The sequence below is a fragment of the Ramlibacter sp. genome (genome assembly GCF_035554825.1).
Classification (GTDB): Bacteria; Pseudomonadota; Gammaproteobacteria; order Burkholderiales; family Burkholderiaceae_C; genus Ramlibacter.
Map to the genome: position 1 here is coordinate 1 of NZ_DATMHS010000134.1, position 109,047 is coordinate 109,047.

At 69.1% G+C, this 109,047-nt stretch carries 116 protein-coding genes, 2 pseudogenes and 1 riboswitch (1 of these 119 only partly in view); of the genes and pseudogenes, 73 read left to right on the forward strand and 45 right to left on the reverse strand.

What is annotated here, in order from left to right:
* Window positions 1–373 (forward strand): annotated as a pseudogene (locus VNT59_RS16405) (hypothetical protein); the annotation flags it as partial.
* Between the two features lie 49 nt (window positions 374–422).
* Here VNT59_RS16405 and VNT59_RS16410 read toward each other — a convergent pair.
* Together VNT59_RS16410 and VNT59_RS16415 are read right to left on the reverse strand one after the other, a co-directional pair.
* A complete protein-coding gene (locus VNT59_RS16410; RefSeq protein ID WP_325500030.1) occupies window positions 423–986 on the reverse strand; it encodes a GNAT family N-acetyltransferase in 564 nt (187 codons plus the stop codon).
* Window positions 987–1,076: 90 nt separating this feature from the next.
* Complete coding sequence (locus VNT59_RS16415; RefSeq protein ID WP_325500032.1) at window positions 1,077–2,162, reverse strand: lipase family protein; 1,086 nt, start codon at window positions 2,160–2,162, stop codon at window positions 1,077–1,079.
* Window positions 2,163–2,462: 300 nt separating this feature from the next.
* On the opposite strand from VNT59_RS16415, the gene VNT59_RS16420 reads away from it, so the two are divergent.
* The 4 genes from VNT59_RS16420 (at window position 2,463) to VNT59_RS16435 (ending at window position 5,437) form a co-directional block, all read left to right on the forward strand.
* Entirely contained in the window at window positions 2,463–3,521 is a 1,059-nt protein-coding gene (locus VNT59_RS16420) for a hypothetical protein (protein ID WP_325500034.1), read from the forward strand.
* Complete coding sequence (locus VNT59_RS16425) at window positions 3,518–4,075, forward strand: GNAT family N-acetyltransferase (protein WP_325500036.1); 558 nt, start codon at window positions 3,518–3,520, stop codon at window positions 4,073–4,075. Before VNT59_RS16420 ends, VNT59_RS16425 begins: the two co-directional genes overlap by 4 nt.
* A 159-nt stretch (window positions 4,076–4,234) precedes the next feature.
* On the forward strand, window positions 4,235–4,711 hold the full coding sequence (locus VNT59_RS16430) for a VOC family protein (RefSeq protein WP_325500038.1): 477 nt from the start codon (window positions 4,235–4,237) through the stop codon (window positions 4,709–4,711).
* Between the two features lie 114 nt (window positions 4,712–4,825).
* Window positions 4,826–5,437 (forward strand): class I SAM-dependent methyltransferase, encoded by a 612-nt coding sequence (locus tag VNT59_RS16435; protein ID WP_325500040.1) that lies wholly within the window; start codon window positions 4,826–4,828, stop codon window positions 5,435–5,437.
* 43 nt (window positions 5,438–5,480) lie between these two features.
* On the opposite strand, the gene VNT59_RS16440 is transcribed toward VNT59_RS16435, so the two are convergent.
* Window positions 5,481–5,834 (reverse strand): hypothetical protein, encoded by a 354-nt coding sequence (locus VNT59_RS16440; RefSeq protein ID WP_325500042.1) that lies wholly within the window; start codon window positions 5,832–5,834, stop codon window positions 5,481–5,483.
* A gap of 190 nt (window positions 5,835–6,024) precedes the next feature.
* Between VNT59_RS16440 and VNT59_RS16445 the strand changes: the two genes are divergently transcribed.
* A complete protein-coding gene (locus VNT59_RS16445) occupies window positions 6,025–6,597 on the forward strand; it encodes a hypothetical protein (RefSeq protein ID WP_325500043.1) in 573 nt (190 codons plus the stop codon).
* 15 nt (window positions 6,598–6,612) lie between these two features.
* Here the strand turns inward: VNT59_RS16445 and VNT59_RS16450 are convergent, their stop codons facing one another.
* The 4 genes from VNT59_RS16450 to VNT59_RS16465 form a co-directional block, all read right to left on the reverse strand.
* The gene (locus VNT59_RS16450) at window positions 6,613–6,993 is read right to left on the reverse strand and encodes a MarR family transcriptional regulator (RefSeq protein ID WP_325500045.1); all 381 of its coding nucleotides are present in this window, start codon (window positions 6,991–6,993) and stop codon (window positions 6,613–6,615) included.
* Window positions 6,990–7,349, reverse strand: a complete 360-nt coding sequence (locus tag VNT59_RS16455; RefSeq protein ID WP_325500047.1) for a GIY-YIG nuclease family protein — start codon at window positions 7,347–7,349, stop codon at window positions 6,990–6,992. The genes VNT59_RS16450 and VNT59_RS16455 overlap by 4 nt, the downstream gene beginning before the upstream one ends.
* Complete coding sequence (locus VNT59_RS16460) at window positions 7,346–7,936, reverse strand: DUF2239 family protein (protein ID WP_325500049.1); 591 nt, start codon at window positions 7,934–7,936, stop codon at window positions 7,346–7,348. The genes VNT59_RS16455 and VNT59_RS16460 overlap by 4 nt, the downstream gene beginning before the upstream one ends.
* 116 nt (window positions 7,937–8,052) lie before the next feature.
* Window positions 8,053–8,946 (reverse strand): LysR family transcriptional regulator, encoded by an 894-nt coding sequence (locus VNT59_RS16465; protein ID WP_325500051.1) that lies wholly within the window; start codon window positions 8,944–8,946, stop codon window positions 8,053–8,055.
* A 112-nt stretch (window positions 8,947–9,058) separates the two neighbouring features.
* Here VNT59_RS16465 and VNT59_RS16470 point away from each other — a divergent pair, with 112 nt between their 5' ends.
* The 8 genes from VNT59_RS16470 to VNT59_RS16505 all read left to right on the forward strand — a co-directional run bounded on the left by VNT59_RS16470 (window position 9,059) and on the right by VNT59_RS16505 (window position 16,199).
* Entirely contained in the window at window positions 9,059–10,072 is a 1,014-nt protein-coding gene (locus VNT59_RS16470) for a tripartite tricarboxylate transporter substrate binding protein (RefSeq protein WP_325500053.1), read from the forward strand.
* A gap of 2 nt (window positions 10,073–10,074) precedes the next feature.
* Entirely contained in the window at window positions 10,075–11,121 is a 1,047-nt protein-coding gene (locus VNT59_RS16475; protein ID WP_325500055.1) for an Ldh family oxidoreductase, read from the forward strand.
* Window positions 11,122–11,125: 4 nt separating this feature from the next.
* The gene (locus VNT59_RS16480; RefSeq protein ID WP_325500057.1) at window positions 11,126–11,863 is read left to right on the forward strand and encodes an ABC transporter substrate-binding protein; all 738 of its coding nucleotides are present in this window, start codon (window positions 11,126–11,128) and stop codon (window positions 11,861–11,863) included.
* 10 nt (window positions 11,864–11,873) lie between these two features.
* Window positions 11,874–12,839 carry a tripartite tricarboxylate transporter substrate binding protein gene (locus VNT59_RS16485; RefSeq protein WP_325500059.1) on the forward strand — a complete coding sequence of 322 codons (966 nt, stop codon included), beginning with the start codon at window positions 11,874–11,876 and terminating at the stop codon, window positions 12,837–12,839.
* Window positions 12,839–13,900 carry an Ldh family oxidoreductase gene (locus tag VNT59_RS16490; protein WP_325500060.1) on the forward strand — a complete coding sequence of 354 codons (1,062 nt, stop codon included), beginning with the start codon at window positions 12,839–12,841 and terminating at the stop codon, window positions 13,898–13,900. The genes VNT59_RS16485 and VNT59_RS16490 overlap by 1 nt, the downstream gene beginning before the upstream one ends.
* Window positions 13,901–13,909: 9 nt before the next feature.
* Window positions 13,910–15,070 carry a 2-methylaconitate cis-trans isomerase PrpF gene (gene prpF, locus VNT59_RS16495; RefSeq protein WP_325500063.1) on the forward strand — a complete coding sequence of 387 codons (1,161 nt, stop codon included), beginning with the start codon at window positions 13,910–13,912 and terminating at the stop codon, window positions 15,068–15,070.
* A gap of 146 nt (window positions 15,071–15,216) precedes the next feature.
* Window positions 15,217–15,873 carry an AzlC family ABC transporter permease gene (locus VNT59_RS16500; protein WP_325500065.1) on the forward strand — a complete coding sequence of 219 codons (657 nt, stop codon included), beginning with the start codon at window positions 15,217–15,219 and terminating at the stop codon, window positions 15,871–15,873.
* Window positions 15,870–16,199 carry an AzlD domain-containing protein gene (locus tag VNT59_RS16505; RefSeq protein WP_325500067.1) on the forward strand — a complete coding sequence of 110 codons (330 nt, stop codon included), beginning with the start codon at window positions 15,870–15,872 and terminating at the stop codon, window positions 16,197–16,199. Before VNT59_RS16500 ends, VNT59_RS16505 begins: the two co-directional genes overlap by 4 nt.
* 33 nt (window positions 16,200–16,232) lie before the next feature.
* Here the strand turns inward: VNT59_RS16505 and VNT59_RS16510 are convergent, their stop codons facing one another.
* A complete protein-coding gene (locus tag VNT59_RS16510) occupies window positions 16,233–17,690 on the reverse strand; it encodes an FG-GAP repeat domain-containing protein (protein ID WP_325500069.1) in 1,458 nt (485 codons plus the stop codon).
* A gap of 323 nt (window positions 17,691–18,013) precedes the next feature.
* Here VNT59_RS16510 and VNT59_RS16515 point away from each other — a divergent pair, with 323 nt between their 5' ends.
* Together VNT59_RS16515 and VNT59_RS16520 are read left to right on the forward strand one after the other, a co-directional pair.
* Window positions 18,014–18,442: a YciI family protein gene (locus VNT59_RS16515; RefSeq protein ID WP_325500071.1), complete on the forward strand. Its 429-nt coding sequence runs from the start codon at window positions 18,014–18,016 to the stop codon at window positions 18,440–18,442.
* Between the two features lie 249 nt (window positions 18,443–18,691).
* On the forward strand, window positions 18,692–19,651 hold the full coding sequence (locus VNT59_RS16520) for a class I SAM-dependent methyltransferase (protein WP_325500073.1): 960 nt from the start codon (window positions 18,692–18,694) through the stop codon (window positions 19,649–19,651).
* A 62-nt stretch (window positions 19,652–19,713) separates the two neighbouring features.
* Here the strand turns inward: VNT59_RS16520 and VNT59_RS16525 are convergent, their stop codons facing one another.
* The 3 genes from VNT59_RS16525 to VNT59_RS16535 form a co-directional block, all read right to left on the reverse strand.
* Window positions 19,714–20,979: a hypothetical protein gene (locus tag VNT59_RS16525; protein ID WP_325500075.1), complete on the reverse strand. Its 1,266-nt coding sequence runs from the start codon at window positions 20,977–20,979 to the stop codon at window positions 19,714–19,716.
* Between the two features lie 219 nt (window positions 20,980–21,198).
* On the reverse strand, window positions 21,199–21,429 hold the full coding sequence (locus VNT59_RS16530) for a hypothetical protein (RefSeq protein ID WP_325500077.1): 231 nt from the start codon (window positions 21,427–21,429) through the stop codon (window positions 21,199–21,201).
* Window positions 21,430–21,597: 168 nt separating this feature from the next.
* Window positions 21,598–22,785 carry a hypothetical protein gene (locus VNT59_RS16535; RefSeq protein ID WP_325500078.1) on the reverse strand — a complete coding sequence of 396 codons (1,188 nt, stop codon included), beginning with the start codon at window positions 22,783–22,785 and terminating at the stop codon, window positions 21,598–21,600.
* 594 nt (window positions 22,786–23,379) lie between these two features.
* On the opposite strand from VNT59_RS16535, the gene VNT59_RS21905 reads away from it, so the two are divergent.
* The 15 genes from VNT59_RS21905 (at window position 23,380) to VNT59_RS16600 (ending at window position 35,109) form a co-directional block, all read left to right on the forward strand.
* Window positions 23,380–23,679: an energy transducer TonB gene (locus VNT59_RS21905; protein ID WP_414708407.1), complete on the forward strand. Its 300-nt coding sequence runs from the start codon at window positions 23,380–23,382 to the stop codon at window positions 23,677–23,679.
* 144 nt (window positions 23,680–23,823) lie between these two features.
* On the forward strand, window positions 23,824–24,288 hold the full coding sequence (locus VNT59_RS16540) for a hypothetical protein (RefSeq protein ID WP_325500080.1): 465 nt from the start codon (window positions 23,824–23,826) through the stop codon (window positions 24,286–24,288).
* A gap of 111 nt (window positions 24,289–24,399) precedes the next feature.
* Window positions 24,400–24,909 carry a GNAT family N-acetyltransferase gene (locus VNT59_RS16545; RefSeq protein ID WP_325500082.1) on the forward strand — a complete coding sequence of 170 codons (510 nt, stop codon included), beginning with the start codon at window positions 24,400–24,402 and terminating at the stop codon, window positions 24,907–24,909.
* Between the two features lie 121 nt (window positions 24,910–25,030).
* A complete protein-coding gene (locus VNT59_RS16550) occupies window positions 25,031–25,693 on the forward strand; it encodes a hypothetical protein (RefSeq protein ID WP_325500084.1) in 663 nt (220 codons plus the stop codon).
* 94 nt (window positions 25,694–25,787) lie between these two features.
* Complete coding sequence (locus tag VNT59_RS16555; protein WP_325500086.1) at window positions 25,788–26,159, forward strand: 4-fold beta flower protein; 372 nt, start codon at window positions 25,788–25,790, stop codon at window positions 26,157–26,159.
* Window positions 26,160–26,253: 94 nt separating this feature from the next.
* Window positions 26,254–26,754, forward strand: coding sequence for a GNAT family N-acetyltransferase (locus tag VNT59_RS16560; RefSeq protein ID WP_325500088.1), 501 nt, complete (start codon window positions 26,254–26,256; stop codon window positions 26,752–26,754).
* An 87-nt stretch (window positions 26,755–26,841) separates the two neighbouring features.
* A complete protein-coding gene (locus VNT59_RS16565) occupies window positions 26,842–27,174 on the forward strand; it encodes a hypothetical protein (RefSeq protein WP_325500090.1) in 333 nt (110 codons plus the stop codon).
* Between the two features lie 169 nt (window positions 27,175–27,343).
* A complete protein-coding gene (locus tag VNT59_RS16570; protein WP_325500092.1) occupies window positions 27,344–27,670 on the forward strand; it encodes a hypothetical protein in 327 nt (108 codons plus the stop codon).
* An 83-nt stretch (window positions 27,671–27,753) separates the two neighbouring features.
* On the forward strand, window positions 27,754–28,458 hold the full coding sequence (locus VNT59_RS16575; RefSeq protein ID WP_325500094.1) for an HAD family phosphatase: 705 nt from the start codon (window positions 27,754–27,756) through the stop codon (window positions 28,456–28,458).
* Window positions 28,459–28,613: 155 nt separating this feature from the next.
* Window positions 28,614–29,039, forward strand: a complete 426-nt coding sequence (locus VNT59_RS16580) for a phosphate-starvation-inducible PsiE family protein (protein ID WP_325500096.1) — start codon at window positions 28,614–28,616, stop codon at window positions 29,037–29,039.
* A 991-nt stretch (window positions 29,040–30,030) separates the two neighbouring features.
* Window positions 30,031–30,618: a histidine phosphatase family protein gene (locus tag VNT59_RS16585; protein WP_325500098.1), complete on the forward strand. Its 588-nt coding sequence runs from the start codon at window positions 30,031–30,033 to the stop codon at window positions 30,616–30,618.
* A gap of 90 nt (window positions 30,619–30,708) precedes the next feature.
* Window positions 30,709–31,209, forward strand: a complete 501-nt coding sequence (locus tag VNT59_RS16590) for a hypothetical protein (RefSeq protein ID WP_325500100.1) — start codon at window positions 30,709–30,711, stop codon at window positions 31,207–31,209.
* A gap of 1,085 nt (window positions 31,210–32,294) precedes the next feature.
* Window positions 32,295–32,873 carry a hypothetical protein gene (locus VNT59_RS16595; protein WP_325500102.1) on the forward strand — a complete coding sequence of 193 codons (579 nt, stop codon included), beginning with the start codon at window positions 32,295–32,297 and terminating at the stop codon, window positions 32,871–32,873.
* Between the two features lie 177 nt (window positions 32,874–33,050).
* Window positions 33,051–33,383 (forward strand): DUF1992 domain-containing protein, encoded by a 333-nt coding sequence (locus VNT59_RS21910; RefSeq protein WP_414708405.1) that lies wholly within the window; start codon window positions 33,051–33,053, stop codon window positions 33,381–33,383.
* A 466-nt stretch (window positions 33,384–33,849) separates the two neighbouring features.
* Complete coding sequence (locus VNT59_RS16600; RefSeq protein WP_325500104.1) at window positions 33,850–35,109, forward strand: nitronate monooxygenase; 1,260 nt, start codon at window positions 33,850–33,852, stop codon at window positions 35,107–35,109.
* Between the two features lie 82 nt (window positions 35,110–35,191).
* Here the strand turns inward: VNT59_RS16600 and VNT59_RS16605 are convergent, their stop codons facing one another.
* Together VNT59_RS16605 and VNT59_RS16610 are read right to left on the reverse strand one after the other, a co-directional pair.
* Window positions 35,192–35,686: an AAA family ATPase gene (locus VNT59_RS16605; RefSeq protein WP_325500106.1), complete on the reverse strand. Its 495-nt coding sequence runs from the start codon at window positions 35,684–35,686 to the stop codon at window positions 35,192–35,194.
* Window positions 35,687–35,795: 109 nt separating this feature from the next.
* Window positions 35,796–37,247, reverse strand: coding sequence for an RNB domain-containing ribonuclease (locus VNT59_RS16610; protein ID WP_325500108.1), 1,452 nt, complete (start codon window positions 37,245–37,247; stop codon window positions 35,796–35,798).
* 137 nt (window positions 37,248–37,384) lie between these two features.
* Here VNT59_RS16610 and VNT59_RS16615 point away from each other — a divergent pair, with 137 nt between their 5' ends.
* On the forward strand, window positions 37,385–37,690 hold the full coding sequence (locus tag VNT59_RS16615) for a SemiSWEET family transporter (protein WP_325500110.1): 306 nt from the start codon (window positions 37,385–37,387) through the stop codon (window positions 37,688–37,690).
* Between the two features lie 109 nt (window positions 37,691–37,799).
* Here VNT59_RS16615 and VNT59_RS16620 read toward each other — a convergent pair whose 3' ends face one another.
* The 3 genes from VNT59_RS16620 to VNT59_RS16630 all read right to left on the reverse strand — a co-directional run bounded on the left by VNT59_RS16620 (window position 37,800) and on the right by VNT59_RS16630 (window position 40,056).
* Complete coding sequence (locus tag VNT59_RS16620; protein WP_325500112.1) at window positions 37,800–38,939, reverse strand: glutathione-independent formaldehyde dehydrogenase; 1,140 nt, start codon at window positions 38,937–38,939, stop codon at window positions 37,800–37,802.
* Window positions 38,936–39,466 carry a hemerythrin domain-containing protein gene (locus VNT59_RS16625; RefSeq protein ID WP_325500114.1) on the reverse strand — a complete coding sequence of 177 codons (531 nt, stop codon included), beginning with the start codon at window positions 39,464–39,466 and terminating at the stop codon, window positions 38,936–38,938. The genes VNT59_RS16620 and VNT59_RS16625 overlap by 4 nt, the downstream gene beginning before the upstream one ends.
* A gap of 209 nt (window positions 39,467–39,675) precedes the next feature.
* Complete coding sequence (locus VNT59_RS16630) at window positions 39,676–40,056, reverse strand: nuclear transport factor 2 family protein (RefSeq protein ID WP_325500116.1); 381 nt, start codon at window positions 40,054–40,056, stop codon at window positions 39,676–39,678.
* A 177-nt stretch (window positions 40,057–40,233) separates the two neighbouring features.
* Window positions 40,234–40,337, forward strand: a riboswitch (TPP riboswitch).
* Window positions 40,338–40,405: 68 nt separating this feature from the next.
* On the opposite strand from VNT59_RS16630, the gene VNT59_RS16635 reads away from it, so the two are divergent.
* Together VNT59_RS16635 and VNT59_RS16640 are read left to right on the forward strand one after the other, a co-directional pair.
* The gene (locus VNT59_RS16635) at window positions 40,406–41,737 is read left to right on the forward strand and encodes a purine-cytosine permease family protein (RefSeq protein ID WP_325500118.1); all 1,332 of its coding nucleotides are present in this window, start codon (window positions 40,406–40,408) and stop codon (window positions 41,735–41,737) included.
* A gap of 69 nt (window positions 41,738–41,806) precedes the next feature.
* Window positions 41,807–42,415, forward strand: coding sequence for a hypothetical protein (locus tag VNT59_RS16640; protein WP_325500120.1), 609 nt, complete (start codon window positions 41,807–41,809; stop codon window positions 42,413–42,415).
* Between the two features lie 130 nt (window positions 42,416–42,545).
* On the opposite strand, the gene VNT59_RS16645 is transcribed toward VNT59_RS16640, so the two are convergent.
* The gene (locus VNT59_RS16645; RefSeq protein ID WP_325500122.1) at window positions 42,546–42,923 is read right to left on the reverse strand and encodes a hypothetical protein; all 378 of its coding nucleotides are present in this window, start codon (window positions 42,921–42,923) and stop codon (window positions 42,546–42,548) included.
* 154 nt (window positions 42,924–43,077) lie between these two features.
* Here VNT59_RS16645 and VNT59_RS16650 point away from each other — a divergent pair, with 154 nt between their 5' ends.
* The 4 genes from VNT59_RS16650 to VNT59_RS16665 are packed head-to-tail and all read left to right on the forward strand — an operon-like array spanning window position 43,078 to window position 44,978.
* A complete protein-coding gene (locus tag VNT59_RS16650) occupies window positions 43,078–43,371 on the forward strand; it encodes a YciI family protein (RefSeq protein WP_325500124.1) in 294 nt (97 codons plus the stop codon).
* 59 nt (window positions 43,372–43,430) lie between these two features.
* Complete coding sequence (locus VNT59_RS16655; RefSeq protein WP_325500126.1) at window positions 43,431–43,862, forward strand: GNAT family N-acetyltransferase; 432 nt, start codon at window positions 43,431–43,433, stop codon at window positions 43,860–43,862.
* Between the two features lie 50 nt (window positions 43,863–43,912).
* Entirely contained in the window at window positions 43,913–44,548 is a 636-nt protein-coding gene (locus VNT59_RS16660) for a histidine phosphatase family protein (RefSeq protein WP_325500128.1), read from the forward strand.
* Window positions 44,541–44,978, forward strand: coding sequence for a hypothetical protein (locus tag VNT59_RS16665; RefSeq protein ID WP_325500130.1), 438 nt, complete (start codon window positions 44,541–44,543; stop codon window positions 44,976–44,978). Before VNT59_RS16660 ends, VNT59_RS16665 begins: the two co-directional genes overlap by 8 nt.
* 101 nt (window positions 44,979–45,079) lie before the next feature.
* Here the strand turns inward: VNT59_RS16665 and VNT59_RS16670 are convergent, their stop codons facing one another.
* Window positions 45,080–45,730 carry a trimeric intracellular cation channel family protein gene (locus tag VNT59_RS16670; protein ID WP_325500132.1) on the reverse strand — a complete coding sequence of 217 codons (651 nt, stop codon included), beginning with the start codon at window positions 45,728–45,730 and terminating at the stop codon, window positions 45,080–45,082.
* A gap of 121 nt (window positions 45,731–45,851) precedes the next feature.
* Window positions 45,852–46,229, reverse strand: a complete 378-nt coding sequence (locus VNT59_RS16675) for a cupin domain-containing protein (protein ID WP_325500134.1) — start codon at window positions 46,227–46,229, stop codon at window positions 45,852–45,854.
* Between the two features lie 283 nt (window positions 46,230–46,512).
* On the opposite strand from VNT59_RS16675, the gene VNT59_RS16680 reads away from it, so the two are divergent.
* Window positions 46,513–47,541 (forward strand): sulfate ABC transporter substrate-binding protein, encoded by a 1,029-nt coding sequence (locus VNT59_RS16680; RefSeq protein WP_325500136.1) that lies wholly within the window; start codon window positions 46,513–46,515, stop codon window positions 47,539–47,541.
* Window positions 47,542–47,672: 131 nt separating this feature from the next.
* Here the strand turns inward: VNT59_RS16680 and VNT59_RS16685 are convergent, their stop codons facing one another.
* The 10 genes from VNT59_RS16685 to VNT59_RS16730 form a co-directional block, all read right to left on the reverse strand.
* Window positions 47,673–48,491, reverse strand: a complete 819-nt coding sequence (locus VNT59_RS16685) for an HNH endonuclease (protein WP_325500137.1) — start codon at window positions 48,489–48,491, stop codon at window positions 47,673–47,675.
* A 99-nt stretch (window positions 48,492–48,590) separates the two neighbouring features.
* Window positions 48,591–50,276, reverse strand: a complete 1,686-nt coding sequence (gene glgP / locus VNT59_RS16690) for an alpha-glucan family phosphorylase (protein WP_325500139.1) — start codon at window positions 50,274–50,276, stop codon at window positions 48,591–48,593.
* Between the two features lie 106 nt (window positions 50,277–50,382).
* Window positions 50,383–50,577 carry a DUF3330 domain-containing protein gene (locus VNT59_RS16695; protein ID WP_325500141.1) on the reverse strand — a complete coding sequence of 65 codons (195 nt, stop codon included), beginning with the start codon at window positions 50,575–50,577 and terminating at the stop codon, window positions 50,383–50,385.
* Between the two features lie 145 nt (window positions 50,578–50,722).
* Window positions 50,723–50,962, reverse strand: coding sequence for an acyl carrier protein (locus VNT59_RS16700; protein WP_325500143.1), 240 nt, complete (start codon window positions 50,960–50,962; stop codon window positions 50,723–50,725).
* Entirely contained in the window at window positions 50,959–52,077 is a 1,119-nt protein-coding gene (locus tag VNT59_RS16705) for a dihydrolipoamide acetyltransferase family protein (RefSeq protein ID WP_325500145.1), read from the reverse strand. Before VNT59_RS16705 ends, VNT59_RS16700 begins: the two co-directional genes overlap by 4 nt.
* Window positions 52,078–52,083: 6 nt before the next feature.
* The gene (locus tag VNT59_RS16710; RefSeq protein ID WP_325500147.1) at window positions 52,084–53,076 is read right to left on the reverse strand and encodes a pyruvate dehydrogenase complex E1 component subunit beta; all 993 of its coding nucleotides are present in this window, start codon (window positions 53,074–53,076) and stop codon (window positions 52,084–52,086) included.
* Window positions 53,073–54,083, reverse strand: a complete 1,011-nt coding sequence (pdhA, locus tag VNT59_RS16715) for a pyruvate dehydrogenase (acetyl-transferring) E1 component subunit alpha (protein WP_325500149.1) — start codon at window positions 54,081–54,083, stop codon at window positions 53,073–53,075. The genes VNT59_RS16710 and pdhA overlap by 4 nt, the downstream gene beginning before the upstream one ends.
* A gap of 7 nt (window positions 54,084–54,090) precedes the next feature.
* Window positions 54,091–55,866 (reverse strand): acetate--CoA ligase, encoded by a 1,776-nt coding sequence (acsA, locus tag VNT59_RS16720; protein WP_325500151.1) that lies wholly within the window; start codon window positions 55,864–55,866, stop codon window positions 54,091–54,093.
* A gap of 23 nt (window positions 55,867–55,889) precedes the next feature.
* Complete coding sequence (locus tag VNT59_RS16725; RefSeq protein ID WP_325500153.1) at window positions 55,890–56,339, reverse strand: universal stress protein; 450 nt, start codon at window positions 56,337–56,339, stop codon at window positions 55,890–55,892.
* Window positions 56,340–56,501: 162 nt separating this feature from the next.
* Window positions 56,502–57,323, reverse strand: coding sequence for a DsbA family protein (locus tag VNT59_RS16730; RefSeq protein ID WP_325500312.1), 822 nt, complete (start codon window positions 57,321–57,323; stop codon window positions 56,502–56,504).
* 172 nt (window positions 57,324–57,495) lie between these two features.
* Between VNT59_RS16730 and VNT59_RS16735 the strand changes: the two genes are divergently transcribed.
* From VNT59_RS16735 to VNT59_RS16770, 8 genes are all read left to right on the forward strand, one after another.
* Window positions 57,496–57,855 (forward strand): hypothetical protein, encoded by a 360-nt coding sequence (locus VNT59_RS16735; RefSeq protein ID WP_325500155.1) that lies wholly within the window; start codon window positions 57,496–57,498, stop codon window positions 57,853–57,855.
* 82 nt (window positions 57,856–57,937) lie between these two features.
* Window positions 57,938–58,291: a copper-binding protein gene (locus tag VNT59_RS16740; protein WP_325500157.1), complete on the forward strand. Its 354-nt coding sequence runs from the start codon at window positions 57,938–57,940 to the stop codon at window positions 58,289–58,291.
* 67 nt (window positions 58,292–58,358) lie between these two features.
* A complete protein-coding gene (locus VNT59_RS16745; protein WP_325500159.1) occupies window positions 58,359–59,039 on the forward strand; it encodes a heavy metal response regulator transcription factor in 681 nt (226 codons plus the stop codon).
* A complete protein-coding gene (locus VNT59_RS16750; protein WP_325500160.1) occupies window positions 59,036–60,496 on the forward strand; it encodes a heavy metal sensor histidine kinase in 1,461 nt (486 codons plus the stop codon). The genes VNT59_RS16745 and VNT59_RS16750 overlap by 4 nt, the downstream gene beginning before the upstream one ends.
* 10 nt (window positions 60,497–60,506) lie before the next feature.
* Window positions 60,507–60,839: a hypothetical protein gene (locus VNT59_RS16755; protein ID WP_325500162.1), complete on the forward strand. Its 333-nt coding sequence runs from the start codon at window positions 60,507–60,509 to the stop codon at window positions 60,837–60,839.
* 120 nt (window positions 60,840–60,959) lie between these two features.
* Window positions 60,960–61,208: a DUF2933 domain-containing protein gene (locus VNT59_RS16760; RefSeq protein ID WP_325500164.1), complete on the forward strand. Its 249-nt coding sequence runs from the start codon at window positions 60,960–60,962 to the stop codon at window positions 61,206–61,208.
* Complete coding sequence (locus VNT59_RS16765) at window positions 61,205–61,867, forward strand: isoprenylcysteine carboxylmethyltransferase family protein (protein WP_325500166.1); 663 nt, start codon at window positions 61,205–61,207, stop codon at window positions 61,865–61,867. Before VNT59_RS16760 ends, VNT59_RS16765 begins: the two co-directional genes overlap by 4 nt.
* 89 nt (window positions 61,868–61,956) lie before the next feature.
* Window positions 61,957–64,065 carry a copper-transporting P-type ATPase gene (locus VNT59_RS16770; RefSeq protein WP_414708408.1) on the forward strand — a complete coding sequence of 703 codons (2,109 nt, stop codon included), beginning with the start codon at window positions 61,957–61,959 and terminating at the stop codon, window positions 64,063–64,065.
* A 67-nt stretch (window positions 64,066–64,132) separates the two neighbouring features.
* Here VNT59_RS16770 and VNT59_RS16775 read toward each other — a convergent pair whose 3' ends face one another.
* From VNT59_RS16775 to VNT59_RS16800, 6 genes are all read right to left on the reverse strand, one after another.
* A complete protein-coding gene (locus tag VNT59_RS16775; protein WP_325500170.1) occupies window positions 64,133–64,468 on the reverse strand; it encodes a copper-binding protein in 336 nt (111 codons plus the stop codon).
* A 35-nt stretch (window positions 64,469–64,503) separates the two neighbouring features.
* Entirely contained in the window at window positions 64,504–65,025 is a 522-nt protein-coding gene (locus tag VNT59_RS16780; protein ID WP_325500313.1) for a cupredoxin family protein, read from the reverse strand.
* A gap of 19 nt (window positions 65,026–65,044) precedes the next feature.
* Window positions 65,045–66,454 carry a copper oxidase gene (locus VNT59_RS16785; RefSeq protein WP_325500172.1) on the reverse strand — a complete coding sequence of 470 codons (1,410 nt, stop codon included), beginning with the start codon at window positions 66,452–66,454 and terminating at the stop codon, window positions 65,045–65,047.
* A gap of 27 nt (window positions 66,455–66,481) precedes the next feature.
* Entirely contained in the window at window positions 66,482–67,897 is a 1,416-nt protein-coding gene (locus tag VNT59_RS16790; RefSeq protein WP_325500174.1) for a TolC family protein, read from the reverse strand.
* Window positions 67,894–68,187, reverse strand: coding sequence for a hypothetical protein (locus VNT59_RS16795; protein ID WP_325500176.1), 294 nt, complete (start codon window positions 68,185–68,187; stop codon window positions 67,894–67,896). Before VNT59_RS16795 ends, VNT59_RS16790 begins: the two co-directional genes overlap by 4 nt.
* Window positions 68,188–68,326: 139 nt before the next feature.
* Window positions 68,327–68,665 (reverse strand): hypothetical protein, encoded by a 339-nt coding sequence (locus VNT59_RS16800; RefSeq protein WP_325500178.1) that lies wholly within the window; start codon window positions 68,663–68,665, stop codon window positions 68,327–68,329.
* A gap of 156 nt (window positions 68,666–68,821) precedes the next feature.
* On the opposite strand from VNT59_RS16800, the pseudogene VNT59_RS16805 reads away from it, so the two are divergent.
* Window positions 68,822–68,992 (forward strand): annotated as a pseudogene (locus VNT59_RS16805) (DUF1801 domain-containing protein); the annotation flags it as partial.
* A gap of 42 nt (window positions 68,993–69,034) precedes the next feature.
* Here the strand turns inward: VNT59_RS16805 and selD are convergent.
* Together selD and senB are read right to left on the reverse strand one after the other, a co-directional pair.
* On the reverse strand, window positions 69,035–70,105 hold the full coding sequence (gene selD / locus VNT59_RS16810) for a selenide, water dikinase SelD (protein ID WP_325500180.1): 1,071 nt from the start codon (window positions 70,103–70,105) through the stop codon (window positions 69,035–69,037).
* On the reverse strand, window positions 70,102–71,091 hold the full coding sequence (gene senB / locus VNT59_RS16815; RefSeq protein ID WP_325500181.1) for a selenoneine biosynthesis selenosugar synthase SenB: 990 nt from the start codon (window positions 71,089–71,091) through the stop codon (window positions 70,102–70,104). The genes selD and senB overlap by 4 nt, the downstream gene beginning before the upstream one ends.
* On the opposite strand from senB, the gene senA reads away from it, so the two are divergent.
* The 7 genes from senA (at window position 71,079) to VNT59_RS16850 (ending at window position 79,025) form a co-directional block, all read left to right on the forward strand.
* Window positions 71,079–72,329 (forward strand): selenoneine synthase SenA, encoded by a 1,251-nt coding sequence (gene senA / locus VNT59_RS16820; protein ID WP_325500183.1) that lies wholly within the window; start codon window positions 71,079–71,081, stop codon window positions 72,327–72,329. The two genes, senB and senA, sit on opposite strands and share 13 nt — an antisense overlap.
* A gap of 30 nt (window positions 72,330–72,359) precedes the next feature.
* On the forward strand, window positions 72,360–73,217 hold the full coding sequence (locus tag VNT59_RS16825) for a putative selenate ABC transporter substrate-binding protein (RefSeq protein WP_325500185.1): 858 nt from the start codon (window positions 72,360–72,362) through the stop codon (window positions 73,215–73,217).
* Window positions 73,218–73,242: 25 nt separating this feature from the next.
* On the forward strand, window positions 73,243–74,067 hold the full coding sequence (locus VNT59_RS16830; RefSeq protein WP_325500187.1) for a phosphonate ABC transporter ATP-binding protein: 825 nt from the start codon (window positions 73,243–73,245) through the stop codon (window positions 74,065–74,067).
* 70 nt (window positions 74,068–74,137) lie between these two features.
* A complete protein-coding gene (locus VNT59_RS16835) occupies window positions 74,138–74,974 on the forward strand; it encodes an ABC transporter permease (protein ID WP_325500190.1) in 837 nt (278 codons plus the stop codon).
* Between the two features lie 5 nt (window positions 74,975–74,979).
* Window positions 74,980–75,816, forward strand: a complete 837-nt coding sequence (phnE, locus tag VNT59_RS16840; RefSeq protein WP_325500192.1) for a phosphonate ABC transporter, permease protein PhnE — start codon at window positions 74,980–74,982, stop codon at window positions 75,814–75,816.
* 71 nt (window positions 75,817–75,887) lie between these two features.
* Complete coding sequence (locus VNT59_RS16845; protein ID WP_325500194.1) at window positions 75,888–76,964, forward strand: flavodoxin family protein; 1,077 nt, start codon at window positions 75,888–75,890, stop codon at window positions 76,962–76,964.
* 495 nt (window positions 76,965–77,459) lie between these two features.
* Window positions 77,460–79,025: a hybrid sensor histidine kinase/response regulator gene (locus VNT59_RS16850; protein WP_325500197.1), complete on the forward strand. Its 1,566-nt coding sequence runs from the start codon at window positions 77,460–77,462 to the stop codon at window positions 79,023–79,025.
* A gap of 52 nt (window positions 79,026–79,077) precedes the next feature.
* Here the strand turns inward: VNT59_RS16850 and VNT59_RS16855 are convergent, their stop codons facing one another.
* The gene (locus VNT59_RS16855; protein WP_325500199.1) at window positions 79,078–80,055 is read right to left on the reverse strand and encodes a LysR family transcriptional regulator; all 978 of its coding nucleotides are present in this window, start codon (window positions 80,053–80,055) and stop codon (window positions 79,078–79,080) included.
* A 95-nt stretch (window positions 80,056–80,150) separates the two neighbouring features.
* On the opposite strand from VNT59_RS16855, the gene VNT59_RS16860 reads away from it, so the two are divergent.
* From VNT59_RS16860 to VNT59_RS16890, 7 genes are read left to right on the forward strand one after another with little or no spacing between them, the layout of a single operon-like run.
* Entirely contained in the window at window positions 80,151–81,620 is a 1,470-nt protein-coding gene (locus tag VNT59_RS16860) for an aldehyde dehydrogenase (RefSeq protein WP_325500201.1), read from the forward strand.
* Window positions 81,621–81,622: 2 nt separating this feature from the next.
* Window positions 81,623–82,651, forward strand: coding sequence for an NAD-dependent epimerase/dehydratase family protein (locus VNT59_RS16865; protein WP_325500203.1), 1,029 nt, complete (start codon window positions 81,623–81,625; stop codon window positions 82,649–82,651).
* A 25-nt stretch (window positions 82,652–82,676) separates the two neighbouring features.
* Window positions 82,677–83,636 (forward strand): tripartite tricarboxylate transporter substrate binding protein, encoded by a 960-nt coding sequence (locus VNT59_RS16870; protein WP_325500205.1) that lies wholly within the window; start codon window positions 82,677–82,679, stop codon window positions 83,634–83,636.
* Window positions 83,637–83,682: 46 nt separating this feature from the next.
* Window positions 83,683–84,651 carry a tripartite tricarboxylate transporter substrate binding protein gene (locus VNT59_RS16875; protein WP_325500207.1) on the forward strand — a complete coding sequence of 323 codons (969 nt, stop codon included), beginning with the start codon at window positions 83,683–83,685 and terminating at the stop codon, window positions 84,649–84,651.
* Window positions 84,652–84,667: 16 nt separating this feature from the next.
* Entirely contained in the window at window positions 84,668–85,354 is a 687-nt protein-coding gene (locus tag VNT59_RS16880; RefSeq protein ID WP_325500209.1) for an RraA family protein, read from the forward strand.
* Window positions 85,347–86,300 (forward strand): 2-hydroxyacid dehydrogenase, encoded by a 954-nt coding sequence (locus VNT59_RS16885; protein ID WP_325500211.1) that lies wholly within the window; start codon window positions 85,347–85,349, stop codon window positions 86,298–86,300. The genes VNT59_RS16880 and VNT59_RS16885 overlap by 8 nt, the downstream gene beginning before the upstream one ends.
* A gap of 1 nt (window position 86,301) precedes the next feature.
* Entirely contained in the window at window positions 86,302–87,711 is a 1,410-nt protein-coding gene (locus tag VNT59_RS16890) for an FAD-binding oxidoreductase (protein ID WP_325500213.1), read from the forward strand.
* A 45-nt stretch (window positions 87,712–87,756) separates the two neighbouring features.
* Here VNT59_RS16890 and VNT59_RS16895 read toward each other — a convergent pair whose 3' ends face one another.
* From VNT59_RS16895 to VNT59_RS16910, 4 genes are all read right to left on the reverse strand, one after another.
* The gene (locus VNT59_RS16895; RefSeq protein ID WP_325500215.1) at window positions 87,757–88,884 is read right to left on the reverse strand and encodes a c-type cytochrome; all 1,128 of its coding nucleotides are present in this window, start codon (window positions 88,882–88,884) and stop codon (window positions 87,757–87,759) included.
* On the reverse strand, window positions 88,881–89,600 hold the full coding sequence (locus tag VNT59_RS16900; RefSeq protein ID WP_414708406.1) for a c-type cytochrome: 720 nt from the start codon (window positions 89,598–89,600) through the stop codon (window positions 88,881–88,883). The genes VNT59_RS16895 and VNT59_RS16900 overlap by 4 nt, the downstream gene beginning before the upstream one ends.
* A 257-nt stretch (window positions 89,601–89,857) precedes the next feature.
* The gene (locus VNT59_RS16905) at window positions 89,858–91,213 is read right to left on the reverse strand and encodes an ATP-binding protein (protein ID WP_325500217.1); all 1,356 of its coding nucleotides are present in this window, start codon (window positions 91,211–91,213) and stop codon (window positions 89,858–89,860) included.
* Window positions 91,210–91,872, reverse strand: a complete 663-nt coding sequence (locus VNT59_RS16910) for a response regulator transcription factor (protein WP_325500219.1) — start codon at window positions 91,870–91,872, stop codon at window positions 91,210–91,212. The genes VNT59_RS16905 and VNT59_RS16910 overlap by 4 nt, the downstream gene beginning before the upstream one ends.
* A gap of 111 nt (window positions 91,873–91,983) precedes the next feature.
* Between VNT59_RS16910 and dsbD the strand changes: the two genes are divergently transcribed.
* The 10 genes from dsbD (at window position 91,984) to VNT59_RS16960 (ending at window position 103,352) form a co-directional block, all read left to right on the forward strand.
* Window positions 91,984–93,810 (forward strand): protein-disulfide reductase DsbD, encoded by a 1,827-nt coding sequence (dsbD, locus tag VNT59_RS16915; RefSeq protein WP_325500221.1) that lies wholly within the window; start codon window positions 91,984–91,986, stop codon window positions 93,808–93,810.
* On the forward strand, window positions 93,807–94,631 hold the full coding sequence (locus tag VNT59_RS16920; RefSeq protein ID WP_325500223.1) for a TlpA disulfide reductase family protein: 825 nt from the start codon (window positions 93,807–93,809) through the stop codon (window positions 94,629–94,631). The genes dsbD and VNT59_RS16920 overlap by 4 nt, the downstream gene beginning before the upstream one ends.
* Window positions 94,631–95,476 carry a thiol:disulfide interchange protein DsbG gene (gene dsbG, locus VNT59_RS16925; protein WP_325500225.1) on the forward strand — a complete coding sequence of 282 codons (846 nt, stop codon included), beginning with the start codon at window positions 94,631–94,633 and terminating at the stop codon, window positions 95,474–95,476. Before VNT59_RS16920 ends, dsbG begins: the two co-directional genes overlap by 1 nt.
* Before the next feature lie 20 nt (window positions 95,477–95,496).
* Entirely contained in the window at window positions 95,497–96,864 is a 1,368-nt protein-coding gene (locus VNT59_RS16930) for a dihydrolipoyl dehydrogenase (protein ID WP_325500227.1), read from the forward strand.
* Between the two features lie 21 nt (window positions 96,865–96,885).
* Complete coding sequence (locus VNT59_RS16935) at window positions 96,886–97,200, forward strand: hypothetical protein (protein WP_325500229.1); 315 nt, start codon at window positions 96,886–96,888, stop codon at window positions 97,198–97,200.
* Window positions 97,201–97,509: 309 nt separating this feature from the next.
* On the forward strand, window positions 97,510–97,965 hold the full coding sequence (locus VNT59_RS16940) for an OsmC family protein (RefSeq protein WP_325500231.1): 456 nt from the start codon (window positions 97,510–97,512) through the stop codon (window positions 97,963–97,965).
* A gap of 62 nt (window positions 97,966–98,027) precedes the next feature.
* The gene (locus VNT59_RS16945; RefSeq protein ID WP_325500233.1) at window positions 98,028–98,615 is read left to right on the forward strand and encodes a nitroreductase; all 588 of its coding nucleotides are present in this window, start codon (window positions 98,028–98,030) and stop codon (window positions 98,613–98,615) included.
* 59 nt (window positions 98,616–98,674) lie between these two features.
* Window positions 98,675–100,762 (forward strand): c-type cytochrome, encoded by a 2,088-nt coding sequence (locus VNT59_RS16950; RefSeq protein ID WP_325500235.1) that lies wholly within the window; start codon window positions 98,675–98,677, stop codon window positions 100,760–100,762.
* Between the two features lie 51 nt (window positions 100,763–100,813).
* Window positions 100,814–102,718: a sensor histidine kinase gene (locus VNT59_RS16955; RefSeq protein ID WP_325500237.1), complete on the forward strand. Its 1,905-nt coding sequence runs from the start codon at window positions 100,814–100,816 to the stop codon at window positions 102,716–102,718.
* Complete coding sequence (locus VNT59_RS16960; RefSeq protein ID WP_325500239.1) at window positions 102,702–103,352, forward strand: response regulator transcription factor; 651 nt, start codon at window positions 102,702–102,704, stop codon at window positions 103,350–103,352. Before VNT59_RS16955 ends, VNT59_RS16960 begins: the two co-directional genes overlap by 17 nt.
* On the opposite strand, the gene VNT59_RS16965 is transcribed toward VNT59_RS16960, so the two are convergent.
* The 3 genes from VNT59_RS16965 to dsrO are packed head-to-tail and all read right to left on the reverse strand — an operon-like array spanning window position 103,339 to window position 108,253.
* On the reverse strand, window positions 103,339–106,425 hold the full coding sequence (locus VNT59_RS16965; protein WP_325500241.1) for a molybdopterin dinucleotide binding domain-containing protein: 3,087 nt from the start codon (window positions 106,423–106,425) through the stop codon (window positions 103,339–103,341). The two genes, VNT59_RS16960 and VNT59_RS16965, sit on opposite strands and share 14 nt — an antisense overlap.
* A complete protein-coding gene (nrfD, locus tag VNT59_RS16970) occupies window positions 106,422–107,513 on the reverse strand; it encodes an NrfD/PsrC family molybdoenzyme membrane anchor subunit (RefSeq protein WP_325500243.1) in 1,092 nt (363 codons plus the stop codon). The genes VNT59_RS16965 and nrfD overlap by 4 nt, the downstream gene beginning before the upstream one ends.
* 2 nt (window positions 107,514–107,515) lie before the next feature.
* Complete coding sequence (gene dsrO, locus VNT59_RS16975; protein WP_325500245.1) at window positions 107,516–108,253, reverse strand: sulfate reduction electron transfer complex DsrMKJOP subunit DsrO; 738 nt, start codon at window positions 108,251–108,253, stop codon at window positions 107,516–107,518.
* Window positions 108,254–108,494: 241 nt separating this feature from the next.
* On the opposite strand from dsrO, the gene VNT59_RS16980 reads away from it, so the two are divergent.
* Window positions 108,495–109,047 carry the beginning of a putative Na+/H+ antiporter gene (locus tag VNT59_RS16980; RefSeq protein ID WP_325500247.1) on the forward strand. 716 nt of this gene lie beyond the right edge of the window, so 553 of the gene's 1,269 nt are visible here — the first part of the coding sequence; it begins with the start codon at window positions 108,495–108,497; the stop codon falls past the right edge of the window.

A 109,047-nucleotide genomic window follows, 5' to 3' on the forward strand; every position in this document is an offset into this window, starting at 1 on the left:
GCGGGTGACCGACATCATGGGCGAGATCGCCGCGGCCAGCCAGGAGCAGACGCGCGGGATCGAGCAGGTGAACCAGGCCATCACCCAGATGGACCAGGTGACGCAGCAAAACGCCGCGCTGGTGGAAGAAGCTTCGGCCGCGGCGCAGTCGATGCGCGAGCAGGCCGGCGAACTGGTGCAGGCGGTGAGCCTGTTCAAGCTGGGCGGGCAGGCGCTCGCCGCGCGGCCGGCCCCGCAGCTGCCCGCGAGCCGGGGCCACGGCGCCGGCGCGAAGCCGACGGCCGGGGCCAGGGCGCAGCCGGCGCCGGCACCGCGGCCGGCGCCGCAGCTGGCCATGGCGGGCGAGACCTCGGGCGACTGGAGCGAGTTCTAGGCAACCCGCGCGGGCCGCACAACTTCGCGTCGTGCGCGCGCGAGCTTGCTCAGGGCCGGGCCGGCCCCGGCCCGAAGCTCCGGACCACGCCCTCGAGGGTGCCCAGGCGGGCCCGGAACACCGCATCGCGGCGCGGCTCGAGCTGCTTGCACATCTTCAGCAGCAGGCCCATCTCGGCCGAGAACTCCGTGCCGACGATCGTGTAGCCGGCCTTGAGCTTGGCAATGAGCACCGCGCTGTTGCCGGCACGGTGCTGCGACTCGACCCGCAGGCAGCCCAGCGCCCGCGCCTCGTCCTCGATCGCGGCCACCAGGCGCGTGTAGACGCCGCGCCGGCGGCGCTGCGGCTGCACGCCCGAATTGCCGACATGCAGGACGCCGCCGGGCAGCAGCCACGCGTGGCTCCAGCCGACCAGCAGCTCGCCCTCGAACGCGCCGACCCGCACCTGGTGCAGGCCGGCCCTGGCCGGCGCGGCAGCAGTCGCGCCGCCGAACCAGCGCTCGGCAACGGCCCGGCGATCAGGATCGTGCAGGATCGCGTCGACCAGCTCGGTGAACGCCGGCTCCTCGAACCGGTCGACGCTGCGGATCGTGATCTCTTGCGGTGTGCTCATGCGGCGCGAGCATAGCGCGCCGGTGCGCCGCCGCGGGCCACTGCGCGCCGATCCGGCGGCGGCGGCAGCAGCAGCGGCGGCGCCGGCCGGCTACCGCGCGGCCCCCTGGGCTTGATCGGCGCTCGCTGCCGGCCCGGTGGCGCTGATGCTCGGCTGCACGATGCCGTGCGGCGCGCGCTGGCGCCCGGCCAGGTACAGGCCGCAGGCGAGGCTGCGCATCGAATGATTCCGGATGATGTTCAGCTTCGGGTCGAAGTTGTAGCGAAACTCCCAGATGGCGGGATGCTCCGGGCTGGTCGTCAGGCGGCTCGTGAAGAGCCGGATGTAGGCGAGCACCTCCCCGTGCTCGTAGATGCGCTTGATCACCAGGCCGTGGGCGTTGTGCGAGCGCGGCGGGTCCGGTGCGGTCGACCATCCGGTCACGGGCGAGGGATCGAAAGCGTAGACCTCCGAAACATGCGGGCCCTTGCCGGTGGCCGGCTCCTGGTGGAAGGTGTACGCGAACTGCTGGGCCAGACCGCCACCCAGCGAGTGCCCCGTCGTGACGATGCGGATCGGTTCGCCGCCCGGGTGGCGCAGCGTCTCGTCCTGCGGGCTCATGGCGTAGCGCCCCGGCTGGCCCCGCAGCCGCTCGAAGAACTCGCGCGCGACCCGGCGCGCCGTCAACGTGTATTGGTCCTCGAAGTGGGGCAGGAAACGCAGCAGCCAGTGAAAGTTCGACTTCCAGTCCTGCTTTTCCTTGAAGTTGGTCCCTTCGAACACCACCGCGATCTCGCGCGGCGCGGTCTCGCGTTCGACCACCAGCAGGTAGAGCCCCCGCTCGCGCATGGCCTGCTCGAGCTGCGGGCTGGGGAAATCGTCCCATTGGCGCCAGGCGGGCGGCACCGGCGGGCGCTCGACCGGGCCGCAGCTCGCGGGCAGCTTCTCCTCGGTCGGCGTCAGCGTCCGGTCGGCATCCTCGGCGGCTCGCAAGCGGGCCTTTTCGTAGGCGAAGTCCGCGAGCGCGGCGTATTGCCACTGCGCGCTGGCATGCACATCGGCCTCGACCGGATCGTCGAAGACGCCGGCGCGCGGATTGCGCACCAGCACTTCATGCCGGTCCTGCGAAAAATGCGTGCATCCTGCGGCCGCTCCAGCGATGGCCACCACCAGCGCGAGGCGTTCCAGTGCGAGCATGCGAGTCTCCGTCCGTTGGTTTTTTGCGGCTTTATAGCTCAGCCGTTGGGACAGCACAAGCGCCGCCCGGCGCCAGCCGCGAGCCTCGCGCGCCGCGTGATCGGGCGCCTCGGATGGTGTCGGCTGTCGGCTGTCGGCCGAAGCTGCGCGGGCGACCGATCGGGAGGAGGGCGAGCTACAGTCCGGGACGGCGGGGTACCTCCAGGACTCCTGCGCTGGGTCATGGACGGGAGCCGACCCGCAGGAGATGCTGAAGCCGCGTGCGCCAGGGCGGTGGCGCCGCTGACACAGGAGCAAGCGATGGACGATGGTGTGTCGCGATCGGGATGGGCGGTGACCGTCCTGCTGCTGGCCGTGGCGCTGGCGTCGGCCTGCGGCGGGGGCGGTGAGCCGGCGTCGGCGCGCCCGGCGCGGCTGGAGGCCGCCGCTCCCGCCTCGCCGCTGGACGTGGACATGCTCCTGGACTGGGCCGAGGCGACCTACCCCGCGCTGTTTCCGCGGTCGGAAACCGGCTTCACCAGGGCCTCGCCCGGCTACGACTACTTCTACCGCGAATACGCTCCGACCGGCAATGCCCTCGCGGTGGCGCGCCAGAACGTGTACGTGCAGGGGCCGGCCGCCGGCAACACCCTGCGCCAGGTCGGCACGATCGCGGACTACGAGTGCGATGCCTTGCCCGAGGCGTGCTGGCCAGGCGCGACCATCGAGATCGCCCGGCGCCTGGACGGTTCCTGGGCATCCTCGGGAATGGCGCTGCCCAGCCGCGCCTACGTGATCCGCAATGCCCAGGACTGGACCGCGCTGTGGCAGCAATTGAATGGACCGACCTCGGCGCCGCCGGCCGTGGACTTCAGCGCCGAAGTGGTCGTGGGCGGCACCAACGGCTGGGGCGGCAGCTGCGGCGGCTTCGGCGCGCTGCGGGTGCTGCGCCAGGGCGGCGACCTGCGGCTGCTCTGGGGCAAATCCTGGAACCCGCCGATGATCGCGTGCACGGCGATCGTGGTGCCGCAGGTGGCGTTCGTCGCCGTCGCTCAGCCGGTCGACTCCGTGCAGTTCGTCCAGGTCAATGGCTGCTGGCGACCGCTGCCGGTCGCCGGCGCGGTGGACCCGCAACTGCTGCCGGACGCACCGGCCTACGTGATGGGCTACCAGCCGGGCGTGGAGGGGGTGGCCGAGACGGGGCGCTTGCAGGCCAGGTACGGGTTCGCCGCAACGGCCGTGAGCGCGACCGGGTTCGCGGCTGACCTGCCTGCCCCGGTGCTGGCGCAGCTGCGCTGCGAGCGCAGCCTGCGGTTCATCACGCACAACCGGCACCAGGCCGGATCGGCGCGCACCCGGTCCGGCGGCGGCACCGCATGACGGCCCCGGTGCAACCCTCGCTCACGACGGCGCGCCTGGTGCTCCGGCCGTTCGTGCGCGAAGACGCGCGCGAGGTCCAACGGCTGGCGGGCGACAGCCGCATTGCCGAAAGCACGCTCGTGCCGCACCCGTACCCCGATGGGCTCGCCGAGTCGTGGATCGACGGCCACGGACCCTCTTATCGGGCCGGCCGGGAAGTGGTGTATGCCGTGACGCAGCGCGAAGGCGGGCGGCTGGTCGGGGCCGTGAGCCTGTTGAGCGTGTCCGAAACCCACGCTCGCGCAGAGGTCGGCTTCTGGATCGGAACGGCCTACTGGGGCCGTGGCTATTGCACCGAGGCGGTTCGCGCGCTCATGGACTTCGCCGCCGCCTCACTCGGCATCACGAGGTTCGTGGGCCGTTGCGTCGCGTCGAACCTGGCGTCGGCCGCGGTGATGGCCAAGGCCGGGATGAGCCCTGAAGGTCGACTGCCGAAACACGAGTTCAGAGGGGGCCGGTATGTGGATCAACTCCTGTTCGGCTGTCTCTTGCCGGGCCGGGGCACTGAGCCTTGACCGACCCTGCCCGGCCCCACGATCGCTCGGAAGCGGTCGCTCGCGATCCGTGGCAGACTGCTTCGCAGCGCCGCCAGCCTGGACCACCGCCTGCCGGAGCGGGCCGGCGTTCAGCGCGCGATGGCGCGGACCTGATCACGCATTGGAGGTACGGAAGCGATGCACAAGAACACGATCTGTCTGTGGTACGACGGCACCGCGTTGGACGCCGCGCAGTTCTACGCCGCGACGTTTCCGGACAGCGCCGTGGGCGCCATCTACCGCGCGCCGGCCGACTATCCCGCCGGCAAGCAAGGCGATGTCCTGACGGTCGAGTTCACCGTCATCGGCATCCCTTGCCTCGGCCTGAACGGCGGCCCCGAATTCAGGCCCAGCGAGGCCTTCTCGTTCCAGGTCGCGACCGACGACCAGGCCGAAACGGATCGCCTGTGGAATGCCATTGTCGGCAACGGCGGCCAGGAAAGCGCATGCGGCTGGTGCAAGGACAGGTGGGGCCTGTCCTGGCAGATCACGCCGCGGGCCCTGACCCAGGCCATCGCCGATCCCGATCGCGCGGCGGCCAAGCGGGCCTTCGAGGCGATGATGCGGATGGGCAAGATCGACATCGCCGCCATCGAAGCGGCACGGCGGGGGTGAGGGACGTCGTCCTGGCCGGCGCCAGCGCCGGCTGAGGGCACCGTTGCAGCCTCGCAGCAAAGGTGCTTTGCGCTCACGCAAATTGCCTGCCCGCGTGACGGCTACAGTAGCCGGATGCAGCCGAGTGGAAGCGTCCGGTTCTTCGACGACCAGTTCCAGCGGCAGCTGCGCGAACAAGACCTGCATCTCAACCCCTTCGAGCAGCTGGCCTTGCCGTACCTGCGCGACAGCGTGCTCGACTACGGTTGTGGACTGGGCAATCTGGCGGTCGCCGCCGCGCGCCGTGGCTGCAGCGTGCACGCCCTCGACGCGAGCCCGACGGCCATCGGGCACCTGCGCGGCGTCGCCCGGGCCGATGGGCTGGCGATCCGCGCCGAGCAGGCAGACCTGCGGACCCACGCCATCGGGGAAGAGTACGACGCCGTCGTCTGCATCGGACTGCTGATGTTCTTCGAGTGCGCGCTCGCGCACGCGCAGCTGCAGAGCCTGATGGCCCACGTGCGGCCCTCGGGCATCGCCGTTGTCAACGTGCTGGTCGAGGGCACGACCTACCTCGGGATGTTCGATCCGCAGGGTTACTGCCTCTTCGGGCGGGATGAACTCAAGGCCGTCTTTGCCGGGTGGGAACTGCTGCACTTCGAGCAGCAGGACTTCCCGGCGCCCAACGGAGCCGTCAAGTGCTTCGCCACCGTCGTCGCCCGCAAGCCCGGCAGTTCAGCGGGGTGATCGGGGCGCTGCGCGAACGGTTCGCTGCCGCGGCGCCGCTGTGTCAGGCGCGCGGGATCTCCTCCAGCCACATCTTCATGCGCTCGCCGACCAGCGGACCGGTGGCGCCGTGGCCGACGACGACGTCCTCCAGGTTGATGATGGCCTTGGTCTGCTGGCGAGCCCACTGGTCGCTGCTGGTCATCGCATTCAGCTTGTCCGGTTCGCCGCGAATGATGAAGAACCCGTTCAAGCCGCTTCCACGCGGCTCGAGGAACACGGCCTCGAACGATTCGACGGTGCCGGCGCGCTGCTGCACCGTGAGGAACTCGACGAAGGTCTGGAACAGCTGGCCGCTGGTGGCTTCGCGGCCCGGGATCGGTCGATTCCATCCGAACAGGATGCAGTTGCTGCGCATACGTTTCTCCTTGAGTCATCCGCGGAGCGCGGAAATGGTGGAGTCGGCATGCTGCCAAGCGGCGGGCGCCCCCGCCATCGATCATTCGGGTGATCGACGCTGCCGCGTCTTTCTGCCAAGAAATGGCGATTGAAAGCGCACCTTTTCGCGCGCTCCGGGGGCCATTTCGACCTTCAACGTGGAGGCTGCCATGAACGCATCGTCTGAAATTTCGGTGAAGTCGATCATCGGCGTGTTGGTCCGCCGCTGGTCTTCTCTCCGCACGGTCGGCATCGCACCGATCGTGCTTGCGTTCGGCCTCGCGCCGGCGATCGGGCATGGAAGCACGATCCCCCCGCCGGTGATCGCCATCACGACGTTCGACGCCGCGATGGCGCCACTCGTTGCAGCGCCGGTCTTCTCCTGGAAGACGACGATCGGCCGGCCGCTGCAGGTCGTCGCCACCGTCTCTCGCAGCGACCTGTCGCCAATCGATGTGTATCTCGGCGTGTTGCTGCCCGGCGGAAGCGTCGTCTCGTGGATCCCCGGGCCCGCGAATGCGCCGGTGTTGGTGGGAGGCTGGTCCCCGGCTGGGCGGGGCATCACCGCCGCGACGCTCTCCGGCGCATCGCTGCTGGGGAGTGATCCGCAGCACCTCTTCACCTGGGGCCATCCGCCCGGACTCCATTCCGTCTTCGTGGTGCTGGTGCGTTCCGGAGCGAACCCCACTGATCCGGCGCAGTGGTTTGGGGCAAGCATGTCGCCCCTCGTCATCTCCAACTGAGGGCCCAGGCGCAGCTCAGGGCAGTTGCCGCTGCGCCTTGAGGTTCGCGAGCTGGCCGCAGACGGCCGCGGCGGTCTCGCGCGCTTCCCGAACCGACCTGCGGCCGGCGGCGGTGAGCGCCACCACACGCCGGGCCGCATCGTCGGTCCGGCGCGAGAGCAGCCCGAGTTTCTCCAGCGGCCGCACGCGCATCAGCAAGTGCGAGCGGAGCACCCCCAGCCGCGCGGCCAGGGCCGCCTCCGCCATCGCGCCGGCCGCCTCGTCCAGCGACTGAAGCAGCACGAAGTCGGCCCAGGACAGGCCGTGGTGCGTGCCCAGCTCGTCATCGAGCCGGAACGAGGCCGCCGCGCGCGCATGTTCACGCTCCAGGCAGGCAGCAAGGGCGGCCTGGCTCATCGCACACCGCCGTCGGCCAGCTCCTCGCGGTACAACTGCTCCAGCACCCGCAGTTCCTCCGCGTAATCGAAGGCGGGGTCGCTGCGTTGCTGCACGAGCTCCAGCACCTCGAACGAGAAGCGCGCGGGGTCGTGCCGCCACGCGGCCTGCAGCTCCTTGTCCGGGTGCGTGCCCAGGCGCAGCTCGAACTGGATGCGCGTCAGGCGCGCGTGGACATCACGGCTGGAACCCACGCGAACAAGCCCGGCGGCGCGCTCGCGGACGGCGTAGACCCCCATTGGCGGGAAGGCATCGCGCGCCTGGCGCGCGCGCCTGCGCCGCTGCGCGCTGTCCGGCTGGTGGCTGGCTGCGTTCATTCCGGACTCCTGATGGTGGCTTCATGGCCGGGATCCGCGAGCCGAAGCAGGTACTCGCGGATGTCGGCCGGCCAGCGCTCGGTGTGCCGGCGAAACGCGTCGAGGTCGGCCGCGAACAGGGCGCGCGCCGCCTCCTCGAAACCGGCCCGGTCGCCGGCCATCGCGACCATGACCTTGTAGCTGCGCTCCTGGGCGCGCCGCATGCGGTCTCGCGCCGACCCCGTCCGTCGCGCTTCCTGCACCAGCCTGCGCAGCACGACCGAGGCCCCGCCCGGTTGCGACCCGAGCCATTCCCACTGCTCGGGAAGCAGCGTGACCTCGCGCGCCACGACGCCAAGGCGCGGGCGGCCGCGGCCGCGCGGAGGCGCCGACCGGCTCTCCGGCGCGGGCCGGTACCTCGCGCGCACCTGCTCCTCGCCGCCGCGCAGATCGAGCTCCGCGGGGCTGCCCGTCAGGTCACTGAAGACAAGCAGGGGGCCGGAGCCATCGCCCGCCCGCGCGGCGGCCGCGGCGACATCCTCCAGCGCCCCCGAGGCAAGACGGCGCTGCCCTGCGAAGGCGGTGTAGCTGTGGTCGGTGGATTCCATGCCATGAATATTACCCGGGTCAAAATCAGTCGTCAATATGACCCGGGTAAAAAACGGGGCGGACTTGCCATGTCCGCTGCCGCCGCGAGCTCGCGGCGGCGGAACGGCGGGCGCCGTCACCCGTTCGCTCGCGCCCTCAGCGCCAGCAGGATCTGCCGGAACACGTCGGGCGCGGCGCGCAACGGGCGTCCACGGCGCCGGATGATCCCGATGGTGCGGCTCACGGTCGGCCCCTCCAGCGGGACGCTCACGAGGCGCGCGCGCGGCGGCATCGCCAGCCGCGGCACGACGCCGACGCCCAGCCCTGCCTCGACCAGGCTCACCAGGGCGGGCACGTGGCGGACCTCGCAGAACCACTCCGGCTTGTGCTCGACGTGCGCGAGTGCCTGGTCGAGCAGGAAGCGGTTGCCGCTGCCGAGCGCGAGCGAGACGTAGTCGTGGTGCGCGAGCTCGGCCCAGGTGATCCTGCGCCGCCTGGCGAGCGCGTGGTCCAGCGGACAGGCCAGCACGAACGGGTCGTCCAGGAGCGGCTCGAACTCGATGTCGGGTTCCTGGGTCCCGATGTAGGTGAGCCCGAGGTCCGCCTCGCTGTTGGCGACCGCGAGCAGGATGTCGGCCGACGATTCGTCGATCAGGCGCACGCGGATGCGCGGATGCAGCCGGTGGAATTCGCGGATCACGGACGGCAGGAAGTAGCCGACCGCCGACGGCACGCAGGCGACCGTCACTTCGCCGGAGATGCGTTCGGCGAAGTCGCTGATCCCCAGCAACGCGTTCTCCAGCTCGTGCATCACGGCCCGCGCCTTGTGCACGAAGGTGCGGCCGATCGTGGTCAGTTCCACGCGGCGCGTGGTGCGCACGAACAGGTCCACGCCGAGCGCTTCCTCCAGCTTGTCGACCCGGCGCGACACCGCCGATTGGGAAAGGTGCAGGCTCTCGGCCGCGGCGCGGAAGGAACCGAGGTCCGCGACGGCGAGGAAGCCGCGCAGATCGGCGAGGTCGAAATTCATGTGTGGCGCGCAAGGATCGTTCGGATCTTTGCACTTTACCGGCGAATGCCCCGCTGCCAAGATCGGCGCTTCGCCCTGCAGCCGGCGATGCAGAACAAAGGCAACGCAGACCATGCCCCGCAGCACTCCTTCCCCGATTTCCCTTCCCCGCCGCCGCGCCCTGCGCGCGCTGCTCGGCGCCGCTGGCGCGGCCGGCCTGGTCGCCGGCGCGCAGGCGCAGCCCGCGCCCTGGCAGCCCGAGCGGCCCATCCGGCTGGTCGTGCCCTACGGTCCCGGCGGCAGTTCGGACGTGATCGCGCGCCTGCTGGCCGGCGAGATGGCGAAGACGCTGGGCCAGTCGGTGATCGTCGACAACAAGGGCGGCGCCTCCGGCACCATCGCGATGCAGGAAGCCGCCCGCGCCGCGCCGGACGGGTACACCATCGTGCTCGGCCACGTGGGCACGCTGGCCGTCAACCCGGCGATGCTGGACAAGCTGCCGTACGCCGACAAGGATTTCGAGCCGATCGGCCTGCTGGCCAAGGTGCCGATGGTGTTCGCCACCGGTGCGAAGGTGCCGGCGAAGAGCTTCGCCGAATTCCTCGCGCTGGCCAAGGCGCAGCCGGGCAAGCTGTCCTACGGTTCGGCCGGCAACGGCAGCGCCGGCCACCTCGCCTTCGAGATGCTCAAGGTGGCGACCGGCATCGACGTCGTCCACGTGCCGTACAAGGGGACCGGCGCGCAGCTCAATGACCTGCTGGCCGGCACCATCGACGCGGCCTCGGCCGGGCCGCCCGGCTTCATGCAGCACGTCAAGACCGGCCGCATCCGGATCATCGCGAGCGGCTCGGCGCAGCGGCTGGCCGCGCTGCCCGAGGTGCCGACCGTCGCGGAGCAGGGCTACCCCGGGTTCGACAGCTCGCAGTGGTTCGGCCTGCTCGCGCCGGCGAAAACCCCGCCGGCGGTGATCGCGCGCCTCCACGACGCCGCCGAGAAGGCGCTGCAGGTGCCTTCGGTGCAGGAGCGGCTGAAAGCCGACGCCAGCGTCGCGGCGCCGCTGAACGGCGCGCAGTTCGCGGCCTTCATCAAGGCCGAACGCGAGCGCTGGGGCGATGTCGTGCGCAAGGCCAAGCTGAAGGTGGACTGACCATGAACGCCAGACTCGACACCGTGCCGCCGATGTCCGAAGCCGACCTGCTGGCGCTCGGCGCCCGCGCCTTCCAGGGGCTCGGACTGCGCGCCGGCGACGCCCGACAGGTGGCGCGCATCCTCATGCTGGCCGACCTCTTCGGCCTCGCCACCCATGGCCTGAGCCGCATCGAATCCTACGGCGAGCGGCTGACGGTCGGCGGCATCGCCGCCAGGCCGGACATCACGGTCGAGAAGGTCGCGCCGGCGCTGGTGAAGGTCGACGGCGCCAACGGCGTCGGCCCGCTGGTGGGCATGCATGCGCTGCAAGCCGCGATGGAGGCGGCGCGCCAGTGCGGCATCGGCCTCGCGCTGGCGCGCGGCAGCAACCACTTCGGCCCGATCTCGCCGTATTCGCTGATCGCGGCCGAGGAGGGCTTCGCCAGCATCATCGGCAGCAACGCCACCACCACCATCGCGCCGTGGGGCGGCAGCGACGCGCGGCTGGGCAACAGCCCGATCGGCTTCGGCGTGCCGCATCCGGGCGGCGATCCGTTCCTGCTGGACATGGCGATGAGCGTGGTCGCCCGCGCCAAGATCCGCAACGCCTTCAAGCGCGGCGAGTCGATCCCGGACACCTGGGCCACCGACCGCGCCGGCCGGCCCACGACCGACGCGGGAGCCGCGCTCGACGGCTTCTTGCTGCCGATCGGCGGCCACAAGGGCTACGGGCTGGCGCTGATGGTGGACCTGTTCGCGGGCCTGCTGTCCGACGCCGCCTACCTGACGCACGTGAAGTCATGGTCCGACGCGCCCGAGCAGCCGCAGAACCTGGGCCACTTCTTCATCCTGATCGACACCCGCCGCCTCGGCTCGAGCGACTGGCTGGAGGCGCGCATGCGCGACTTCGCGGCGATCCTGCACGACAGCCCGGCCGCCGATGCGGCGCGGCCGGTGATCGTGCCCGGCGAGATCGAACTGGCCAAAATGCGCCGCCAGCGCAGCGAGGGGATCACGCTGGATGCCACCACCTACCGCCTGCTGCAGCAATACGCTGGGCGCGCCTGAAGCCATGCAACCCACCGACGCCATCCGCGCCGCGTTCACGCCGACGGGCGTGCTGCGCGCCGCCATCAACCTCGGCAACCCGATCCTGGCGGGGCGCGATGCCGCCGGCGCGCCGGCCGGCGTCTCGGTCGATCTGGCCGGCGAACTCGCGGCGCGGCTCGGCGCCCGGCTGGAACTGGTCGTCTTCGACGCGGCCGGCCAGTCCGTCGCGGCGGTCACGCAGGAGCAGGCCGACGTCGGCTTCTTCGCGATCGATCCGCTGCGCGGCGCCGGCCTGGCCTTCACCCGCCCCTACATCCTGATCGAAGGCGCCTACCTCGTGCGCGAGGCCTCGCCGGTGTGGGACAACGCGCAGGTCGATGCCGCGGGCACGACGGTGATGGTCGGCAAGGGCAGCGCCTACGACCTGTACCTCACGCGCGAGCTCAAGCGCGCCACCATCGTGCGCGCCGCCACCTCGCCCACCGTGGTCGCCGAGTTCGTGGCGCAGGGCGCGGACGTCGCCGCCGGCGTGCGCCAGCAGCTCGAAGCCGACGCGGCCCGCCATCCCGGCCTGCGCCTGCTGCCCGGCCGCTTCATGGTGATCGAGCAGGCGATGGGCACGCCGCGCGGCCGCAGCCCCGACGCCACGGCGTTCCTGGCGAGCTTCGTCGAGGACATGAAGCGAAGCGGTTTCGTCGCGGAGGCGATGAAGCGGCATCGCATCGAGGGCGCGCTGGTCGCGCCCGTGGCACCGGTCTGAAGGAGACAGCATGAACGTGCAACGACTGCTCGCCCAGCTCGCGCTTTCGATCGGCGCGGTGGCCGCGCTTCCCGCCGCGAGCGCGGCGGACTATCCCAACCGGACGATCAGGATCGTCGTTCCGTTCGCGCCCGGCGGCGGCTCCGACGTGGTCACCCGGCTCATGGCGGACAAGATGGCGGCCGATCTGGGCGCCGCGGTGATCGTGGACAACAAGCCTGGCGCGTCCAGCATCATCGGGACCGACGCGGTCGCGCGGGCCGCGCCGGACGGCTACACGATCCTGATGACCAACAGCGCGATCACCAGCAACCCCTGGCTGTTCAAGCTGCCGTTCGACACCGCCGCGCTGGTGCCGGTCACGATGATCGCCTCGGCGCCGCAGCTGCTGGTGGCACATCCCTCGGCGCCGTTCAAGACGCTGAAGGAACTGCTCGCGTATGCGAAGGCCAATCCGGAGAAGGCGACCGTGGGCACCGCCGGCGCGGGCCAGCTCTCGCACCTGGCCGCCGAACAGCTCCAGCGCATGAGCGGCACCCGGCTGACGGTGGTCCACTACAAGGGCAGCGGCAACTCGCAGGGCGACCTGATGGCCGGACAGATCCAGATGTCGTTCGGCACCGCGCCGGGCTTCATCCAGCACATCAAGAACGGCAAGCTGGTTCCGCTGGCGGTCTCGGGCGCCGAGCGCATCGACGCCCTGCCCGACGTGCCGACCGTGGCCGAATCGCTGCCCGGCTACGACCTGGTCAACTGGTTCGGCATCTTCGCGCCGCCCGGCACGCCGGCGCCGATCGTCGAGCGCCTGTACCAATCCGTCAGCCGCGCGCTGGCCAATCCGGAGGTGTCGGCGCGCCTGGTCAAGGACGGCTTCAAGGTGCGCAGCATGTCGCCGGCGCAGTTCGACAGGACGGTGCGCGACGAGATGGCCTCCTGGCAGAAGTTCGTCAAGGACAACAAGCTCAAGATCGATTGATGACCGACTCAGCCAAGCGCGTGTCGCCGGACCGGCTGCGGGAGTTCGTCGCGGCGGTGTACCGCAGCGCCGGGGTGCCGGCGGCCGACGCCGCGTTCGCGGCCGACACCCTGGTGCAGGCCGACCTGTGGGGCCACCAATCGCACGGCGTGCTGCGGGTGGGCTGGTACTACGCGCGGCTGCGCTCGGGCGCGATGCGCCCGGTGACCGGCCCGCGCACGGTCGTCGATGCCGGCGCGATCGCCGTGATCGACGGCGAGGATGGCGTCGGCCAGCTGGTGGCGAAGCACGCCGTCGAGGAGGCGGTGCGGCGCGCCCGGCTGCACGGCGTGGGCGTGGTGTCGGTGCGCAACTCCAACCACTTCGGCGCCTGCATGTACTACACCGGCATCGGGGCGAAGGCCGGCTGCATCACGCTGCTCGCCACCAACGGCGGCCCCAACATGGCCCCCTGGGGCGGCATGAAGAAGATGATCGGCACCAATCCGTGGTCGATCGCCGCGCCGGCGGGGCGCCATCCGACGATGATCATGGACGTGGCGGTGTCCGGTGTCGCCCGCGGCAAGATCTTCCTCGCGCAGCAGCGGCGCGAGCCGATCCCGGACACGTGGGCCATCGACCGCGACGGCTTTCCCACCACCGATCCGCGTGCCGCGCTGGAGGGCTTCATCCTGCCGATGGCCGGCCACAAAGGGTACGCCATCGGCGTGATCGTCGACCTGCTCTCGGGTGTGCTTTCCGGCAGCTCGTTTCTCGACGACGTGCACGGCCCCTACGATCCGGTCAACCGCAGCGGCGCGGGCCACTTCTTCGCCGCCTTCGACGTGGAGAAGTTCCAGCCGCGCGCGCAGTTCGACGCGCGCATGGAGGAGTACATCGCGCGGCTGAAGGCGGTGCCGGTCGCGCCGGGCCACGAGGAGGTGTTCTACCCGGGCGAGATCGAGGCGCGCAACGACGCCAGGCACAGGCGCGAGGGCCTGCTGCTGCCGGAGGACACGCTGGCCGACCTGCGGCGGGTCGCGGGCGAGGCCGGCCTGGCGGGCTTCCGGCTGCACGACTGAGGAGGCATCATGGGACAGCTTCGCATTCCGGCCGTGTACATGCGCGGCGGCACCAGCAAGGGCGTGTTCTTCCACGGGCGCGACCTGCCGCAGGACCCGGCCGCGCGCGACCGGCTGCTGTTGCGCGTGACCGGCAGCCCGGATCCGTACGGCAAGCAGATCGACGGCATGGGCGGCGCGACCTCCAGCACCAGCAAGGTGGTGGTGATCTCGCCGTCGCAGCGTGCCGATTGCGACGTCGATTACCTGTTCGGCGCCGTCGCGATCGACAAGCCGGTGCTGGACTGGTCCGGCAACTGCGGCAACCTCACCTCGGCGGTCGGGCCGTTCGCCATCAGCGAAGGGCTGGTCGATGCACCGCGCGAGGGCCTGGCGACCGTGCGCATCTGGCAGGCCAACATCGGCAAGCGCATCGTCGCGCACGTGCCGATGCGCGGCGGCGAAGTGCTGGAGGAGGGCAGCTTCGAGCTCGACGGCGTCACCTTTCCGGCCGCGGAGATCGCCCTGGAGTTCCTCGCGCCGGGCGGCGGGGACGACGGCGAGAGCGGTCCCATGTTCCCCACCGGCCGCCGCATCGACCGCCTGGACGTGGCGGGTGGCACCGTCGAGGCAACGCTGATCAACGCCGGCAATCCGACGATCTTCATCGATGCCGCGACGCTGGGGCTGTCCGGCACCGAGCTGCAGGCCCGGGTCAACGGCGATGCCGCACTGCTGCAGCGCGCCGAAGCGATCCGCGCCGCCGGCGCGGTGGCGATGGGGCTCGCCGCGACGGCGCAGGAGGCGTCCGCGTTGCGCCTGCACACGCCGAAGCTGGCTTTCGTCGCCGACCCGGCGCCGTACAGCGCGTCCTCCGGCAAGGCGATCGCGGCCGCCGACATCGACCTGCTGGCGCGCATCTTCTCGATGGGCCCGCTGCACCACGCGATGACCGGCACCGGCGCGGTGGCGCTCGCCGTGGCCGCGGCGATCCCGCAGACGCTGGTCAGCCGCCGCTTCCCGGGCGGCCCGCGCAACCGGCTCCGGTTCGGCCATCCGTCGGGCACGCTGGCGGTCGGCGCCGAAGCGGTGCAGGTGGGCGGCGAATGGAGCGTGACCAAGGCCGTGATGAGCCGCAGCGCGCGCCGGCTGATGGAGGGGTTCGTGCGAGTGCCCGCTTCGCAGGTGTAGCTGCGTCGCAGCCGAATCACAGAGGAGAATCGCTCCTTTCAGGAGAAAACGTGCCTCTGAGATCCCGTTTTGCCGCGCTGCGCGCCGCCGCGCTGGCGCTGTCCCGCCGGCCGGCTTTCCAAGAGGGCGCGCGCGAGGGCATGCCGATGGCGATCGGCATCGCCGCCTGGGGACTGGTCGCCGGCGTCGCGATGGCAAAAAGCGGGATGGGCGTGGCACTGGCCATCTTCATGTCGGTGCTCGTGTACGCCGGCTCCGCGCAGATCGCGGCATTGCCGCTGATCGCCGCCGGCGCGCCAATGTGGGTGGTCTGGGCCACCACGCTCTGCGTCAGCCTGCGCTTCGTGGCCTTCAGCTTTCATTACCGCCCGTACTTCGCGCACCTGCCGCGGAGGCGGCGCATCGCGCTCAGCTTCCTGATGGGCGACACCAACTTCGCGCTGTTCATTCGCCGCTTTCCCCAGTTCGCGCCGGGGGACAGGCACGAGGACTACTTCCTCGGATGCGCCGTCGTGACGTTCGGGGTCTGGCAGCTGGCCATCATCACCGGCATCGTCGCCGGGCACGGAATCCCCGCGTCGTGGGGCCTCGGTTTCGCCGGCACCATGGCGCTGCTGGCGCTGACCTGCACCCAGTTGCGCAGTCCGTCCACCTGGGTGGCGGCCGTGGTTGCCGCGTGCGCCGCGGTTGCGGCCTACGCCCTTCCCATGAAGCTGAATATCGTGGTCGCCATCGCGGCGGCCGTCGCGTTCGGCGTGCTGGCCGACCGTGCGCGTCCCGCGCCTGCAAAGGTGGACAAGTGAGCCCGCTGGAAATCTTCCTCACTTCGCTCGGCATGGCCTTGATCACCCTGCTTTGCCGCGCCTTCTTCATGCTGCCGGACCAGGACCTGCCGATGCCGCAGTGGCTGCGCGAGGGGCTGCGCTACGCGCCCATCGCCGCCCTGGCCGCGGTCGTGGCGCCGGAACTGGTCCTGACCCAGGGCCACCTGATCGACACCTGGCGGGATCCGCGCATCTTCGGGGCCCTGGCCGGCCTGGCGTTCTATGCGTGGAAACAGAGCCTGTTCGGCACGATCGTGTGCGGCACCGGGGTGATGTTGGCGCTGCGGTTCGGCGCCGGCTGGTAGGTCAGCCGGCATGCCCGCCGGCTGGGACCGCCATCACCGGTTGGTGTACAGCTCGACCACGCCCAGCCCTGCAAGGTCGCCATTGCGCACGCTCAGCAGATACGGTTGCCCGCCGATGCGCGCCGGCATCAGGCCGCGCACATCCGCCGGCAGTTCGGCACGGGTCAGTTCGCGATAGCGGCCCGCGACCGTGAACACGTAGGCCACCGGGTCGTCGGGGTTCGGCGCGAAGTTGGCGTGCTGCAGCACCAGATCGTCCAGGCCGTCGCCGTTGATGTCGGCCACATGGACGAAGGCAGGCCAGCTCGCGCCCGTTTTCTGTGCGGGGAGCAGGGCCTCGGTCTGGTCCTCGAACAGGCCCAGGCCGCGGTTGGCGACGATCTGCAGCTTGAAGTTCTGGTAGTCGGCCGTTTCCAGCAGCACCAGGTGCTGGCGCCCGCCGAGTCGCAGGGCCTTGATGTCCAGCACCGTCGTGCGCGGGCCGAACAGGCCGGGTGGCAGCGCGCCGCGCGGCGTGCCGCGGAAACTGCCGCCGCGGTTCAGGTACACATGGCCCGCGCGCTCCGCGACGTCGTCCGACTCGGGCATGGTGCCGGTGACCAGGTCCGGCGCACCGTCGCCGTCGACGTCGGCGAACAGCACCGCCGTGTACTGCGTGGTGTTGTCCAGCATCGCGGCCGGCAGCAGGTCGGCACGCGGGGTGAAGCTGCCATGGCCGTCGTTGACCAGCAGGTACGAGGCCAGGTGGAGGTCGGCCACCAGGATGTCCGCGTCGCCGTCGCCGTCCACGTCCGCTGCCGCTGCGCTGTGCGTGAACGCGGCGGCAGCGGGCAGGGTCGCGGAACGGTCGCTGAACCCGGTGGCCGTGCCGAGGAACAAGGCGTTGCGTTCGCCGCTGCCCGCCATCGGGTTGCTCTGGTAGTCACAGCCGTGATTGGCGCTGAAGATGTCTTCCAGGCCGTCGCCGTCGAAATCCGCGGCGACGATTTCGCGCGCGTGCGTCGCCGGCGTCGCCTGTGCGAGTCGCTGAGAGGCGTCGAAGACCCCCTGCGGGGTGAGCCGTATCGCCCGGAAGGGAAGGGTCTCGCAGCGGTCGCTGCCGACGCCGTTGAGCACCAGCAGCGACTCGTCCCCGCGATTGGCGATGGCGCTGGCCAGGATGCCGCCGTCGATCGGGAACGTGGTGGTGCTCACCCGGCGCCACGTGCCTGCACCGCAGGCCTCGGGCGCGGCCTTGCAGCCGAAGTCGGCGGTGGTGCCGACGACCTGCAGCGCGCCGCCGCTCACCGGTCCGTAGAGCGCCACCTGGCCGCTGTCGGAGATCCCGACGTAGTTGCCGGTGGCACCGTAGTGACGATAGGTGAACGGATCGGCCGTGCCTGCGCTCCCGGTTCCCACCGGGAAGTACTGCGGAAAGGCCCATTCGGCCCAGTCCATCAGGGCGGCAATCTCGGCCGGCGCCAGCGAGGCCGTCGCCCTGAGGGCCGCCATGGGATGCGCGCCGGATGCCGACTCGGCTCCGCCGCCGCACCCGGCCAGCAGGGATGCGGCCGCGAGCCACGAGGCAGCCGCGGCCATTGTCCTGTTCAGGTACTGCACGTTCAGGTCTCTCTCCTTGCTGCCGAGCTTATCCGGTGGCTTGTCGGGCGAAGGTGCGCGCGTCGCAGGAGCGTGTGGTCGCTCTCGCGGAGTGCTTTGTCGGCCAGGTCCGCTGGTTCATACTGTTCGTTCATGACCAAGGTGCCGCCGCCCGCAGCTGCGCGCACCCGCGGCGATCTGCGCCGTCCCGGTCCCTGACCAATCAAGGAGACGACATGCGATTCATGGTGATGGTGAAAGCGACGAAGGACAGTGAAGCGGGCGTGATGCCCACGCAGGCCGAGTTCGCCACCATGGGCGCCTTCAACGAGGAACTGGTCCGCGCCGGCGTGATGGAGGCAGGCGAGGGCCTGCACCCGAGCTCGCGTGGCGTCCGGGTCGCATTCTCGGGCGAGGACCGGCGTGTCATCGATGGGCCATTCTCCGAGACCAACGAACTGGTGGCCGGCTTCTGGATCTGGAACTGCGCTTCGCTGGAGGAGGCGATCGAATGGGTGAAGAAGTGCCCCAACCCGATGCGCACCGATTCCGAGATCGAGATCCGGCAGATCTACTCGGCGGAGGATTTCGGCGCCGCCCTGACGCCCGAGCTGCGCGAGCAGGAGGAGCGGTTGCGCAAGCAAGTGCAGTCGCGCGCCGGTTGATCGCACGGCGGGCGCCCGCCGGCCATGTGGGGGCCGCCTCAATCCCTGGAATCTTCGGCTGAGCGACTGGCGGCTGCTCGGCCGCGAGGCACCTTCCGTGGGCGAACTTGTCGATGAGCACGTTGGCGAGCGGCATCGCGTCGCCCGGCCGCGAGAGACGGTGGCGAACGAAGAGCCGACGGTGCAGAATGCGCGCTCCGCTTCGGAGCCGACAGCTCCCTCGACCTGTCACGCGCAAGGAGGCAAAGCATGGAGCAGCACGCGATTGCAGAGCACTGGGCCAAGGGCGACGTCTACGCGTTGGTCATCTCCGCGCTGGAGAAGGCAGGAAAACCCCTCGACGGCCTCACCGTCGATGACCTGGCGCCAGTGGATCACTTTCATGCGCGGGGCTTTCCCGCGACCGTGGATCTCGCGGACCGGCTCCCCATCGAACCTGGCGATCACGTTCTGGATATCGGCTGCGGAATCGGTGGTCCGGCCCGCTATATCGCAACGCGATTTCGCTGCCGTGTGACCGGCATCGACATCACGCCGACATTCGTCGATGCTGGCCGAAAGCTCACCGCCTTGCTGTCACTGCAGGACCAGGTCACCATCGAGCAGGGTGACGGCCAGCATCTGCCCTATGCCGACGCCAGTTTCGATGGTGCGTACGCGCAGCATGTGACCATGAACGTTCCGGACCGCAGCCAATTCTTTGCAGAAGCCGCGCGGGTCCTGAAGCCCGGCGCCTGGTTTGCGCTGACGGAACATGGGCTCGGGCCCACCGGCGCGCCGCATTACCCCCTGCCTTGGTCGGAAGACGGCAGCGGTGCCCATTTGGTGCCGCCAGCCGAGACGCGCGCGTTGCTCGACCAAGCAGGCTTCACGGAAATTGCCGTAGAGGACACGGGCGAGAAATACCTTGCCGCGTACAGGAAGGTTCTGGCGCTCGCGGAGGCAGGCGCCCTTCCGCCGCTGGGTGTCCACATTCTTCTGGGGGCGAACGCCCGGGAGAAGACGCGCAATGCGGCGCTGAACATCGAGGAAGGCCGTACGCATCCGGTACAGGTGATCTGCCGAAAGCGCGCCGCGACAGAAGCTCAAATACGCAAGGGCTCGGCAAGGATCTCACCAGACACCGGGACGAGTGACCGGGCTCCTGAGCGGCGTCAGCGGGTTTCATTGGTTCGCGCAGACAGCGCGTGGTCCAAGAACCGGCCATGAGGGAACTGGCGGGTGGGCGCGGCCCGGCCTTCGGGCCCGTCACCTTGCGCGCGGAGCTGTCCCTACAGCAGCGTGCGCCAGGTGCGGCCGTCGTCCGTCGAGCGCCGCCAGGTGTAGCCCTCCTGGCGCGAGCCGACCATGGTCAGCAGTCCACCAGCGGCGTCCCGCCGCATGAATACTGCAGTGCCGTCTGCCGGCGCGGCATCCAACCGGCGCCAACCGGCACCTGCGTCGGTGGTGAACCATTCCGCCACGTTATTCGTGAACATGCCGCTGTCCCCCATGGTGACCCACCCCAGCCCATCGAGCGGGCGACCGTTCCAGACGCGCGGCACTTCCGGCGCAGCCACCGCAGTCCAGTGGCGGCCGCCATCGTTACTGTGAAGCAAGCCTCTGGTCCCCGAGTCAGCTGCGTAGCTGATGGCCCAGCCGCGGCCAGCTTCGTCCAGCGCTCTCAGTTCGATGCTCGGCTGCGCATCGGCCGCAAGCCCATCGACCTGCATCTGCAGTGCGGTCCAGGTGAGAAAACCGTCCTGACTCAATGCGATGGTGGCCGGGCTGCCGGCGCCGCCGGGCGACGTCTGTACCCAGATGCCCTGCTCGCCGAACGTACCGCAGGCCACACCAGACAAGGGGACCTGCCGATACGATCGCCCAAAGTCGTCGGACACCCAGAGCACTACTGCGTCCCCTGAGACCGGCCACTTCAGGTCGAACAGCAAGCCCGAGCGCGTGAATTGAAGCGCCCACGGAATCTGCGAATACGGTGGGCGCGTTGTCAGCCAATCGAGCCCACCGTTGGTGGTGATCTTGAGGTGGTCCACGCCTCCCCACCGTACATTCCCCGTGACGCGCAACGCCACGCGATTGGCATCGGGCGCGAATGCCACCCGCGCGGTATCGACCGGGGCGCCGTAACCCTGCCGCATCGGCTGCCAGCTCGACCCACCATCGACGGTGCGCAGCACAGCCTCGTCATCCGAACTGACGATGACGAGCTGCCGGTTGACTGGGAGAACGCTGGTCAGGTTGGCGGTCGAATCGACGGGGAGTCTGCGCCACGTCTGTCCACCGTTGTCGGTTCGTGCCACCAGGCCCTGCTTGCCGACACCATAAGCTGTCTGGACGTCGACAAACTGCAAGTCGAAGAACGTCGTGCCTGGAGCCAGCAGGCCAGAGTCGCCGCTGCCGCCAGGGCTTCCTGCGGGACCTCCGCCCTCTGCAACCCCGCCGCCGCCTCCGCCGCAACCGGTGAGCGCAGCGACGGCGAAGAGGAATTCACGGCGATGCCACTTTGCCGGCGCCGGCACGCGTTGATCACTGATCATCTGGGAATTGAAGCATAAGTGATGAAGCAGGGGCAAGCTTTGGCAAGTGGCAGAGGGCAGGGAGCCACCGACGCGCACCGCACTGGCAGTGGGGAGCGATCATGAAGAGGATCGCCGGCCGATTGCGCGCTTCAGTTCGTGCCCACGACCACCAACCGCGTCGTTTGTACGGTCGCCCGGCACAACGGCGGCGGCCGGCAGTCTTCAGAAACGAGCGGCTCAGGAGGAGCGCGCCAGGTTGGTCTTGCGACCCGAGCCGCCGAGAGGGCCGGAGGGGAGTTTCCGTCTCGAGGCGATCTTCTTGCTTCCGCCGTGGAGCTTGTTGGCAGCGGCCCATGCGCGCGTCTCGGCCTCAGGGCGGGCCACTCCTTTTTGCTCGTGGGCTTTCTCGGCAGCGCGCGCCTGACGCTTTTGCTTGTCGGTGTCGGCGGACTTGTCCCTTCGCGACATGTCGGGCTCCTGGAGATGACTTTTCGGCATCATGGCGGCACAGGCCGAGCTCGGGGCGTCGGACGGAACGCTCTTTGGAGGAAGGCAGTGTCTCGCGCAAGCAGGTGGTCCCTACGGACGCGGTGGTCTTCAAGGCTAACGAGTAGAACGGTTGCTCTTGCGCTCCCACTACTTCGCCGCGGGCACGAACACATTCAGGATCGCTGGGACGCCCGCAGCCGAGGTGGCCGCCCACCCGAACTCACGGCTCCAGTCGGCCAGCACATCAGGAGTGATCTGAACGGAGACGTAGCTGTAGGCAGTGGGAGAACTGGCCTGGACGAACATCTGGGCTCCCTGTCGCGCCTGAAACGTCCTGACGAGACTGCCGCGGAACGAGACCCTCTCGTTGAAGTCGACGCGAGCCTGTCCTGTCGTCCCGTCGATGAGCCGGTACTGCAGGTCGACGGGAACGGTGACGTCCCGGGGCACCGGCGGTGTCACGTACAACTCCGCGTTCAACACGAACGACACCGTCTGCAGCGGCGCGGATGGGTCCGGTGCCGGCCGGCAGCATCGCAGGTTGGCGTTCTGCGAACTGGAGTAGCCCTGATCGTGCCGAATGGCCGCAGACTGGGCCAGCGCGCCGTCTTCCAGCGAGAGCCGCGCAGTGGCCGCGAGGCCTGCGGAACTCTCCGGCCGCAACTCGATGACGGACACGAGTTTGTCGCCGTCCGCCGCGCGAAGGGTCAAGCTGTTGCCCTGCCCGCCGTCGTTGCAGCCGATGCTGCTCTCAGCGTATGCAGCAGGCTCGGTGCGCAAGAGTGCACAACCCATCAGACCGTCCGGTCCGCTTGCCGTGAACGTGGCAACCCGGTCCCCGTAGTCCGAAGCGGCCGCGAAGGTCTGGTCATAGGCGACGCACACGCCCGTGTTGCGGGTAAACGAATAACCTGCCGTGGCCGTGACCGTCACGCGTGCCGGCTCACCTGTGCATTGCAGACCCGGCCACTTTGCCGTGTATGAGTTCGAGATCTCGAAAACATAGTTGGGACGTCCCTGAGCGTCAACGTAGGTCGGGGCGGTGAGCGTGCGGGACTCCTCCTGCGCGAACGCCAGTTGCACTTGACTCACAGCGCGCGTGCCGAAGGAGGTTTGGCCGGTGAGCGGCCGCACCGTTAGATAACGCGCCGCAGCGGTATTGCCTGGCAGGGTTCCAGACGGTTGGTAGTTCACCTCGAAGCGAATCACTCCCGACGGCGGCGGCGAGGGCTCCGGAGACGGGCTGGACGAGCCGCCGCCGCAGCCCGCGAGGATCGATGTGATACCAGCCGCAAACGCAATGGCGATGTGGCGTGAGAGCGCTATGAGAGCCATCCGGCATCTTTCGATGAATAGGCAAGGCTCACATTCTGACCCGATGCGCCATGGAAGTGCACGAAGAACTTGGTCCAGTAGACGTGCTTTGCTCCGTGCGATAGCTGTAGTGCAGGTAGCGCAGGCGCTTGGGCAACTGCGCTCGAAGGCGCGTGGCCTTCAGCGGCGGGCATGTGCCGGGTGCGCGGTATTTCGTGGACAGCAGCACGGCTGTTCATCTATCCAGCATGCCGAGAAGGCACGCACTGGACAAGCCTGGCGGAGTGGCGAGGCGCTGGCGAGGAACGGGACCGCTGATGCTATTTCGCATCACGCGGGTTTCGTCGAACGGTGCACAGGTGCGGAAGGCTGGTCGTTGGCGCAGCATTGGCTTATAAATCAATGACTTGCAGGATCGGATGGAGTTGAAGCAGTGAGCGCAAAGCCGTGTTATTCCGCATCCTGCGGCTTACAACAAAGTTAGCCATGAAATTCCGCGCAGCTTTCGTTTGTGCTCTCGCCCTCCTTTGTGGCTGTGCGACAGACACCACGCGGTATGTCGTCGGCGAGTCTGGTACCAGTCAGACCCGAGCAGATGCAGAGAAGACGCACAGGATGAGCCTACCTGTCAGAGATGGCGTGGGCTTGGACTCCCCGCTTAGGGCAGTTTCGACCTCTTTTCCCGAGTACCCGCCAAGTCTACGCAACTACAACCTTGTAGGTTCTGTGCGTGTTCGCTTCTTCGTCGAGGCAGACGGCACCGTGAGCAATCCGAGCATCGTGGGTTCACCGCCGCCTGCCTTGGCTGCACTCTCTCTGCATGCAATCATGCTGTGGCGTTTCGAACCTCCGATTCGGGGTGGCAAGCCTGTGCGAGTGCCAGTGGAACAGGAATTTGCATTTTCGCTGCAATGAGAGCTAACAAGTCCTTCGACACGGAGCCACGAGTGCGTTCCCGCCTGGGCGCTCGCCTCTCCTGCGCCGGTCAAGTCCAACGTTAGAGAGCACTGTGGGACGATGATGAGACCCCCGCATCTTGAGTGGCCCCTGTATAAGTGGGTGCAGTGGATGCTCCACCTTGGCGGCGGATTCACGCTGTTTGTTGCCTTCTTATTGGTTGTCCTTCTGCAGCAATTTGAAGCCTTTGCGAAGGTGATCGTTCCGATCCTGGCCACCTACATTGCGGTCGCCGCCCTCATGTACAACCGGGGCCGAGCTCTTCGCAAGGGACCGAGCAAGGTGCGCTCGTTGTATGCAGCCGAGCGCGCGGTTCAAGCAGCGCTCTTCACGGTAGTCGGAGCGGCTATTGGCGCGGTGATCTTTGGCTGGGCGTATTGGTTCGGACTCAGCGTGCAGAAAGATGGGGGAGCGAAGAACGCTTGGGTGCTGATCTACTCGCTGCCACTTCTGTACATCATGGCTGGCTACACCAGCTTTCTTCTCGGTCTTCGCGTCATTGCGAAGGAGTTTCTGCGTCCGCTCAGTGCGAAAGAGGCCGCTCGGAGGCTGCGCGGTGCTCCCTAACTTGTCGCTCGACTCGGACACGTTGCGGCAAGGGGCCCCACAGCGCCGCTGGAAATCCTGCACCGTGCGGCCCCTTGCCGCAACGTGCCGGTCACCTTTACGTTAGCCCTCATGATTTCCATCCGTGAGCTTTCCGGCGCTGACGCAGAGGTCTTCGCTGATCTTCGAAAGTCAGTAGTCGCAGACTGCCCAGTGCAGATGGGCCTCTCTCTTGAAGAGGAGTTGCAACGCTCACTCGAGGAATTCCGGGAACAGCTCTCGGCTCCTGCGCCTAGTGTGGTCTTCGGCGCCTTCGACGGCGAGTCGCTTGTGGCGACGGCGGGTATCTCCAAGCCGACTACGCGACCTTCGGGCGCCCACAAAGCAGTCCTGTGGGGTGTGTTTACCGCGCCCACCTACCGCCGCCGATCACTCGCGCGCAGACTGTCGGAGCTCGCGATTGAACGTGCGTTTTCGTCGTGGGCGGAACGCGTTTACCTGTACGTCTTTCTGCCGAACGAGTCCGCCATCCGCTTGTACGAGTCGCTCGGTTTCACTGCAACCGGACGTGAGCCAGGAGTACTGCAACTCGGGGGTGTCTACTACGATATCCAGTCAATGAGCCGAGGACGGAGCGCATGAGCGCTAACAGGTCGTTCGACACGCACACGCACCGGCATTGCGCCGCAAGGCGTGCTGGTGAGCGTACGCCCCGCGGCTCAATGCCACTGCGTGCCGGTCAACTCCAACGTTAGGAGTCTTTATGCTGATCCTCCGCACCCTTCTCGTTGCTCTAAGTCTGCTGACGTCGAACGCCTTTGCGCAGGACACCAACCTTCTGCCGAAGTACGGTGCGCAACCGAAGAATGAGGCGGAGAAGGCCGCCGATAAAAAATTCCTTGCGAGCATTGACAGCTACTACAAGGGCGACCGAAAGAAGGCGGCCGAGGACGCCGCTGCCCGTGGTTGGCAGTTTCTCCGGCAAGGCAATGCGCCGGATGCGATGAGACGCTTCAACCAAGCGTGGCTGCTCGATAGCTCAAACGGCAGCGCTCTTTGGGGCATGGCTGCATTTGAAGCTGGGGCGGGAAAGCTAAACGAGTCATTAGCGCTCTTCGCTGAGGCAGACCGCATTGTTGGTGGCGACATAGATTTCGCAGCCGACTATGCCAAAGCGCTCGGCATCGCCGGTGCTCAAACAAGAAGTCAATCCATGTTGAACAACGCATTCTTCCGTTTCGCGCGCGTTCACGAAAAGGCTCCGCAACACACGCCGAACCTTCAAAACTGGGCCATTACGTTGTTCTACGTTGGCAACTTCGCCGAGGCATGGAAGAAAGTTAAGCTGGCTGAGGCAACACCGCGCGGCGCTGAGCTTGACCCAAGGTTTGTCGCTGCCCTGCAAAGCAAGATGCCTCGGCCATGACGGAAAAGACTCCTAACCCTGCGTTCGAGGCGACCTGCGCGAAAAGCCGCGCAGGCGCCTCAACTCCACGTTATGCCTCATTTAGGAGATCGCCATGGAAGTGACGCTATATGACGGCACGGGCCACCCGGTAGCCTATATTGCTGACGACCAAGAGCACTCGATATACCTGTGGAGCGGTCATGCCGTGGCCTATCTGAACGGGGAGCATGTGTACGGCTGGAACGGCCAGCATCTAGGATGGTTTGCAGATGGGGTGGTGTACGACGTCCGAGGACAGCGTGTCGGATCGATCGCAGCGAAGTGCCCTTACTCCGTGTATTCGGCTCCATCAAAGTATTCGAAGTACAGCAAGTACTCAAAATACAGCAGGTACAGCCCGTATAGCAGGCCGGGTTTCAGTAGCGGGTACAGCAGTCAGTCACTTGAGGATTTCCTCAAGGGTGGTGCTGTTGGCAATGTATGAGGCATAACAGGTCCTTCGACACGGACGCACAAGCGTGTCCGCTCCCTTCGGTCGCACCTGGCTTGTGCGCCGGTCAAGTCCGACGTTATGACTCATGAGAGCTGACATTGCTCCACTGCGAGATGAGCACTTTTCGCAGCTGCGCGAGGTGCTTGATGTGGTGGCGCGCGAGGGCCGGTATTTGGCATTCCTCCAGGCACCTCCGATGGAGGAGGCGTTTGCGTTCTACCGCAACATCCTTGAGCGCGACTGCCCGGCCGTCGTCGCTGTTGCGAACGGAAGGGTAGTCGGGTGGTGCGACGTTTTGCCTACGCATGGCGAGTCTCGCGCACATGTGGGCATCATCGGTCTCGGACTAATGCCAGAGTATCGAGGCCGCGGTATAGGAGCTGCGCTGATGAGGGCAGCGCTCGAGCGGGCGTGGGCGAAAGGGTTCACGCGAATCGAACTTACAGTGCGCGCAGACAACGTTAGAGCAAAGCGGCTCTATGAACGGCTAGGCTTCACCCTCGAAGGGACCCTGCGCCACGCCTTCCGCGTCAATGGCGAGTACTTCGATTCATTGTTCATGGGGTTGCTGCGTCATGAGACATAACAGGTCCTTCGACACGGACGCACAAGTGCTTCCGTGCGCGTTGCGCACTCGCGTCGTGCGCCCCGGTCAAGTCCGACGTTAAACCTCATGGAAACCTCGCTCGTCCAGGCGGTAAAGTTGGCGATCGTTTCCGCGACTGGCCTGTCCAAAGACGCGCTGCACATTTACCTTGGCCTCGCGATCTTCCTGCTCGCGGCTCTTGTTATGCGAGATCGCCCTTCCTTGGCAAGGCCATGGGGCGTGGTGCTACTTGCCGCGCTCGTCGGAGAGGCTTTGGACTTGAGGGATGACGTGGCAAGCCTTGGTCACTGGCGCTGGGCGGCAAGTTTGCATGACGTTGTGAATACCATCGTGTGGCCGTCTGTTCTCGTCGTCCTTTTCCACTTCCATGTTTTCCGCTGGGGCAGACATGATGTCTAACTTGGCAGTCGACACGGACGCCTCGCGGCATTCCGCGGCGTCGCCGCTTTCGGCCGCAAGTCGCCAGTCACTTCCGCGTTAGGCTGCTAGAACAATGATGCCGATGAGCGTGAGGCTTCGTCTACTAGTCCTTGCGGCAGGAGGTGTTCTCTTGACCGGAGCTAGTTTCATGGAGGTTTGGTCTTCTTTCCTCTCTGGCACAGCGGAACTGGGCTTAAGGCGCAACGTCATCCTCGTCTCTGTTTCCCGAGAGCAGAGCGAAGTGGGGTTCTTTTCAATATTGGCTCTTTACTCGTTGTTCGGCGTCGTGTGCATCTGGTACACCTTACGGCTCCTGCGCGGCGCCGCTCAACCGAAAGATGCGGCTAACGAAGCATTTGCGGCCAAGGAACTCGCTCAAATTGAGGCAGTGGCGCCATCGGGGCTCAAGCCACTGTGGATCGGCCTCTTGATCTTTGTTGCCTGCTTTTTGGTCTATGTCGCGATCGCAGCCTAACAAGTCAGTCAAGACGGACCACGTCACGGCAGGCGCTGCCTGCCTAAGCGCGTCCGCTTACTTCCAACGTTAGGCGTCACGGAATGCACCATGCCGCACTCTTCGATATGGATGGCCTGCTGATCGACTCTGAACGGTCGATCATGACGGCTTGGTTAGAAGCCGCGCGCGAAATGGAAGTGGTTCTGTCAGAGCGAGAATACGGTCGGGTCATCGGTCGAGAGGCACGCGAATCTGACAAGATTCTCATTGAGGCATTCGGTGGACTGAGTAGCTTTGAGCTCGCTCGGGCCAAGGTGCAGCGCAAGCTCGAAGTGCAAATGTCTTCCGGCGGCTTTGCGCTGAAAAGTGGTGCAAAGGCACTGCTCGACGCGATGGCTGCTGAAGGAATCCCGTGCGCAATTGCTTCATCCAGCTCGATGGAAGAGATTGAGAGTCGTTTGGCCGCGGTAGGTGTACTGGACCGCTTTCTGGCCGTTGCCGGAGGCGATGAGGTCCCAAGGGGTAAGCCAGATCCAGCCATCTATCATCTGGCCGCGAGCCGACTCGACGTTCGCGCTGAGACCTGCGTTGCGTTCGAGGACAGCCACAATGGTGCTTGTGCCGCGCTCGCCTCTGGAGCTGCGCTGGTCATTGTTCCAGATCTAGTTCAACCTTCACCAGAAGTTGTTTGTCGCAGCTTATACGTTCTCAGCTCACTCGACGAAGCGGTGCCTCATGTGGGAAAGTGGTTCATTGCATCAAGAGCCGACTGGGCCTTCAACCACGCGGGAGGCCGCGATGCCTAACAGGTCAATCGACGCGGACGCCAACGCGGCAGGCTTCGCCTGCCTATGTGCGGTCGGTCATTTCCGACGTTAGAGTGCAAGGTAACAAAGGAGCGACAAATGGAAAACAAACGCCGTGCGCCGCGGAAGTTCTTCGCGGAAAGAATTGGCCGATCATGTCCGTTTACGAGCGCTTCGAGCAGATTGTTGCGATCGTTCTGAGTCTCCTGAACTCGGTGGTCATCGCCCTGGCGCTCGTGCAGCTGGTCGTCGGCATTGTGTCGCTGTTGCTTAGCGGCGCGATAGATTCACTGGAACATGAGGTCTTTCAGGCGCTCTTTGGCATGATCATGACGCTGCTCATCGCCATGGAATTCAAGCATTCGATTGTTCGCGTTGCTCTTCGGCGCTCGAGCATCATCCAGGTCAAGACCGTGGTGCTCATCGCGCTCATTGCGTTGAGTCGCAAGTTCGTCATTCTCGATTCCAGCGCCCCCGGCGCAAGCACCATTGCGGCGCTGGCTGGAGCAACCCTCGTGCTCGGTGTGGTCTACTGGCTACTACGCGAGCGTGATGACCGTCTCGCCAAGGAGGCGCATTGAGCCCTTTGCGCTCTAACTTCAGGTGGAACGGACGGGCCGCGAACCACCGTGCCAACGCAAAGACCGGCGTTGCGGCCCGCCGTTCACCACGACGTTAACGACAAAGATGCGTACGCCGAACGACTGGCGTCTTACGAACCAGGAGCGCTACCTCCGCGGGGCAACGCTGATCTGGCGCTTGTACGCGCCGGCGAATCCGAAGAACGATCACGACCATTGTGAGTTCTGCTCCACCAAGTTCATGGTGTCCGAACCCGACACGCTGCACGAAGGGTGGTCCACCGAAGACGGGTATAGGTGGATATGCGACGAATGTCGAGGCGATTTTCAAGACCTGTTCCAATGGAACCTATGCCGCCCTTGACGAACGCCGGGCCGCTTAACAAGTCCTTCGACACGCGCGCACAAGTGCGCCCGTGCGCGTTGCGCACGCGCTTCGTGTGCGCCGGTCAAGTCCGACGTTAGGCGTCAACATGGTGGTGCATGACTCTAATCCTTCGATCGCGGAGTCTGTGGTTAGTCTTGCACTGTGCGTCGCTCTCGCTGCAGGATTGCTTATTTCTTGGGATGCAACCGGCAGGACAGCCTACCTAGTGGGGGCCGCTGGCTTCTTCGTCTTGGCGCCAATTTGGTAGAGGTTGCCCATTTCGTTCAAAGCGCTTCGTCATCCCCTAGAGTTTCGTCTCACGCATCGCGGTGAGATCAGAGTCGTGGATCTCTTCCTAATACTCATCGGATATGGGCTCTTGTTGATTGCGCTAGGGTTATTCGTTCTCGACGTAGCGTACCCGTAACCCGTGGCTTCACATAGTGAGGAGCGATGTTTTGTGGACGCGAGTCAAGGAGTATGCTGCCAAGATCTTCTTGCCAAAGGAGAGGGAGGTGATGAGGCCTAACAAGTTGGTCGACCGCGGACGCCGGGCGCCGTTCCGCGGCCTCGCCGTTCAACCCGCGCCCATCGCCGGTTACCTCCGACGTTAGGTGGGCAGAGGTGAGGCGCGCGTATGTCATCACACACCCCAACGTCGTCATCGATCCGACGTTGCCCGTCCCGCAATGGCCGCTGTCAGACCGTGGCAAAGAGCGCATGCGGGCTGGCGTGCGGCAGCCTTGGATAAGTGACTTGACTGCCTTGTATAGCAGCTCGGAACGCAAGGCACGTGACGCTGCGGAGGTTCTAGCAACCCATCTCAGCCTGCCGTACGTCGTTATCGAGGAACTTGGGGAGAACGACCGGTCGGCTACAGGATATCTGCCGCCACCGGAGTTCGAAGCGATGGCAGACGCGTTCTTTGCGCAGCCGGAGCAATCCATCAAGGGCTGGGAGACCGCTTCCCACGCGCAGCAACGCATCGTCGCCGCCGTGGCACGCATCATCGCGGCCGATACCTCGCCAGGCTCACTTGCCATCATTTCACAAGGTGCCGTTGGCACTCTGCTCTACTGCCATTTGCTCGGCGCGCCCATCTCCCGCCGGCAGGACCAACCGGCGAACGGGGGTGGAAACTACTTTTCATTCGACTTGCCGCGAGGCGCGCCGCAGCATCCCTGGAGGGCAATCGATGCGCTTGTCACCTAACAGGTTGTTCGACACGGACGCCCAATGGCGTCAGCGCCGCTTGCGGCGCTCACTTTCCTCGGGCGCCGGTTACCTCCGACGTTAGGCAGCATGAAGGCGCGGCTGTTTCTTGTGGCGTACGTTGGTGTGTGGGTGGTCATAGCTGCCGCTGCGATCTATTTTGCTGTCAGCCATGGTTTTTCTTGGTGGCATGCGGCGGTCCCGAGCTATCTGTTGTTTCTCTTCTTGAATGGATCGCTTGCATACGTATTCACGAAGCGGCGGCTTGAGAGTGAGGGGAGGCAAGCACCTCCGTACTTATCGTATCTGTTCCTTCCGAAAGGTAAGCCGCAGCGTATCTCCGTGCCGCGACCGATTCGGGCGCTCTTTGGAATCGTCATTTTCTTGGGTGGCCTCCTGTTCGTGGCGTTTGGCGCGTTGCTTGTCTCGGGCCCGAATCTCAGTTCCGCCCCACATCCGATCGAAGCGGCGGCGCTGTTGCTGCTTTTGGTTGCGATGGGTGTGTTGTTTATGTACGTGGGCGGCCGCCTCGTCGTGATGCGGGCGGACGAGGCGCTCTTTCAGAATCCGTGGCACGGAAGGCCAAAATGAAGAGCGCAGAGCTGCCTAACAAGTCCTTCGATACGGACCCACAAGTGCGTCCGTGCGCGTTGCGCAGTCACTTCTTGTGCGCCGGTCATCTCGGACGTTAGGCAGCATGGAGCCAGCGCTTCGGTCAGATGCTCGCATCGTTGTGATTGGCACGAGCGCCGCCGGTAAGACCTCTCTTGCACGTCAACTCGCCGATCGCGTTCGCGCTCCGTTCGTGGAGTTGGACGAGCTCTATTGGGGGCCCAACTGGACGCCGAAAGCGCATTCGGAATTTGAGCGCCTACTTCTTGAAAGCGCCCAGGCGCCCGCGTGGGTCGTCGCAGGCAATTACTCGGCCATTCGCAACACCCTGTGGCCTCGCGCGAACACCATCATTTGGCTTAACTACTCGCTGCCCGTCGTGTTTTGGCGCGGGGCGCGAAGGACGTTCCTCAGGTACGTCCGGCGCGAGCGCCTTTGGCATGGCAATCGTGAGTCGCTGTCTCGCACATTGCTCTCGCGAGATTCCATTCTGTTTTGGATACTCAGCACACATGGTCGGCGTCAGGCGGAGTTTCAGCGGCTCATGCGTTCGGCTGAGTTTCCACACCTCACGTGGCTTGAGTTCAAGAGCCCTCGCAAACTGAACCAATGGTTGGAACGGAGTGAATATGCTGCCTGACAAGTTGTTCGACACGCACGCCCAGGGGCGTCCGCGCGTTCCGCGCTCCAATTCCTTGGGCGCCGGTCCACGCCAACTACAAGGGCTTTCCCACCTGTCAAGCAAATAGGGGCCGATCGCGACAGGGCGGTCGGCTAGAGCCAACCTTCAACGTGTATGCCAGCTGCAAGCGAAGGGTGCGGACAGCGAGACTACAAACGGTCATTGGCGCAGCGGTTCGAGCGCTGCGCGCCCGTTGCATCGGCGCCATGCAGGGCAAACACGTTCTTGGCGAGATCGATTCTCACGGTGACAATTGCCATGGACTTCTCCTTTCGAGCGCGTTGATGAGACTTCGACAATCCCATCGTGGCGCTTTGATGCCGGTCACCGCAAATGCACGGTCGCCTCGGGACGGGGAAGTCCCTTTCATTCGTCAGGCAGCATGATCAAGTTCCCCGCGATCATCATCTCCCTTGCCGTCGCACCTGGCTTTGTGTCGGCGCAGGTGCCTTGTCCGGCCGAAAGGATCTGTAGCACGCTCGGGTTCAGCTTCGAGGCGCCAGTTGAGCCGGCATGGAGGACCGAGTTCGGTAGCAGCGTCATTCAGTTTCAACGCGTACTCGATCCCAGTCGGGCGACGATGCACGCAGGAGCAATAGAGGGCCGGACAGCGAGCCTCTACGGCACCGGCGAGGAGCTTGTGGCAAAGGTGAGGGGTCTGAAGTCTCGGTGGGGTTCTGATGGCCGCTATCGAAACATCAGAGAGTCGTTCGAAGTCGAGGCGGGGCTGGTCACCTGCGTCCGATACAAGATGGCGGCGGAAGACACGCAGGCCAGGAGTCGAGGAGCGCAGCCGTTCCTACCGCTCTTGAGCGTGGGGCGGTTCTGCCTTCATCCTCAAGATCGAAGGAACGCCGTTGATCTGTACTACTCCATTCGGAGCTCACCCGACTATGACATCACAAAGCTGGTCGCGGAAGGCGAGGCGCTTCTCAGTAGCTTGAAGTTCTCTTCACAGTAGTCGATCGTGTGAAGCGGCGGCACTGCGCAGGCGGCCTAACCCCTCGCTCGAGAGCGGACGGTCACGGGGGGCCGCCTAGGCCGCGAGGGGCTCACTGTGTATGCTGCATCTCGCGGCCCAGGCGTCCTGCCGCGGCCAGCCGCTCGGCTCGTAGGTTGGACCGCATAGGGGGAACGTGTGGGAACATTAGACGACGACATCCGACGCCACTTGGAGGCCGCGGCCGCGTCAGGTGAACTCCAATCGGCGCCCAGCTATGGCAAGCCCCTCGTCCGCCCTGAGGGTTGGGAAGAAACGCCTGACGAGTTCAGGCAGGCGTTCAAGATCTTGAAGGACGCCGGGTTTGCGCCTCCCGAGGTCGCTCTGTTCCACGAACGAGCACGCCTTCGTCATCTGATTGAAGGCGCTCCCACGGCAGCAGAGAAGAGCTCGTTGATGCGGCAGCTCAGCGAACTAGAGCAGAAGATCGCTCTTCGACTTGAAGCGCTTCGTGCGAGTGGCTCGTTGTGAGTACCAGGGCGCTATGCGGTCCAACAGGTCGTTCGACGCGGACACGGAGCTGGCCTCGGATTCATTGATACTCGCCCCCTCACGCAGAGCGTCTTCAGCGTTGGCGCATGACCAGGTCGAGGCGGCAAGTCAGGCTCCGCGACGCTGGTCGAAGGCGGACAATCCCGGCCAGCGCGGCAGGACACCTGGACCGTGCTTCGTGAATGCCGGCCCTGGGAGATCGCTCCCGGCAGAGGCAAGGAAATGGTCTGGCCAGCCACCGGACGTGAACCACGGGAATGAGGCTGTCCACCATTTCGGCGATCCAGGGGTGACAATCTCCCCTGAACCCGAGCCGCGCCTTGGCCGTCGTTCGGCGGGCCGGGAATGAGCGTACCGGGACCGTGTGACGCTGGCGAGCCGAGGCTTCCGCGACGACAGACGAAGGTGCCGGGCCGGGACGAGGACCCTCCAAGCAAGATGAGCGATGAAACGTGTTGATGATTTCCGCCTGAAACTGGGCAACCGGGAGTACGTCCCGATCATGATCGGCGGCATGGGTGTCGATATTTCGACCTCGGAGCTGGCGCTGGAAGCTGCGCGCCTGGGCGGCATCGGGCACATTTCCGATGCGATGATCCACGACGTGTCGGACCGCAAGTTCGACACCACCTTCGTCAAGGACAAGACCAGGACCTACAAGTTCAATATCAACAACCTGAACAAGGCCGTCGTCCAGTTCGACATGGGCCGCCTGGCCGAAGCGACGATCAATCACGTGCGCTCGACCATGGAGGCGAAGAGAGGCGACGGCCTGGTGTTCGTCAATTGCATGGAAAAGCTGACCATGAATGCGCCGCGCGAAACCTTGCGCACGCGCCTGTCGGCGGCATTGGACGGCGGCATCGACGGCATCACCCTGTCGGCCGGCTTGCACCTGGGTTCCTTCGGCCTGATCGCCGACCATCCGCGCTTCCGCGATGCCAAGCTGGGCATCATCGTGTCGTCCGCGCGCGCGCTGCAATTGTTCCTGCGCAAGAACGCCAGGCTGGACCGGTTGCCTGACTACGTCATCGTCGAAGGACCACTGGCCGGCGGCCACCTCGGCTTCGGCATGGATTGGGCCGAATACGACTTGCACGCCATCATGGACGAGATCCATGCATTCCTGAGGGACGAGCAACTGGCCATTCCGGTGATTGCCGCGGGCGGGATATTCACCGGGACCGATGCCGTGGGTTTCCTGGAAAAGGGCGCCGGCGGCGTGCAGGTGGCGACGCGCTTCACCATCACGCACGAGTGTGGCTTGCCCGCCGACGTGAAGCAGGAATACCTGAAGGCCACCGAAGACGACATCATCGTCAACGGCATTTCGCCCACCGGCTACCCGATGCGCATGTTGCGGAACACGCCGGCGATCGGTTCGGGCATCCGTCCGGGTTGCGAATCCTATGGCTACCTGCTCGACGCCAACGGCAACTGCGCCTATATCGATTCCTACAACCGCGAGGTGCTGGCCCATCCCGACCAGAAGACGGTCGTGGTGATGGACAAGACCTGCCTGTGCACCCACATGCGCAACTTCAATGTCTGGACCTGCGGCCACTACACGTACCGCCTCAAGGACACCACGCACAAGAAGGCCGACGGGACGTACCAGCTGCTCACGGCGGAGCATGTGTTCAAGGACTACCAGTTCAGCGTCGACAACCAGATCGCCTTGCCCCCGCGCGAGGACCGCAGCTGAGCATTGCCGCGCCGGCCCAGGTCACCGGGACCGGCGGATCGTCTGCTTCGTCTTCGTTGGCTGCCGCCGGCCGGCGACAGCCTCATGCCAGCGCACGGGCGATCGATTCCGCTGCGTGCGCCGGCGTACAAGCGCAGGTGTCGAGTGACAACGTGCCGGTCGAGACGGGTTCCAGGCGCATCTGCGCGATCGCTTCCCATGTGGGGAGCACGTGGCCGGCGATGTCGCTTCGACGCTCCCGCACTCGACGCTGGTGCTCCAGCGAATCCGAGCACGAGAGACGGACATGCAGGAAGCCCGAGCCGCATGCGCGCGCTACGGACTCCCAGGTCGCTCGGGTCGTGCGCGTCGCGTTCACCGCATCCGCGATCACGCTCAGCCCGAGGCGGAGATTGTCCGAAGCGATGCCGTAGGCGACCAGATAGCCTTCGGGGCCGACCGAGGCGGCCGCCCCGGCGGCCGACAGCGCCTGCTCGATGGTGTCGATCCGCAGATGAACGGCCGCCAGGCGCTGCGCCAATAGACGGGCAATGGTCGTCTTGCCCGTCCCCGGCAATCCCGAAAGGACGATGAGCATGCCGCATTGTGCTTCGGGACAGCCCGCTTGCGGGCCGAACGTGGCATTTCACCGAGCGCGCACGGGGCTACGCATCGCAGGCGACTTCTCGCCAGACCGGACCGCGCGCTCACGCGCGCTCGAAATCGATGAAACCCTGTTCGGGATCGACCGCCAGCAGGCGCACCTGCAGCGCGTCGCCGACATCGGCGCCTTCGAAGCCGCGCACCAGGCGGCCTTCCAGCAGCGGCCGCGCCGTGCGAACGAAGGTGCCCTTGGGCGCCGCGCCCGTGACGATGGCGGCAAACGTCTCGCCGATGCGATCCTGCATCAGCCAGCCGGCGGCGGCCTTGAGCACCTGCCGCTCCACCCGGTTGGCGTTGTCCTCCTGCAGCGTGCAGTGGCGCGCGATCTCCAGCAGCGCCTCGAACGCATAGGCCGGCGGATCGCCGGCGAGCGCGGCCTTGACCAGGCGTTGCGTCACGAGGTCGGGAAAACGCCGGTTCGGGGCCGTGGAATGCGCATAGTCGCTGACCGCCAGCCCGAAGTGACCGAGGTGGGTCGCGGCCGGCGCCGCGGCGGCGTACTCGCCGGGGCCGAGCATCTTCACGATGCGCAGCGACAAGTCGGCGAATCCCTGCGGGTCGGCTTCGCGGCGGCGGGTCAGGAAGTGGTCGAGCGCGACTGCATCAGGCTCGGTCGGCAGCGTGGTGCCGTAGCTCGCCGCCAGCGCCTCGATGCGGTCCCAGCGCCGCGGCGACTGCAGGAAACGGCGCAGCGACGGGAAGCCCCGATGCGAGAGGAACCGCGCCGTCGCGCCATTGGCGGCGATCATCAGGTCGGCGATCAGGTCCTTGGCGCGATTCTTCTCGTCCGCGCGCAGGTCCACCAGCTGGCCGTCCTCGAACACCGGACGGGCGGAGACGGTGCTGACGTTGAGCGCGCCGCGCTGATGGCGCCACTGCCGCAGCTGCGCCGCCAGCGCATCGTGCAGGCGAAGCTGCTGCGCCAGGCCCGGCACCTGCGGCAGTTGCGGCAGCGCCGCATCGGCGCCGTCCAGCCATTGCGAAACGCGCTCGTACGTCAACCTGGCGCGATTGAGCACCGCTGCCCGGTACAGTTCCGACGCGGCGACGCCGCCATCGGGCTGCACCACCATCTCCACGACCACCGCCAGCCGTTCCTGCCCCTCGTGCAGGGACGTGAGGTCGGTGGACAGCGCCTCCGGCAGCATGGGAAACACGCCGGCGGCGGTGTACACCGACGTCGTGTTGATGCTCGCGTGGGCATCCACCGCGCCGCCGGGACGCACCATCGCGTCGACGTCCGCCACGGCCACCAGCAGGCGCGCCGCGCCGCCGGCCAGCGGCTCGGCCACGCTCAGCTGATCGAGGTCGCGCGTGTCGTCGTTGTCGATGGAAAACCAGGTGAGGTGGCGCAGGTCGCGGATGTCGCCCGGCCGCTGCGGCCCGGCGTGGCGCGCCGCCTCCGCTTCCTGCAGCGCTGTCGGCGCGAAGGCCGGCAGCAGGCCGCGCGAACGCATGGCTTCGACGGCGAGGTGGTGCAGGCGGGACAGGTCCATGAGCAGGGATGGGCCGACTGTAGCGTGTGCCGGTCAGGAGCGATCGGCCTGCCTTACCGATGCTTACGATCAGCCTTGCCGCTATCCTCGGCCCGTGCCGGTCCACCCGCCGGGTGGATCACCTCCGGAGTCGTTCCATGTGGCAATCGGAATCGTCGCGACATACGCCGCCGGCCGCCGGCCACCGCAGCCCGCTGGAGCGGGTGCTGCCGGTGCTGTCGGTGTTCACCATGGTCATGACGGTGCCGCAGGTCTGGTCCGTCTGGGCGCAGGGCCGGACGGAAGGCGTGTCGCTGCTGTCCTGGGGCGCCTACCTGTTGTCGGCCTGCCTGTGGTTCTTCTACGGGCTGCACAAGCGTGACAAGACGATCTATGTCGCCTGCGTCGGCTGGGTGCTGCTCGATGGCGCCGTCGTCGCCGGCGTGTTGTGGCACGCCGGGTAGCCTCCACCTTTGCCGCTCGGCGCGCGCGGGGCAGGGCGCGCCGGTCGACGGCGCGGTGGCCGGCCAGCCCGGTGAGCTCGCGTTCCGAGGGGCGACCCGCCGCCCGGCCTCAGGTGCCCGGCTTGAGCACCACCTTGGTCCAGCCGTTGCGGCGCTCGTCGAACTTCTGGTAGGCCTCGGGCGCCTGCTCCAGCGGCAGTTCGTGCGAGACGATCCATGACGGCTTGACCTTGTCCTTCTCGATGAGGCGGCTCAGGAAGCGGTTGTAGGCCTTGACGTTGGCCTGCCCGGTGCCGATGGTCTGGCCCTTGAACCAGAACTGGCCGAAGTCGAAGGCCAGCTGGCCGCGCTTTTCCAGCTTGTTGTCGGCGTTGGGGTCCTCGGGCACGAACACGCCCACCACGCCGATGCGGCCGGTCGCCTTCACGGTCGCCACCAGGTTGTTCATGGTCAGGTTCGGCACTTCCTCCCGGTGCATGTTGCAGCACTGGTAGCCTACGCATTCGCACCCCTTGTCGGCGCCCTTGCCACCGGTCAGCTCCATGATCCGCTCGATGCCGCCGCCTTCGGTGTCGTCGATGGCCACCGCCCCGACCTTCTCGGCCAGGGCCAGCCGGTCCTTGTGGGTGTCGACCACCATCACCAACGCGGCGCCCCGGATCATCGACGCGTACGCCGCCATCAGCCCCACCGGACCGGCGCCGTAGATGACCACGTTGTCCCCCGGCTGCACCTGGGCCAGCTCGGTGGCGTGGTAGCCGGTCGGAAAGATGTCCGCCAGCATGACGTAGTCGTTTTCCTTTTCCTCGGCGCCGCGCGGCAACACCAGGCAGTTGAAGTCGCCGTAGGGCACGCGCAGCAGCTCGGCCTGCCCGCCGGCATACGGACCCATGCCGGCAAAGCCGTAGGCGGCGCCGGCCATCCCCGGATTACAGGTCAGGCAAAAGCCGCTGAGGCCCTTCTCGCAGTTTTCGCAGAAGCCGCAGCCGATGTTGAACGGCAGGCAGACCCGGTCGCCGACCTTGACCCGGTCGACGGCGGCGCCGATTTCGATCACTTCACCGAGGTTCTCGTGGCCGAGGATGCGGCCGGGTTCCATGGCGGTGCGCCCTTCGTACATGTGCAGGTCGGAGCCGCAGATGTTGGTGGTGGTGATGCGGACCAGCACGTCGGTCGCGCGCTCGATCTTCGCGTCGGGCATGTTCTTGACCACCACCTGCCGCGGGCCGTTGTAGACGAGCGCTCTCATGCGTGCTCCTTCTTCGCCGTGGCGCTGCTCTGCTTCTTCGGCGTCTTGGCGGCGCCCGCCGGCGCGGGCTGCTGCAGTTGCTTCTTGCGGGCGGCCAGCGCCGGCACCATGCCGCGCAGGTCGAGGTCGGCGTACCGGGCCTGGAGGAACAGCTGTTCGCGCTCTTCCAGCACGTGATGGTCGATCAGCTGGCCCAGCGATTGCACCGCCTCGTCGTAGCCCGCGTCGCCGGCGGCCATGGCCCCGATCTTGGCGATCAGCTCCTTGGCCTGGGCATGCTCCTGCTCGGCTTCGTCGAGCAGGCCGTCGTTGTCGATGGCCTTGCGCACGGCAGGATAGAAGATCTCTTCCTCGATCTGCGCATGGACCGTGAGCTCCTGGCAGATCTTGACGGCGACTTGCTGCTTGAATTGCGGCGGCGCGTCGTCCTCCACCAGGGCATTGAAGTCGATGAACAGTTTCTTGACGAGCTTGTGGTCCGCGTCCAGCAGATCGATCGCGTCTTCGTAGGCAGGCTGGGGCCTCATGAGGTACTCCTTGGGGTTGTGCACCGGATGCGGCGCACGACCCAATCTAGTGGCGCTGACCCGCGCCGCATGTCGGACGGGAAGTCCACGGATGTAGGAGCCGGCCCGCACGACACGCGCCGGCGTGCGCAGGGCGCGGTCGCTGCCGCGCTCCGGCGCCACGCGCAGAGGCGGCTGTCCCGCTCGCCGTTCGCAGGCGACCGCCCGGCTCACCCGGGGAGCGGCGGGCGGTTCTTGCGGTAGGAGTTCTTGACGGCGATCTTTCCGTCCCTGAAGGTGAACAGGTCGCAGCCGTTGACCTCGACCCGGCCGCCATCCGACCGCGTCCCGGTAAATGTCCACTCGGAGACGCCGCGGTCGCCGCAGATGAAGTGGCGGGCGCGCGACCATTGGGCGTCCGGGAAGGTCTGCCAGACCTCCTGGAACGCGGCTCGCACGGCCACGGCGCCGACCGATCGCGTGCCGCAGGCTTGAGGCCCGGCCGACGCCTCGAATACGCAGTCGTGCGTCATGAACCGCATCAGCGCCTCGACGTCGTGCCTGTTCCAGGCATCGGCGAAGGCCCGCAGATCAGCAACGGTGATGCTCATACTTCACCCCCGGGTTCGTGTGACGAGGCCATTGTCGTTCGATCCGGAACGGCTAGGCGCCCAGCCTTTGCCCTACCTCGGCGCGCCATCGGCACCCCGGATCCAGGAACGCGGCGCGCGCCACGGCCGAGCCCCCCGGGCACGCCGCTGGCTAGAATCGTGGGCCGTGCCAGCCGGCACATCCGCTAGGGGTGTTGCCGCCCGTCCGGGGCGGCGACTGAGAGAGTCCCTCTGAACCTGATTGAGGTAATCCTCGCGCAGGGAAGTCGTCGACCGCAGGAGGCGGGCCCGTTCTGCTCCGCCGCTCCCGCGCCGCCGCGCCCTGACGCGCCGCCTGGAGCAAGAGCACATGGCCAGTACGCCGTCCGCCACCGTCCCCGGGACCCGTTCTTCGAACGAGGCCCTGACCCCCGTCCCGTCCGCCGAGCGCGCCTTCGACTGGCGCCATCACGCCTCGCTCTGGTTCAGCCTGGGCGTGGGCCTGCTGGTGATGCAGGTCGGCGCCTACCTGGTGCCGGCGCTCGGGCCGCAGCAGGCGCTGCTCGCGATCGTCGGCGGCTCGGTCATCGGCGCCGGCCTGCTCGCCTGGGTCGCGAAGATCGGCTGCGACAGCGGGCTCGCCAGCGCCGGGCTGATGCAGGCCGTCTACGGGACCGGCTTCGCCCGCCTGCCCATCGTCCTCAACATCGTCCAGTTGCTCGGCTGGGGCGCCTTCGAGCTGGTCGTGATGCGCGACGCCACCATCGCCGTCGGCCGCCAGGCCGGCGTGATGGCGGCGCCGGCCTGGGCCGTGGCGGCGACCGTGCTGTGGGGCGCGCTGCTCGCACTGCTGGTGGCCGGCTCCATGGTGCGGCTGGTGCGCCGCCTGGTCTCGCGCCTGGCGCTGCCGCTGGTGATCCTGTCGCTGCTGTGGCTGACCTGGCAGTTCGCGGCCATGGCGCTGGCGCAGGGCTGGTCCACCATCTGGAGCCGGCCCGGCGCCGGCGGGATGGGCCTGCTGCCGGCGCTGGACCTGGTGATCGCCATGCCGGTCTCCTGGCTGCCGCTGGTCGCCGACTACGCGCGCCACGGCCGCGACGGCCGCGCCGCGCTGCGCGGCACCTGGCTCGGCTACGCGGTCGCCAACACCTGGTGCTATGCCCTGGGCGTGCTGGTGGCGATCACCCTGCCGAGCCAGGATCTGGTCACGGCCCTGCTGCTGGCGCAAGGCGGCGTGATCGCCTTGTCGCTGATCCTGGTCGACGAGGTCGACAACGCCTACGGCGACTGCTATTCGGGCGCCGTTTCCAGCCACAGCCTGATGCCGCGCTGGACCGTCCGCCGCTGGGGGCTGGCCATGGTGGCGGCCTGCACGGTGCTGGCGCTGGCGCTGCCGATGCACAGCCTGGAACCCTTTCTGCTGATGCTCAGCTCGATCTTCGTTCCCTTGTTCGGCGTGATCATCGGACGCCTGGCGGGCGCCGACACGGTGGCGCGGCTCGCGCGCGCCAAACGGGCCGAGGCGGCGCCCATCGCCATCTGGATCGCCGGCATCGCCGCCTACCACCTGTGCCGGCTCTACGCGCCTTCCTGGGGCGCGGCACTTCCTTCGCTGGCGCTGACGTTCACGTTGGCGCTGGCGACGCGGCCCGCCGACGGCGCTGCGCCGAGCGGCCGCCGTCGCGCCGGGGCAGGGGCGTAGCCCGCGGGCGCTGGCACACTCGGAATCCTCCGTCGGCCCGCGCCGACCTTGTCACTTGAAAGTCCGTCCATGCTTTTCCTCCTTCGCCGCTTCGGCTTCCTGATCGCGGCTGCGCTGCTGCTGCCGCCGCAGGCCAACGCGCAGGCGCCGTCCGGCGGCGCGGCCTCAGCCGGGAGGGCGGCCTTCCGGTTGTGCGATGCGGAAGGCTTCATGGCCCTGAACATGGGGCGCAACTACATGCTGGGCCGGCGCGATCGTGAGAGCGTGCTGCCGTACGTGCGTGGCGACGAGTTCGGACAGAAGCTGGCGCTCGAGTTGTTCGATCGCGTCGACAAGGGCGAGGTGAAGCACTACGCCGATTTCGCGGCGGAGAAACTGTACGACTGCGCCCGGCGGCAGAACATGGCGCTGCCGGAGCCGGTGGCGAAAGCGAAGATCTGCTACGCCCGGGCCGACATCCCGTTCTTCCTGCACGCGGACCGCCAAGCCGGGCTGGACCGGCCGGCAGCCGAAGAAAAGACCGCGGCGCGCCTGAAGAATCGCGAGCTGTACCCGCCCGCGCTCATTGGGGCGGTGGCCCAGGCGGTCTATGACGGCGCCGACGCACCGGACCTGCGCCAGCTGATGGGGATGGTGTTCTGGTCCTGTCTGCAGCAGGACGCAGCCAGGCGTTCATGACGCGGCCCGCTCCCGGGCCTCGATCGACCCGAAAGGCGGCGCGACGGTCCGCACATCGGAAGCGCCCGGGTTCCCGGCCGACGTGCCGTGCCGTGCCGAGCCGGGCCTTGGACATGCTTGCGCGCGGCGATCAAGGCCCGGGTGTCGGCACCAGCTCGAAGAACCCATGGACCGGCACCCAGGTCTTCTCGTTCGAGGCGATCCCTGCGATCCGGCCGGTGAGGGAGTTCAACACGACGGTCAGCGTGAAGCCGGAGCTCGAGAGGTACGAGATCAGGCGCACGCCGCTGGCGACGGCTTCGTCGGCGAAAGCGGGTCGGTCCACGCCGGCACGGCCGCTGTCGTGCGTGGCTGCCTGGTCCGCGCTGTGCCATTCCACCGTTCCGTCTTCGTGAAACACGTGGACGTGGGCGGCGCCCTTGGTCGGGCCGTCCGTCCACGAGAACCGTATGATCTTGCCGGTCACGCCGGTGGCCAGGTCAGTGCTGGTGGGGTCGGTGGCGCTCATGGGATGCTCCGGGGAAACGATCTCCTCGAGAGCCTGGTCCCGCGGCGCCAAACCGGCTGTCGCGCAATGGCGCACCGGGTTGTAGGAGCCTTCGGGCAGCCGCTGTCGCGCCGGGGCGGGACCGCGACACCTTACTTCGGACAGGGGACTGAACATGCTGTTTGCGGTCATCTTCACTGACAAGCCGGGCCACGGACCGCTCAGGGCCGAGCACTTGCAGGCCCATGTCGAGTGGGTGGCGCGGCACCAGGAGACGGTCCTGGTCGCAGGCTCCCTGCGCACGCAGCCGGAGGCGGTGCCGAAAGGCGGCTTGTGGGTGGTCGAGGCGCCCTCCAAGGAGGCCGTCCTCGAACTCATGAAGTCGGACCCGTTCCACCGCTGCGGGCTGCGCCAGGAGGTCGAAGTCCTGCACTGGAACAAGGCACTCGAGAAGAAGGTCCTGGTGTGAGGGCCGCACCGCTGCTCGATCGCACCTGAACCAGGCCGGCCATCACCAACGTCAAGCGCATGGATACCTTGCGAATCACCACCGACACGTCGCAGCTCGATGTGCCTCTGATCCACGCCTTCCTCAGCCAGCATTCGACCTGGGCGCGCGGCATCCCGCTGGCGACCGTGCAGCGCGCGATCGAGCACTCGCTCTGCTTCGGCGGCTTCCTCGGCCAGTCCCAGGTGGCGTTCGCCCGCGTCGTCTCCGACTGCGCGACGTTCGCCAACCTGGTGGACGTGTTCGTCCTGCCCGCCCACCGGGGCCGGGGCCACGGCAAGGCGATGCTGCGCGCGGTGCTGTCGCATCCGGACCTGCAGGGGCTGCGCCGCTTCACGCTGGCCACGGCCGATGCCCACGGCCTGTATCGCCAGTTCGGATTCGACGCCCCCGCGAAACCGGAGTCGCTCATGGAGCGCTACTTCCCGCAGATCTATCGGGACGCGGCCTGAGATGGCGGGCCGTCTCCCCCGGGTCCGCCCCTGGCCATTGCGTTAGCGTCGTGGAGTTGCTCGTCATCCGGCACGGAGAGACCGAGTTCAATCGGGCGGGCCGGTATCTCGGCGCACTCGACCCCGAGCTGACGGATCGAGGCAAAGAGCAGGCGATCGCGCTCCGGCCCTTGCTGGCGGACATCGATGTCGTGCTCTGTTCCCCGCTGCGGCGGGCGCGCCAGACGGCTGAACTGATCTGCGCCGGACGCGCGCTCAGCCCGGTACCGGTGGAGTGGCTGCGCGAGCGCCATGTCGGCGTGTTCGAAGGGCTCACCCGCAGCGAGGCCCAGGCGCGGTTTCCGGAACTGTGGGCGCGCAACATCACCCGTCACTGGGCTGCTGCGCCGCCCGGCGGCGAATCGATCGAACAGGTGGTTCAGCGCGTGCGCGAGGGCCTCGCTGAACTTGCCGCCTCGTGCCCAGGCAGGCGCGTGGCGCTGGTCTGCCACGGTTTTGTCGCCAAAGTGCTGCGCGCGATCGGGCACGCCGGTTTTGACGACTTCTTCGATTGGCAGCTGCCCAATGCGGGCGTTTACGCAATGACGGTCGACGGCGCCTTCGACACCGCCGCGCAGTGCGTGCTGGCCCTGGCGCTGGTCAAGTGCAAGTCTCAAGACCCTTCCCGAGATTCAACGCATGAATAAGTACCTGGCCGGCTCACTGAGCGCATTCACTGCCGCGGTTATTGGCTTCTTGATCCATGTCGGCAGCCAGGAGTGGGTCCGATCCTGGGTCTCCGCGCACATGCAGGGGCGCGCGGTCATTCCGTCCTGGGATGTGCGGTGTGTCGCGTTGCTGACCTCGCTCGAAACCGGCATCGGCCTCGTCGTTCTCTACGCGCTGATCCGGCCGGCGTTGCCTCGAAGGTCGTCGCTGCTGCGCGGCGTCGTCCTGGGCGTCCTCCTTCTGGCCGTCATGGGCCGACTATTTCGGCAGCCGGCGATGAATCTGGTCATCGGCAATCCTTTGCCTGTCGTTGCGGTGCAGGACGGAATTTCCTGGGTGCTGTGGACTGGCATGAGCGTCGTGGTCGCGGCAGTCTACGACGCACTCTCGCCCGCAGATGCTTCTTGAGATGTGAGCACCTTCGACACGGACGCACTGGGGCACCCTTCGGGCTGTGCCGCCTTTGCGCTCGGATGCTTGGCAGCCTGCCTCGGTTCGCGGACCGCCCTTCACGGCGGGTCGCCGCCCGAAGACCATCGCGGCAGGGTAAAGCCGGTCAGGAGCGCCAGGATGCGCAGGCCACTGGCGCTGGCGGCGGCGAGCACCAGCCCCAGGCTCGCCGGCAGGCCGCCATGCTGCGCCAGCACCAGCACCCAGCCGCCCGCGAAGGCGCAGACGGCGTAGGGACGGTGGTCGCGCAGCGCCGTCGGGATCTCGTTGCAGACGATGTCCCGCAGCACGCCGCCGAAGGTGGCGGTGATCACCCCCATCAAGACGGCGACGATGCCGGGCAGCTCCTGGGCCAGCGCCAGCTGGGTGCCGCTGGCGCTGAACAGGCCCAGGCCGAGCGCGTCCGGCCATTGCATCGCCCGTTCGGTCGGGGCGAAGTGGCGCGCCCTCAGCACGGCCATGGCGCCGATGCACAGCGCCAGCAAGGCCCACAGCCACTCGGAATGCGCCACCCAGAAGAACGGGCGGCGATCCAGCAGGACGTCGCGCAGCGTGCCGCCACCGAAGGCGGCGAGGCCGGCCACCAGGCACACGCCGACCGCGTCCAGGCGTTTGCGGGCGGCCTCCAGCAGGCCCGACAGGGCAAAGGCCACGGTCGCGGCAACCTCGACCACCGTGAGCAGCCAGGACAGCAGGGGCGGATTCGACATGCACCGATTGTCGGGCGCGACGCTGCGCTTTCGGCGCCCCGCTCCCGGCGCCGGTCCGACGGCAAGCGCCGCGAGCGCACACCCCCCGCGCCCGCGGCTCGCACGCAACCAGGCGCAGCCGTCAGCCGGCCTTGGCGTACACGTCGGCGCTCAGCACTTCGATGCCCACGAACGGCTCGTTGCCTTCGACCCAGGCGTCGTGACCCGGCGGAATGGTGTACGACTCGCCCGGGCCGATCGTCTTTTCGGAGCCGTCGGCCAGCCGCACGTGGATCCGGCCGGACACGGCATGGCCCACATGCGAGAGCTGGCACAGGTCGGTCTTGACCACCGGCTTCACGCATTCCGACCAGCGCCAGCCCGGCTGGAAGTTGAATCGGCCGATGGTGTACCCCTCGAGCTTGACCACCTCGACGCGCGTCTTGTCGGGGGCGCGGACCTCGTCGGGCGTGCCGTGCGACTTGACTTCGAACCTGCTGACCGAAACGGGAGTTGCCATGGTTGCCTCCTAAAGCCGAGGAACGCCGCGGATCGATCCGGCAGCGTTGCCGCGCAGGCCGCGCACAGCTCGTGACATCGAAGCGCACGGGCAAGCGCGGCCGCCCAGCCGGCTCACTATAGGAACCAGGCCACCCGAGTTCAATCGCGGCAGCAGTCCCGCGCGATCCAATTGCTGTACCGCATTTGCATATTCCAATAAGCATCTGAAATTTCGTTCGTTCCCATCGGCGCGCGCCGCTTCCAGAATCGGTTCCCGACCAATCCACGCACCTGGAATTCCGATGCAGCATCGCCGCCATTTCCTGAAGACTTCCGCGTCCGCGCTCCTGGGCGCCGCGGCCTCCGGCCTTGTCACCTCGACGGCCGCCGCCCAGCAGAAGGTCGAGATCCTGAACGTCTCGTACGACCCCACGCGCGAGCTGTATGTCGACTTCAACAAGGCATTCGCGAGCCACTGGAAGGGCCAGACCGGGCAGGAGGTGGCGATCAAGCAGTCGCATGGCGGCTCCGGCAAGCAGGCCCGATCCATCATCGACGGACTCGATGCCGACGTGGCGACGCTCGGGCTGGCCGGCGACACCGACGCCCTCGCGACGCACGGGGGCTGGGTGAAAGCGGACTGGCAAAAGCGCCTGCCGCACAACTCGTCGCCCTACACCTCGACGATCGTGCTGGTGGTTCGCAAGGGCAATCCCAGGGGCATCAAGGACTGGGACGACCTGGTGAAGCCGGGCGTCGCCGTGATCACGCCCAATCCCAAAACCTCGGGCGGGGCACGCTGGAACTACCTCGCGGCCTGGGAGTTCGCGCGGCGCAGGTATGGCGGCGACGCCAGGGCGAAGGAGTTCGTCGCCAGGCTCTATGGCAACGTCGTGGTGCTCGATACCGGCGCCCGCGGTTCGACCAGCAGCTTCGCGCAGCGCGGCCAGGGCGACGTGCTGATCGCCTGGGAGAACGAAGCCTACCTGCTGGGCAAGGAGTTCGGTGCGAAGTTCGACGTCGTCGCGCCGTCGCTCAGCATCCTGGCGGAACCCGCCGTCGCCGTGGTGGACAAGAATGTCGACCGCAAGGGCACGCGCGCGGTGGCCGAGGCCTACCTGCGCTACCTGTACAGCGAGGAAGGCCAGGACCTGATCGGCCGCAACTTCTACCGTCCCGCCGCCTCGCCGAGGGCCCAGGCGAAGTACGCGGGCCAGTTCCCGAGACTCAACCTGTTCACCGTCGACCAGGCATTCGGTGGCTGGGCCAGGGCGGACAGGGACCATTTCGCCGACGGCGCCAGCTTCGACCAGATCTACACGCGCAAGTAGGCACGGCGATCCCCGGCTGGCGAGGTGGACACGGCTCAGCGAGCGGGGCCGCCGGCCGTCGATCGCGGCGCTTTCGCGCGCGAGGGTGGGACGGCGTGCGCGGCAGCACCGTGAGCACGCGCACGCCGCCGCTAGCGCTTGAACAACCTGGTCCGGTGATGCTCGAGATAGTCCAGCTGGCGCCGCGCGAATCCGCGCGGCGAGGCGCTCTGTGCGACCGACCAGCCCTGCACGACGCGATCGGGCAGCGCCGCGCTGACGAGCAGACGGCCGGCCGGGTCGAAGGAAATGTAGCCCTTGCTGAACAGCAGGTGGTAACTCGGCGTCAGCAGCAGCCCGTTGGCGCCGTCCAGCCGCTCGCGGTTGGAGCAGGTCGCCCACGGCTTGATGTGCGCGGCCTGCAGCAGCCCCGGTTCGGTGACGCCGGTGGCGCGGCAGCCGCTTTCGAAGGCGGCGACGGCGACGCGGAATCGTCCCTGGCCGAACCTGGCCTTCAGCAGTTCCTCGCGGTCCGCCTCGGCCAGGCACTCGCTGCTGCGGATCGCTTCCTCCTGCTGCGCGATCAGGGCCGCCAGTGCGTCGAGCTCGCGCGAATCGTCGCAGGCATCGAGCTCATCGACCAGCGTCTTGCCGGCGACGTCGTCGACCCAGCCCAGCTCGCGCATCAGCGCGCGGAACGCCGGCCGCATGCGCCAGGTCGCGGTGTCCGGATCGCAGTACCCGATGAGATCCCTGCCGCCGCGCGGGGCGCGTCCCATGCTCTGGCCGATCCGGCGGCCCAAGGCCCGGCAGCGGCGCACGATCCGCCGGTTCGGCTTGGTCGCCTCCGGGGCGTACTCGACGCCGGCGGGCGTGTCGTAGAGCTGGCGCAGATCGGCCAGCGCCTGGGTGTCCAGCGCCACGCCCTTGAGCGCCTGGACCAATGCTTCGTCGCTTCGCGCAGCCTTCATGATGTCTGCTCCTGCCGGCGCGCCCGTGCCCTGCGTTCCCAATACTGCGGCGGCCGGGGCGCAAGACCATGACCTGCCTCAAGGCCGGCGGACAGCGCCTCACCGGATGTAGGCCTCGGTCGCATAGCGGCGCATCATCCGGTGGCTGTTGAAGTACGGCGCGGTCTTGCTGATCGCACCCTTCATCAGCCTGATCCAGGGCGCGGGCGCACCGACGTCGTACAGCGGCAGCACCACCTGTTCCAGCTTCTCGTAGAGCGGCCCGGCGTCGCTGCTCGCGTCCGGGGCGCCCACGGCCCAGCCCGTCACGCCCTCGATGCAGCCCTCGATCCACCAGCCGTCCAGCACCGACAGGCTGGGCACGCCGTTGAAGGCGGCCTTCATGCCGCTGGTGCCGGAGGCCTCGAACGGCGGCAGCGGCGTGTTCAGCCAGACGTCGACGCCGGCCACCATCAGGCGGGCAAGCGCCAGGTCGTAGTCGGGCAGGTAGACGACCGGCACGCGCCCGGCCAGCTCGCGCGCGTGCGCCAGCAGCTGCCGGATCAGGGCCTTGCCCTCGGCGTCCAGCGGATGGGCCTTGCCGGCGAGCAGGACCTGGAACGGGCGCCTGGCCGCGATCGCGGCCAGGCGGCCGATGTCGGTGAACAGCAGGTCCGGCCGCTTGTACGAGGTCATCCGGCGCGCGAAGCCGATCGTGGGCAGCGCCGGGTCGAGCGCCGTGCGGGTGAGCGCGCGCACGGCGTCCAGCAGTTCGCGCTTGCAGGCGACGTGCGCTTCCCAGACTTTCGCGTCGGGCAGGCAGCTCTCGGACCGCACCAGCAGTTCCGGCTCATGGCACCAGCCGGGCAGATGCGCGTCGTACAGCTGGCGGAACGGGCCGGCGGTCCAGGTGTAGGGGTGCACCCCGTTCGTGATCGCCTGCACGTGATAGCCGGGGAACATCCTGGTCGAGAGTTCCGCGTGGCGCTTGGCGACGCCGTTGACGAACTCGCTCAGGTTCAAGGCGAGGCGGGTCATGTTCAGGTCCTCGTCGCCGGCCAGGTGCTTCAGCACGGACAGGTCGACCATGCCGCCCAGCAGCGGCTCAACCAGCGGATACGGGAAGCGGTCATGGCCGGCCTCGACCGGCGTGTGGGTGGTGAAGCTGCAGAGCGCCCGCACGCGCGGCAGGTCGTAGGGCGGTTCGCCCGGCTGGACGTCGGCCGCCGGATACGAATAGCGCCGCAGCAACTCGAGGCCGAGCATCGCCGAGTGCCCCTCGTTCATGTGGAACTGCCGGATCTCGAACCCGAGCGCCTGCAGCATCCGCACCCCGCCGACGCCGAGCACGATCTCCTGCTTGAGCCGGTATCGGCTGTCGCCGCCGTACAGGTAGTGCGTGATCTCGCGATCCTGCGGCGCGTTCTCGTCGAGCGCGGTGTCCAGCAGGATCACCGGCGCGCGGCCGCCGAGCTGGCTTTCCAGCACGTACAGCCAGGCGCCGATCCAGACCGGACGCCCTTCGATCGAGACGGCGATCTTCGCGTCCAGCGCCCGCATCCACTGGCGCGGCTCCCATGGCGCCGGCTGCTCGACTTGACCGGCCGATGGGTCGAGCGCCTGCCGGAAGTGGCCGGCGCGCGAGACCAGGCTGACGGCGACCAGCGGCAGCCGCAGGTCGGCCGCCGAACGCATGGTGTCGCCCGCCAGCACGCCCAGGCCGCCGGTGTAGGTCTTGATCTCGTTGCGCAGCGCGATCTCCATCGAGAAGTAGGCGATCCGCGGCTCGTGGATGAATTCGTCCATGCCCTGGGTTCCCGGTCGACACGCGCCATGACGGCGGGCTACGCCATCGCCTTCAACGCAGGCACGCCAGGACCGTGGCGGCCGCGCTGCCGCGCCCGCGGCGGCGTCATTGGTGGGCGATCGCCGGCGGCTCGGCCGCTCCGGGCTGCTGCTCCTTCCATTTCTGGTAGCACTGCAGGCCGCAGAAATACAGCACGTAGTCGGTTGCCTCGGGCACCGCGGCTTCCGACCTGGGCACTTCCCTGAAGCACATTTCGCAGGAAACAAGGTCCTGTTCCGTTGACGTGGTTGCACCGGTCATGGGGCACCTCCGGATGAGCGAGTGGCGGCGCGCCCCCGGGGACGGCCGACCGCGGCGGCTGCGACGACAGCCGCTCTTTCCACTATAGGCGGCGGCGCTGGAACCACCACCGGGCCGGGCGGGGCAGGGGCCGCTCCCGCCGGCGTCAGTGCGGCGCGAAGTAGCGCACGATGCCGGCCAGCGTCGCCAGGCGCGGTGCATCGGCGTCGGGGACATTGACGCCGCTGCGCTGCGACAGCCCGATCACGACATTGAGGAAATCCATGGAGTCGAGGTCCAGCGCCTCGCGCAGGTCGGCGTCGTCGGCCACGGCGCCGAGGTCGGCCTCGGGCGCGATGCCGGCCAGGACCTCGGCGACCAGGGCGCGGATCTGCTGCTCGGTCATGGCTGCGCTCCGGCCAGCGCCGGCGGATCCTGCAAGGCGCGGTCGATCGCGGCCAGCAGCAGGCCGCCGACATGGCCGTCGCTGGCGCGGTGGTCGGCCGCGAGCGTCGCCGCCAGCACCGGTCGCGCTTCGAGCCGCCCGTCGACGACCCAGGGCCGCGGCACGATGCGCCCGAACCCGACGATCGCCACCTGCGGCGGATAGATCACGCCCAGCACCGCATCGGCGCCGCGTTCGCCCAGGCTGGTCACGGTGACGGTCGGATCCGCGATTTCCGAACTGCGCAGCCGGCCGGTGCGGGCACGCTCGACCAGCTCGCGCATCGCGGCCATCAGGGCCGGCAGGCTCGCCCGGTCGGCGTCGTGGATCGCCGGCGCCACCAGGCCGCCGCCGCGCAGCGCGATCGCCCAGCCGGGGTGGATGCCGGCGCCCGGCCGGAAGGCCTCGTGCTCGTAAAAGCCGTTGAGCTGCGGCACTTCGCGCAGCGCCAGCGCCGCCGCCTTGAGCAGCAGCGCGGCGGCCAGCAGCCGGTCGGCCGGGGCGTGCTCGCGGTTGTACGCGTCGAGCCAGGCGACCGCCGCGCCGCAGTCGATCGCCCGCGTGAGGTAGTAGTGCGGGATCTCGCGCTTGGATCGCCCCATCGCCACGGCGATGGCCCGCCGCATCGAGGACGGGTCGAACCGGGGCGGCGCTGCGGCGGCTGCCGGCGCTGCTGCCGGCGTGGCCGCGGCGCGCTCGACGTCGGCCAGGGTGACGGCGCCCTCGTCACCGGTGCCGTGCAGCTGGTCGATGTCCAGGCCCAGCGCCTGCGCGCGTTGGCGCGCCGCCGGGCTGGCTCGCGGCCGCGCCGGGACGAGCGAACCGGCGCCAGCCGCCGCCGTCCCTTCCTCGCGCACATGCGCCAGCACCGCACCGACCGGCAACTCGGTGCCGGGCGGCGCCAGGTCTTCGATCAAGCCATCGAGGAAGATCTCGACGTCGATGGCGCCCTTGTGGGTCTCCACCACCGCCACCACGTCGCCGCGCTTGACCCGGTCACCGGGCCGCACCAGCCACTGCACCACCTTGCCGGTTTCCATGTCGGCGCCCAGCGCGGGCATCACGAAGTCGCGCATGGCGTGTCAGCGCGGCCGCACCAGCGCGCGCGCCGCCGCGAGGATCGCGCCGGTGCCGGGCAGGGCCGCCTCCTCCAGCTGCGCCGCGTAGGGGATCGGCACCTCGGCGCTGCAGACGCGCCGCACCGGTCCGTCCAGTTCATAGAGGGCCTGCTCCGCCAGGCGCGCGGCGATCTCGGCCGACAGCGAGCCGCTGCGCCAGCCCTCGTCGACGATCACGCAGCGGTGGGTGCGGGCGACCGATGCGAGGATCGTGGCGTCGTCGAGCGGCCGCAGCACCCGCAGGTCGACCACCTCCGCCTCGATGCCCTCGGCCGCCAGTTGCTCGGCCGCTGCCAGGCACTTGGGCAGGCTGTTGCCGTAGGTCAGCAGGCTCACGTCGCGGCCGGCGCGGCGCACCCGCGCGTGTTCGATGTCCACCGCCGCGATCGCCGGGTCCAATTCGCCCTCGGCGTTGTACAGCACGATGTGCTCGAAGATCAGCACCGGGTTGGGGTCGGCCAGCGCGGCCGCCAGCATGTGCCGGGCATCCTCCACCGTCGCGGGCGCCAGCACCTTCAGCCCCGGAATGTGCGCGAACCAGCCTTCCAGGCTGTGCGAATGCTGGGCCGCCAGCTGCCGGCCCGCGCCGGTCGCCAGGCGGATCACCAGCGGCACGGCGAACTGGCCGCCCGACATGTGCGACAGCGTCGCCGCGTTGTTGAGGATCTGGTCCAGCGCCAGCAGGCTGAAGTTGCAGGTCATGATCTCGGCGATCGGCCGCAGCCCGGCGATGGCGGCGCCGATGGCCGCGCCGACGAAGCCGTTTTCCGCCAGCGGCGTGTCGAGGATGCGCTCGGGGCCGAATTCCTCCAGCAAGCCCTTGGTGACCGCGTAGCAGCCGCCGTACTTGCCGACGTCCTCGCCCAGCACGAAGCAGCGCGGATCGGCCAGGAGGGCGGCGCGGATCGCCTGCCGGCAGGCCTCCCGGTAGGTGATGCGCAGCGGCGCCGCGTTCATGGCGGCACCCGCGCCGGCGCGTCCTGCACCACGCTGTCCATCAGGACGAACCGCTCGAGGTCGGCCGCGGGTTCGAGCGTGCCGGCCTCGGCGAAGGCGACCGCCGCGTCGATCTCGGCCCCGATCTCGGCGTCGATCCGCGCGCTGTCCGACTCCGCCAGGAGATGGCTGTCCTGCATCCAGGCGCGCAGCCGCTCGATCGGGTCGCGCTGCTTCCACTGCTCGATCTCGCCGCGCGAGCGGTAGGCCTGGGTGTCGAACATCGAGTGCGCCCGGAACCGGTAGGTGCGGCACTCCAGCAGGAAGGGGCCGGCGCCGCTGCGCACATGCGCGGCCGCAGCGCGGGCCGCCGCCTCCATCGCCACCGGCTCCATGCCGTCGGCCTGGGCGGCGGGCATGCGGTAGGCCTGGGCCTTGCGGAAGATGTCGGTTTCGATCTCGCCGTCGGCCAGCGGCACGCCCATGGCATACAGGTTGTTTTCGCAGACCAGCAGCAGCGGCAGCCGCCACAGCATGGCCAGATTCATGGTCTCGTGGAACGCGCCTTCGCCGACGGCGCCCTCGCCGAAGAAGCAGGCGGTGATCGCGGCCCGGCCCAGCCGCTGGTCGGCCAGCGCGATGCCGGCGGCCAGCGGCAGCCCGCCGCCGACGATCGCGTTGCCGCCGAAGAAGCGCCGCTCGCGGTCGAAGATGTGCATCGAGCCGCCGCGCCCGCGGCTGCAGCCTTCGAGCTTGCCCAGCATTTCGGCCATCAGCGCCTGCATGGGCAGGCCGCGGGCCAGCGCGTGGCCATGTTCGCGATAGGTCGCGACCACGGCGTCGCCGGCGCCGAGCGCCGCCATCAGTCCCACCGCCACCGCCTCCTCGCCGTCGTACAGGTGCAGGAAGCCCCGGATCTTCTGCGCCTGGTAGAGCTCGACGCACCTGGCCTCGAACCGGCGGATGCGCAGCATCTCGCGGTACAGGTGCTGCGCGTGCGCGCGGTCGAGGTGGATCTTGGTGCTCATGGCGGCGTCAGCGTTCGTCGCTCTCGAGCGTGGACAGATCGCCCTCGGGCAGGCCGAGCTCGCGCGCCTTGAGCAGGCGGCGCATGATCTTGCCGCTGCGCGTGCGCGGCAGCCCGGCGCGGAACTCGATCTCGCGGGGCGCGACGCTGGCGCCGAGGCGGCGGCGCGCGTGGCCCAGCAACTCGCGCCGCAGCGCCTCGTCGGCCGTGAAGCCGGCCTTGAGCACGACGAAGGCCTTGACGGTCTCGCCGATGGTGGGGTCCGGCGTGCCGATGACGCCGGCCTCGGCCACGGCCGGATGCTCCATCAGCGCGCTTTCGACCTCGAACGGTCCGATCAGGTGTCCCGCCGACTTGATCACGTCGTCGGCGCGGCCGACGAACCAGAAATAGCCATCGGCATCGCGCCTGGCGAGGTCGCCCGTGAGGTACCAGCCGTCGGCGAAGCATTTGCGATAGCGCTCCTCCTCGTGCAGGTAGCCGCGCATCATCGACGGCCAGGGCGCCGCCAGCGCCAGTTCGCCCTGCGCCATCGGCTCGTCGAGCAGCTGCAGGCCGCCGCCTTCGGTCCGGCGCACGATGGCGGCCGTGATGCCCGGCAGCGGCCGGCCCATGGAGCCCGGCTTGACGTCGACGGCGACGTAGTTGGCGATCATGATGCCGCCGGTCTCGGTCTGCCACCAGTTGTCGTGGAACGGCAGGCCGAAGGCCTCGACGCCCCAGACCACGCCCTCCGGATTGAGCGGCTCGCCCACGCTCGCCATGAAGCGCAAGGCCGACAGGTCCAGGCCCCGCAGCGCAGCGCTGCCGAGCTTCATCATCATGCGGATCGCCGTCGGCGTCGTGTACCAGACGCTCACCCGCTCGCCGGCCAGCACCGAGTACCACAGCTGCGCGTCGAACTCCGGCTCGAGCACGACCGAGGTCACGCCGCAGCACAGCGGGGCGATGATCCCGTAGCTGGTGCCCGTCACCCAGCCCGGGTCGGCGGTGCACCAGAAGACGTCCTGTTCGTGCAGGTCGAGCGCGTAGCGGGCGGTCGCGAGGTGGGCGACCACGGCCCGGTGGACGTGGACCGCGCCCTTGGGCCGGCCGGTGGTGCCGCTGGTGAAGTGCAGCAGGGCGGGCGACTCCGGGTCGGTGGCGGCGATGGCGTACTCGGCGCTGGCGCGCTCGACGGTCTCGTCCCAGCCGTGCACGCCGGGGCCGCGCAGGTCCTCGCCGGCGCCGACCAGGATGGCGTGGCGCAGGCCGGGCAGGCGCTGGCGCAGCGGCTCGACCTTGCGGCGGTAGAGATCGGCGGTCGTGACCAGCACCCGGGCGTCGCCGAGCTGCGCCCGGGTGGCGATCGGTTCCGGGCCGAACGCCGAGAACAGCGGCGCGGCGACGCAGCCGGCCTTGAGCGCGCCGAGCACGGCGACGTACAGCTGCGGCTGGCGCCCCATCAGGACGAACACGCGCTCGCCGGGCAGGACGCCGAGGGCGGCCAAGGCGTTGGCGAAGCGGTTGGTCGCCAGCGCCAGCTGCTGGTAGCTCACATCGATGCGCTGTCCGGCCTTGCCCCGCCAGCGGATCGCGATCTTGCCGCCCTGGCCGCGGCGCACGTGCCGGTCGAGGCACTCGTGCGCGATGTTGATGCCGCCCGCGGGCAAGCCGTCCAGCGCGGCGGCGGCGCGGTCCCAGCTGAACGCGGCGCAGGTGGCTTCGTAGTCGAGCAGGTGCGGCGTGGGGACCAGGGCGGCCGGATGCTTGGCGATCCGGTGCACGGCGGGCGCGATGTCCATGGCGACTCGGTCCTGCGGCGCCCTCAGGTGGCCGATTCGCCGCGGATGACGAGCACCGGCACCGGCGCCAGGCGCACGATCTGCTCGGCGCCGCTTCCAAGCAGCACCCGCCCGACGCCATGGCGGCCGTGCGTTCCGACCACGATCAGATCGGCTTGCCAGTGCCGCGCGGCGTCGGCCACGGCCTCGCCCAGGCGCTCGCCGGGATGGTCGAGGAGCTGGGAATCGGCCGCGACGCCGGCCGCCTGTGCCGCCGCCAGCGCCTTGGCCAGGATCTCCTCGCCGGCCGCGCGAAGAAAGAGCGTGGCCTGCCCGTCGAAATCGAGCCCGGTCGCGTAGGTCAGCTCGACCGAATGGAACAGCCTGAGCGACGCCCCCGTGTCGCCCGCCAGCTGCAGCGCGGCGGCCAGCGCCTTGTCGGAGGTGGGACTGCCGTCGACCGGCACCAGGATGCGCTTGAACGTGGCCACCATGTGTCCTCCCGCGGGGTTGCGCCTGCCATCAAGATAGGCGGGCATCGGCGGGTGACGTTGATGAAGCGCAAGCAACCGGTGGCGCCCCGCAGGAGCGCTTCACCCCTTGGCGGGCCCCGGGGCGCGGGCCGCTACCGGCTTCGCAGGGCGGGATGCGAAACGCTACTTCGCCGTCAGCGACCGGTCCACTTCCTCGCGTACCAGCTGAACCAGTTGCTGCTGGCCAAAGGAAGGCAGCGGACGGCCGTTGACGAAATACTCCGGGGTGGCCGTCACCTCCAGCGTGTTCGCGTCCTGGATGTCCTGCTCGATCGCGCGGGCGATCTCCGGCGACTTCATGTCTTCCTTGACCCGGTCCGTGTCGAGCCCGACGTTCACCAGATACGGCCAGATCCGTTCGACGTGCGCCGTGTGGTTCTGCACCCATCCCGACTGATTGGCCAGCAGCGTTTCCAGCGTCTGCCAGAACTTGCCCTGTTTGCGACTGGCCTCCAGCGCCTTCACCACCTCTTGCGACCCGGCGTGGAAGGGCGCGTAGCGGACGGAAAGACGGATCTTCTCGGGCTGCTCCGCCAGCATCTTCTTGACCAGCGGGTAGAACGCGGCGCAGGTGCCGCACGCCGGGTCCAGGAACTCGACGATATGCACCGGCGCCTGCGCATTGCCGATCGTCGGCGAATGGAATCGAACGAGCGACTTGCGGTTGTGCGCGGCGGCCTGGACGTTTTGTTGATCGCCGTTTCGCACGTACATCGTGGCCGCGCCGGAGAACAGGGCCGCTAGGAGAACGCCGGCCACGACGAAGATCGTCTTTCGTTTCATTCGAGTGATTCGCAGAAGTTGATTGGTGGATGCGAGCCGGCGCGGGGCTTGCCGGTCGCGTGCTTGCCGTGACGCGCTCCAGGCCGATACCGGTTGCACGGCCCCGAGCTGGCGACGCACGCTATTGCGAACCTGTTCCTGCCCGCGTGCCTTGACGACCATCAACTCGCACTCACCTGGGCCGGCAGCACCCCGGGCGCCGGACGACTGTCGAACCTGTAATGAACCCGTCACGGGCACGTCCCGGGTGCGTTCCTACAGTGGGAACCGTGATGCAGGCGTTGCATCCAGCGGCCCGAAAGACCGCCGTCCACTCTTTTGAAGGAGCTTCATCATGTCAGTTCGCCACCATGTCACCGCGCTGGCCATCGCCACCCTGGGTCTGCCCGCAGCGTTCGCGCAAACCACCGCGGTCTTCGTCGGCGGAGAGGCCGGCTGGATCGATCGTCCCGTCCAGACCTCGCTCACGCCGCAGCAGGTCCGCAGCGAGTTCCTGCGGTTCCGCGGCAATCCGGTCGCGCCGGACGGCGGCCGCTATGTCGGCGGCGAGGAAGGGTACGCCTTCCCCGCGCATACCTACGCGGTGCGCGACGGACGGCTGGTCTGCACCGACAAGATCGCCCACAACCCGGCGCCCGCCGCCATCAAGTCGCCGGCGGAAGCACAGCGCTTCCAGCAGCAGTACCCCGCCTGAGCGAGCAGCCGCCCGCCAGCCATGACCGAAGGAGGATCCGTCCCAGCCGAGGCGGCTCCTCCTGCCCACCGGAGAAACCGACTTGAAAACGATCCACGCCTTCGCGACCGCGGCCGTCATGGGCCTGCTCGCACTGTCCGCACTTCCCGCAGCCGCGCAAAGCCCGCACGGGCATGACCAGGCCGGCATGGCGATGCCCTCGATGCCGCAGCACGCCTCGGGCGAGGGCGAGGTGCGCAAGATCGACGCGCGCAACCGCAAGGTCACGCTCCGCCACCAGGCGAGCAAGGACCTCGGCATGCCGGCCATGACCATGGTCTACGGTGTTTCCGACGCCGCGATGCTGCGCAAAGTCAAGGTCGGCGATCGGGTTCGATTCAGCGCCGCGACGGCCGGCGGGACAATGACGATCACCGAGATGCAGGCGGCGCGCTGAGCGCGACCCGGGCGGTGCCGCCTCTGCGTCGACGAGCATTCCCGGGGCAACGCCGGCAGGAGACACCGTGAAGATTCTGGTGGTGGAAGACGAACCCAAGGCGGCCGAATACGTGCGCCAGGGCCTGGCCGAGAGCGGCTATACCGTGGAAGTGGCCCTGACCGGCCTGGACGGCCTGCATGCGGCCGCCACCGGCGACCATGACCTGGTCATCCTCGACGTGATGCTTCCGGGCGTCGACGGGTTCGCCGTCCTTTCGGCGCTGCGCACCTCGAAACAGACGCCGGTGCTGATGCTCACCGCGCGCGGCAAGGCCGACGACCGGGTGCACGGATTCGATCTGGGCGCGGACGACTACCTCGTCAAGCCGTTCCATTTCCCCGAGCTGCTGGCGCGTGTCCGCGCCTTGCTCAAGCGCGGCCAGTCGGCCCCCGCCGACCTGGGCCTCCGGGTCGCGGACCTGGAGATCGATCCGGTGCGGCACCGGGCGACCCGGGGCGGCCAGCGCATCGACCTCACGGCCAAGGAGTTCGCCTTGTTGACGCTGCTGGCCCAGCGCAGCGGCGACGTGCTGTCGCGCACCCAGATCGCCTCGCTCGTGTGGGACATCCACTTCGACTCCAACACCAACCTGATCGACGTGGCCATGCGCCGGCTGCGGGCGAAGGTCGACGATCCCTTTGCCGACAAGTTGATCCACACGGTGCGCGGCGTCGGATACGTGCTCGAACTTCGGCCGGCGCCATGAAGCGGATGCTCCACGCGCTCGGGCGCCGCTCGCTGGCGGTCCGGCTCGCATTGGCGAGCGCCCTGTTCGGGCTGATCGTGGTGTGCGGTGCCATGGCCGTCGGCTACTGGACCTTGTCGCGCCAGCTCGACGAGCGGCTGGCCGCCGATCTCGAAGGCCGGGCGCAGCTGCTGGCGCACATCCTGGCGGACGTCCAGACCGTCGGCGCCATCGCGAAGGCCAACCCGCGGTTCAGCGAACTCTTTTTCGGCCATGACGACCTGCACCTGGCGCTGGCCCTGCCCAGCGGCGGGCCGGTGATCGCCGGCTTCTCGGACGTCGCCATCCAGTCCGTCGCGGCGCTGCGCAAGGCCTCGATCGGTGCCCACGGCCTGTCGACCTGGCACGCGGGCGACGAACGCTTCAGCGGGCTGAAGGGCATGACCTCGGTCGGCGACGGCGGGAAGGTCGAGTTCTACCTGGCCGTGGACCGGCACCGGGACGCGAAGCTGCTCGCGGGAACCCTCGAGTCGACGCTGTTGTCCTTGCCGCTGCTGCTGCTGATCGTCGGCGCCGGTGCTGGGCTGATCGCGCGGACGGGCCTGGCGCCGCTGCGCCGGTTCAACCAGCTGGCCGCTTCGGTGGGCGCCAAGACGCTCGACCAGCGCGTCTCCATGGCGGGACTGCCGGGTGAACTGGCGGATCTGGCCAACGAATTCAATGCCATGCTGGCGCGCATCGACGCCAGCTACCGGCAGCTGGAGGACTTTGCCGGCGACCTGGCGCATGAGGTGCGCACGCCCGTGGCCACCTTGCTGGGGCGCACGCAGGTCGCCCTCTCGCAGCCGCGCCCGGTCGAACAGCTGCGGGAGGTGCTCGAAGGCAACGTCGAGGAACTCGACCGGCTGGTGGCCTTGATCAGCGACATGCTGTTCATTGCCCGGGCGGATCACCAGGTGCTGTCGGTGCAGGCGGAGACCGTGGACCTGGTGCAGGAGGCGCATCGGCTGGCCGAGTTCATTTCGCTGGGCACCGACGAGAAGCGACTTCGGCTCGAAGTCAGCGGTCAGGCGCCGCCGCTCCAGGCTGAACGGTCGATGGTGCAGCGGGCCATCACCAACTTGCTGACCAACGCCGTGCGCCATGCCAACGAGGCGTCCACCGTGGACATCGAGGTCGGCGCCCAGGATGGATTCGCCACCGTGTCCGTCACCAACCGCGGCGAATGCATTCCCCCGGACAACATCGAGCGCATCTTCGACCGCTTCTATCGGGTCGACCGCGCCCGTGCGCGCGGCGACGGCGGCACCGGGCTCGGGCTGGCCATCGTCCGTTCGATCGCGACCCTGCACGGCGGCAAGGTGACCGTGCGAAGCGATTCCGGCCGCACGACATTCACGCTGTGGTTTCCTCTGGCTCGCGCCGCAAGCCCAGCCGCGGGGGCGCAGGACCAGGCCCCGGCACTGTCGCCGGCGTAATGTGGCCGTCATGCCGGCGTTGGTGGTCACGGACCAGAATGGTCTTCACGCCTGGACGCTGCTTCGAGCGGCGCTTGCCTGCCCGGTGTCCGGCGGCACGAAAGGGATGACCATGAACAAGCTGCTGCTGACGCTCCTGGGGGCATCCCTGGCAAGTGGGGCCGCGTTGGCGGCCGCACCGACCCAACAGGCGAGGGACGGCAAGCCCAGCGGAACGTATGACTGGCTGCACCCCAGGCTCGGCATGGTGAAGGTCGATCGCGCGACCAATTTCATGGTCGTCGCGAAACGCCAGCCACGCGCTGAGCCGGCGGGCCAGGCCGGTGCGCCGGCATCGCGCTGATTGCCGCGAGTCGCCGCGGCCGCCGCTTGCCCACGACGCGGTCGAAGTTCGCGTGCTCCGGCCTATTCTTCATTCACAGCCCGGGTGTGGCGCGGGCATTGGAGGCCAACCATGGATCACATGCACGACTCCGACGGGAGTGACAGCGGTGCAGGCCGCTGGAAGTGGGCGCTGATCGGGTTCCTGGCCGTCGCGGGGTTCTTCCTCTGGACGGAACACAAGGCGCACCTGCTGGGCTTGTTGCCGTACCTGCTGGTCGCGGCCTGTCCCCTGATGCACCTGTTCCACCACGGCCATGGCCATGGAACGGGCCGGCACGGATCGCCGTCAGGCCGGCCGGGCGAAGACAAAACGGGAGCGCAACCATGAACGAGGCGCCTGCCTACGGCCTGTGGTCGCTGGTCGTGTTGAACTCGCTGGTGTTCATCATCTTCGCGTTCAGCTTCAGCAAGCCGAAGAATGCGCGCGACTGGCGCTCGTTCGGCGCCTTCTCGGCGTTCGTCGTGGCGCTGTTCACGGAAATGTACGGCTTTCCGCTGACCATCTACCTGCTGCTGCCATGGCTGTCGAAGACGTTCCCCGGCGTCGACTTCCTGTCGCATGACGCCGGCCATCTGCTGGAAATGATGTTCGGCTGGAAGACCAATCCGCACCTGGGGCCGTTCCACCTGGCCAGCAACATGCTCATCTTCTTCGGCTTCGTCATGCTGTCTTCCGCCTGGCGCGTCTTGTACAAGGCGCAGCAGAGCGGGGCACTCGCGGTGACCGGTCCGTATGCCCACGTGCGGCATCCGCAGTACGCCGCCTTCATCCTCATCATGCTGGGTTTCCTGTTGCAGTGGCCGACCATCGTCACCCTGGCGATGTTCCCCGTGCTGGTGACCATGTACGCACGGCTCGCCAGGTCCGAGGAGCGGGATGCCGTCGCAGCGTTCGGCGCCGAATACGAGGAGTATCGGAGGCGCGTGCCTGCGTTCGTCCCCCACCTGGGCCGATACCAGCTGCAGCACCACTGGGACCGGCGATGAACGACATCAGGCACCCTCGCCATCATGCTGGCCCGGCGCACCATCATCACCCGGGCACGCCCGCAGCCGCCCCGGAAGCGGCCGAAGGGATGGAAGGGACGGTCTACACCTGCCCGATGCATCCGCAAGTGCGCCAGAGCGCGCCGGGCAGTTGCCCGATCTGCGGGATGGCGCTGGAGCCGGTGCTGCCGTCGCTCGACGATGGCCCCAATCCGGAACTCGTGGACTTCCGCCGGCGCTTCTGGTGGACGCTGCCGCTGACCGTCATCGCCACCGCGATGGCCATGGTCGCGCACCGGCTGGTGCACGGCGGGCTGCCGGCGCAAAGCTGGCTGGAGTTCGCCCTGACCACCCCCGTCGTGCTGTGGGCCGGCTGGCCGTTCTTCGTGCGCTGGGCGCGGTCGATCGCCAACCGCAGCCCCAACATGTGGACGCTCATCGGGACCGGCGTGATGGCGGCCTATGGCTACAGCGTCGTGGCGACCGTCGCGCCGGCATTGTTCCCGCCCAGCTTTTTTGTTGACGGGCGGATCGGCGTCTACTTCGAGGCCGCGGCGGTCATCGTGTCGCTCACGCTTCTTGGCCAGATCCTCGAGCTGAAGGCTCGCTCCGAGACATCGGCCGCCATCAAGGCCCTGCTCGGCCTGGCCCCGAAGACGGCGCGCCGCATTCGCGGCGACGGCAGCGAAGAGGATGTGCCGCTCACGCATGTTCACGCCGGCGACACGCTGCGGGTGCGCCCGGGCGAGAAGGTGCCCGTCGACGGCGTCGTGCTGGAAGGCGAGAGCGCGGTGGACGAGTCCATGCTCACGGGCGAGCCGCTGCCGGTCACCAAGCGCGCCGGCGACAAGGTCGTGGGTGCCACGCTCAACACCAGCGGCAGCCTGGTGATGCGCTCGGAGAAGGTCGGCGCCCAGACCATGCTCTCGCAGATCGTGCAGATGGTCGCGCAGGCGCAGCGCTCGCGCGCGCCGATGCAGCGCCTGGCGGACATCGTCGCCGGCTATTTCGTGGTCGCGGTCGTTGCCATCGCGATCCTCACGCTGCTCGTGTGGGGATTGTTCGGCCCGCAGCCGAGCTGGGTGTACGGGTTCGTCAACGCGGTCGCGGTCCTCATCATCGCGTGTCCCTGCGCGCTTGGCCTGGCCACGCCGATGTCCGTCATGGCCGCCACCGGCCGCGCCGCGACGCAGGGCATCCTGTTCCGGGACGCGGCCGCGATCGAAGCGCTGCGCAAGGTGGACACGCTCATCGTCGACAAGACGGGCACCCTCACCGAGGGCCGGCCGGCGTTCGACCGCGTGGTGCCTGCGCCCGGACGCAGCGAGCAGGAAGTCTTGCAGATCGCCGCCAGCATCGATCAGGGCAGCGAGCACCCGCTCGCGCGGGCGATCGTGGACGAGGCCCGAGGCCGCGGCGTGGCATTGGACAAGCCGGACGCATTCGAGTCCTCCAGTGGCATCGGCGTGCGCGGCGTGCTCGGCGGCCGCCGCATCGCCTTCGGCAACACCGCGCTGATGGAGGCCGAGAAGGTCGACTGGGAGATCCTGCAGCAAGCCGCCGAAACCCTCCGCGCCGAGGGCGCCAGCGTGATGTACCTGGCCGCGGACGGCCGGCTGCTCGGGCTGCTGGCGGTCTCGGACCCGGTCAAGAGCAGCACACCCGAAGCGCTGGCGAGCCTGCGCGAGGCCGGCATCGCGGTCGTCATGGCGACCGGCGACGGATGGACCACCGCACGCTCGGTGGCAGCGCGCCTGGGCATCGAGCAGGTCTACGGTGAAGTCAAGCCGCAGGACAAGCTCGCCCTCGTCGAGCGGTTCAAGCGCGAGGGCAAGACCGTCGCCATGGCAGGCGACGGCATCAACGACAGCCCCAGCCTGGCGGCCGCCAACGTGGGGATCGCCATGGGGACCGGCACCGACGTGGCCATCAACGCAGCGCACGTCACATTGGTCAAGGGCGACTTGCGCGCGATCGCGCGGGCCCGCCTGCTGTCGCTGGAAACGGTGCGCAACATGTGGCAGAACCTCGGCTTCGCCTTCGTCTACAACGCGCTCGGCATTCCGCTGGCCGCAGGGCTGCTGTATCCCTTCACCGGCCAGCTGCTGTCGCCGATGGTCGCCGCGCTGGCCATGAGCCTGAGCTCCGTGTCCGTCATCACGAACGCGCTTCGGCTCAGAAAAGGGGCGCGCCGGTAAGAGGCCCGCTCGCGCGTGGGCACGCCCCGTGCCCGGCCGCCGTTCGCGCCGGGCACGGCGAACGGGCTTATCGTGCCGGCTCGATGCGAGTGACGGTGAGCTTGCCGCCCTCCGATATCGCGGCGAACCGAATCACGTCGCCCACCTGCACCTTGCCGAGCAGGGCCGGGTCACGGACCTGGAACACCATCGTCATGGGCGGCATGTCGAGGTTCTTGATCGCCTCGTGCTTGAGCGTGATTTTCCGGTTCTCCTGATCGATCTTGCGCACCTCGCCTTGGGTCAGGGCCGCGGCGTCCGCCTCGGTCTTGGCCGCGGCGGGCGCGGCCGATTGCGCCAGGGCCGCGACACAGGTCGCGCAGCCGAGCAGCGCAGCGCAGGCAATGGCTCGGACGATTTGCATGGGGTGTTCCTCGATCGGGTGAGTGGGGTTGGTGTTCAGAACTTGACGGACCGGGCGGCGGGGCGGCCGCTGCTGCGGGGGGCGACGCTGATCGAGCCGACCATGCCTGCCTGGTAATGGCCTGCCACCAGGCAGGCGAATTCGAATCCGCCGGGCCGGTTGAAGGTCCACACGATCTGCTCCGTGCCGCCGGGCTTCACGTGCGCCATGTAGGGCTCGTCGTGCTCCATGCCGGGAAACTTGAGCATCAGGGCGGCATGCTCGTCCAGCGTCTTGCGGTCGCCCATGACGAATTCGTGCAGCATCGCGCCCGCATTGCTGACGACGATTCTCACGGTTTCCCCCTGCCGGACCTGCAGGCGGTTCGGCGTGAAGCGCATGTCGTCGGTCATCGTGACCTTGACGGTGCGCACGGCCGCCGGCGCCTCCGCCGCGATCCCCCATGCCGTCTGCTCCTTGCGCACCGGCTGGCCATTGTGTTCGCGCGCACCGTGCGCGCCGGCTGCGACCGCCGTCGCCACCAGGGCCGCGCCCAGCAGGCCCTTCATTGCTCTCATCATCGCTTTCCCATCGTTGTCAATGGCCGGAGTGCCCGGCCGGTTTGCGGATCTGAACTTCGACTTCCGGTGTCGGCGCGGCGCCCGGGCCGACGCCTCGCGCCGCGGAAGGAGCGCGCGGCGCATCGGGCGGCGTTCCGCCGAACTCCGTGGCGAGGCTGCCGGCGGGGTGGCGGTACCAGCCGGGGTCGCGGTGATCGCCGCGCGGCTGGTCTCGCCGCACCTTGACCACCGTGAACATGCCGCCCATCTCCATGGCGCCGAACGGACCGGCCCCGGCCATCATCGGCGCCGTGTTGTCCGGGATCGGCATCTCCATCTCGGCCATGTCGGCCATGCCGCGCTCGCCCATCACCATGTAGTCCGGGATCACGCTGGTGATCTTCTTGACCAGTCCGCGGTGGTCCACGCCGATCATCGTGGGCACGTCATGGCCCATGGCGTTCATGGTGTGGTGGCTCTTGTGGCAGTGGAACGCCCAGTCGCCTTCGGCGTCGGCGACGAATTCGATCTGTCGCATCTGGCCGACGGCGACGTCCGTCGTGACCTCCGGCCAGCGCGCCGACGTCGGCGTCGGTCCGCCGTCGGTGCCCGTGACCGTGAACTCGTGGCCGTGCAGGTGCATCGGGTGGTTGGTCATGCTCAGGTTGCCGATGCGGATGCGGACGCGGTCGCCACGGCGCACGTTCATCGAGGCGATGCCCGGGAAGATGCGGCTGTTGAACGTCCACAGGTTGAAGTCGAGCATCGTGTTCACCTTCGGCGTGGAGGCGCCCGGCTCGACGTCGTACGCGTTGAGCAGGAACACGAAGTCGCGGTCCACCCGCGCGATCAGCGGGTGGCGCTCGCGCGGATGCGTCACCCAGAATCCCATCATGCCCATCGCCATCTGCACCATCTCGTCCGCGTGCGGGTGGTACATGAAGGTGCCGGGGCGCCGGGCGACGAACTCGTAGACGAAGGTCTTGCCCGGCGGGATGTGCCGCTGCGTCAGACCGCCGACGCCGTCCATCCCGTTGGGCAGCCGTTGTCCGTGCCAATGGACGGTGGTGTGCTCGGGAAGCTTGTTGGTCACGAAGATCCGCACCCGGTCGCCCTCCACCACCTCAATGGTGGGACCGGGCGACTGGCCGTTGTAGCCCCACAGGTGCGCCTTGAAGCCGGGCGTCATCTCGCGCACGACCGGTTCGGCAACGAGGTGGAACTCCTTCACCCCATCGTTCATGCGCCAGGGCAGGCTCCAGCCGTTGAGGGTGACCACCGGGTCGTAAGGGCGGCCGGTGCTCGGCCGCAGCGGCGCCATGGTGTCCGGCGTGGTCTGGGTCACCGGCTCCGGCAGGGCGGCCATCGCGACCCGGCTCACGGCCGCCGCGGCGACCGCGCCCGTGATCGCGCTCGCGCCGGCCAGGAAGGTTCGTCGGTTGCTCATCTCTGTTTCGTTCCTTTGCATCGGCCGTCAGTGAGCCGCGGGATCGGCGCCGGCCGACGGCCCGTTGGCGAGCGGCGGCGCGTCCACCGGGGCGGGCTTGCCGACCAGCGTCGACGAGAGGGCGGCCTCGGCCAGCCAGAACTGCTGCTGCGCCTCGATCGCGGCCGACACGGCCGCGATCTGGTTGCGGGCGTCCGCGAGCAGGTCGAACACCCCGATGAGCATGCCGTTGTAGCGCAGCATGTTCTCCTCGGAGATGGTCTTGCGCAGCGGCACGACCTCGTCGCGGTAGTGCTTGGCGATGTCGTACGCGCTGCGGTAGGCGCCATAGCTCTGGCGCACGTGCGATCCGGCGGCGCGCACGGTGTTGTCGTAGCGGTTCGCGGCGGCCAGGGACTGCGCGTTCATGGCAGCCCGCTGTGCCTGTCCCCAGTCGAACAGGGGCACCCGGACGGCAAGCTCATAGCCGTGCTGCGTTTCGCGGCGGCCATCGGAGCCGATCAGCGTGTTGTGCTGCACGCCGACTTCCGTGTCGACGATCGCATCCAGGAGCGCCAGGCCCTGCGCCTGGCCGGCGGTTTCGAGCTGCTGGCGCGCCAGTTGCACGTCCAGGCGTTGGGCGATCGCTGCCGCCGTGACCTCGCCGATCGCGCGTGGCGCTGCCGGCAGCTCCGGGAGCCGATCGGGAAGCTGCAGGGCTGCCGCCTGTGCCTCGGTCAAGCCCAGGAGGCGGACCAGTTCCTCCCGGGCCGCGGTCGCCGACTGCACGGAAGCGGCGACCTGGGTGGCCGCGTCGGCGTAGAAAGCCTGCTCGCGCGCCCGCTGCAGCTTGCTGAAGTTGCCGACCTCCTGCATGCGGCGCGCGAGCTCGGCGCCGGCCGCGGCGGCCTCTTTCACTTGCAGCGCGTAGGCTGCGCGCTGCTGCGAGGCGACCGCACGAACCCAGGCGGCCCGCACCCGGTTCACCTGGTCGACCACGTCGATCGCCAGCTGGGTGCGTGCCTGCGCCTGCGCATTGCGCGCGATCGCCTGCCGTCTCGGCAGCGTCAGCAGGTCCAGCAGGCCGACCGAAAGCAGCCGGTCGAGCGAGAGGCCGCCCGCATCACGCAGCCGGTCGAAGGTGAAGACCGGGTTGGCGATCCGGGCCGACTGGCCGGCCAGCGCCATGTCGTTCCAGCGTTGCGCGAGCGTCGCCTGCACCGCCGGACTGTTCGACAGCGCCAGCCGGACCGCGTCGTCCATGCCCAGCGGCCCGGATAACAAGCGCGCGGCGATGGCCTCGCGCGCACTGCGCTCCTGCTGGGTGCGACTGAGTTGCAGGCTGCCGCCGGTGAACGCGTGCACCGAGCGGTCGGTGTCCCGCACGGCCTGATCGATGTCGGGCGCGGCGCAGCCGGCCAGCGCGACGGCGGCGGCCGCCAGGGCAACGGTCGACCGGTTCATCGCCCGCCTCCGTCGTGGTGGTGATGGCCGGCTGCCGGCTTGGCCGGCTCGCTGGCAGCCGGCGCCTGCGCCTCCTGGGCATAGGCACGCCAGCCGCCGCGAGCGCGGGCGGTTTCGTTGGCCTGCCGCCAGGGGGTGGGCTTGACGTCCTCGAAGGCCCGGTACCCCTCGAATGTCGAGCGGTAGCTGCCGGCCGCGACCGGTCCCGCCGCGGTGGGCGCGACTGCTTCGCCGCCATCGGGTCGGGGCTGGGCCCAGGCAGCCGATGCGGCCAGGGCGAGCAACAGCAAGAGTGGGCGCGCTGGCCCGCGTGTTGGCATGGAAGTCCTCCGGAAGAATCACCGAGCCATCTCGCGTCGCGAGATGGATGGGCCAGGCGAGCTGGCGCGAAGGCAGCCTGCGCAGCCGAAGCTGGAGGTGCCCGCAGTCTCAGGCTCGAGGCGGACGTTCGGGCAGGGGAAGCGGTTCGCCGGTGATGCGCACCAGCGGTTCGGCCAGGTCGGATGCTGCCGGGCCAAGGTCCGGTGGGCTGGTCCGCCAGTCGGCGATGGCGACGCCGTGACAGCAAGCGGCGCATGCGCCGCAGCGGTGCTCGCCCGCCGGCTGCCCGGGCTCGGCATGACCGGGCCCCGCATCCTGCGCCAGCTCGTGGTCAGCGGCCGCGTGTTGGCCGTGCACCTTGTCGGCAGCCGCGCTGTGATGCGCGCCATCGCCGGAACACAACACCAGCGCAGCCGCGGCGAAGCTGTGCACTGGCAGAACCAGCATCAGCAGGCAGGCGACAAGCACACGAAGAGGGCGCACGGGGCGCGATTCTACAAATGCGGGCCGAACCGCGGCAGCGCGGCCGAAGTAACAAGGCGCATTCCAAGGGCATCGGCAACAGCGCCATGGCATTTCTGGCGGATCGCGCACAGTGAAGCCACCTTCGCCAAGGGGGCTTCGCTGGCGGACCCCCCAAGCGCTTCAACGCGCGCCTGGACGGCAACGCGAGGCGCGCGATCGACATCCATGAAGGGGGCGGCCGACGCGCGGGCGTTCAAGGCGCTCGTTCATGCCACGGTCGCCCTTGACGCATCGGCCCCCGCGGCCCGGCCAGGGCGGCCGACATGGCGGCGTGCGCCGCGCGCCGTCGCCTCAGCGGATCACCAGCGCCGGGCCATCGCCGCCGGCGGTGACGCGGCCGATCACGGCGGCCGAGCCGAAGCCGTGGCGCTGGAACACGGCGAGGACTTCGTCCACCGCCGCGGGCGTGCACGAGACCAGCAGCCCGCCGCTGGTCTGCGGATCGGTCAGCAGCGCGCGCTCGCGCTCGTCGAAGCCGTCCGGCAGGGCCACGTCGGCGCCATAGCCGGCCCAGTTGCGGCCCGACGCGCCGGTGACATGTCCGGCCCGCGCCAGATCGCGCACGCCTTCGAGGACTGGCACCTGGCCCCAGGCGATTTCCACCGCGGCCCGGGCGCCGCGCGCCAGTTCCAGTGCGTGGCCGGCCAGGCCGAAGCCGGTCACGTCGGTCAGCGCGTGCACGCCGTCCAGCGCCGCCAGCTCGGGGCCAGGGGTGTTCAGCCGGGTGGTGGTGGCGATCATGCGGGCATAGCCGGCGGCGTCCAGCTGCTCTTTCTTGAGTGCGGCCGACAGCACGCCCACGCCCAGCGGCTTGCCCAGCACCAGCACGTCGCCGGCGCGGGCGTCGGCGTTGCGCTTGACGCGCTTGGGATGGACCAGCCCCAGGGCCACCAGCCCGTAGATCGGTTCGACCGAGTCGATGGTGTGGCCGCCGGCGATCGGGATGCCAGCCGCCCGGCAGACCGACTCGCCGCCTTCGAGAATGCGCGCGATGGTCGCCGTGCCGAGCACGCTGATGGGCATGCCGACCAGCGCCAGCGCCATGATCGGCTTGCCGCCCATGGCATAGACGTCGGAGATCGCATTGGTCGCCGCGATCCGGCCGAAGTCGAACGGATCGTCGACGATCGGCATGAAGAAGTCGGTGGTGGCGATCAGCGCCTGCTCGTCGTTGAGCTGGTAGACGGCGGCGTCGTCGGCGGTTTCGATGCCGACCAGCAGCTCGGGCGGGACCGGCAGCCGGGCCGTGCCCTTGAGGATCTCCGACAGCACGCCGGGAGCGATCTTGCAGCCGCAGCCGCCGCCGTGCGACAGCGAGGTGAGGCGGGGTTCGGCGGAAGCGAGCGGGACGGCAGCGTTCATGGTGGGTCGAGTTCGTGCAGGAGTTGGATCAGCGCGGCGCGCTCGGTCGTGGGATCGAACAGCGGCGAGCGAATCGCGCATTGTCTGCCCAGGCGGGCCAGCAGGCTGGCGGCGGGGTCGTTCGCCCCCTGGCCGACGCGGCATTCCTCCAGCAGCCGGACCAGGGCAGGCGCGTCGCCGTGTGGAAAGTAGCCTTCATAGTCGGCCCCGAGCATGCCGACGTTGCCCGGCACGCGCGAAGCCAGCACCGGCGTGCCGCTGCGCATCGCCTCCATGATCACGTGGGCGCCGCCTTCCAGGGCGCTGGTGTGCACCAGCACATGGGCGCGCTGGATCGCCTGCCGGGTCCGGCCGTGCGGCAGGGCGCCCAGCCAGCGGTACTGCGGACAGGCCAGCGCCGTCGCGCGCGCCTGCGCGGCCAGGGCCTCGTCGTCGGCGCTGCCGATGTGGTCGATGCGGATGTCCTTGCGTTCGCGCAGCAGCAGCGCCGCCTCGAACAGCGTCTGCGGCGACTTGACCGGCCGCAGGTGGCCGACCATCACGGCGCGCAGCAGCCGGGCCGACTTGGGCAGGGCGGCGCGCGACGGCGTCGACTGGAACACGACGCGCGCCTTGTCGCGCAGGCCGGCCGGCAGGGCTTGTCCGCCCAGTTCCTGCAGCACCACCAGCCGCTGCGCCAGGTCCAGCGAGCGCTGGGCCTGCGCATCGGTGCCGATGTCCTGGTACAGGTCGGTGCCCGTCAGCACCACGGCCAGGCCGCGGCCGGGGCGGCTGCGGGCCCAGGCCGCGATCGAGGCGGCCGAGCGGCGCGCATGCAGCGCCAGCATGTGGGTGTCGCTGGCGGCCTGCGCGTCCGGCCAGGCCTGCACCACGCGCGCCCGGAACTCGGGTGCCAGCAGCAACTGCCAGCGCCGCGCCGTTCGCCAGTTGCCGTTGTTGGCTGCGGCCAGCGCGGGGCTTACGATGACGACCGATGGATGGCGCACCACGCGTTTATAGCTTGCCGACGCCGCCCGAGGCGCAGGCCTTGCGCACCGGCGGCGCCGCGGCCGTGCGCGCCGCGCTGCTGGCCGCCCGGCGCCGCACGCTCGAGCTGGCGGACGAAGTGGCGGCCGGCCTGGGCGCGGCCGCTCCCCGCATTCCCTATGCGCCGGAGCTCAATCCGCCGCTCTGGGAGCTCGGCCATGTGGCCTGGTTCCAGGAGTGGTGGATCGCCCGCAACCGGCAGCGCGCGCGCGGCGTCGCCTGCGACCCGGCCCACGCGAGGCCGCCCTCGTTGCTGGCGCAGGCCGACGACTGGTACGACTCGAGCCGCGTGGCGCATCGCACACGCTGGGCGCTGCCGCTGCCGGACGGGCAGGCCACCCGCGACTACCTGGCGCGCACGCTGGGGCAGACGCTCGAGCTGCTCGACGCCCTGCCGGCGGCCGCGGACGACGAGCTGCTGTACTTCTTCCGGCTGGCCGCGCTGCACGAAGAAATGCACGCCGAGGCGGCGATCTACATGGCAGCGAACCTGGGGCTGCCGGTGCGGACCGACCCGGGGCCGGCGCTGGACGCGCCGGTCGAACTGGAACTGCCGCCCCAGCGCTTCGGCCTGGGCAGCAAGGGCGCCGGTTTCGCCTTCGACAACGAACTGCAGTGCCGGGAGGTGACGCTGGCGGCGACTGGCATCGACGCCCAGCCGGTCACCTGGGCGCGTTTCCTGCCGTTCGTGGAAGCCGGCGGCTACCGGCAGCCGCAGTGGTGGTCGAACGCCGGCCGCGAGTGGCTGGGCGGCCAGGCGGCACCGTGGCGGGCGGCCGGCACCGGCTGGCAGCAGCGGCGGGGCGCGCGCTGGGTTCCGGTCGAGCCGGCCCGCGCCGCGGTGCACCTGACCGCCCACGAAGCCGATGCCTGGTGCCGCTGGGCCGGACGCCGCCTGCCGACCGAAGCGGAATGGGAATGCGCGGCGCATGTGCTGCCGGGTTTTCGCTGGGGCCAGGTCTGGGAATGGACGGCGAGCACCTTCGAGCCGTATCCGGGCTTTGCGCCGCACCCCTACCGCGACTATTCGGCGCCGTGGTTCGGCAGCCGCCGGGTGCTGCGCGGCGCCAGCCCGGCCACGTCGCCCGCGCTGGCTCATGCGCGCTACCGCAATTTCTTCGAGCCGCAGCGCAGCGACATCTTCGCCGGTTTCCGCAGTAGCCGCGCTGCCGGCGCGCCATCCGATCCTGGGGTGTAATCGCGGCTTCCTTGGCTGCCCGCGGTCCCGATGCCCATCTTCTTCACGCGACGCCTGTTGCTGGCGTTCCTCCTGCTCGCCGGCGCCGCCGGCTCGCACGCACAGCCGGTCTTTCGCATCACGGCGATCCCCGACGAGTCGCCCACCGAACTGGCCCGCAAGACGGCGCCGCTGGCCAGCTATCTCGCCGCCAGGCTGGGCGTGCCGGTCGAATTCACGCCGGTCACCGACTACGCCGCGGCCGTCGAGGCGCTGGCCAACAAGCAGGTCGACCTGGCCTGGCTGGGCGGCTTCACCTTCGTGCAGGCCAACCAGCGCTCGGGCGGCAAGGTGGTGCCGCTGGTGCAGCGGGCCGAGGACGAGCGCTTCCGCTCGGTGTTCGTCACCACCAATCCGGCCATCCGGTCGCTGGCCGACCTGAAGGGGCGCACGCTGAGTTTCGGCTCGCAGTCCAGTACCTCCGGCCACCTGATGCCGCGCAGCTTCCTGATGGGCGCCGGGATCGATCCGGACCGCGACCTCAAGCGCGTGGCCTATTCGGGCGCGCACGACGCCACGGTGGCCGCCGTCGCCTCGGGCAAGGTCGATGCGGGGGCCCTGAACATCTCGGTCTGGGAGAAACTGCTGGCCGATCGCAAGGTCGACCCGGCCAAGGTGCGGGTCTTCCATACGACGCCCACCTACTACGACTACAACTGGAGCGTGCATGCGGACATGCCGGCGGCGCGGCGCGAGCAGCTGGTGCGGGCCTTCACCGAGCTGAGCCCGGCCACGGCCGAAGGCCGCGAGATCCTGGGTCTGCAACGCGCCACCCGCTTCATTCCCACCCGGGCCGAGCACTACCGCGGCATCGAGGCGGCGGCGCGCGGCGCCGGCCTGCTGAAGTGAGGGCCGCCGCGAGCGGGCGCCGGCCGTGAAGATCGAGCTGAGGTCGGTGTCCGGCCGCCACCCCGCTGCCAGCACCGCGGCGGCGCCCGCGTTGCAGCCGCTCGAGCTGAAGGTGGAGGCGGGCGAGCAGCTCGCCGTCATCGGCCCGTCGGGCGCCGGCAAGACCACGCTGCTGCACCTGCTGGCCTGCGCCCTGGCGCCGGCGGCCGGCAGCCTCGAACTCGACGGCCGCGACCCGTGGCGGCTGTCCAGCCGGCAGCGGCAGCAGCTGCGCGGCCAGCTGTTCCTGGCGCCGCAGGTGCCGCCGCTGCCGCCGCGCCAGCGGGTCGTGACCGCGGTGCTGGCCGGCCGCCTGCCGCGCATCGGGCTGTGGCATGCCCTGCGCAGCCTGTTCTACCCGACCGGCATCGCGCAGGCCGATGCCGCGCTGGCGCGCTTCGACCTGGCCGACAAGCTGTTCGCGCGCGTCGACCGCCTCTCCGGCGGCGAGCGCCAGCGGGTGGGGCTGGCGCGGGCGCTGCTGTCGCAGGCCCGGCTGGTGCTGGTGGACGAGCCCTTGTCCGCGCTCGACCCGGCGCGTGCCAGCCAGGCCCTGGCCACCCTGACGCAGTGGGCGCGGGACAGCGGCGCAACGCTGGTGGCGACCCTGCACGACGTGCCGCTGGCGCTGCAGCACTTTCCGCGCATCGTCGGCCTGCGCGAGGGCCGGCTCGCGTTCGACCTGCCGCCGGCCGCGGTGACGCCGGCCCTGCTGGCCGAGCTGTACGCGCACGAGCAGGCGGCGCTGGAGCCGGCCCCGGCCGACGCCGCCCCGGTGGCGCCGCGCCCGGTCGTGATGCACTGCCGTTGAGCATGAGCGTCGCCCTGCCGCCCACACGTCCGAGGGCCGCCTCACACCGAGCGGGGAGCGTGGGCGCAGCATGAGCGCGGTGCTGCCACACCCTGCCGCACGGCGCGATCCGGCCTGGGCCGGCCGCCTGTTCTGGCTGCTGGCGGCCGGCGTCGTGCTGTGGCCGCTGCTGGTGCTGGCCGAGTTCAGGCCCTGGCTGCTGCTGGCGCCGGACAGCCTGCAGCCGACCCTCGCCTTTCTCGCCGGCTTCGTGCCGCCGCGCCTGGACGCCGGCTTCCTGGCGCTGGTGGCGCGCGAAACCTGGCGCACCGTCGCCATCGCCACCGCGGGCCTCGCGCTGGCGCTGGTGCTGGCGCTGCCGCTCACCTTGCTGTCGGTGCGTTCGCTGTCGATCTCGGGCCTGGCCGGCCGCATGGCGCCGCTGCCGGCGGCGCTGCGGCTGGCGGTGCGCGGCCTGCTGGTGGTGCTGCGCAGCGTGCCCGAGCTGGTCTGGGCGCTGGTGTTCGTGCGGGTGGTCGGCCTGGGCGCCACCGCCGGCGTGCTGGCGATCGCGCTCACCTACGGCGGCATGCTGGGCAAGGTCTATGCGGAGATCCTGGAAAGCGGCGAGGCGCACCCGACCGAGACCCTGCTGCGCAACGGCGCCGGGCGCCTGCAGGCCTTCTTCTACGGCTCGCTGCCGCAGAACGCCGGCGAACTCACCAGCTACACCGTGTACCGCTGGGAATGCGCGGTCCGCTCGTCGGCGGTGCTCGGCTTCGTCGGCGCGGGCGGGCTGGGCCAGCAGCTGGACTCGTCGATGAAGATGTTCAACGGCGGCGAGGTGAGCACCATGCTGCTGGTGTTCGTGCTGCTGGTCGCGGCCACCGACCGCCTGAGCGCCTGGCTGCGGCGCGCGCTGGCCTGAGCGCCATGGCCAGGATCACGCCGCAAACCGCCGCCAACGAGGTCTACCGGCTGCCGCCGCGGCTGTTCGACGCGCGCTGCCGCGCCTGCTGGATGGTCGCTTCCATCCTGGCGCTGGTCGCCCTGAGCTTCTGGTCGCTCGACCTGCAGTGGGCGCGCTTCCTGTCGCTGGAGTCGCTGCGCCGCATGGGTCGGTTCGCGGCCGAGGTCGCGACCCCGGCGCTGGAGCCGGCCTTCCTGCGCAAGCTGCTGCCGGCGGCGCTGGAGACGATGGCGATGTCGGTGGTGGGGACGCTGCTGGCCGTGGCCGGCGGCCTGCTGCTCGCGCTGCCGGCGAGCAAGTTGCACGCCGCCGATCCGGCGCGCTGGCGCGCGCCGACCCGGCTGCTGCTCAACGCCCTGCGCAGCGTGCCGGAACTGATGTGGGCGGCGCTGCTGCTGATCGCCGCCGGCCTGGGGCCGCTGGCGGGCACGCTGGCGCTGGCGGCCCATACCTGCGGCGTGCTGGGACGCCTGTTCGCCGAAAGCATCGAGAACGCGCCGCAAGGCCCGGCCTTCGCCCTGCGCCTGCGCGGCGTGCCCGAAGGGCGGGTGTTCCTGTACGCGACCCTGCCGCAGGTGCTGCCGCAACTGCTCAGCTATGTCTTGTACCGCTGGGAGAACAACATCCGGGCCGCGGCCGTGCTGGGCGTGGTCGGCGCCGGCGGCCTGGGGCAGATGCTGGCATTCCATCTGGGGCTGTTCCAGATGAGCGAGACCGGGTCCGTGCTGATCGCGATGATCGTGCTGGTGGGCATCGTCGACGCCCTGAGCTATGCCGCCCGGCGCCTGATGGCGCGCTGAGGCCTCTCTGTTACAGCGGACCCTGCCGCCGCCGGTTCCCCGCTACGCTGCGCCTTCCTGCAGGAGCTGCCATGTCCGACATCGAGGTCCGCACCGGCCAGGCGCCGCCGGCGCATACGCGCGAGGCGTTCAGCCAGCGCTTTCGCGCGCGCTTCTTCGATCCGGCCTTCCGCGCCGAAGACGAGGCGATCGCGCGCCTGGAGGAGATCGCCTGGCAGGGGTACTGCGGTGCCCGCAAGTCGCCGGTCAAGCGCCAGGCCGGTGCCGGCTTCGCGGACCCCGGATTCGAGCTCTCGGTCGAGTGGCTCGACACGCGCGACCGGCTGCTCGCGGCGCAACGCCGCTGGAGCGAGCCGGCGACCCGCTCGCGCATCCTGGTCATCAACGGCGCCACCCGCAACGACGGCACCTGCCCGGGCGAGATGGCCAAGAGCTTCCGGCTGGCGCAGATCGCGCGCGCGACGCTGGACGGCGGCGATGTGGAAGTCGACCTGCTGGACCTGAGCCGGCTCGCCTCCGACTACGACCGCCACATCCATCCGTGCAAGGGCTGCGTGTCCACGGCGATGCCCTTGTGCCACTGGCCGTGCAGCTGCTATCCGAATCACGAGCTGAGCCAGGTGAACGACTGGATGGCCGAGATCTACGAGCGCTGGGTGGCCGCGCACGGCGTGCTGCTGGTGACGCCGACCCACTGGTATACGACCAGCAGCCCGCTCAAGCTGATGATGGATCGCCTGGTCTGCGCCGATGGCGGCAACCCCGACCCCACGACCACCGGCGGCAAGGACCCGAAGCAGGCCAAGGCGCTGGAGCTGGCCGGCTGGCCCTATCCGCAGCACCTGGCCGGCCGGGCCTACGGCGTGATCGTGCATGGCGACGTGGCGGGCGTCGAAGGCAACCGGCGCGCCCTGTGCGACTGGCTGGACTGGATGGGCCTGATCGACGCCGGGCCGACCAGCCGGCTGGATCGCTACATCGGCTACTACGAGCCCTATGCCACCAGCCACGCCGCGCTTGACCGCGACGAAGCGGTGCAGGAAGAGGCACGCAATGCGGCGCGCGCGCTGCTGCAGGCGGTCGGCGAGCTGCGGGCCGGCCGCCTCAGCGCGCCGGGCCGGGATCTGGCCCGGCCGCGACCGAAGTGACGGGACGGGCCGCCGCGCCACCGCACCGGTACCACGCTGGCAGGCCGCGAGCCGGTGAATCGGCCGGGCCGCGCGGGACGTTCCTCCTAGGTGCAAACCCCGGTCCATGGACCGAGCTTGAGACAGATCAATGGTTCACTGCGCGGACCGAGACCATACTTCGCGCCCCTGCGACGACGAGGGCATCCGGTCGCTGCAGGAGTCTGACCATGCGTCCGCACCCGACGTCCAGATTGCTCCCTTCGCCTCGCTCGAGGTCGTGCCGGGTTGGCCGCTCCACGCAATTCCTGCTGCATCGGGTGATCGCGCCGGGAGATCGTGCATCCGGCCGCGCGGCCGCCTGAGGCGCCTGCGCCCAGGCGTCAACCCGCACGCGACGCGACGTCGCGCACCCGCTCCGCCGCGACGGCTTGATGCGAGTTCGACCGGTCCGCTTCGCCTCGGCGAGCGCCCCGAGTCCATGTGATCCGACAGCAATGAGCCAAGGAGAACGACGTGGCATGTGCGATCACCCCCGCCAAGCAGCCCAGCAAGTATTCGCCGCTGCGGGTGGCCGCAGCCCTCTCGTTGCTGGCGCTGCTGGTGCGCTGGAGCATCGACCCCTTCATCGGGGACAAGCACCAGTTCGTTCCCGCCTACGCCGCCATCGCCGTGGCCACATGGCGCGCCGGCTGGCGCGCCGGAGCGCTCACCGCGCTCGCCAGCCTGGCCGCCGGCGAGCTGTTCGATTCGGTCACCTACCTGGATTCGACGCCGCGCCATATCGCGATGGCCTACATGGCGTACATCGGAACCAGCGCGCTCGTCATTTCCATGGCCGAATGGTTGCAGCGTGAGCGGCAGGAGGCGGCGGCGGGCGCCGTGGAGCTGCGGGAAGCGGCCCAGCGCAAGTCGGACTTCATGGCGCTGCTCGGACACGAACTGCGCACGCCGTTGGCCACGATCGCCATGGGCGGCAAGTTGCTCAGGGCGGGCGGCCTCGATCCCCTGGCCGCGCAGGGAACGCTCGACATGCTGCTGCGCCAGACCGAGCGCATGAACAAGCTGATCGGAGACCTCATGGACGTCAAGAGGATCCAGACCGGCAAGCTTTCCCTGGCGCCCGAGGTGGTGGACCTGTTCGTCAGCGTCCAAACGGCGATCCAGGACGCCATGGCCGACGCCTCCGCCAAGCGGCAGCGGATCACCTTGCTGCAGCCGCAGCCGGTCGGTCGCATCTACGCCGACCCGCTGCGGCTGCACCAGATCCTGATCAACCTCATTCACAACGCCTCGAAGTTCTCGCCGGAGGGCGGCGAGATCGAGATCACGCTGGCCGGCCGCGTCCACTCCGTGGAAATCGTGGTCAAGGACAGCGGCATCGGCATCGCGCCGTCGGAACTGCACCGGATCTTCGAGCCCTTCGTGCAGCTCGAATCGAACGGCGAGGAAAGCCATGGCCTGGGCCTGGGCCTGCCGCTGACGCGGGAACTGGTGCAGTTGCATGGAGGAACCGTGCGCGCCTTCAGCGCCGGACCCGGCCGCGGGGCGGAATTCCTGGTGGTGCTGCCGCGGGCGTTGCCGCACGCCCCGGACGGCGAGCCGCAGGAGCAGGGCACGACCGAGCCGGCCGCCACCGGCGGCGAAGCGCCGCGCCAAGCAGCGCGCCGGGTCCTGGTCGTCGACGACAGCGAGGACGCGGCGGCCACGCTGGCCCTGTTGCTTCGCCTCAAGGGACACGTGGCCTTCACGGCCGGCGATGGCCGGCAGGCGCTGGCCGTGGCGGCACGCGAGCGGCCCGACCTGGTGTTCCTCGATCTCGGCCTGCCGGACATGCACGGCCTGGAACTGGCCCGCCAGCTGCGCGGGCTGCTGCCGAGGCGGCCGACCTTGGTGGCATTGACCGGGTGGGGCAGCCAGGACGACAGGAAGCATTCGTACGCGGCCGGCTGCGATGCCCATCTGACCAAACCGGTCCCGCCGGACGAAATCGACCGGGCGCTGTCCCTGTTCGCGGACGGGGCGTCGCTGCCGGCGGACCGCTGCGCAGCGGCGCCGGACCTCTCCTCGAGCTGCCAGTGAGCGGCGTCGGGCCGGCCCGCCGATGGCGGCGACCGACGGTGCCGGCGCGCCGCTATCGAACGCGGGTGGACCGCTTGCCCGGCTGCGGCTTCCTGCCGGCCCGAGCGGCCGCTGCCGGATCGGAACTGGCGGTGGCCGCGACTGCCGCCAGCTGGGTCGTGAACGCGTCGGCGGCAGCCGAGAGGCTGCGGTCCCGCCGATGCAGCACGCCGATGGTTCGTCGGGCCGAGGCGTCGGCGAGCCGGCACGCCACCAGCCCGTTGAGATCCAGTTCCGGCAGCGCCAGCGAAGGCAAGACCGTGATTCCGAGGCCCTGGCGCACCAGGCGGATCGCGGTGGTCATGTGCGTGACGTCGTAGCGCGACGCGGCGGCCGTGGTTTCGGGGCGATCCTGCATCGCGTCGTCGTAGAGCTCGCGCACGCTCGATCCGCGCGACAGCAGGATCAGGTCGTGCGCGGCGATGTCGCGCCAGTGCAGGCGCGGGCGCGCCGCGAGTTCGTGACCGGCCGGGAACACCGCCGCGAACGCGTCTTCCAGCAGGGGCCGGAACGTAAGGTCCGGCGCGGGCGCAAGCATCGCCGCGATCGCGAATTCGATCTGGTTGGTGCGCACCATGGTGACGAGGTCGTCGTTGTGCGCCTCGACCACCCGGATGCGCAAGGTGGGGTGCGCCGCGCGCAGCATCCGCAACGCCGGCGGCACGAGCGTGAGCGACGTCGACGGCAGCGAGCCGACCACCACCGAGCCGCGCCGCACCGCCGCCAGGTCAAGGATGCTGCGGTAGGCCTCCTCGAGGTCGGCGATCGGCCGGTCGACACGCGCGAGAAAGTCCCTGCCGGCCGCCGTGAGCGCGATGCCCCGCGTGTTGCGGTCGAACAGCCGCACGCCGAGGATCTCCTCGAGGTCGCGGATCAGGGCGGTGAACGACGGCTGGGTCACGCCGAGACGATCGGCGGCATGGGTGAACGAGCCGGTCTGCACCGCCAGCAGGAACGCCTTGAGCGGCCGGTATTTGATGCTTATAGCCACCGGCTAATAATAGGCCACGATTTCTGATTTGTGTTATGGCGGTCCGCGCCAGATGATGGCCCCCGTTGCCCCTGGGGCTCGAACAAGGGACCTTCATGAACGCAGAGAACGTGAAACGCTTCCGCATTGGCGCCGAGTGGCGCGACGGCGGCGGCGAGACCATCCGCTCGATCTATGCCGGCGACGGCTCGCTGGCCGGCGTCGTGGCGCGCGCGACGCCGCGCGATGTCGACGCCGCCGTCGCGGTGGCCGACAGCGCCTTCCGTCGGGCGCCCTGGCGCAAGCTGCGCCCGGACCAGCGGGCGACCACGCTGTACGAGGTCGGCCGGCGCATCACGGCCGAACGCGAGGCGCTGGCGCGCCTGCAGATGCTCGACAGCGGCAAGCCCCTCAAGGAATGCCAGAACATGGTCGACAACGCGGCGTACTTTTTCCGCTACTACGCCGCGCTGTGCGAAACCTGGCAAAACGAGGTGACCAGCCCGCGCGGCGAGTATTTCTCGATGTCGCTGGCCGAGCCCTATGGCGTCGTCGCCGCGATCACGCCATGGAACTCCCCGATCATGGCCGAGGCGCAGAAGGTGGCGCCGGCGCTGGCCGCCGGCAACGCCGTGATCCTCAAGCCCTCGGAAGAAACGCCGCAGCTCGCGCTGGAGCTGGCGCGCATCTGCGACGAAGCCGGCTTGCCGCAAGGCCTGCTCACGGTCCTGCCCGGCTACGGCGAGGACGTCGGCGCCGCGCTGGTGAAGCACCCGGGCGTGCGCATGGTCTCGTTCACCGGCGGCACCGACACCGGCCGCGCCATCGCGACGATCGCGGGGCAGCGGCTGATCCCGGTCGGGCTCGAACTGGGCGGCAAGTCGCCGCACATCGTCTTCGAGGATGCCGACTTCGACAAGGCGGTGGCGGGGGTGGCGTCCGGCATCTACGGCTCCGCCGGGCAAAGCTGCGTGGCCGGCACCCGCCTGTTCGTGCAGAAATCGCTGTACGGGCGGTTCATCGACGCGCTGGTCGAGCGCAGCCGCACGGTGCGCGTCGGGCTGCCCGACGACCCGAACACCCAGATGGGGCCGCTGGTCTCGCGCGCGCACCGCGACCGGGTCGCCGGCTACGTCGACCTGGCACGCAGCGAGGGCGGCCGCGTGCTGACCGGCGGCGGCATCCCCGACGAGCCCGCGCTGGCCAAGGGCTGGTTCTACCAGCCGACCATGATCGAGGGGCTGCCCAACACCGCCCGCGCCTGCCAGGAGGAGATCTTCGGGCCGGTGCTGGTGTGCCTGCCGTTCGAGGACGAGGCGGACGTGATCGCGCAAGGCAACGGGACCATGTACGGCCTGGCGGCCGGCATGTGGACCGGCGACTACGCCCGCGCTTGGCGCGTGGCCCGCGAACTCGAGGCGGGCTCGGTCTGGATCAACACCTACAAGCAATCGCACATCGCCACCGCCTTCGGCGGATTCAAGGCGAGCGGCATCGGCCGCGAGAAGGGCCTGCACGGCCTGCGCCTGTACTCGCAGGTCAAGAGCGTCTTCTTCGGCATGCACGAAAAACCCCTGGGACTCTGAACATGACAAACGCAAAACAGGGCGCGGCCCTCGATCTCGACGGCTCGCGCATCCTCATCGCCGGCGCCGCCAGCCTGGTCGGTTCGCACACGGCGGACCGGCTGCTGGAGGCCGGCGTCAAGGAAGTGGTGCTGCTGGACAACTTCGCCTTCGGCACGCCGGAGGCCGTCGCCCACCTCAAGGACAACCCTCGCGTTCGCATCGTGAAGGGTGACCTGATGCGGCTGCACGAACTGGTGGCCGCCTCCGAGGGAATGGACGGCGTGCTGCACCTGGCGGCCTACATGACGCTGGGTTTCTCGCAGACCCCCTGGGAGGCGGTCGACGTCAACGTCCGCGGCGCGCAGAACATGCTGGAGGCCTGCCGCATCAACAAGGTGAAGAAGGTCGTCTTCGCCTCCTCGAACGCCGTGTACGGCTACGGCACCGGCATCGTCGGCGCGCTGGCCGAGGGCGGCCCGTTCCATTCGACCGGCGCGCCTCCGGCCGCGATCCTGTACGGGGCGTCCAAGATCATGGGCGAGCAGCTGTGCCGCCAGTACCACCAGAAGTACGGCCAGGACTACCTCGTGCTGCGCTATTCCACGGTCTACGGCGAGCGCCAGCATTACCGCGCCGCTAACGCCCTCTACATCATGGAGACCTACGACCGCGTGCGGCGAGGTGAACGGCCGGTGCTGCCGGGTGACGGCAAGGACACCAAGCACTTCGTGAATGTCGCCGACGTGGCCCGGGCCAACGTCGCTGCGTTCCGCAGCGCGGCGACCGATGTGGCGATGAACATCTCGGGCCCCGAGCCGGTCACCACCGGCGAACTCGTTCGCCTGGTGCTCGAGTATTGCGGCAGCACGCTGGAGCCCGAGATCAAACCCGATCCGCCCGGCACGGTGCGCCTGACCTCGGGGGGCGCTTTCCACATCCCGCACGACCTGGCGGGAGCGGTGATCGGCTGGCGGCCCGAAGTGACCATGAAGGAAGGCATCCGCCGCCTGCTGGCCTGGCGCGAAGCCCAGGAACACGGGACCCGCTGAGGTCCGAACAACGAGGAGACCAACCATGAAATCCCTGAAGTCCCTGCTGTGCGGCAGCGTCGTGCTGGCCGCTGCGCTGGCGGCCTCGGCGCCCGCCTTCGCGTGGCCCGACCGCCCGATCGAGATCGTCGTCGGCTTTGCCGCCGGTGGCGGCACCGACATCACCGCGCGCACGCTGGCCCAGCACCTGGGCAAGGCACTCGGCGGGCAGGTCGTCGTCAACAACAAGCCGGGCGCCTCCGGCGCGATCGGCATGGCGTATGTCGCCCGCGCCAAGCCGGACGGGCACACGCTGGGCATGACCAACTTCCCGGGTCTGCTCACCTTGCCCATCGAGCGCGATGCCGGCTTCACGACGGCCGACTTCACCTATCTGGGCAACCTCGTGCGCGATCCGAGCGCGTTCAGCGTGGCCATCGACAGCCCCTACAAGACGGTCGCCGACGTCGTCGCGGCCGCCAGGAAGGCGCCGGGCACGATCAGCTACGGCTCGACCGGCGCCGGCACCGACGATCACCTGCAGATGGTCATGTTCGAGGAACTCACGGGCACCAAGTTGCTGCACGTGCCGTTCCAGGGCGCGGGCCCGCTGAAGACCGCGATGCTCGGCGGCCACGTGGCGATCGGCGGCCTGAACCTGGGCGAGGTGATGCCCCAGGCCGGCAAGACCATGCGGCCGCTCGCGCAGGCCAGCGCCAAACCTTCCACGCTGGCCACCGATGTCCCCACCTTCAGGCAGCAGGGTGTCGACCTGGTCTTCGCTTCCGAGCGCGGGATCGTCGCGCCCAAGGGCTTGCCGGCCGACGTCGAGCAGAAGATCGCCACCGCACTGCGCCAGATCGCGGCCAGTCCCGAGTTCCAGGCGCAGATGAAGCAGCAGTTCACCGAGATGGACTACCTGCCCGGCGCCGAGTGGAAGAAGCGCCTGGAAGCAGCCGAATCCAATTTCCGCCGGATGTGGGCCCAGAAGCGCTGGACCGAGTGACCCCCGGCTTCTTCATCCATCGACAACATCATCACGAGGAGACGAGATGAACCGCAGACATCTGATCGCCAAGGCACTGCTGGCGCTGGCCGCCGCCGTTCCGCTGCTGGCCGCAGCCCAAGCCTATCCCACCAAGCCCGTCAATCTGGTGGTTCCGTACCCGGCGGGCGGCGCCACGGACGTGATCGCCCGCATGATCGCCGACAAGCTCACGCCGGTCTGGGGCCAGCCGGTCGTCGTCGTCAACAAGCCGGGGGCCGGCACGCTGATCGCCGCCGAACAGGTCGCGCGGGCGCCGGGGGACGGCTACACGCTGTACATGACCACCGCCGCCCATACCATCGGCGCCAGCCTGTACAAGAAGATTCCGTACGACGCGGTCAAGGACTTCACGCCGATCACGCTGACGTCGACCATCCCGCTGGTGCTCGTGACCACTCCTTCGCTGCCGGTCAAGAGCCTGTCGGAACTGATCGCGCGGGCCAAGGCCGACCCGGGCATGTCGTTCGCCTCCACCGGCAACGGCACGCCGCAGCACCTGACGATGGAGCTGTTCAAGGCGCAGAACAAGCTGGCGCTCACCCATGTGCCGTACAAGGGCGATTCGCCCATGCTCACGGACCTGATCGGCGGCCAGGTGCCGATGGCGTTCGTCACGCTCTCGGCGGCGATGCCCCACATCAAGGCCGGCAAGCTGCGCGCCATCGCCCTGGCGCACAGCAAGCGCGTCGAGGGCATTGCCTCGGTGCCGACCTTCGCGGAGGCCGGCATGCCCGGCTTCGTGGCGGCCACCTGGTTCGGCCTGTTCGGACCGGGAACCCTGCAGCCCGAGTTGGCCAACCGCATCTACCGCGACGTGTCGAAGATCGTCGCCGTGCCCGAGTTCACGGCCAAGCTGAAGGAAATGGGCGGCGACGTCGACAACAGCACGCCGCAGGCGTTCCAGGCGCACATCCAGGCCGAACTGAAGCGCTGGGCCGAGGCCGTACGCCTGTCCGGCGCCCAGATCGATTGATGGACGGGACCACCAGATGAATTCCGAAGACAAGGCGCTGCTGGCCCGCTGTGCCAGGATGGGCAGCAGCACGTGGTCGGACGCGCTGGACGCGTGCGGCATCGCCGGCGTGGTGCAGGGCATCCCGCGGCGCGCCGGTGAAGGCGTGGCGGTCGGTTTCGCGGCGACGGCGCGGCACGAGTGGGGACCGCTGGGCGACTTCGACCGCGCCGACTTCGCCGTCGGCCGGCTCGTGGCGGCCACCGGGCCCGGTCGCGTCCTGATGGTCGACGTCGGCGGCGCCGCCATCTCCACGTTCGGCGGCATCGCGTCGCTCGCGGCGGCCGGCAGGAAGGCCACCGCCGTCGTGATCGACGGCGGCTGTCGCGACACCGATGAGATCCGGGCGACGGGACTGACCCTGGCGGCGCGCTGGGTGACGCCGACCACCGGCAAGACCCGGCTGCGACTGCAGTCCATGGGCGAACCCGTGACCCTGGGCGGCGTCACCGTGAGCGAAGGCGACCTGGTGGTGGTGGACGACACGGGGATCGCGGTGGTGCCGCGCCAGGAGCTGGCCCGCGTGCTGGCGGAAGCCGAGCGCATCCTGGCCGTGGATCACGCCGTCGAGCAAGGCGTGCGCGCCGGCAAGAGCTTCGCCGAGGCGGCCGCCGACGCGAACTACATTCCGCTGAAGAAGTCCGCCGTCCGCGCCGATGCCTGAGCCTGCCGCCATCCTCCAGATGGGGCCGATCGGGCCGCATCTCGACCAGCAGCTGGGCCAGCGCGGCAAGGTCTTGCGGTTGTGGGAGGCGGCCGACCGCGACGCGGCACTCGATGGCGCGGCCGCCGGCGTCCGCGTCGTGGTGACTTCGGTGCGCCTGGGCTGCCCGGCGCCCCTCATCGAGCGGCTGCCGCGGCTGCGCGCGATCTGCAGCTGGGGCGTCGGCTACGAGACGATAGACGTCGCGGCCGCGAAGGCGCGCGGCATCGCCGTGAGCAATACCCCCGACGTCCTGGACGACTGCGTCGCGGACCTGGCATGGGGCCTGCTGATCGCGGCGGCGCGGCGCACGGCAGCCGGCGACCGGTATGTCAAGGACGGGCAGTGGCGTGCCATCGGCCAGTTCCCGCTGACGACGCGCGTGAGCGGCAAGCGCCTGGGCATTCTTGGTCTCGGCCGCATCGGCGAGGCCATCGCCCGGCGCGGCGCCGGCTTCGCGATGGACGTGCGCTATCACAACCGCCGCGAACGCCCTGGCGTGCCCTACGGATACGAGTCGTCGCTGGTCCAACTCGCCCGCTGGGCCGACTTTCTGGTGGTGGCCTGCGAAGGCGGGGCGTCGACCCGGCACCTCGTCTCCCAGGCCGTGATCGACGCACTCGGCGCGAAGGGGATCCTGGTGAACATCGCCCGCGGCACCGTGGTGGACCAGGAAGCGATGGTGCGGGCGCTGGCCGAAGGCCGGCTTGGTGGGGCCGGCCTCGATGTGCTGGAAAAGGAGCCGGCGGTGCCGCCCGAACTGCTGTCCATGGACCAGGTCGTGCTGATGCCCCACGTCGGCAGCGCCACGCGCGAGACGAGGCGCGCGATGGAGCAACTGGTGCTGGACAACGTCGATTCGTTCCTGGCCGGGCGCGGGCTGCTGACGCCCGTTCACGTCGGCTGAAATGAGTGCGGACCTGCTGCGCGCGCTGCGCGCCATTGCCGGCGAACCACATGTCCTGACCGGCACGGACGCCGCCCCGTATCTCACCGACTGGCGCAAGGTCGCGACGGGGCGTGCCCTCGCGGTGGTCCGGCCCGGCTCGACCGGGCAGGTGCGCGACGTGGTGCGCGCCTGCGTCGCGGCCGGGGCGCCGGTCGTTCCCCAGGGCGGCAACACCGGGCAGGTGGCGGGGGCCACGCCCGATGCGTCGGGTCGCTCCGTGGTGGTGCAGCTCGGACGCATGAACCGCGTGCGCAGCATCGATGTCGAGAACGACACGCTGGTGGCGGAGGCCGGATGCGTGCTGCAGCAGGTGCAGCAGGCTGCGCATGCGGCCGGGCGCCTGTTCCCGCTGTCGCTGGGCGCCGAGGGCACCTGTCAGATCGGCGGCAATCTGGCGACCAATGCCGGCGGCACCCAGGTGCTGCGTTATGGGAATGCGCGCGAGCTGGCGCTTGGCCTGGAGGTGGTCACCGCCGAGGGCGAGGTGTGGAACGGGCTGCGCGCCCTGCGCAAGGACAACACCGGCTACGACCTGCGTGACCTGTACATCGGCTCCGAAGGGACCCTGGGCATCATCACGGCGGCCGCCCTCAAGCTGTTCCCGCTGCCGGTGGCGCAGCGCACGGCGCTGGCGGCGACCGGCTCGATCGCTCGGGCCGTGGCCCTGCTCGCGCGCGCGCGGGCCATGCTGGGCGCCGAACTCACGGCCTTCGAACTGATGTCGGCGGTGGCGCTGCGCCTGGTGCCGGCCCATTTCCCGCAGCAGCGCCTGCCGCTGCCAGCGCAGGCGCCCTGGTACGTGCTGATGGAGACTTCGGACACCGAAAGCGAGGCCAGGGCCGGCGCACGGTTCGATGCGCTGTTGGCCGCGGCGCTGGAGGCCGGCGAGATCGACGATGCCGCGCTTGCCCAGAGCGTGGCCCAGTCGAACGCGTTCTGGCACCTGCGCGAGAGCATCACGCTGGCCGTTGCCGCGGAGGGAAAGTGCGCCAAGCACGACATTTCCATGCCAACCTCCCGGCTCGGCGAGTTCGTGACCGCCACCGACGCGGCGCTGCAGGCCAACTTCCCCGGGGTGCGCAGCGCGACCTTCGGCCACCTGGGCGACGGTAATCTGCACTACAACATCCTGCAGCCCGCGGGACAGCGGGCCGACGAGTTCGCGGCGGCGCAGGAGCGGCTCTCAGCGCTGGTCCACGAGCGCGTCGCCGCCGCCGGCGGTTCCATCAGTGCGGAGCAGGGCATCGGCGGCCTGCGCACCGCTGACCTGGAGCGCTTCGAGGACCCGGTCAAGCTGGCGCTGCTGCGGCGCGTGAAGCAGGCCCTGGATCCGCTGGGCCTGATGAACCCGGGCAAGGTGCTGGCATAGCGGAGATGGAGGCGCTGCCGGCAGCTTGGCCGAAACGCCGTCCGGTCAGCGTGATTTCCTCTCGGTCCGGCCGGCTGCCCTGGCACCCGTTCCGAGCACGCGACCGTTGACCGCCAGCCCGTAGAGCGAATGCTCGCTGTCGTGGTACTTCTTGCGCGTCTCGGCCACCGAACCGGCGAAGCGGGGGTCTTGCGGCCGCTCATGGCTGTCCATGAACAGCGCCACGTCCCATGCTTCCTGCTCGGTCAAGCTCCTGCCCTTGCCCAGCGGCATGTTGGCGTAGATGAAACCGGCGGCGTTGTTGACCTGGTGCATGCCGGCGCCCCAGTTGAACGAGCGCGGTCCCCACAAGGGCGGGAAGACCTGCCGGTCGCCGGCGCGCTGGCCCTGGCCATCGGCGCCATGGCACAGGGCGCAGTTCTGCGCGTAGACCGCTTCACCCCGCGCATAGCTGGGCGGCTGCCCGGGCTTGGCCAGTTTCGGATAGCCGCCTCCTTGCACGGGCATGCCGACCGGCGCGCCCTTGGCCAGGAAGAAGGCGTAGGTCTGCAGCGCGGTCATCACCTCGTCGTCCTGCGGCGGCGCCTTGCCGTTCATGCTGTACTGGAAGCAGCCCTGCAGCCGCGCGGCCAGGGTGTCGACCTGCCCGGTCTTGCTGCGAAAGGCCGGATAGTGGATGAACGACGCCCACAAGGGCGCGGAGTCGGGCTTGCGTCCGGCGTCGAGGTGGCAGTTCGCACAGGTCAGATCGTTGCCGACATAGTTCGCTGCGTATTTCCCGGTCTCCGTGAACACCTTCTGCCCCAGCCGGATCATCTTTCCGTATTCGTCGTTGGGGATGCTGTCTTCGGAGGGCGGCCGAAAGGTCCTGGACGCGACCGAAGCGGACGCCACGGTTGCGGCCGCAGGCGAGGGCGGCGCGTCGGCGCGCACGGCTTCGGGCGCGGTCGCCGTCGTGGGGGCGGCCGCCGACGCCGCGGTGGGCGCGGGCGCGGATGAAGCGGCAGGGGCAGGCGCGGCGGTGTAGGCGCCTTCGATCGGCTGGCGGATGGAGCGCTGGAACAGGACGCTGGATGCCAGGAACATCCCCAGCAGCAGCAATGCGGCCAGACCGACGATGACGATCAGCCGCCAGGACACCCGGCCCGCTTCGAAATGACGAGGTGGGCTCATGGCGTGCCTTTCGTCCCCGCCGCCATGGGCGCGGCGGCGCTGGCGGCCGCCAGCCCGGCGTAGTAGTCGCTGACGGCCTGGATGTCAGGGTCCTTCAACTTGCGCGCGACGGCTTCCATGAGACCGAGCGGCCCGGCCGGCCGGGCTCCTGCCTGCCACGCTTTGAGCTGCTGGGCGAGGTAGGCGGCCGGCTGTCCGGCGAGCGGCGGGAAACTGGTGCCGACGCCGCTGCCGCCGGGGCCGTGGCACTGGGCGCAGGCGGGCAATCCGTCGTCCCAGCGCCCGCGGGTCGCGATCCAGGCACCGAGGTCGGCCGGACCGCGCGCCTCCCGGTCGGGTGCCGCGGCGGGCCGGCTCAGTCCGGCGTAGTGATCCGCGACCTGGGTTCTTTGTTCCGGTGAAAGCGCCCGTGCGATGGGCGCCATGATCTCGTTCTTGCGCGTGCCGCCGGCAAAGGCTTCCAGTTGCTCGCGCAAGTAGGCCGCGCCCGTCCCCGCCAGATGCGGAAAGGCACCGGTTCCTTCGCCGCGCGCGCCGTGGCACCCGGCGCAGGCGGGCGCCCCGTTCGGCGTGCCGGCGGTCGCGATGCGAGCGCCGGCGCTGTCCGCTGGCGGCGGTGAAGCCCAGCCGGCGCTGCTGGCCGCGGCGACGAGCAGCAGGGCGGTGGCTCGGGCAAGGAAAGATGGTCGCGTCATGGTCTCGTGGCTGGCTTTCAATTCGGGCGCATGGGATCTCGCCAGCGTCTGCCGCGTTGTTCCGCGCCAAGGCTCAGGACGCTGCGTGCCCCGTCCAGCCAGCTCCGATGCGAAGGACCATCCGGTCGACCCGGCCCAGCACCGAAGCACATGCGACCGACTGGGGTCGTTGGCTGCGCGCTGCCGGTGCGATGCGCCTGTTGCGGCCTAGCATACGTGTTCTCTGCGCCGCTGTGTGCTCGACGATGGCAACGAAGCGAAAGCAGACCAGCCGATGGTCAGCGGGAGGCCTGCGGGATCGAAAGCTCGGCCGCCAGGCCGCCGCCATCCCGCGGACGCAAGGCCAGGGTGCCGCCACACCGTTCGGCAATGGTCGCGACGATCGACAAGCCCAGTCCGCTGCCGCGTCCCGCCGGGCTGCGCCGCCAGAACCGCTGCACAGCTTGCGCGCATTCGTCCCGGGTCAGCCCGGGCCCCCGGTCGAGCACGCTGAAGACGACGCGCTCGCTTGCACCCAGCTCGGCGCGCAAGGTGACCGAACTGGCCATCGGCGACGCCCGCAAGGCATTGTCCAACAGGTTGCGCAGCGCAGCGGCCAGCAGGCCGCACGGCGCGGCGACGGCCAGCGGTGCATGCGGCTGTTCCAGCCGCACCTGCCCGGGCCGGCCGTGCGCCGCCTCCGCGTCCCGAATCGCTTCGCGCGCGGCATCGCCGGCATCGCACGCCATCGCCGCGCCGAATCCGTCCGGACCCTCCAGCCGGGCAAGCTGCAGCAGTTGCTCGAGCGTGCGCTCCATCCGCAGCACGCCGTCGTCCGCGCTGCTCAGCGCCTCCTGCGCCGGCTGCGGCAGCGGGCATGGCCCCGCGGCCAGCCGCAGCACCTGCAAGTGGGTCTTGATGGCGGTCAGCGGCGTGCGCAATTCGTGGGCTGCGTCGTCGGTGAACCGGCGCTCGCGTGCGATGGCGCCGCGCACCCGTTCCAGAAGATGGGTGATGGTGCCGACCAGCGGCGCCAGCTCCCGCGGCACTGCCATGCGGGCCAGTGGCGTGTTGTCCTCGGGGCGACGCTGCTCCAGCAGCTTGCGCACCCGTTCCAGCGGCGCGAGGCCCCCGCCGATCCCGAACCACAGCATCAGCAGGCTGCCCGAGAGCGCCACCGCGAAGGGGACGCCGGCCGCCAGCGCGACGTCGCGCAGCAGCAGCTCGCGCATGTCGACGCGGTCGGCCGTGGCGACACGGATGTTTCCTTGCTGCAGAACGTAGGTGCGCCACACCTTGCCGCCGAAGACCCGGGTGCTGTAACCCGATGGCACGTCCGCCAGGCCGGGGCTGCTGGCCGTGCGGGCGATCGTGTGCCGGCTGACTTCGCCGCGCAGCAGGCTGACTTCGCACGCCACGCCGTCGCGTCCGACCACGTCCATCAGTGGCTGCGCGGCATTGGCGGCCGGAGCCGGTGATTGCGGGAACTGCAGCGTCAGGCCGGCCACCATGCGTGCCGACGCGGCCAGGCGATCGTCCAGCGCCGCGCGCAGCTCGCTGCGCAGGTCGGCCAGCATCCAGGCAGCGACCAACGACCACAGGACCAGGAGCGAGCCGCCGATGATGACCAGCAGGCGCCGTCGCAGGCTCTTCACGCGGCAGCTCCCAGGCGGTAGCCGAGGCCGCGGACGGTTTCGACGATCTCCGGGCCGAGCTTGCGTCTGAGATGGTGGATGTGCACGTTCACCGCGTTGCTCTCGACGTCCTGGCCCAGCCCATAGAGCCGATCGCGCAGCTGGTCGGCGCTGAGGATCTGCCGCGGATGCCGCAGCAGCGTGTGCAGCAACGTCGTCTCGCGGCGGGACAGATCGACCGGTTCGCCCCGCAGCCGCACCTCGCCGGTGGCGGCTTCGAAGCTCAGTTGGCCGTGCTCGATCCGGTCGACGCTGCGGCCGGCGGCGCGTCGCGTCAGCGCGTGCAGGCGTGCCACGAGTTCGTCGAGATCGAACGGCTTGAGGAGGTAGTCGTCGGCGCCGCTGCGCAGGCCCGCGACGCGGTGGGCGACCGCATCGCGGGCCGTCAGGATCAGCACCGGCATGTGCAGCCCGCGGGCGCGCCAGCGCACCAGGAGGCTCATGCCGTCTTCGTCCGGCAGGCCGAGGTCGAGCACGGCGACATCGAACTGCGAGGCAGCCAGCGCGGCGTCGGCCAGGCGCGCGGTGTCGACATGGTCCACGGTGAATCCATGCAGCCGCAACCCGCTTGCCACCCCGCGGGCCACCAGCGCATCGTCTTCGATCAACAGAACATGCAAGCAACAGCTCCCGGGAAGAGGTTTGGCGGCCGCGCGGCTGGAGGCCGGGGGCCTTAACGCCCACGTAATCGCTGCCGCGCACACTGGCGCGAACGAACCGCACCGTCCTCCATGAAGAATCGCTTTTGCCCCGGACAGTTCCTGCGCCTGTGCGGCGGGGTGGCGCTGGCCGCCTGGCTGGCGGTGGGCGCCGCAGTGGCCCGCGCCGAGCAGCCGTTCCTGGAGCCGGAACAGGCGTTCCAGCTGACGGTGGCGGCGGGCGGCCGGGCCGGGGAGGTGCAGCTCTCATGGCGTATCGCACCGGGCTACTACCTGTATCGCGATCGCATGACGGTCTCGGCCACGCCCGGCGGAATTGTAGGGAAGGTCACGCGCCCGGGTGGCGAGCGCAAGCACGACCCCAACTTCGGTGTGGTCGAGGTTTATCACGAAGGCGTCACGGTGGTGGCCGATGCAAGCAAGGCCACCGCGTTGCAGGTCGGGTGGCAGGGGTGCGCCGAAGCTGGCCTGTGCTACCCGCCGCAGCAACGCACGGTCTCGCTGGCGGGAATCGGCGGTGCGAGTGCCGGCCGGTCCGCCACGACCGCCAGCACCCCCACCGGCACCACCGGCGCCGCAGTGCCGGCGCAGGCGGACCCGCCTTGGAGCGAAAGCGGCATCACGCAGTGGCTCGGCCGGCGCACCTTGTGGTGGTCGGTGCCCGTGTTTCTGCTGCTCGGCATCGCCATGGCGTTCACGCCGTGCGTCTTGCCGATGGTTCCGATCGTGTCCAGCATGGTGGCCGGCAGCCAGGCCGAGCCGCGCCGCGCATTCGTGCTGACCCTTTCCTTCGTCCTGCCGATGGCCCTTGTGTACGCCGCCCTGGGCGTGGCCGCCGCGCTCGCCGGCGCCGGGCTGCAGGCGCTGCTGCAGAACCAGTGGGCCATCCTGGCGTTCGCCGGGGTGTTCGTCGCGCTCGCGCTCTCGATGTTCGGCTTCTTCGAGCTGCAGCTGCCCGTCGCGCTGCGCGACCGCCTCGCAGGCGCTCAGCCGAAGGGCGGCAGTGCGGCCGGCGCGGCCGCCATGGGGGTGCTGTCCGCGCTCATGGTCAGTCCCTGCATGACGGCGCCCCTCGCCGGCACGCTGCTGTACATCGCCCAGAGCGGCAACGTGCTGGAAGGTGCGCTCCTGCTGTTCGCCATGGGACTGGGCATGGGGCTGCCCCTGCTCGTGGTCGGCACGCTGGGCGCGCGGTTCCTGCCGCGCCCGGGGCCGTGGATGAACCGCGTCAAGGGCGCCTTCGGGTTCGTGCTGCTGGGGACGGCGGCCTGGTTGGTGGCACGGGTGCTGGCACCGCACGCGACCCTCCTGCTGTCGGGCGCACTGCTGGGCTCCTTGGCGGTGACCGCATGGCAGCTGGCGGCCGGCGGGGGCCGCGCCGGGTTGGCAGTGCGCAGCGCGGCCATGTTGGGGGCGCTGTGGGCCGGCGCGATGGTCTTCGGCGCGGCCGCCGGGGGCGCCGATCCGCTGCGCCCGCTGGCACCGCTCGTGCGCGCGCCGGCGGCTGCGCCAGCGCCGGAAGGCCAGGGGGTCGCGGCGTTCGAGACGTTCACCGATCCGCTGGCGCTGCAGGCGCGCCTGGACGCCGCCCGGACGGCGGGGCAGCCGGCGCTGGTCGACTTTTCGGCCGCGTGGTGCGCGTCGTGCCAGACCATCGATCGCGAAGTGTTCGGCGATCCGCAGGTAGGCAAAGCCCTGGCCGGCGTCGCGGTGCTGCGCGCGGACGTCACCGCGAGCGATGCGGCTCAGCGGGCGCTGATGCGCCGGCACCAGGTCATGGGTCCGCCCACGGTGATGCTGTTCGACGCGCAAGGCCGGGAGCGGCGCGCGCAGCGACTGGTGGGCGAATTCTCGGCGCGCGACCTGCTGGCGCGGCTTGCGGCGGGGGAGCCATCATGAGCGCGACACTGGCACTCGGGCCGCTCACCTTCACCTACGGCCTGTTGCTGGCGTTGGCCGGCGCCGTGCTGGGGTCCTTGGCCGGCAAGCTGGCGGGGCGCGCCGGCGGTGTCGATATCGAGCCGCTGCTCTTTCGCATCCTGGTGACAGGGCTGGTCGCGGCGCGGGCTGCGTTCGTCGTGCAGTTCTTCGATGGCTACCGGCAGCAGCCGCTGGGCCTCCTCGACATCCGGGACGGCGGTTGGTCGCCGCTTGCCGGCCTGCTGGCCGCGAGCGCCTATGCCCTCTTCGCCGCGCTGCGCCGGCCGCCGTGGCGCCAGCCGCTGGCGGCGGCCATCGGCACCGCGGGTGCGGTGTGGCTGTTGGGCGCGCTCTCCTGGTCGATGATGCCGAAGGACGGCGATCGGCTCCCGCCGCTGGCGGTGCAGTCCATCGAGGGCCCGGTGGTGCCGCTCGCGAGCTTCCGGGGCAAGCCCACGGTCGTCAACCTGTGGGCCACCTGGTGCCCGCCGTGCCGCCGCGAAATGCCCGTGCTGCAGCAGGCGCAGGCGAAGCGGCCGGATGTGAATTTCGTCTTCCTGAATCAGGGCGAAGCGCCCGATCGCGTCCGCGCCTTCCTCGCCGCCGAGCAGCTTCCCTTGCGCAACGTGTTGCTCGACCTGCACGGGCAGGCCGGCGTCGAACTGGGGCACCGCGCCTTGCCCACCACGCTGTTCTACGACGCCGCCGGCCGCCTGGTCGACACGCGCGTCGGCGAACTGTCGCACGCAACGCTGAGCCAGCGGCTCGGCACGCTTTCCATTCAACCCGAGTCCCGCTGATGACCATCTCTCCGTTCGATTCCGCTGGCAGGCAGCTGCCGGCACCCGGCCGACCCGCATGGGCCGCCCTGGCGCTCGCCGCATGTGCGGCTGCTGCCTCCGCCCAGGAGCGTCCCGAGGCGCTGCAGGCGCTGCAGTCGCAAGGCGTGACGATCGTCGGCACCTTTCCGGCGCCGGGCGGATTGACCGCCTGGGCCGGCTATGCGGGCCAGCAGCCGCTCGCGTTCTATGCCACGCCCGACGGCAAGCACCTGATCCTGGGCACCATGCTCGACGCGCAAGGCAAGGATGTCACCCAGGCAGCGTTGGAGAAGGCGGTGCGCGCACCGATGACGGCGGGGGTGTGGAAGGAGCTCGAGCGCAGCCACTGGATCGGCGACGGCAAGGCCGACGCGCCGCGCGTGGTCTACGTGTTCACGGACCCCAACTGTCCTTACTGCAACAAGTTCTGGGCCGATGCGCGGCCATGGGTCGACAGCGGCAAAGTCGTGCTGCGCCACATCATGGTCGGAATTCTCACGCCGACCAGCGCGGGGAAAGCGGCCGCCCTGCTGGCCAGCAAGGATCCGGCGGCTGCCTTGTCGGCTTACGAGCGCGGCCACGTGGCTGAAAATGCCAAGGTGCTGGGTGCCGGCCGGCCCAAGCCGCTGGGCGACGGCAGTCTGAAGCCGCTGGCCAGCATCCCGCCGGCGATCGGAGCGCAGTTGGACGCGAACGAGAAGCTGATGGCCAGCCTGCGGCTGCAGGCCACTCCGGCCTTCGCCTGGCGCGATGCCACGGGCGCCGTGCAGACCCGCACCGGCGCGCCGCCGGCGGCCATGGCGCAGATTCTCGGACCGCGCTGATCGCGCTGGAGAACAGAGAAGTGAGTCCCGTCCTTACCACCGACGTCGCGGTGATCGGTGCCGGCACCGCCGGCAGCACCGCCTTTCGGGAAATCACCCGTGCCGGCCGCACTGCCGTCTGGATCGACCACGGCCCGCTGGGCACGACGTGCGCGCGTGTCGGCTGCATGCCGTCGAAGGCCGTGCTGCACGCGGCGCACGAATGGGCGCTGTTGCGCGAGCTTGCAGGCGACTCCCCGATGACGGCCGTGTCGGCCGATTCGCTCTGGGCGCGCGCCCGCGCCACCCGGGATGCGCTGGCCGCCGGCGCCGCCCAGCGCACGCGCACGGCCGCCGGCGACCGGTTGCTGATGGGAACGGCGCGGTTCGTGGCGCCGGGCGAGCTCGACGTCGATGGCCGGCGCGTGCGGGCCCGCGCCTTCGTGATCGCGACCGGCTCGCGGCCCGTCGTTCCCCCGTCCTTGGCCGCCCTGGGCGACCGCTTGCTGACCACCGACACCCTGTTCGAATTGGAAAGGCTGCCGGGCAGCATCGGCATTGTCGGATTGGGCGCGATCGGGCTGGAGATGGGGCTGGCGCTGTCTCGCCTGGGTGTGCGCGTTGTCGCCGGCGACCAGCTGGACACGGTGGCGGGGATCGTCGATCCGGCCGTGCGCGAGCGGGCGCTGCGGCGCTTCGGCCGCGAACTGCCGCTGTGGCTGGGCCAGCCGATGCAGGCGCAGGCCGTACCGGCCGGCGTCAGCGTGTCGTCGGGCGAACGCAGCGAGACCGTCGACATGGTGCTCGCCGCCGTCGGGCGGCGACCGAACGTCGACAAGCTCGATCTGCAAGGCGGCGGCGTCGCGTTGGACGACAGGGGCCAGCCGCGCGTGGACCCGGCCACGCTGCGCGCCGGCGAGGCGGCCGTGTTCCTCGCAGGCGATGTCCATCCGGACCGGCCGCTGCTGCACGAAGCCGCGGATGAAGGCGTGATCGCGGCGCGCGGCGCGCTGGCGTTGCTCGACGGCCGGCCGCCGGCAGCAGCGGAGCGGCGCGCCCGGATGTCGATCGTGTTCAGCGATCCCGACGTCGCGGCCGTGGGAATGGCTTTCGATCAGCTGGACCTGACGACCACGGTGGTCGGCACGGCCGAGGGCAGCGGCAATGGTCGCTCGCGAATCCTCGCCGCGACCGACAACCTGGTGCGCATCTACGCACAGCGCGGCAGCGGTACGCTGCTCGGCGCCAGCCTCATGGCCGCGCGCGGCGAACACCTGGCGCACCTGCTGGCCTGGGCCGTGCAGCGCCGCGAATCGGCGGCCAGCCTGCTGGAAATGCCGTACTACCACCCCACGACCGAGGAGATGCTGCAGTCAGCGCTCAAGGACGTTGCATCGCAGCTTGCCTGACAGGCCCGACGGAGTGCCGAAATGAACGAAGACCAGACCATCCGGATCGTGCTGCATGCGCCGACGGCGGCGGCGCTGAAGCGCGCCCGCAGCAACGCCGGCAACCTGCAGGCCGCCCAGCCGCGGCCGCTGGTGCGAATCGTGGTCAATGCCGAGGCGGTCGCCGCGGCCCTGGACGAGCCGAGCCCGGCCGCGGACGCCATCACGCTCGTGTGCCGCAACACCTTGAACAAGCTCGGGCGCAGCGCGCCGGCGCCACTGGCCATCCTCGAGGAAGGGGCGGTGCTCGGGCTGGCGAGGATGCAGCGGGAAGGTTGGTCCTACATCCGGGCCTGAGGGCGCCTCCCCCCGCCGATGACGGCGGGCGGCCGCAATAGGAAATCTTCCCTAGCCGGCTGCCCGGTTCCGCGGATGTTCCAGCGCAGCCTTGCCGAATAGGCTGTGCGACGTTGGCTCCCCGGGCCGCTGCTCGCGTCTTCCCAAGGCGCCGGCTCGACGCGTGGCGACCGCGGCCGCAGCGGGGGCCAACACATGTTCTTACATGGTCGTCGGCTTATGGAAAAAGCAAAAGCTTGGTTTTTGTCAAGGCGCAAGCGGCGCTCAATCAATAAGCTGTCACTTATAAGATAGTCCAGCCGGCGTTCCATGCATCCCTTGCCTCATCACTACCACGCCCAAGCCCGCGGCGGCCTCAGCGGCAGCGTTGCCGTGACCACGACGGACGCGCCGGCGCTCGACACCCATGCACCGCCGGAGTTCGGCGGGCCGGGCGGCGCCTGGTCGCCGGAATCCCTGCTGGTGGCTTCCATCGCGGACTGCTACATCCTGTCGTTCCGCGCCGTCGCAAGAGCTTCGAAACTGGAGTGGGCGCAGCTCGAAGTCGATGTCGAAGGCGTCCTCGACCGCGTCGATGGCGTCATGCGCTTCGCTCGATACATCGTGAGGCCGCGGCTGTCGATCGTGGCGGCCGAACAGGAGACGCTGGCCCGCGCTGCCCTGGAGAAGGCCAAGCGCGCCTGTCTCATCACCAACTCCTTGAATGGCGAGTGCGAGCTGGTGCCCAGCGTCGGCATCGCAGAAGCGGTCCGGGCGGCGCCATGAGGGAGTCGGGCTGCACGAAGACGCTCGGTCCGGTTCAGGCGCGCGCGACGCCTGCGGCCGTCATGTCCCTGCCCGCGGCTGGCGAGGACGTGAGCAGCCTGATCGCGTTTCTTGCCGGACGCTATTCGCTCGGGCCGAAGTACCTGGTGCCGCCGGGGCCGTCGGCGCACGAGTTGCTGCAGGCAGCGCAACTCGCGCTGCGCGCCCCCGACCATCGCCAGTTGCGCCCGTTCCGGTTCGTGAACGTGCCCGACCACCAGCGCGAGCGGCTCGGCAGCTTGTTCGCCGCCGATGCCGCGCGGCGCGGGCACGGCCCGGCCGAAGTCGAGCGGGCACGGGACCGTGCGCACAATGGACCGGCGCTGCTCGCGGTGGTGGCCAGGGTCGGCGAAGGTGCGGCGGATGTGCCGGTGCACGAGCAGTGGATCTGCGTCGGCGCGGCCGTCATGAATTTTCTCAACGGCCTGCACATGCTCGGCTATGGGGCCAAGGTGCTCAGCGGCGCCTCGGTGTGCAGCCCCACCATCCAGGCAGCGTTCTGCGAGGCGGGCGAGACGCTGGTCGCCTGGGTCGTCGCGGGCACCCCGACGCAGGCAGGTCGCGCCAGGCAGGTCGACGACCCCGCTGCCATCCTGTGCGACTGGACCTGATGCCCCGGCGGCGCTGCCGGGCCGCCCCCCACTGATCACCCTCACTCAACGAATCCGTCATGACATCCCGGAATGTTTTCCTCTCCGCGCTGGTCGGCGCCTGGCTGCTGCTGTGGCAGACCGGGGCCACGGCGCAGGCGCCTGGCGCCGCCGGCGCGGTCGCTTCGGCGGCCGACGCGACCGGTGCCAAGGCGGCCCAGATCAAGCGGGGCGAGTACGTCGCCCGGCTGGGCGACTGTGTCGCCTGCCATACCGCGCCGCAGGGCCAGCCGATGGCGGGCGGGCTCGAACTCAAGACGCCGTTCGGCGCGCTGTACTCGACGAACATCACGCCGGATCGCGAAACCGGTATCGGCAACTACTCGTTCGAGCAGTTCGACCGTGCCGTGCGCGAAGGGGTGGCCGCGGATGGCCACAACCTCTACTCGGCGATGCCCTATCCGTCCTACGCCAAGCTGACCGACCAGGACATGCGTGACCTGTACGTGTACCTGATGGAGGGCCAGGCCCCGGTGCGCGCGGCGAACAAGCCTTCCGAGATGAAATGGCCCTTCAGCATGCGCTGGGGCCTGGCGCTCTGGAACTGGGCATTCCTGGACAAGACGCCGTTCCAGCCCGACCAGAGCAAGGACGCCGCATGGAACCGCGGGGCCTACCTGGTGCAAGGCGCCGGCCATTGCGGAGCCTGCCACACGCCACGGGGACTCGGTTTCCAGGAAAAGGCGATGTCGCAGGCGGGTACGGGAGGCAAGTTCTACCTTGCCGGAGAGACGGTGGAGGTGTGGCGTGCGCCGAGCCTGCGCAATTTGTGGACCGTCCCGGACACGGTGCAGATGCTCAAGACCGGGCAGAACCGGTTCGGCAGCGTCTCGGGGAACATGGTGGAGGTCATCCACCACAGCACCCAGTACTTCAGCGACGCCGACCTGACCGCGGTGGCCACTTACCTGAAGTCGCTGCCGCCCGGCGCGGATGAGGTGCCCATGCCGGCGGCGCCCGGCGGCGAGGCCGGCGGCACGGCGGCGGCCGTCCCGGCCAAGCTCTTCACCACGCGCGGTGGCCTCGGCTATGTGCAGTTCTGCGTCGATTGCCACCGGCAGGATGGCAGCGGCGTGCCGGGGATCTTCCCGCCGCTGGCGAACAACGCGTCGGTGGCGTCGGCAAACCCTGCGACCCTCCTGCACGTGACACTGACGGGGTGGAAGACCGCGCAGACGGCAGCGCACCCGCGCGTGTATACGATGCCCGCCTTCGCGCGCCTGTCCGATCAGGAGATTGCAGAGATCCTGAGCTTCGTGCGCCAGGGCTGGGGCAACAATGCGGGACCCATCACCGCCTCCGAAGTGAAGAAGGTGCGTGCCGAATTGACGCCGAAGGTGGACGCTTCGCCATTCGAGACGCCGCGCCTGGCCGCGATGCTGGAGCGCCCGAATTCGGACCAGCTGGTGCGCGGGATGCGGCTGCATCTGGAGACCAAGGATTTGCTGCCGCAGAACGTGGGCAACCAGCTCAATTGCACCAGCTGTCACCTCAACGCGGGCACCGTCGCCGACGGTTCGCCCTTCGTCGGGGTCTCCGCCTTCTTCCCGGGCTACGCCGCGCGGGCCGGCAGGGTGATCACGCTGGAGGACCGGATCAACGGCTGCTTCCTGCGGTCCATGAATGGCAAGCCCATCCCCGTGGCCTCCGGCGACATGCAGGCGATGGTGGCGTACTTCGACTGGATGAAAGGCCAGACCAAGCCCGAGGACAAGGTGGCGGGCCGCGGGGTCGGCAAGATCGACCCCAAGATCAAGCCGAACGTCGAGAACGGCAAGAAGGTCTACGCGGAACAATGCGCCGTCTGCCATGGCAAGGACGGCGAGGGGCTCACGGCAGCCGGGGGCAGGTTCATCTATCCGCCGCTCTGGGGCGAGCAGTCTTTCAACATCGGGGCCGGGATGGCACGGACCTATACCGCGGCGGCCTTCGTCAAGCGCAACATGCCGATCGGCATGCACGAGAAGTTCCCGCTGGGCCAGGGCGGCCTGTCCGACCAGGACGCAGTGGACGTGGCCGAATATTTCTCCCACCAGCCACGTCCGGATTTCGCTCCCAAGGCGAAGGACTGGCCCAAGGATCCGAAGCCGGCGGATGCGCGTTATTGACGGTCGGGGCGCGGGTGTTCCGCCGGGGGACTTCCGGGCGGACAGTGCTTCATGCACGCGGCGATGAATTTCCAGCGCGCGGGCCGTCGCCGATCGCTTTCGCTCGCCTGGGCGAACCACGCACCCTGCGGGCGGGATCCAGTGGGCCGAGCCAGGGCCCATTTCCGCGTCTCCCACTGGTGGCGGCTGGCTGCGGGCGTCGCGTTGTGCGCCGCCGCCGTCCTTGCCAACAGCCCGGCCGCGGCCAGGACGGTCTCCATAGGCGTGTTCGCCTGGCAGGGCGAACGCGCGGCCGTGACCGACTGGGCGCCGCTGCTTCAGGACCTGAGCGCAGCCTTGCCGGAACACCAGTTTCGTCTCGTGCACTACGACGCCGAAGGCCTGCGCCGGGCCATCGCCGCGCAAGCCGTCGATCTGGTGATCACGAATCCCGGCTACTACGTGACCATGGAAGCCGAGTTCGGCCTGAGCCGGATCGCCACCCTGGCGTCGGGGCCGGCGCGATCGCCGGCGCGCGCGCTCGGCTCGACGGTCTTCACACGAGGCGATCGCACCGATCTGGGGGACCTCGGAGTCCTCGCCGGCAAGCGCGTTGCAGCGGTGGCGCCCGACGCATTCGGGGGGTATCTGATCGCCGCCGGCGAATTGAAGCAGCGGGGAGTGAACCCCGGCTCCGACCTCCAGGGCCTGCGCTTCGTGGGCTTGCCGATGACCAACGTGGTGGAGGCCGTGCGGCGGGGCCAGGTCGACGCAGGCATCGTGCGCACCTGCGTGCTGGAGCAGCTGGCCGCCGAGGGGTATCTGGGACAGGGCGAGTTGCGCGTGATCTCCCCGCAGCCGGAGCCGGGCTTCCCGTGCGCGACGTCGACGCGGCTCTATCCCGACTGGCCCATCGCGGTGACGCGCCAGACCGAACCGGCGCTGGCGAAGGCGGTGGCGCGGGCGTTGCTCGCGATACCGGAGGGCAAGAACCGGGTGAGCTGGACCGTTCCGGCCGATTACCGCCCGGTTCATGACCTGTACCAGGAGCTCGGCGTGGGGCCTTACCAGGACCTGCACCGGCTGACACCGCAAGCATTGGCGCGCCGCTTCTGGCCCTGGCTGCTGGGGCTCGTGTCGCTGTTGATCGCCGGGATCGTCCACAGCGTGCGGGTCGAGTACCAGGTGCACCGGCGGACGGCCGAACTGCGCGAATCGCTGCAGGCGCGCAAGACGGCCGAAGACCGCATGCGCGAGCACCAGGAACAGATGGAGCATCTTTCGCGCCTGTCGGTGCTCGGCGAGCTCTCGGGCAACCTGGCCCACGAGATCAACCAGCCGCTGACCACGATCGGCACCTACGCCCGCACGCTGTTGCGGCGCCAGGCCAGCAGGACGCTGACGCCCGAGGCGTTGGCGCAGGCGTGCACCGAGATCGCCAACGAGGCCGAGCGAGCCGGCGGCATCGTCCAGCGCATCCGTCATTTCGCCCGGAAACGCGCAGCCGTGCGCGAGCCGGTGGACCTGGCAGCCATCGCCGACGAAGCGCGGCGCCTGGTTGCCGGCATGCTGGCGCAGGCGCCGGAGATCGCCATCCGCGACGGCGGCCGCGCGACCTGCGAGGTGCTCGCTGATCGCCAGCAGATCCAGCAGGTCCTGCTGAACCTGATCAAGAACGCGATCGATTCCGGTCGCAGCCTGGCGCCGCCGCGGCAGCGCATCGAGGTGGTCGTCGAGGGCGCCCAGCGGCGCGCGCTGGTCCACGTGATCGACCGCGGGGTCGGTCTCGACGAGTCGCAGCGCGCGCGCCTGTTCGAACCCTTCTTCACGACCAAGCCGGAGGGGCTGGGCCTCGGCCTGCCGATCTGCAAGACCATCGTCGAGGCCCACGGCGGCCGGCTGTGGGCCGAACCAAATGCCGATGGCGTCGGCATGCGCTTCACCTTTTCGCTTCCTTGCCATGAACTACCAACCTGAGCAGTGCATCGTTCATGTCGTCGACGACGACCCCGCACTGCGGCGCTCGCTTCGCTTCCTGCTCGAATCGGTCGAATGGCGGGTCCAGCTGCACGCGTCCGCGGAAGAGTTTCTGGAGGCGCTGAGGCAGCCGGCCCAGCCCGCTTGCGTGCTCCTGGACATTCGGATGCCGGCCATGAGCGGGCTCGAGCTGCAGCAGGTGCTGCAGCAGCACCGCAACGCCATCCCGATCGTGTTCATGACCGGCCATGCCGATGTGTCGATGGCGGTTCAAGCCATGAAGTCGGGCGCCACCGATTTCATCGAGAAGCCCTTCAAGGACCAGGTGGTGCTCGACGCCGTCGCCGCCGCGATGCGGCGCAGCGTCGAGGCGCTGCACGAGCAGCATATCCGCGACGACGCGTTGCGCCTGCTGGAGACCTTGTCGCCCAGGGAACGGGAAGTGGCGCGACTGGTGGCGCGAGGCCAGCCGAACAAATTGATCGCCGCGGGCCTGGGCATCAGCGAGAAGACAGTCCACATCCACCGCCAGCACGTGATGGAGAAGGCCCGCGTGTCGTCGGCCGCCGAACTGGCGCGCCTCATGCTGCGGGCCAACCCGACGGCCCTGGACGAGCCGACTACACCCGCCTGATCCGTGCGGGCAGTCCGTTGCGCACGGAGGTGCCCGACACGGCGTCGACCCACGGTGCGCGGTCGCCCCGGGTCGGGTCCAGCAGGCCGATGTCGTTGAGGTTGACGCCGGCGGCCAGCCGCCCGTCGTCCGGTTGGCTGAGCTTGCCGATGCGGTGCGCGCGTGCGCCGAGCTCGCGGTGGCCGAAGCCATGCTCGAACGCTGCCACGCCCGGCGCGATGCCCGCGTGCACCATGATGCGGGCCCGCAGGCTGCCGCTGGGCGTCGCGATCTCCGCCAGGTCGCCCATCGCCAGCCCCAGTCGCGCTGCGTCGTCGGGGTGCAGCAGCACCGGGTTCTCCGGGTGCACCGCCAGCAGCCGGGTCGCGCCGATCGAGTAGGGGTTTTGCAGCGCCGACTTGTAGCTCACGAGCTCCATGGGCCACTGGTGCGCGGGGTAGACCCTGCGCATCGGCGTGCCGTCCGCGAAGCTCGCTTCCTGCCACGTGGCGCAACCGCTGTTGCGCTTGCCCGACAGGCTGTTCCTCGAGGTGCCCAGGGTTTCGTTCCACAGATGGCACATGGGCTTGAACATGTTTCTCATCCACTCCTGGTTCTCTTCGTCGAAGGCGTCCTTCGCGGGCTGGTATCGGCCTCCGCGCGTGAGCAGGAACGCCACCTTGGCCGCTTCCTCCGGCTGGAGCGTGCGCAGCAGGGCCGGACGGATCCGGTCCACCCCCGACAGCAGCATGTCCTCCTCGGTGGCGTCGCCCACGGGCTCCTTGCCCAGCCAGGCGATGTTCGCGCCCGCCCGCAGATACCAATCCTCCGGCCGGTCCAGCGGCAAGGCCGTGCCCTGGGCGTCGGTCAGGGCGCCCGCGCCGAAGCCGGGCAGCTTCATGGCCTTGGCGATGGCGATGAAGAAGGTTTCCATGCCGATCGGCTGGCCATCGGCGGTCTTCTGTGCCTTCGGCTCGATCACCGGCCAGCGCGCGCCCATCGATTTGGTCGGCACGCCATTCCAGGGTGCGACCCAGCCCCAGCTCTCGTACATCAGCGAGTCCGGCACGATGTAGTCCGCATAGGCGTTGCTCTCGTTGATGAACGGGTCGATGGAGACGATCAGGGGCAGCTTCCCGGGATCGGCCAGGTCGCGGCCGATGCGCTCGCGCAGGCCCGGAATGCCGTACATCGGGTTGGACGACCACAGGACCAGCGCTTTCAATCCGTAGGGATAGCCATTGACGGCGGCGGGCAGCGCCTCGGTCGTCAGCCCCGGCGCGTTGGGGAACCAGGGGGCCTTCGCCGGGTAGGGCTTGCCGGCCGCCTTGCCGGCGGCGAACTCGCTCGATCGTTCGTAGGGCACGTTGCGCCCGATCGGCGTGCCCCTGGTCTTGACCATGCCCGGGAAGGTGTCGAGGTTGTAGCGCGGCCCATCGCCGTCCGGCTTGAAGCCGCCGCCGTTGGCCACGAGTCCGCCTTTCCAGTTGACGTTGCCCAGCAGCGCGTTGATCGTCATGACCGCATAGGCGTTGTAGAAGCCGCTGCCGCTCATCATCCCGCCATGGGCGATGACCGACGCCTTCTTGCCGTGCGACGTCAATTCGCGCGCGATGCCCTCCAGCGTCGCGACCGCGATGCCGCAGGCCCGGGAATAGGCGGGCAGGTCAAGCCGCATTGCTTCGTCCTTCAGCAATTGCAGCGCGGATTTCACCCGGACCTGCTTGCCGTCGACGGCCAGTGTCGTGTCGACGAACAGCCGCGCCGGGCCCTTGGCGAGCGCGTGAACGACCGGCGTGCCGGTCTCGTCGAGGCAGACGAAGCCGTCTTCGTCCTTGTAGCGCTGATCCTCGGCCAGCGCCGCGCCCAGGTCGGAGGCGCGCAGCATCCGGCCTTCGCGCGGGTGCTTCGGCTCGACGACGACGAGGTGCGTGGCGTTGGAGCAGGAAGGCTCGCCCCCGGCCCTGGCCAGCTGCTCGTTGGGGAAAGCGAGGAAGCGCCGGTCGAAGCGCTCGTTCTCGAACATCCAGCGCATGATCGCCATCGCCATGGCCCCGTCGGTCCCGGGACGGATCGGCACCCAGCGGCCGCGGTCGCCGCTGGCACGGCTGCTGGCATGGGTGAGGACCGGGTCGATCACGAGATAGGACAGCTTGCCCTCCGTGCGCGCCTTGGCCACCAGGGTGCCCTGGCGCTTGAACGGATTGCCGGCCTGTCCGGGCGCCGTGCCGACGAACAGAACGAACTCGGCATTCGCGAAGTCCGGCTTCGCATGCGGCATCCCCTTCAGGTCGCCGAACAGCGCCGCCGAGCCCGAGCGGTAGGCGCCGCCGCAATACGAGCCGTGCCCGAAGAAGTTCATCGTGCCGTACGCCTTGTTGAAGAAGCGTCGCGCGAAGCTCTCCCGCCCGTCGTTGACGCTGGAGATCACGGCGACCTGGTTGACCCGCGGGCCGAACTCGGGCTGCGCGCTGTCGATCGGCGTCTCCAGGTCGCGCAGCGCGGCGAGACCGGCCACCTGGCCCTCGCCGAACAGGTCGCCGCCATCGACCACCTCCTGGACCAGTTGCTCGAAGGAAATCGGTTGCCAGCGGCCGCCGTTGCGCGGACCCACGCGCTTGAGCGGCGTCAGGACGCGGTAAGGCGAGTCGATTTGCTGGGCGACCGCATTGCCGCGGCCGCAGGCCGTGGAGCGGCCGGCCAGGCCCTTGCCTTCGAACGCCGACAGCGCCAGGAAGCTTTCGCGCACGCTCGCCTTCATCGGCAGGTGCGGATCCGTCGAGAGCGGGCTGTAGGGGTTGCCGGCCACGCGCAGCACCTTGCCGGTGGCGCGATCGGTGCGCACCCGTACGCCGCACATCGTCGTGCAGCCCAGGCAGGTCGTGTAACTGACCTGCTGCGCCGTGTTCAGTGACAGGTTGCCGTTGCGATCGACCGTGAATTCGGGCTGCGGCGCGTTGCCCGCCGTCCGGTGTTTCGGCTGGTCCTTTCCCGTCAGCTTGCCGACCATGCGGCCCGCGGTTTCCGAAAAGCCGGCGGTGAAGGCGGCCACTCCTCCGAGGGCGAGCACCTGGCGACGTCTGCTGATTTTCATGAGGAAGCTCCTTCAGACCCTGCCGGCTCATCCCACTGGATGAAGCTGGTCAGGCCGATGTAGATGGCGAGGAACAGGCCGGCGGTGCCGACGATGCCGAGCAGCCCGTCTGGCGTCGCCGTGAGCGCGTAGGTGCGGAACGCCGCGCCCATCTTCGGGATCGCCTGGCCGCCCATGAACAGGATCCAGCGGAAGGCCCAGGCGCCATGCAATGCCAGCACGGCCGCCAGCAGCAGTCGCCGCGGGCTGCGGCTTGCCAGCCACAGCGTCAGCAGCGAGCTCCCCACCAGCCAGGCGAATGTCATCGCCCAGCCGGCGGAGCCGTTCACGGCGTCCAGCACCTCGGCTGCGGCGCTCGACCATCCGGCCACGCCGGAGGCCAGCCATGCGGCCAGCAGCGCAAGCACGAGCCACTGGCTGCCGGCGATCCAGCGAGTGAGCAGCGGGGCAGTGTCGAATTGCCGCATCGCCGCCGCGAACAGCGCCGTCATCCCCAGGGCGCCGGCGAAAGCCGTGGCCGCCAACAGCGGCGGCACCAAGGGCGTGTTCCACAGCGCACGGGCCTGGATCACCATCACCTCGACGCCGGTGTAGAGCAGGATCAAGACCGCACCGAGCGCGGTGACGACGGCGGCGAGCCTGACCGCCGCGCGGTTGTCATGGCCGCCGTAAGCGAGCGCGCGGTAGACCGCCGCGAGCCGGACGCCGCGCTCCGCGCGTGCCAGGGCCGCCAGTTGCGGGCGCAGGCACAGCCAGGCATACAGGAGCAGCCCCGCCACGTAGAGCGGGATGAAGAACGAGCCCCAGGCCATCCAGGAGCGCAGATTCGGATGGAGATAGAAATTCAGGAAACGCCCGGGTTGGTGCAGGTCCGACAGCAGTGCGACCGGTGCCGTGAGGCCGCACACCAGCGCGACGAGCAGCGCCTGGCGCGACACGCGCGACCAGCGCGCCCGGCCGAACACCAGCCCGGGAAGCGTCAGGAAGAACGCGGCGGCCGAGGTGCCGATCAGGAAGAAGTACTGGACCGCCCAGGGCAGCCAGGCTGCTTCCCGCGCGGAGCCAAGGATTTCGACGGTGTTGTACATGGTCACGCTCCGTGCTGGGTCGGGTGGCCCGGGCGCCAGGTCATTTCGAGTGCGGATTCGCCGCTCACGCGACCATCGAGGTCCCGGTCCAGTCCGATGTAGAAGACGTTCGGCTTGCTGGCGGCTTCCGGTTTGAGCACGCTCGTACGGCCCGCGGCGGCCTTGATGCGGCGGCTGATTTCGCTGGCCGGGTCGTTCAGGTCGCCGAAGATGCGGGCACCGCCGACGCACGTCTCGACGCAGGCCGGCAGCAGCCCGGCCTCCACCCGGTGGCTGCAGAACGTGCACTTGTCGGCCTTGCCGGTTTCGTGGTTGATGAAGCGGGCATCGTACGGGCAGGCCTGGACGCAATACGCGCAGCCGACGCACCGTTCGCCGTCGACCAGCACCATGCCGTCGGCGCGCTTGAAGGTGGCACCGACCGGGCACACGGGGATGCATGGCGGCTCGTCGCAATGGTTGCAGGTGCGCGGGACCATGGAAACTGCAGCCGCGCCATTGCCGGTGCGAACCGCGTACGTCGCGACCGTGGTGCGGAACTGGCCTTCCGGCAACGCGTTCTCCATGGCGCAGCTGATGGTGCATGCCTGGCAGCCGATGCAGCGGCGGGTGTCGATCAGCATGCCCCAGTGCGGCGGCGCGTCCTGCCCGGCGCGCGCGGTCGGGGCCGCCAGTCCCGCGGTCACGACTGGCAGCGCGGCCAGGAAGCTGCGGCGGCTGGGCTGTGGGTGGTCTTTCATCGCAAAGCTCCGTGGATGTGAGCTGAGCGTAGGTCTGCCGCCGGTTCGGAGAAATCGTCGGAAGAAGCGATCGGGATAGGGAAACATCCCTAGTCGGGGAACCCAGTGGTCCAGCTGCAGGTTCGCCACGCCGGGCGCTGCCCTTTGGTAGACTGGTCCCGTGGGTGCCCGCGCCGGACAATCGGCGACAGGGCAGGTTCCTCGCGCTGGTCGGGCCGCCACGCGGCTGATGCGCGACCCTATGAACCAGCAAGCCCAACACTCGATTCAAATCCTCGCGGCGGCGCTTTTTGCCGCTGCCCTGCTCCATACCTTCGCGGCCAAGCAGTTCGAGCGGCTCGCCCTGCGCTTCCCCCGCCACGCCGGATTGCTTCACCTGCTGGGCGAAGTGGAAGTGGTGTTCGGCTTCTGGTCAATGTTGCTGGTCATTGCCATGGCCGTGCTCGGTGGCGGGGCGCAGGCGCTGGCTTATGCCGAATCCCGGCAGTACACCGAACCCCTTTTCGTGTTCGTGGTGATGGTCATCGCCGCCTCGCGGCCGGTCGTGCACACGGTCTTCCGGGCGACCCAGGCGCTTGCACGCAGGCTGCCCCTGCCGGCGCCGCTGGCGCTTGCCTGGCTCGGTCTCGCCGTCATTCCGCTGGTCGGGTCATTGATCACGGAGCCGGCGGCAATGACGATCGGCGCCTTGATGCTGGGTCCGCAGGTCTTCCGGCAGGGCATTCCAGAGCGGCTGAAATATTTCGCGCTCGGCGTGCTGTTCGTGAACATCTCGATCGGTGGCACCATGACCT

Excerpts from the sequence above, each read along its gene's own strand:
- VNT59_RS16450 (WP_325500045.1), bottom strand. The coding sequence starts at position 6,993 with ATGAGCCAGGCCGCCCTTGCTGCCTGCCTGGAGCGTGAACATGCGCGC.
- VNT59_RS16685 (WP_325500137.1), bottom strand. The coding sequence starts at position 48,491 with ATGAAGGCTGCGCGAAGCGACGAAGCATTGGTCCAGGCGCTCAAGGGC.
- VNT59_RS16535 (WP_325500078.1), bottom strand. The coding sequence starts at position 22,785 with ATGGCTCTCATAGCGCTCTCACGCCACATCGCCATTGCGTTTGCGGCT.
- VNT59_RS16565 (WP_325500090.1), top strand. The coding sequence starts at position 26,842 with ATGGAAACCTCGCTCGTCCAGGCGGTAAAGTTGGCGATCGTTTCCGCG.
- VNT59_RS16640 (WP_325500120.1), top strand. The coding sequence starts at position 41,807 with ATGCTTTTCCTCCTTCGCCGCTTCGGCTTCCTGATCGCGGCTGCGCTG.
- VNT59_RS16555 (WP_325500086.1), top strand. The coding sequence starts at position 25,788 with ATGGAAGTGACGCTATATGACGGCACGGGCCACCCGGTAGCCTATATT.
- VNT59_RS16500 (WP_325500065.1), top strand. The coding sequence starts at position 15,217 with ATGGCGATCGGCATCGCCGCCTGGGGACTGGTCGCCGGCGTCGCGATG.
- VNT59_RS16630 (WP_325500116.1), bottom strand. The coding sequence starts at position 40,056 with ATGAGCATCACCGTTGCTGATCTGCGGGCCTTCGCCGATGCCTGGAAC.
- VNT59_RS16430 (WP_325500038.1), top strand. The coding sequence starts at position 4,235 with ATGCACAAGAACACGATCTGTCTGTGGTACGACGGCACCGCGTTGGAC.
- VNT59_RS16525 (WP_325500075.1), bottom strand. The coding sequence starts at position 20,979 with ATGATCAGTGATCAACGCGTGCCGGCGCCGGCAAAGTGGCATCGCCGT.
- VNT59_RS16885 (WP_325500211.1), top strand. The coding sequence starts at position 85,347 with ATGCCTGAGCCTGCCGCCATCCTCCAGATGGGGCCGATCGGGCCGCAT.
- dsrO (WP_325500245.1), bottom strand. The coding sequence starts at position 108,253 with ATGAAAGACCACCCACAGCCCAGCCGCCGCAGCTTCCTGGCCGCGCTG.
- VNT59_RS16635 (WP_325500118.1), top strand. The coding sequence starts at position 40,406 with ATGGCCAGTACGCCGTCCGCCACCGTCCCCGGGACCCGTTCTTCGAAC.
- VNT59_RS16770 (WP_414708408.1), top strand. The coding sequence starts at position 61,957 with ATGGAAGGGACGGTCTACACCTGCCCGATGCATCCGCAAGTGCGCCAG.
- VNT59_RS16575 (WP_325500094.1), top strand. The coding sequence starts at position 27,754 with ATGCACCATGCCGCACTCTTCGATATGGATGGCCTGCTGATCGACTCT.
- VNT59_RS16735 (WP_325500155.1), top strand. The coding sequence starts at position 57,496 with ATGTCAGTTCGCCACCATGTCACCGCGCTGGCCATCGCCACCCTGGGT.
- VNT59_RS16680 (WP_325500136.1), top strand. The coding sequence starts at position 46,513 with ATGCAGCATCGCCGCCATTTCCTGAAGACTTCCGCGTCCGCGCTCCTG.
- VNT59_RS16705 (WP_325500145.1), bottom strand. The coding sequence starts at position 52,077 with ATGCGCGACTTCGTGATGCCCGCGCTGGGCGCCGACATGGAAACCGGC.
- VNT59_RS16625 (WP_325500114.1), bottom strand. The coding sequence starts at position 39,466 with ATGAGGCCCCAGCCTGCCTACGAAGACGCGATCGATCTGCTGGACGCG.
- dsbG (WP_325500225.1), top strand. The coding sequence starts at position 94,631 with ATGACCATCTCTCCGTTCGATTCCGCTGGCAGGCAGCTGCCGGCACCC.
- VNT59_RS16520 (WP_325500073.1), top strand. The coding sequence starts at position 18,692 with ATGGAGCAGCACGCGATTGCAGAGCACTGGGCCAAGGGCGACGTCTAC.
- VNT59_RS16940 (WP_325500231.1), top strand. The coding sequence starts at position 97,510 with ATGCATCCCTTGCCTCATCACTACCACGCCCAAGCCCGCGGCGGCCTC.
- dsbD (WP_325500221.1), top strand. The coding sequence starts at position 91,984 with ATGAAGAATCGCTTTTGCCCCGGACAGTTCCTGCGCCTGTGCGGCGGG.
- VNT59_RS16490 (WP_325500060.1), top strand. The coding sequence starts at position 12,839 with ATGACCGACTCAGCCAAGCGCGTGTCGCCGGACCGGCTGCGGGAGTTC.
- VNT59_RS16610 (WP_325500108.1), bottom strand. The coding sequence starts at position 37,247 with ATGGACCTGTCCCGCCTGCACCACCTCGCCGTCGAAGCCATGCGTTCG.
- VNT59_RS16420 (WP_325500034.1), top strand. The coding sequence starts at position 2,463 with ATGGACGATGGTGTGTCGCGATCGGGATGGGCGGTGACCGTCCTGCTG.
- VNT59_RS16965 (WP_325500241.1), bottom strand. The coding sequence starts at position 106,425 with ATGAAAATCAGCAGACGTCGCCAGGTGCTCGCCCTCGGAGGAGTGGCC.
- VNT59_RS16675 (WP_325500134.1), bottom strand. The coding sequence starts at position 46,229 with ATGGCAACTCCCGTTTCGGTCAGCAGGTTCGAAGTCAAGTCGCACGGC.
- VNT59_RS16890 (WP_325500213.1), top strand. The coding sequence starts at position 86,302 with ATGAGTGCGGACCTGCTGCGCGCGCTGCGCGCCATTGCCGGCGAACCA.
- VNT59_RS16655 (WP_325500126.1), top strand. The coding sequence starts at position 43,431 with ATGGATACCTTGCGAATCACCACCGACACGTCGCAGCTCGATGTGCCT.
- VNT59_RS16545 (WP_325500082.1), top strand. The coding sequence starts at position 24,400 with ATGATTTCCATCCGTGAGCTTTCCGGCGCTGACGCAGAGGTCTTCGCT.
- VNT59_RS16425 (WP_325500036.1), top strand. The coding sequence starts at position 3,518 with ATGACGGCCCCGGTGCAACCCTCGCTCACGACGGCGCGCCTGGTGCTC.
- VNT59_RS16550 (WP_325500084.1), top strand. The coding sequence starts at position 25,031 with ATGCTGATCCTCCGCACCCTTCTCGTTGCTCTAAGTCTGCTGACGTCG.
- VNT59_RS16760 (WP_325500164.1), top strand. The coding sequence starts at position 60,960 with ATGCACGACTCCGACGGGAGTGACAGCGGTGCAGGCCGCTGGAAGTGG.
- nrfD (WP_325500243.1), bottom strand. The coding sequence starts at position 107,513 with ATGTACAACACCGTCGAAATCCTTGGCTCCGCGCGGGAAGCAGCCTGG.
- VNT59_RS16670 (WP_325500132.1), bottom strand. The coding sequence starts at position 45,730 with ATGTCGAATCCGCCCCTGCTGTCCTGGCTGCTCACGGTGGTCGAGGTT.
- VNT59_RS16835 (WP_325500190.1), top strand. The coding sequence starts at position 74,138 with ATGAGCGCGGTGCTGCCACACCCTGCCGCACGGCGCGATCCGGCCTGG.
- VNT59_RS16875 (WP_325500207.1), top strand. The coding sequence starts at position 83,683 with ATGAACCGCAGACATCTGATCGCCAAGGCACTGCTGGCGCTGGCCGCC.
- VNT59_RS16935 (WP_325500229.1), top strand. The coding sequence starts at position 96,886 with ATGAACGAAGACCAGACCATCCGGATCGTGCTGCATGCGCCGACGGCG.
- selD (WP_325500180.1), bottom strand. The coding sequence starts at position 70,105 with ATGAACGCTGCCGTCCCGCTCGCTTCCGCCGAACCCCGCCTCACCTCG.
- VNT59_RS16775 (WP_325500170.1), bottom strand. The coding sequence starts at position 64,468 with ATGCAAATCGTCCGAGCCATTGCCTGCGCTGCGCTGCTCGGCTGCGCG.
- VNT59_RS16410 (WP_325500030.1), bottom strand. The coding sequence starts at position 986 with ATGAGCACACCGCAAGAGATCACGATCCGCAGCGTCGACCGGTTCGAG.
- VNT59_RS16845 (WP_325500194.1), top strand. The coding sequence starts at position 75,888 with ATGTCCGACATCGAGGTCCGCACCGGCCAGGCGCCGCCGGCGCATACG.
- VNT59_RS16475 (WP_325500055.1), top strand. The coding sequence starts at position 10,075 with ATGAACGCCAGACTCGACACCGTGCCGCCGATGTCCGAAGCCGACCTG.
- VNT59_RS16620 (WP_325500112.1), bottom strand. The coding sequence starts at position 38,939 with ATGAGAGCGCTCGTCTACAACGGCCCGCGGCAGGTGGTGGTCAAGAAC.
- VNT59_RS16595 (WP_325500102.1), top strand. The coding sequence starts at position 32,295 with ATGATCAAGTTCCCCGCGATCATCATCTCCCTTGCCGTCGCACCTGGC.
- VNT59_RS16645 (WP_325500122.1), bottom strand. The coding sequence starts at position 42,923 with ATGAGCGCCACCGACCCCACCAGCACTGACCTGGCCACCGGCGTGACC.
- VNT59_RS16615 (WP_325500110.1), top strand. The coding sequence starts at position 37,385 with ATGTGGCAATCGGAATCGTCGCGACATACGCCGCCGGCCGCCGGCCAC.
- VNT59_RS16460 (WP_325500049.1), bottom strand. The coding sequence starts at position 7,936 with ATGGAATCCACCGACCACAGCTACACCGCCTTCGCAGGGCAGCGCCGT.
- VNT59_RS16920 (WP_325500223.1), top strand. The coding sequence starts at position 93,807 with ATGAGCGCGACACTGGCACTCGGGCCGCTCACCTTCACCTACGGCCTG.
- VNT59_RS16440 (WP_325500042.1), bottom strand. The coding sequence starts at position 5,834 with ATGCGCAGCAACTGCATCCTGTTCGGATGGAATCGACCGATCCCGGGC.
- VNT59_RS16950 (WP_325500235.1), top strand. The coding sequence starts at position 98,675 with ATGACATCCCGGAATGTTTTCCTCTCCGCGCTGGTCGGCGCCTGGCTG.
- VNT59_RS16895 (WP_325500215.1), bottom strand. The coding sequence starts at position 88,884 with ATGAGCCCACCTCGTCATTTCGAAGCGGGCCGGGTGTCCTGGCGGCTG.
- VNT59_RS16485 (WP_325500059.1), top strand. The coding sequence starts at position 11,874 with ATGAACGTGCAACGACTGCTCGCCCAGCTCGCGCTTTCGATCGGCGCG.
- VNT59_RS16600 (WP_325500104.1), top strand. The coding sequence starts at position 33,850 with ATGAAACGTGTTGATGATTTCCGCCTGAAACTGGGCAACCGGGAGTAC.
- prpF (WP_325500063.1), top strand. The coding sequence starts at position 13,910 with ATGGGACAGCTTCGCATTCCGGCCGTGTACATGCGCGGCGGCACCAGC.
- VNT59_RS16730 (WP_325500312.1), bottom strand. The coding sequence starts at position 57,323 with ATGGTCGTCAAGGCACGCGGGCAGGAACAGGTTCGCAATAGCGTGCGT.
- VNT59_RS16755 (WP_325500162.1), top strand. The coding sequence starts at position 60,507 with ATGCCGGCGTTGGTGGTCACGGACCAGAATGGTCTTCACGCCTGGACG.
- VNT59_RS16665 (WP_325500130.1), top strand. The coding sequence starts at position 44,541 with ATGAATAAGTACCTGGCCGGCTCACTGAGCGCATTCACTGCCGCGGTT.
- VNT59_RS16785 (WP_325500172.1), bottom strand. The coding sequence starts at position 66,454 with ATGAGCAACCGACGAACCTTCCTGGCCGGCGCGAGCGCGATCACGGGC.
- VNT59_RS16510 (WP_325500069.1), bottom strand. The coding sequence starts at position 17,690 with ATGGCGGCCCTCAGGGCGACGGCCTCGCTGGCGCCGGCCGAGATTGCC.
- VNT59_RS16700 (WP_325500143.1), bottom strand. The coding sequence starts at position 50,962 with ATGACCGAGCAGCAGATCCGCGCCCTGGTCGCCGAGGTCCTGGCCGGC.
- VNT59_RS16470 (WP_325500053.1), top strand. The coding sequence starts at position 9,059 with ATGCCCCGCAGCACTCCTTCCCCGATTTCCCTTCCCCGCCGCCGCGCC.
- VNT59_RS16960 (WP_325500239.1), top strand. The coding sequence starts at position 102,702 with ATGAACTACCAACCTGAGCAGTGCATCGTTCATGTCGTCGACGACGAC.
- VNT59_RS16725 (WP_325500153.1), bottom strand. The coding sequence starts at position 56,339 with ATGGTGGCCACGTTCAAGCGCATCCTGGTGCCGGTCGACGGCAGTCCC.
- VNT59_RS16695 (WP_325500141.1), bottom strand. The coding sequence starts at position 50,577 with ATGACCGGTGCAACCACGTCAACGGAACAGGACCTTGTTTCCTGCGAA.
- VNT59_RS16955 (WP_325500237.1), top strand. The coding sequence starts at position 100,814 with ATGCACGCGGCGATGAATTTCCAGCGCGCGGGCCGTCGCCGATCGCTT.
- pdhA (WP_325500149.1), bottom strand. The coding sequence starts at position 54,083 with ATGAGCACCAAGATCCACCTCGACCGCGCGCACGCGCAGCACCTGTAC.
- VNT59_RS16780 (WP_325500313.1), bottom strand. The coding sequence starts at position 65,025 with ATGAGAGCAATGAAGGGCCTGCTGGGCGCGGCCCTGGTGGCGACGGCG.
- VNT59_RS16800 (WP_325500178.1), bottom strand. The coding sequence starts at position 68,665 with ATGCTGGTTCTGCCAGTGCACAGCTTCGCCGCGGCTGCGCTGGTGTTG.
- VNT59_RS16515 (WP_325500071.1), top strand. The coding sequence starts at position 18,014 with ATGCGATTCATGGTGATGGTGAAAGCGACGAAGGACAGTGAAGCGGGC.
- VNT59_RS16880 (WP_325500209.1), top strand. The coding sequence starts at position 84,668 with ATGAATTCCGAAGACAAGGCGCTGCTGGCCCGCTGTGCCAGGATGGGC.
- phnE (WP_325500192.1), top strand. The coding sequence starts at position 74,980 with ATGGCCAGGATCACGCCGCAAACCGCCGCCAACGAGGTCTACCGGCTG.
- VNT59_RS16530 (WP_325500077.1), bottom strand. The coding sequence starts at position 21,429 with ATGTCGCGAAGGGACAAGTCCGCCGACACCGACAAGCAAAAGCGTCAG.
- VNT59_RS16765 (WP_325500166.1), top strand. The coding sequence starts at position 61,205 with ATGAACGAGGCGCCTGCCTACGGCCTGTGGTCGCTGGTCGTGTTGAAC.
- VNT59_RS16605 (WP_325500106.1), bottom strand. The coding sequence starts at position 35,686 with ATGCTCATCGTCCTTTCGGGATTGCCGGGGACGGGCAAGACGACCATT.
- VNT59_RS16455 (WP_325500047.1), bottom strand. The coding sequence starts at position 7,349 with ATGAACGCAGCCAGCCACCAGCCGGACAGCGCGCAGCGGCGCAGGCGC.
- acsA (WP_325500151.1), bottom strand. The coding sequence starts at position 55,866 with ATGGACATCGCGCCCGCCGTGCACCGGATCGCCAAGCATCCGGCCGCC.
- glgP (WP_325500139.1), bottom strand. The coding sequence starts at position 50,276 with ATGGACGAATTCATCCACGAGCCGCGGATCGCCTACTTCTCGATGGAG.
- VNT59_RS16480 (WP_325500057.1), top strand. The coding sequence starts at position 11,126 with ATGCAACCCACCGACGCCATCCGCGCCGCGTTCACGCCGACGGGCGTG.
- VNT59_RS16825 (WP_325500185.1), top strand. The coding sequence starts at position 72,360 with ATGCCCATCTTCTTCACGCGACGCCTGTTGCTGGCGTTCCTCCTGCTC.
- VNT59_RS16790 (WP_325500174.1), bottom strand. The coding sequence starts at position 67,897 with ATGAACCGGTCGACCGTTGCCCTGGCGGCCGCCGCCGTCGCGCTGGCC.
- VNT59_RS16435 (WP_325500040.1), top strand. The coding sequence starts at position 4,826 with ATGCAGCCGAGTGGAAGCGTCCGGTTCTTCGACGACCAGTTCCAGCGG.
- VNT59_RS16590 (WP_325500100.1), top strand. The coding sequence starts at position 30,709 with ATGAAGGCGCGGCTGTTTCTTGTGGCGTACGTTGGTGTGTGGGTGGTC.
- VNT59_RS21905 (WP_414708407.1), top strand. The coding sequence starts at position 23,380 with ATGAGCCTACCTGTCAGAGATGGCGTGGGCTTGGACTCCCCGCTTAGG.
- VNT59_RS16415 (WP_325500032.1), bottom strand. The coding sequence starts at position 2,162 with ATGCTCGCACTGGAACGCCTCGCGCTGGTGGTGGCCATCGCTGGAGCG.
- VNT59_RS16570 (WP_325500092.1), top strand. The coding sequence starts at position 27,344 with ATGGAGGTTTGGTCTTCTTTCCTCTCTGGCACAGCGGAACTGGGCTTA.
- VNT59_RS16870 (WP_325500205.1), top strand. The coding sequence starts at position 82,677 with ATGAAATCCCTGAAGTCCCTGCTGTGCGGCAGCGTCGTGCTGGCCGCT.
- VNT59_RS16860 (WP_325500201.1), top strand. The coding sequence starts at position 80,151 with ATGAACGCAGAGAACGTGAAACGCTTCCGCATTGGCGCCGAGTGGCGC.
- VNT59_RS16580 (WP_325500096.1), top strand. The coding sequence starts at position 28,614 with ATGTCCGTTTACGAGCGCTTCGAGCAGATTGTTGCGATCGTTCTGAGT.
- VNT59_RS16650 (WP_325500124.1), top strand. The coding sequence starts at position 43,078 with ATGCTGTTTGCGGTCATCTTCACTGACAAGCCGGGCCACGGACCGCTC.
- VNT59_RS16560 (WP_325500088.1), top strand. The coding sequence starts at position 26,254 with ATGAGAGCTGACATTGCTCCACTGCGAGATGAGCACTTTTCGCAGCTG.
- VNT59_RS16710 (WP_325500147.1), bottom strand. The coding sequence starts at position 53,076 with ATGAACGCGGCGCCGCTGCGCATCACCTACCGGGAGGCCTGCCGGCAG.
- VNT59_RS16865 (WP_325500203.1), top strand. The coding sequence starts at position 81,623 with ATGACAAACGCAAAACAGGGCGCGGCCCTCGATCTCGACGGCTCGCGC.
- VNT59_RS16465 (WP_325500051.1), bottom strand. The coding sequence starts at position 8,946 with ATGAATTTCGACCTCGCCGATCTGCGCGGCTTCCTCGCCGTCGCGGAC.
- VNT59_RS16750 (WP_325500160.1), top strand. The coding sequence starts at position 59,036 with ATGAAGCGGATGCTCCACGCGCTCGGGCGCCGCTCGCTGGCGGTCCGG.
- senA (WP_325500183.1), top strand. The coding sequence starts at position 71,079 with ATGGATGGCGCACCACGCGTTTATAGCTTGCCGACGCCGCCCGAGGCG.
- VNT59_RS16445 (WP_325500043.1), top strand. The coding sequence starts at position 6,025 with ATGAACGCATCGTCTGAAATTTCGGTGAAGTCGATCATCGGCGTGTTG.
- VNT59_RS16945 (WP_325500233.1), top strand. The coding sequence starts at position 98,028 with ATGTCCCTGCCCGCGGCTGGCGAGGACGTGAGCAGCCTGATCGCGTTT.